The following is a 115343-nucleotide window of genomic DNA, read 5'->3' on the forward strand; positions in this document are numbered from 1 at the left end:
GGTGCCCTTTTTGCAGATGGCGGGTTATTTTACCAACGCCTTTGAGGCTATCGACTTTATGGCCCGCGAACGTATGGATCTGCTTTTCCTGGATATTAAAATGCCCGATATCTCGGGCATCGAATTGATGGAAGGCCTGCAGCAAAAACCAATGGTGATCTTCACCACGGCCTATGCCGAGCATGCCGTGACCAGCTATGAATTGAACGCGACGGACTATCTGCTCAAGCCATTCTCCTATCCCCGCTTTTTAAAAGCCTGCCACAAGGCGCACGAGCAATTGCAATTAAAACAAGGCAACAAACCCGCCGTGGCCGACAGCGTATTTGTAAAAACAGGCTACGAGCAAGTGAAGATCATGTTCGACGAGTTACTTTACCTGGAAGGGGGCGGCAATTACATGAGTTTTGTAATGGCCGATGGCCGCACGATCCTATCGCGACTGACCATGACCGATGCCTTGGCCCTGCTCCCTGCCGAATTATTTGCGCGGGTGCACCGATCCTACATCATCAACAAAAGCAAAGTAGATAAAATAGAACGGCATCAATTGCACCTTGGCGGACAAACCGTGCCCGTTGGTAGTGCATTTGATGCCGTTAATATATTGAAATAGCCGTTGCGGCTATTAGCGCATGCTCAACAGATCGACCGTGAACATCAACACCGAGTTTGGCGGGATACGGCCATTATCTGTATTGCCATAACCTAAACCCGACGGGATGTACAGGATAATGCGACCACCTACGTTTATCTTCTGTAAACCAAGCGTCCAGCCCCTTATCACACGACCCATATCAAAGCTGATGCCATTGTTCTTATCGAATTGCGCACCACTGCTCAGGAATTTACCCTCGTAGTTAACCGTAACGTTAGAGTTTGCGGTAGGGAATGCTCCGGTACCCGGGGTAACGACGGTGTAGTAAAAGCCAGCACTATCTTTAGTTGCCGTAAGGTTATTGCTTTTTAAATAAGCCTTGATCTGCGCGTCATCTGCAGCGGCTTGTACAGCAGCATCGAACGGGGCTTCTTTTTTACTACAAGCAGCCAGTCCGGCTACCATTACAAACAGTACTAATATGTATTTTTTCATCTTTTCTATAAACTCAAAACAGGGCTAAAAATTGCCCGGACCTCTCAACGTGATGTTCCTGATCTCTAATTAACTGATCTCTAACCTCTGACTAAAGAACCGTCCTTATCTTCAACTCCTGCATTTGCGCCTCGGCAATGGTAGATGGCGAGTCTATCATCACATCGCGGCCTGAGTTGTTCTTAGGGAAGGCGATCACATCACGGATCGAGTCCAGCTCGGCAAAGATCGATGCCAAACGGTCGAAACCGAAAGCGATACCACCATGCGGAGGTGCGCCAAACTCGAAAGCATCCAGCAAGAAGCCGAATTGCTTTTGAGCCTCTTCAGGCGAAAAGCCCAGGTGCTTGAACATCAGCGATTGCAGTTTTTTGTCAGATATACGGATAGATCCGCCACCGATCTCGGTACCGTTGATCACCAGGTCATACGCGTTAGCGCGAACTTCGCCCGGGTTGGTATCCAGCATGTCGATATCCTCCGGCTTAGGCGAGGTGAACGGGTGGTGCATAGCATGATAGCGTGCGCTCTCCTCGTCCCACTCCAACAGCGGGAAATCAAGCACCCATAAAGGCGCGAATTTGCTCTTATCGCGTAAGCCTAAACGGCCGCCTATCTCTAAGCGTAACTCGTTCATTTGCTTGCGCACTTTGTCGATCCCACCGGCCAAGATCAAAATTAAGTCGCCTGCTTCGGTGTTCAGTGCTTTGCTCCACTCGGCTAAAGCAGCTTCATCGTAAAATTTATCTACGGACGACTTGATCGTTCCGTCCTCGTTATGGCGGGCATAGATCAGGCCAGTAGCGCCAATTTGCGGGCGTTTTAACCACTCGGTCAGCTCGTCTAATTGCTTGCGTGTGTAGTTAGCGCAACCTTTAGCGTTGATAGCTACAACCAATTCAGCATTGTCAAATACGCCAAAGTTCTTGCCTTTTACGATGTCGTTCATCTCTACAAACTCCATCCCGAAACGGATATCCGGTTTATCAGATCCGTACAGGCGCATCGCGTCCGCATAATACATTCTTGGGAAGTCTGTTAACTCCACACCTTTCACTTTGCTGAACAAGTGGCGGGTCATGCCCTCAAATATGTTCAGGATATCTTCTTGCGTAATGAAAGACATTTCGCAATCTATCTGGGTAAACTCCGGCTGACGATCTGCACGCAGGTCCTCGTCACGGAAACATTTCACGATCTGGAAATAACGGTCGAACCCGCTCACCATCAGCAATTGCTTAAATGTTTGCGGCGATTGTGGCAGGGCATAAAACTCGCCCGGGTTCATGCGGCTTGGTACTACGAAATCGCGCGCACCTTCCGGGGTCGATTTGATCAGTACCGGGGTCTCTACCTCAATAAAGTCAAGGTCGCTCAGGTAACGGCGCACCTCTTGTGCCATTTTATGGCGTAGCACCAGGTTATTACGTACCGGCGTACGGCGCAGATCCAGGTAACGGTATTTAGCACGCAGCTCCTCGCCGCCGTCGGTATCATCCTCTATCATGAATGGCGGGATCTTCGACTCGTTCAGGATCTCCAGTTCTTCTACATTGATCTCGATATCGCCTGTAGCCATTTTAGCGTTCTTGCTGGTACGCTCTAACACGGTACCGGTAACGCGGATAACAAATTCGCGGCCAAGGCTGCGGCTTTTATCGCGCAGGGCAGCGTCGGTATCGCTGTGCAGCACCAGTTGGGTCAGACCATAACGGTCGCGCACGTCAATAAAGGTAGTGCCGCCAAGGTCGCGGGATTTTTGCACCCATCCGCAAAGGGTAACCTTCTGACCAACATGGCTGATCTGTAATTCGCCGCAAGTGTGTGTACGTAGCATAGCTAAATTGTTGTAAAAGCGCAAAAGTAACCTTTTGACGTGAAAGCTGAAAGGTAAAAGGCGAAAGGTTTTAGCCCAACTCATTCATTCTTACCAAATACTCTCCCAACCTTTACGGATACTCGATCTGGATTGCTACACCTCGTTTTGTTGAACACTTTTGTGATGTCAATAAAAAACACGTAAACTTAAAACACAATGAGAAAGACCAAACTCCTTATCCTTTCCCTGCTGATTACCGCAGCAGGTACCGTCGGGCCAGTTAATGCACAGGATGCCCCAAAGCAGCAAACTCAGCCAAAACAAGTAGACCTGCACAACCCTCCGGCTACAGGCCAGTTCGTATTTTATCAAAGCGGGGTAGACACAAGGACAATGATCAGAGCGCGTTCTTATAGCGTGACAGAGGCGGACAAGCTTTATACCGTGCCTTACTCGATCTATAAGGATACGGTGATCCATATCAAAGAAAAGAGCGAGTATATTGCATATGGCAAAGGCATTATTAAAGATGTACAACATAACAGCCCGATCATGCTGGGCGTCAAAGTAAGTAGTTCGAAGCGTAACTACGGCGCCAGTATTAGGCTCATGTCTAAGATCTACCCAAGTTATTTGATTAGTGATAATGCCGATGCCGAGATTGTGGCGATGGGCATAAACAAGGGAAATGTCAACGATTTTCGATACCGGGTGGTTCAGGATGATAGCATTGAAGTAGTGCATTGGTCAAAGGTGCCGCTCGATAAAAGATTTGGTGCGATGGTACCTTACGGTGCGGTGGGTAATTACAAAGCATTGGGTAAGCTGCTGATGGTGGAAGTTGTAAATGTTAAGGACTACAGCATTCGCGATGGTGTTATCTTAGATTGGCGCAAAGATGTTAGGCCTTTAATAGAGCAGATCTATCTGAGCTTTTCACACACCGATAATAAGCAAGAATCTGCCGCAAATATTACCAGTGTTAGCAAGAATAGAGGGTATGCAAAAAAGTTTATTAATGGTACAACTATCCCTGCCGATCTCAAATTCCCTGCCGATAGCGTGTCGTCCTTCCGGGTGAACGTCAAACCACATTCTACGGTGCCTTATCGCATTATAATGCAGTTCGACGATGGCAAGGAGCCTAACGAATATGAGTTAGCATATTACATGTTGGGGGACCATATAGATATCCAAAGCGACGATTTTGAAAAGCCCGGAAAATACAAAGTAATCATCAGTCCGCTAAGTGCCGGGGAACAAAAGGTTGTCATCCCTTTTGAAGTGACTCCGCCTCCCTTAGGCGAAAAAAAAGTATCCATTAAACAGATCCTGCCTTACACAATAGCGACCCTTAGCGGGGTCGCATTTTTATTTTTTATATACCGCCGGCGTGGACGGATACGATTAGCGAGATCTGAACAGGAGAAACAAGTAGCCAACCTCAAACTCAACTCTGTCCGCTCGCAACTGAATCCGCATTTTATGTTCAATGCGCTAACGTCGATACAGAACCTGATGAACCAGCAGGATACCGAGGGTGCTAACCATTACCTGAGCAAGTTTGCCGGGTTGACCCGCCAAGTGCTGAGCACCAGCGCGCAGGAACTGGTAAGTTTAGCCGATGAGCTTAAGTTGATGACCGACTACCTGCAAATGGAGCAATTGCGCTTTGGTTTTGAATATGATATTAATGTTGATGCCGGCATTAACCAGGCCAATACCGATATGCCCAATATGCTGTTGCAGCCTTTTATTGAGAATGCCGCCAAGCACGGCGTGAGCGCTTTGCAAAGCAAAGGCAAGATCAGTGTAAACATTATCAAACAGCAACGCGACCTGGTGCTGACGGTTGCTGATAACGGCCCGGGCTTTGGCAACGGAAACAGCACCGGCAATGGCGTAGGCGTTAAAATAAGTAAAGAACGTATTGATCTGCTGAACCAGATCTACAAGGACCAGCCGATCTTAATGAACATAGACAGCACAACCGGCGGCGCAACCATTACCATCACCTTGACCAACTGGCTTTAATATCGCTAATTTTATCGCATGGATATCAACTGTGTCATTATCGACGACGAGCCTAACAATATTACTAACCTGCAAACCTTGTTGCAAGCGCATTGCAGCGGCTTAACCATAGCCGCTGCCGCGCTTAATGCTGATGATGGTATTGCCGCTATCCGTCAACACCGGCCGGGATTGGTTTTTTTGGATATCCAAATGCCGGGCAAATCGGGCTTTGAGGTATTGAAGGCTTTTGCCCATCCCGATTTTGAGGTGATCTTTATTACCGCTTATGATCAGTACGGCATCCAGGCCATCAAATTCTCAGCCCTCGATTACCTACTTAAACCGATCGACATCCCCGAACTGAAAGCAGCTGTAGAGAAAGCCCGCCAAAAATTATCGGCCAAAGCCCATGATGCCAAGCTGGAGAACCTAATGGCCTACATGCAACGCGGGCAAAAAGAGGTGCCCAAGATCGCGCTGCCCACCCTCACCGAAACACGCTACATCAAAATAGACGAGATAGCCCGTTGCGAAGCATCCGACAATTACACCACCTTCTTCACCCGCGATGAGCAATTACTGGTCTGTAAAACTTTGAAAGACTTTGCCGAATTGCTGCAACCACACGGCTTCGTACGCACCCATCAATCGCACCTGGTGAATATCGATATGGTAAAAAGTCTGCTGAAAGAGGACGGCGGCGTACTGTTGATGAAGGATGGCGCCAAAGTGCCCATATCCCGGCAGAACCGTGATACGGTGAAAGGGGCGTTGAGGGGGTTGGGGGTGTAGTGCTTGATCTCACCGATTTGAGGAGGATTTCACCGATTTTTTGAACTCTCTTGTTTAGCGAGCTCTTGCAGGAATCTTATTACCATTCTGCAAATGAAAATCTGTGGACTCCTTCCAAAATCTGTGGAATCAAGAAAAGCTCAATCCCTCACACAACGAACAGATTTTGCGTGAGCAACAGAACTGTCAAAACGGAACGCTTTTGTTCGAAGCGGCTTTTCTCCGGGGCCGCCATAGCTGAAGTTCCATCCCCAGGCTTTGCCCTCCTCTGCCGAGGGTGTGGATGTCCACCAAAAACCCATAACACTCCGCACCTCATAACCATTATTTCTTCCAATGCCTCCCGGCAACCCGTTAAACCCACTGCTATTAGTACCGTTGCCACCTTCCATCCATCCCTCAACGCTTTTCAAGGCTTCACCAGCCTTGTCAGTCCCGCCGAATTGAGCTACCAATGCGGACCATTCGGCATCCGTGGCTAAATGCCAACCTTTGGGGCAGGCTTTTTTAGCGGCCTCCCAGGTATAAAGCAAGCCCAGCTTTTTTTGATTCTCCTCTTTCTCATCATAAGCATAACTTCCCTGTATCTTAAAGTTCAGGTTTTGGGCCATCCAGGTAACCTTTTCGCCGGTCAAAGGATCTGTATAGCTGACCGTTTTATACTTTTGTCCATCCCGCGCGTCGGTAAAGGTGCCGGTGGTTTGGGCTATTCCTGCCTGAGTGAAAAGAAATATAATAAGTAGCCTAACGATGTGTTGTTTTATCATGACAGATCATTTTCTGTTACAAATTTCACTAAGCTAAGATCATTAACAACCCTTGTTAGGCATCACATAGATCACGTCGCCCGAGGCGGTTAAATTGAAGCCCATATTTTCGACAGCAGGGAGCGACAATTTTTCCCATGTTTTGCCCATATCGGTCGAGCGGAATATGCCATTTGTGCAGCCACACACCAAATATTTGCCTGTTTGTTTAACTGATATGATCGCCGGTGCGTATTTAATGATGCCCATTTTGGTCATCATTAGATCCACCCATGATGCTTGCAGGTCTTTGCCTGTGTTACTCCAAGTCTTGCCATTATCCATAGAAATGTGCAGACTGTTAGTTTCGTTGATTGGATTGTTCAGAATGGCGGCAAATCCTCCGTCTATACGTTCTACAGCTACGCCAAGGCCGCCTTCGGTGACCACACGCTCCCAGTTCTGTCCATCATCGGCCGATCTGAATATGCCATCTTTGCTGGTGGTCAGCAACACGCCGTCCGACTCTACCAATTGCATCCGGCCGTTCCCAACGTGCAATTGTTGCCAGGTCTTGCCGGCGTTAGCTGATCTGAAAAGACTATTGCTGGAACCTATCAGTACGGTGCCTTTGGCCGTTTCGAAAGCCGTACGCACTTCTTTCATTTTATAATTCTTGTACATCCAATCCATGGTGCTGTCTATGCGCACGGCCTGCTTCTGAAAATCAGTGTACATGGGCGACCAGTTGTTCGTCCCGTTCGCTTTTTTCAAAAACTTACCCCAAAGGTCATAGGCAAGTATCCCATTGTTGCCAAGGGTAATATTACGTTGGTTGCCGGGGAAATTTTCTTTTGTCCAATTAGACGTTGCAGCATTTGATCCGTTATGATAGATCCCGTTCCCGGTACGTATGTATAACCCACCTTCATTTGCCAACAAGCCGTTTGCCGGTAAACCTGTTCTCTGCGTTCCTTCAGGCAGTCCCGCGCTAATATCCGTCCATGTTTGTCCGCCATCGTCAGATCTGAAAATGACGTTGGAAACGACCGATGACTTAACTTCTTTTTTTACGGGTTTCTTTTTTGGTTCCCTTTCTGTCAACACAAAAGAATTAAGTAGAAACACGACCAATAAAATAGCCGGGGCAAATACGAATAACTTTTTCATCTTTTTAATTTTAATGATGACCCTATCAGAATTAACAACAACAAAATTAGGCTGATACATTGCCGGGCAACGAATTTGGATCGTAAATAAAAATGTAAATTTTGTAAATATGATGCTTTACATCCCTGACAGCTTCAGATAGCGAGCACTGGCATGCCTTCGCAAAGGAGAAATTGCAATTATTCTAAAACTCCGTCCGCATGTCAAAATACGGCTGCATACTTTCCGCTGTCGATTCTTTGTTGTACACACGATGGAACAATAACTTTTTATCCTTGTCTATTCCGGGTAACACGTTGCCTATCACTTTCATCACGGCAAGGTTTTCGGCTTTAACGGCAAGGGTGTCGTTAATATCGATCGTAGACAGGTAACCGATCATTGGGTAAAAACCGTTGGGCGTTTCTTTAGTGTATACGCCCAATATTTGTGGTTTAGAGCTTACATCGCCCAGCGTGATCGGGAATTCCTGAATCTCTTTGGCCCTGTTCATAAATAGGCGGTATGTATTCACGAAAGCGCTATCGTCCGGGTACTTCACAATGTCGCTCGGCCTAAGGCAGGCCGACGCCATTTGCATGGTCAGCCGGGTGTCGCTGATGTAATTTTGAGCGATCTGGCGTTTGGCCAGTTCCAGCAGCTCGAGCGCGGTATGGCCGTTGTACATGTACGGGCGGATATCCCAGTGATAAAGTTTCCACCCGTAGTCAAATTTGGCATATACCAGCGTGATCATTTTACGGTTGATGCCTGTTCGCGGCAAATAAAAGGTGGTGTACATTTGGCGCGCTACGGTGTAGGTATGCACATCGTAACTATTAAGTCCCCGGTTACGGTTCTGTATCTTCAACATGGTATCGGGCTGGGCCACGGTATAGTACTCATCAAATAATTGGTAATCGCGCGTACGCAGTTCATGGCCCAAGATCTCTACGTTCTGCCGTGTGCGCGAGTGGTTGATCAGCTCTAAAGCCAGGTTATATTCCAGGTGAAGCTCGCGCTTTTGTTTCAGGTCGTCAAAAACCTCTTCGTTCAGCGCGTGCAGTTTTTGGCGGATGCCTGCGTCTATCTCGTCGTTCTTCCAAACGCCATCGGCCGGGCCGCAACTTTGCAAGGCAATGAACAGACCAAATAGCACGATATAAGTGATGCGGAACATAGGCAGGGATTGAATAACTAAAAATACCGTTATTGCGAATACCCTCCAAATTTTTAAAGAAATTCCTGCAAAGCCAATTTCAGTACAACCACCAATTCCGGGTCATTAAATTGATAGTCATCGGGAATGTGCAGTACGGTTAGCTTTTTACCGGTCAGATCAAAGCGTTGCTTCAACTTATCCCGATGTTTCACCTCCATCACAAATATCAGGTCGGCGCGGTCTATCATCTTTTGGTTTACCCGTATGCGGGCCTGCTCGCTTGTTCCTGCTGAACGGGCCTCATGCTCGGGGTGGTTGCGGAACAACTGCTCGGCCGTAGGGCTGCGCCATTGATTTTTACTGCAGATAAAGAGGAGCTGGGCCAAATTCGGTTACGGAATTAATTTTGAGAAGTACCCGGCTTGCTTTTAGCCTCATTGGCCTTTTTCCAGGCGTCCTGCGTTTGTATGGTCAGCTTATTTGCGGTACAGTCCCAGGTAGATACATAGTTTTTTGTGGTGACGATGTGTTGGCGCCAGGTGGTCATCTTCTCGTACAGCATCATGGTGCAAATATCTATCGCGGTCATAAAGGGGCTGTACTCATCCAAATGGTTATGGATGCCCGCATCGCTGATCTGTCCATCGGTAGCTCGCGTCGTTATCGGGATCAACGCTTTGTGTTGTTTTTCTACACTTTTTATCTCGTCATTTTTATTAAAGCGGATCAAACAGTCATTCCCGAACAATACCACGCCACTGATCTTGGGTCCGGTTAGTACGTAAACCCGCTTCTCGCCATTTAATATGATCGGGACAAAATTAACGTTGGCATTATTGTATGGCCGAACAAGGGTGTCCGACATGATCTTTTTGATACTGGCCAAACGGATCTTAAAAAGTTCGGCTTCTGTTTTATTGAATTTGCGCGAGGTGGTATCCACCTGGTACTTGTTAATATCCTGGTCGTAACCAAAGTTGATGAGCGCTAAAACTGTGGGATCTTCGCCTTCGGTAAAGATGACGTTCACCATGCCTTTGCCGGTATCATAGGACAGGAACCCTCTTGACCGACTCATTTTTGCAGGATACTTTGCATGAAATATATCGCTGCCATGCCACGATGCCCACTCCGAGTTGTAAAGCAATTTTCCTTCGGTCTCGATGCTATCAGTGATCTTTTTAAGATCTTTTTGCTGGGCCGATGCGCTGAAAATAATTGTAAATAGTGTGATGAGGGTTAACAAGGTTTTGGTCATGATAAGTTGTCTTTGGTGTTTGAAAGATAAGCAAAATTTTTGATGAGATACCCCAAATTAGCAGAAAGACCAAGGCTCGCCATTTGCATGGCATCTCACCAGCTGCACAGCCAATTATTTCTTCATCGCCATATAATCCAACGTTAAATTGCACAAGGCTTTCACGCCAAGGGTAAACCCGGCTTCGTCAATAAAAAAATCGGGCGTATGGTGGGCCGGCGCTTTGGTTGGCTCCGTTCCCTTTGGTAAGCCACCCAGGTGGAAGAAGATGCCCGGCACTTTTTCCTCGTAAAAGCTAAAGTCTTCGGCACCTGTCTCAGCCTGCCGCACAAATACGTTGGCTTTGCCGGCCGTGGCCTCAAAGGTAGGCACCATTTTGGCCACCAAGGCAGGATCATTATAGGTTACGGGATAGTGTGCGCTGTAGGGGATCTTCACCTCGGCGGTAGCGCCATTGCTTTCTGCCGTCTTGGTCACGATGGTTTTGATGCGGTCGATGATCATCTTTTCATCCTCGGGCGTGAACGTGCGCACCGTGCCCAGCATGGTCACATTTTCGGGTATGATGTTAGATCGGTTGCCGCCATTGATCGCGCCGATGGTTACCACTGCCGGGTTGGCCGTGATGTGCAGGTTGCGGCTCACAATGGTTTGCAGGTTATTCACGATCTGGGCCGATGTCACTACCGCATCCACGCCCGACCATGGATAGGCCCCGTGCGATTGCTTGCCTTTAATCACGATCTGCATATCGTTCACAGCTGCCATATCGCCACCCGGGCGGTAGCTGATCGTGCCCGATGGTTGGTACGATTGGATATGCAGACCAAAGATCACATCAACCTTAGGGTTCTCCATCACCCCCTCAGCCACCATCTGCTCTGCTCCCGATTTTTTGCCGTCGACCAATTCAGATGGCAGTACGCCCTCTTCAGCCGGTTGAAAGATGAATTTCACAGTGCCACGCAACTCGCTTTTCATACCCGATAATATCTCGGCCACACCCATCAATATCGCCATGTGCGAATCGTGCCCGCAGGCATGCATCACGCCGGCTTCGTTACCGTTGTACATGGTCTTTACTTTAGATCTGAATGGCAGATCTCCGCGCTCGGTCACCGGCAAGGCATCCATATCGGCACGCAGGGCAACTACCGGTCCCGGCTTGCCGCCTTTTAGTATGCCGACCACACCCGTTTTAGCCACGCCGGTCTTTACCTCTATCCCAAGTGCGGTCAGGTGCTTGGCAATGATATCTGCCGAACGCACTTCGTGGTTGCCCAGCTCAGGGTTCTGATGAAAATCGCGCCGCCAGGCGATCACTTTACTTTCGATGGCGTTAGCTTTTTTATCAACGATAGCTTTCGACGCTGTGGTTTGGGCGATAGCGGGTATCGTGAATAGTAGGGAGGCGAAGAGGACGATATTTTTCATAGTATGATGCGTGAGTTATGCCTCTAATATAGTTATCGGTAGCGGAAATTTGAGTCCCCTCTCTGGAATATTGCCGTCAATTTAATCTGAACGTGGTGAAGGAACTTCGCCACAAGGTATCCGGTACCGACTTGCCCGCTTTGCATTATCGCCACCCTCCCACGCTCCCCCGGCATCAGACAATTCAGCGGTCCAAACAAATACAATATATCCCACGTTATACCCACAAATTCAAACACATCATTATGAAATGGTTCGGCGGAAGGGAAAGCAATAATGTAGAGCAAGGAAGCGGCGGCGGTGGCCGCGGATTAGCTTTTGGCGGTGGTATTATTGGACTTATTGGCGCAGTGATCTATATGTTCACCGGGATAAACCCGGCCGAATTGTTAAACGGCAGTGGGCAACCCGACCAGTCGCAACAGACCACCAAGGTGGAAGGCAACATCAGCATGGATAAACGTTTTGTGCGTGTAGTTGTGGCCGGTACCGAGGATGTTTGGGACAGCCTTTTTGTAAGTATCGGCAAAACCTACGAGCACCCTACCTTGCAACTGTTTACCGACGAAGTGAATGCTGAAGGCTGCGGCTATGCAACATCAGCAACCGGACCATTTTATTGCCCCGCCAACCGAAGGATGTATCTAGATATGACCTTTTTTGACGACCTTAGCCAACGTTTCGGTGCGCCGGGCGATGCCGCCAAAGCTTATGTAATAGCCCACGAGGTTGGCCACCACGTGCAGAACCTGCTGGGCGTGACCGAGCAAATGGACCGTGCCCGTAGCCAAATGAGTGAGACCCAATACAACAAACTCTCCGTTGCCTTAGAACTTCAGGCCGACTTTTACGCCGGCGTTTGGGCGCACTACGAGCAGGATACCCGTGCTAAAGGTATTGTTATTAGCCGTAGTGATATTGACAGCGCCCTGGTAGCCGCTAACGCCATTGGCGATGACCGCCTGCAGCAACAAGGCAGCGGCCACGTTAATCCAGACAGCTTTACCCACGGGACCAGTGCCCAGCGGGCCTTCTGGTTCAAGAAAGGTTTTGATACCGGCGATATCCGGCAAGGGGATACTTTTGCGGCTTTGAAACGGGAAGAGTATTGATCGTTAAATTTTCTTATTGATGATGATGGCGCTGATGCCGCTGAACTACTTATTAAAGCGCGGTTGCTTGCTTATCATGCAGATGCAGCGTGAGACCAAAAGTGATGAGGTAGATCATTTGCTGGCCGGCCGCGTTCCAATCCTGTTTAGCGGTGGAGCCAAATATCAACACGCTGATCAGTAAGCCGCCGGCGATAAGCCCCAGGCGGCCGATCTTCCCATTAAAAAAGATCAGCAAACCGACCAACGCTTCGGCAAAAGGCAGTACGGTCAGGAAAGCTTTCACCAGCACCATCCGCAAAAAAGAATCAGCGAAACCGCTGCTCATTTTCTCTACAAACCCTTGAACGTTAGATACGCGTGACAGACCGTGCATCAGCATATTGATACCTAAGCCTATCTTTAACAGGTGCAGTGGTTTTATTTTATCCATAGATGACCGCAGAATTTATTATTAATGATGCCGCTCTGATGCCGCTAATACATTTGAACAGATCGGGGGCGTTTTAAACGCCTTCAAAAACGGTATCCAGATCCAACACAAAGCCCGGCAGGACAGGCGTTTCGATGTTATCGCCAATGGTCATTAACCGCGATGGCTGGTATTTCCTATCTACCAAAGTGTATTTTAAAAAGGTTTTATCCTGCGGCGATATGATCCAATATTCCAGCACGCCCGACTCTTCATAAACCTCGTACTTATTCCGCAGTTCTTTCTGATTATTGCCGGGAGACAGGATCTCTACCACGATGTCGGGTGCGCCGGTACAGCCACGTTTATCTAACTTGCTGACATCGCATACCACACAAATATCAGGCTGTACTACAGTGAAGATCTGTTCATCGATATTACTTTTACGCGCTAAACGAACGTCAAAAGGAGCGGTATAAACCTTACAAGTTTTACCTTTTAAATAGTTAAATATCTCATTAGATACCACAGCCGAGATATCTTGATGATACAAATTCGGCGCGGGTGTCATCTTAAAGATCTTCCCCTTGATCAGCTCGATGCGCTCCTCAAAGGTCCACTTTAGATAATCCGCGTAGCTGTACGTTTTATTAAGATCCAGATCAGATAATTGCATAACATCCTGACTTTGTAACAAATATGGCGAATTTGTTTAAAACGCTTCGCACTTAACTAAATTTCTCCAACATCATTTTCTCCAACGCGAACATCTCGTCGCGCAGTTTGGCGGCCGATAAAAAGTCCATATCCTTGGCGGCGGCCATCATATCTTTTTTGGTGTTGTCGATAGACTTTTGCAGGTCCTTTTTGCTCATGTACTGCACGATAGGGTCGGCGGCCAGGGCGTTGGTTACCGATTCTTCTTCTACGTAAGCTTTCTGTACCCCACCAATGAAATCCATTACGGATGTCTGTTCGATGATGGCTTCCCGTGTTTTACCTACCGTGCGTGGCGTGATGCCATGCTCTGCATTGTAAGCCATCTGTTTTTCGCGACGGCGGTTGGTCTCATCCATGGTGATCTGCATCGAATCGGTTATCTTATCTGCATACATGATCACCCGGCCACGGTCATTACGGGCCGCACGACCAATGGTCTGTATCAACGAACGCTCTGACCGCAGGAAACCTTCTTTATCGGCATCCAAAATGGCCACCAGAGATACTTCGGGAAGGTCAAGCCCTTCGCGTAATAAGTTGATCCCGATCAGTACATCAAACTCTCCTAAACGCAGGCCGCGCAAGATCTCTACCCGCTGTAAGGTCTTCACCTCCGAGTGGATATAGCGGCACTTGATACCCAGGCGGTCCATGTATTTAGCTAACTCCTCGGCCATACGTTTGGTGAGGGTGGTCACCAGCACACGGTCGCCCATTTTAATGGTATTGTCTACCTCTTCCAGCAGGTCATCAACCTGGTTGATCACCGGGCGTACATCGATCAGCGGATCTAATAGACCCGTTGGGCGGATAACTTGCTCTACCACCACACCTTGCGATTTTTCCAATTCAAAATCGCCCGGAGTGGCGCTAACATATAGGGTCTGCGGGGCAAGGCGCTCAAATTCTTCGAAGTTTAGCGGGCGGTTATCCAAAGCCGCCGGTAAACGGAAACCGTGGTCGACCAATGATATCTTGCGCGAACGGTCACCACCGTACATGGCACGGATCTGCCCAACGGTCACGTGGCTCTCATCGATCACCATTAGGTAATCGTCCGGGAAATAATCCAGTAAACAGAACGGTCGACCGCCCGGTTGGCGGCCATCAAAAAAGCGCGAATAATTCTCTATGCCCGAGCAATAGCCCAACTCGCGGATCATCTCCAGATCGTAATTGGTCCGCTCTTCTAAACGCTTAGCTTCAAGGAATCGGCCGTCGGCAATAAATTGTTTTTTACGGGTCTCCAATTCTTCCTGTATCGCCCAAATAGATTTTAAGAACCTGTCGCGCGGGGCCACATAAAGGTTAGCGGGATAGACCACCATGTGGGTCATCTTCTCAACCGTTTTTCCGTTGGCCGGATCGAACATACTTAACTCTTCAATATCATCGCCAAAGAAAGATATGCGGTAAGCATAATCCAGGTAAGCCGGGAATATCTCCACATTATCACCCTTCACACGGAAAGTTCCGCGTTTAAAATCGGCAGTGGTGCGGGCGTACAATATCTCAACCAATCGGTGTAAGAAAGCATTACGGGTAATGCGCGTACCCACCGCGAATTTGAAAACCGAGTTAGCAAAATCCTCGGGGTTACCCATACCATAAATGCAGGATATGGACGACACCACGATCACATCCCTCCTACCCGACATGAGTGCCGATGTAGTACGCAGACGCAGTTTCTCGATCTCCTGATTGATCTGCAGGTCCTTTTCGATATAAGTATTGCTGCTCGGGATAAAAGCCTCGGGCTGGTAATAATCGTAGTAAGATACAAAGTAGTTCACCGCGTTCTCGGGGAAGAACTGTTTCATCTCGCCGTATAGCTGCGCGGCTAAGGTCTTGTTATGGCTCAGGATCAGCGTTGGCTTTTGCGTTTGCTGGATCACGTTTGCCACCGTAAAGGTTTTACCCGATCCTGTTACCCCCAAAAGGGTCTGGAACGGATCACCATTATTAACGCCCTCCACCAGTTGACGGATAGCCTCAGGCTGGTCGCCGCTGGGTATATATTGAGATGTTAGCTTAAAATCCATGTGTCGTAAACAAAAATACGGTTTTAGAGATAAGAGGTTAGTTAATTAGATATTAGTTTACATTCTGACCATCAAACGTCTTTCTTGATACAAATTAACCATTCGGTGTTGACAACCCTATGTCAGCATCAAAAAGCGTATAGAAATATTGAACATTCAATTAGCCGTAATGTTATATTTACTGACAAGACAAAAACTGTTTACCGATCACCGTTCACTGATTAACCGACCCCATGCTTTTCATCCTTAACAAGACCAACTCGATAGGCAACCGTTTCCTGGCCGAAATGCGCGACGTAAATATCCAACAGGACAGGATGCGTTTCCGCCGGAATCAGGAACGTTTGGGCGAGATCCTGGCATACGAGATCAGCAAGAAGTCAAAGTACGAATTGTTAGAGGTGCAGACCCCGCTCGGCACCTGCAATGTTAACGTTCCTACAGACCAACCAGTAATAGCCACCATTTTGCGGGCAGGTCTGCCTTTGCAACAGGGCTTCCTAAACTTCTTCGACCAGTCGCAAGCAGCCTTTATTACCGCTTACCGAAAGGTAAAAAAGAGCGGTGATTTTATCATCAAGATAGATCATATCAGTACGCCTAACCTTGACGGCGCTACAATCATTTTGTGCGATACCATGCTGGCCACCGGGCAAAGCATCGTACAGGTATGTAAAGAATTGATAGCCACTTACGACATCAAAGCCATCCACATCGCGTCGGTAATTGCCAGTACCGAAGGCATCGACCATGTGCGTGCTAATTTACCCAAAGCCCACCTGTGGGTTTGCGCTGTTGACGAAGAAATGACCACTAAAGCTTACATTGTTCCCGGCTTAGGCGACGCGGGCGACTTGGCATTTGGCGAGAAGGTTTAGTTATTATTGCGTAGTCGGATCGCTATTACGAACAGCGCTTCGATCAAACAGATCCAAAACGAACAGCCAAAGAACAGGCCAAGAAAAAACATCGCGAAACCATCAAGATCAAATACATCAACAGGGAACGATAATGCCTGAAATATGGCTATAAATATCGGTGCTATCACAGGTAATGCACCTGTCTCTTCATTTGCGCTGGTGATCCAGAACGAAATGATGGCCATTACAAAGACCATAATGGCGATAAATAATATTCGAACAGAACTGATCTTGCTTGACAACTCGTCTTAAATATACCGCCTTGACTATCTTTTAGGCACCTACAAATATACTAATATTTTTAGTTATATCTGCAAATTAATTTGCTTTTTCCGAGTTTATTTGTCGGCATTCAATAAGCCCTCTACCCTTTCAGCCGTCAAACTAACCCCCTCCGCAATAACATGCGCCCGGGTATAAAATGGCTCGCGCTCGGTAAGCTTTTCTTCTATGAAAGCGATCAGTTCCGCACCTTGCTTATGCCGCAGTATCGGTCTGTCATCTTTATTATTCTCTAACCTGCTTGCCAGTACGCCGGCATTCAGTTTAATGTAGATCACCCGGCCATGCTGCTTCATCCAGTCCATATGATCGAAAAAGCAAGGCAGGCCACCTCCGGTAGATACTACGGCTGTTTCGGGATATGCGGTTTCCTTGAGTACCAATGATTCCAGCTGACGAAAATCATCCTCGCCATGATCGGCAAAATATTGGGCAATGGTTTTGCCGGCTTTGGCTTCCAACTCGTGGTCAAGGTCTATAAAAGCATAGCCCAGTCTGGCGGCCAGTTTTTTACCCAGCGTGGTCTTACCACAGCCCATATAGCCGATCAGGAAGATCAGATCTTTGTCGTTCATTGATGCCTACTTCCTGAAATACGTTTTCACCAACTCATCATAGCTTGGCACATTGTGATAATGCCATTTGTTGATCACGAAACCATTTTTGATCAGCATAATTCCCGGATTAGCGCGCACCATGCTTTTCAGCGGAACACCATCGGCATAAAATATTTCAGGCACAAAACGGTTGGTTTTGGCAAAGGCTTCGGCATCGGTCGGCGAGTTACCGGTCAGCATCAGGGTTCGGGTGTTGAAATTCTGCGCCAGGTTAACGGCTAAAGCGTTCAGCTTGCCGATGGCCTGGATGTCGGTATGTTTCAGATTATAAGCTACTATCCAAACCGAATAGAACGGGCTGCTCAACAACTCGCTGGTGTATTCGGTGCCGTTAGCATCTTTAATGATCAGATCAGCGATCTTTGGGCGGAAACCTTCGCGGATCACCTTATTGATCGGCTCGCCAACAACTTCCCAGTTGCTGTCTTTCCAAATACCGGTGTCCATATATTCCTTTTGCGACATGTCTTTTTCTTCGCCGCTTTTCTTATGCTTCAGGTGGAAAGTGATCTGGTATTCGCCGGGATCAGCGCCTTCCGGGGTCTTCATTTGTTCGGGAATGCTGTTGCCGATCTTGTACGGTAGAAAATCTACGAAGGGCGAAAAGTTATAAGTAAATATCCCGAACCCGAACGAGAATACCACCGCAATGATGAACGCCGTGCGACCAGCCTTTGGGCTAAGTATAGGCTTAATGGCTTGCATGTTAAAGAACAACACCAAAACCAGCGCCAGCAAGATCATGTCCTTGCCAAAAGATTGCCAAGGTGTCAACGGTATCGCGTCGCCAAAGCAGCCGCAAGTGCGCACTACTTCAAAGTAAGCCGAGTAGAACGTGAGAAAGCCGAAAAAGACGATCAGCAGCAATAATCCCCATACCATCTGTTTAACTTTCCAACCCGTTAGCAAGGCAAAACCTAAGATCATCTCCAATGCGCATAGGAATATGGATAACGCCAGCGCGTAGTCCATCAAAAACAGCTTGTGGAATACCTCAAAGTATTCCTCCAACTTGTACGAGAAACCCAGCGGGTCATTCGCCTTGATCAGTCCCGAAAAGATGAACAGCAGCCCCACCGCCAAACGGCAGAACCATACAATGCTTACAGGTAATGTGGACGAGGTTTTTCTTTTAGCCATGGTATAATTGCTTTGGGAACTGCCCCTTTAGGGGGTTGGGGGGCTTAACTTGATCAGCGCGAACACCGCGTAATTCAGCATATCCTGATAATTGGCGGTCACACCTTCAGATACCAAAGTCGCGCCCTGGTTATCTTCAATTTGTTTAACACGCAGCAATTTCATCAATATCAGATCCGTTAACGAGCTGATCCGCATATCGCGCCAGGCCTCGCCATAATCGTGGTTCTTGGCAAACATCAGATCCTTGGTCTCTTTTACTTTGGTGTCGAAACTGGTCTCGACGGCATCTACAGGCAGTTCCAGCGGGGTCTCTTCGGTGCTATCCAGTTGCATCATCGCTATCACGCAGTAATTCACAATGCCAATATATTCGCCGGTGGTATCATCGCCCACCATCGATACCTTTTTCTCTTCTAAGGTACGGATGCGCTGGGCTTTGATAAAGATCTGATCGGTGATAGACGCCGGGCGTAAAATGCGCCAGGCGGTACCGTAATCGCGTGTTTTTTTCAGGAACAGGCTTTTACAGGTGTTAATGACCGAATCGTATTCTGCTGATGTGTTGTTTGCCAAGGCCGTTGTAAAGTTTGAATGTTGCAAGGTTGCAATGTTGCCGGTTCGCGACAGAATTGAAGCCCATACTTGCAAAGATATAAAGTAACTTTACATCGGCTAATGTTTACGATATTCTTATACTGAAATGACGGCGGGCAACTTCTTCCAAAAAAAACTAAGCATCAACGCGGGCGGTAAACTGATCGATCTGAGCAGCCCCAAAGTAATGGGGATCATCAACCTTACGCCCGATTCTTTTTTTGCGGCTAGCCGTAAACCAGCGATTGAAGATGCCCTACTGCAAGCAGAGAAAATGCTGAATGAAGGCGCGACTTTCCTTGATCTTGGCGCATACTCCTCCCGTCCGGGAGCAGAAGATATCTCGGCGCAGGAAGAAGCTGACAGGCTGATACCTGTGGTAGAAGCCATCGCGCAAAATTTCAAGGATGCGATATTGTCGATCGATACATTTCGTGCTTCTGTTGCTGAAGCGGCCATTGAGGCCGGTGCGCACCTCATCAATGATATTTCGGGTGGGCAACTGGATGAAGCGATGTTCGCGACGGTAGCCCGTTTGCAAGTACCGTACATCCTGATGCACATGAAAGGCACGCCGCAAAACATGGTGCAGCATGCGCAATACGATGATATTTTTAACGACGTACTTCTGTATTTCGCCAAACGTTACGAAACCCTCCGTGCCATGAATGTTCACGATGTGATCATAGATCCCGGATTCGGCTTTGCTAAGACAGCCGAGCAGGGCTACGAGTTGATGAGCAAAATGCAAGGCTTTGATATGTTGGAACTGCCTGTACTGGTCGGCATATCACGCAAGCGGATGATCTACGGCTTGACGGGTGGCACATCTGCCGATGCGCTGAACGGAACGACGGCACTGAATACCATCGCTCTTACTAAGGGCGCAAATATCTTACGTGTACACGATGTAGAGGAAGCTGTTGAGGCGGTAAAGATCTGGGAAGCGTCTGTGCTCGGCCTTTCTAAAAGGGAGGAGCAGCCCTCTTAAAATCCCTATTTGGGGAGGGCGTGCTGTTGGCCATGTGTTGAAAAGGCAGGGACGGGTTGATCGGCTTTGCTCTTGGCTAACGCTTACCAGAACATAGCCGTCAAATTAACACCAATTGCCATACTTGACACCCATTTTGGAATTTGCCTACATCGCAATCAATACTCTACCCTCAAACTCTATCTCTTTAGCCCTTGCGGCTACACGTTTAATAAAAATATAATTGGTAGCACCACCGATCACCGCGCCTACGATCGGTACAAAACGGCGTGCGGCTTTTGAGCCTAACATCAGTAAAAGTCTTTCTGCAACGGTCTCTAACAGGTTTTTGGTGAGCGCCATGCCGGTCTCGATCTTTAACGATGTTGCTATCATCTGCATAAATTCCTCAAAACCGAAACGGTAATTGCCGCGACTGCTATACATTACCGCCATGGTCACTCTAAATTGCTGCCCGACGAGATTGACCATATCTACAGGCACACCGATCAGCATGGTGAACATACCGCCACTGCCGGATACAGCACCGGTGGTTGCTGCCAATACAGCACACTGCTCAATGTATTTATCCAGACCGTACTTATCAACGCCTTCTTTAATGCCGTGTTGGTCTATCTTATCAAATATCTGCTTAAAACCCTCGCCCGATAGGCCTGCTACTTGCGAGCGCAATGCCGCGCTGATGGTCCTGAATGCTAATTTTTTCATTGGATGGTTGATGTATGGGTCGTGTAGTGCTATTAGCGTGCCAAGATCTTCTGTAGAGACACGATATCTCGAGTCTGCCGTTTGCAATTTCAATATAGGATGATCGAACCTGCTTAGTTCAAGACACGTGGTATCGTGTCTCTACGATGACCGTGCCTCAGACAATCCACCTCACTTTTTCTTAACTTTGCCTAAACGCACAGTACTAAATGAACAACATCCTCATCGTAGACGATATACATACCATTTTTATTGAACAAGCCGAGGCCCTTGGCTACACCTGCGACTATCGCCCGGATATTAAACCCGATGAAGCGTTAGCCATCATTGATCAGTATGAGGGGCTGCTTATCCGTTCAAAATTTCAGGCAGATAAAACAGTATTGGACGCAGCTACAAACCTAAAATTTATTTCGAGGGCTGGTGCCGGGATGGATGGCATAGACGAGGCCTACGCCGTTAGCAAGGGCATCGTACTAATGAACGCCCCTGAAGGTAACCGCGACGCGGTTGGCGAACACGCCATTGGTATGCTGCTCTCCCTAATGAACAACTTTAACCGTGCCGATACCGAAGTGCGCGCCGGCAGCTGGAAACGCGAGGCAAACCGTGGTTTTGAGTTGAAAGGAAAGACCGTTGGCATTATTGGCTACGGCCACATGGGGCAAAGCTTTGCCCGCAAGCTGAGTGGCTTTGATGTGAATGTGATCGCCTACGATAAATATAAAACAGGCTTTAGCGACCAATATGTGCGCGAGGTAGCGATGGAAGAGATCGTTAAGCATAGCGATGTACTCAGTCTGCACATCCCGCTTACCCGCGAGACCAAAGGGCTGGTTGATGATGAATACCTGTTCCATTTCCGCAAACCAATATTTTTTTTGAACACAGCCCGTGGCCCCGTAGTTAAAACGCATGCCGTGCTTAACGCGATAAAGCAAGGCAAAATATTAGGTGCAGGACTTGACGTTTTGGAGGTAGAAAAATTCCCATCGTTGGGTGAGCAAGCCTGGTTCGATGAGTTGAAACAAAGCGGTGAGGTTTTACTGACCCCCCATGTGGCCGGATGGACTTTCGATTCGTACCGCAGATTGAGCGAAGTATTAGCCGATAAGCTGGCTAAATACAAGGAGCAAGCATAAGCCCCTCAAAAAAATTTGGATATTAAAACTTAAATACCCTATCTTCGTTTTTACACCGAACAAGACTATGCGGGCTAAAGGCCAACGTAGTCTTGTTTGTTTTTTAACAACCCGCCATAGCGTCCTTCTTAAAAAGGGAGGGCGGTTTTTTTTGGCGATATTTAAGCATATTAATATTTGTGAGTTATGGCAGACGTGACCTATTACACCAAAGAGGGGTTAGAGAAATTAAAAGAGGAAGTTCAGTTTTTAAAAACCGAAGGTCGTGCGCAAATAGCTAAGGCCATTGCCGAAGCAAGGGATAAAGGAGACCTTTCTGAAAATGCCGAATATGATGCCGCTAAAGAGGCCCAGGGCCACCACGAGACCAAGATCGCTAAACTGAGCGATGTATTGGCCAACGCCCGCTTACTGGACGAAAGCAAACTGGATACATCAAAAGTGTTAGCCTTATCTATAGTAAAGATCAAAAACCTGAAGAACAACGCTACCATGAGCTACCAATTGGTATCCGAGACCGAAGCCGACCTTAAAGCAGGTAAACTATCGGTAAGCTCGCCAATAGCAAAAGGTCTGTTAGGCAAAAAGGTAGGGGATAAGACCGAGATACAAGTACCGGCCGGCAAGATAGAGTTTGAAATAATAGAGATATCGCGGTAAGCGAATTTCAGTGACCGGTTGATCGGTGATCAGTGACTGGTAAAACAAATCGTTATTAAAAGGCGTTGAATTCCAAAACTGATCACTAATTGACCGATCACTAATCACCGACCCATGTCAAGCATCTTTTCAAAAATAGTAGCCGGGGATATCCCCGCGTATAAAGTAGCCGAGAGTAACGATTTTTTGGCATTCCTGGATATTAGCCCACTTACCGAGGGGCATACACTGGTCATCCCTAAAAAAGAGGTTGACCAATTATTTGATCTGGATGACGAGACCTACACCGGTCTGCAATTGTTCGCCAAGATCGTAGCGACCGGCTTAAAAAAAGCAACAGATGTAAAGCGCATTGGCGTGGTAGTAATGGGACTGGAAGTGCCGCATGCGCATATCCACCTCATCCCAATGAATAAGGCTGATGACATCAATTTCAGTAACGACAAACTAAAATACACCCCCGAGGAATTTGAGACCATTGCCAACGCCATTAAGGATGCGTTGCGGGAAGAACGGGAAGAAGAAGTATAAGGGAAACAGGCGGATCAAAATGATTCGCCTGTTTTGTTTGTATCTGCGTTATCGCTTTTCACACGTCGTTCTTTTGTCTTGACACTAAAGAACCAAAAGGTCAAGACAGCGAAAATGCTTCCTTGTCCGCACAGGCCTTTGCCCTGCATGCCCGACAGAACCACAGGGCTGTACCTTGACGCCCCGCTGCGCACCCACAGCCCCCGCTTCTGCGCCAAGCTAATGTCCTCTCCCGCGCACAGGCCATCAGTTCTGCCGCGCCTCACCCGGAAGCAGATCGCTGTCGGAAGAACCCTCTCCCTGCCCTCTCCGGAGGAGAGGGTTCTTAAAAGAACTACTCAGGCGAACCGAACGACACCTTTCTCCCTCCGGCATTGGAAATCGCCGGGAACTGCTGTCCCTGCCTAAGCACAGACCATTCGTAGGAGAGTTACACGGCCGGGAGCTTTTCTTTTTGGTTCTTTTTCTTTTCGCGGGGAAAAGAAAAAGAACATCCACTGACATTCATATCGCACACAACCTATCCTAATGAAATACGAACGTGACATACGCGACGAAGCAATGAAGACCAACAATCCCGTCACCTTTGTTAAATAATTGTTCCCACCACCATCATCCCTTAAACTATTCGTAAATTGCGCCTGATGCAAAGAGAACAGATCTCGGTTTTTGATATGTTTAAGATCGGTATCGGGCCGTCGAGCTCGCATACCCTTGGTCCCTGGCGTGCCGCGCAGGCATTTGTGCAAACCCTGCAACAGCGCGATGTACTGCCCCTAGTGACCGAAGTGAAGATACTCCTTTACGGGTCTTTAGCCAAAACAGGCAAAGGCCACGGTACAGATATCGCTATCCTTTTAGGACTTAGCGGCGATGACCCGGTGACGTTTGATGTTAATCATATTGACTTTAAGGTAGACAACATCAAGTCGACCCAAAAGATGCAATTGGGCGGCTTGCAGGATATCACTTTCTCTTATGACGATGATCTGCTGTTCCTTTTTGCCGAGAGTTTGCCCTTTCACCCTAACGCGGTCACTTTTCAGGCTTTTTTAAGTAACGGCAAGGCCGTAAGCGAGACCTATTACTCTATAGGCGGTGGCTTTGTGGTAAAGGAAGGCGACGATGGCCAAGGTAAAACTGAGGTTGATCTGCCATTCGCGATTGATACCGCCGGCGACCTGCTGCACTGGGTACGCAAGACCGGATTGAAAATATCCGACGTGGTAATGGAGAATGAACTGGCCTGGCGTAGCGAGCAAGAGACCTGCAGTGGGGTGCTTAATATCTTCCGCGTGCTAAAGGAATGCATTTATCGCGGCAGCCATACCAAAGGCTTTTTACCGGGCGGGTTGAATGTGGCGCGTCGTGCTAATAACTTAAATAAGCGCCTGATCGGTGATGCAGCCTATACCAATTTTGATGAGTGGATAGCGGCTATCCGCAACACCGGGAACGGCTTTAAGAATACACTGGATTGGGTAAGCTGTTTCGCATTGGCGGTCAATGAAGAGAACGCGTCGTTCGGGCGCGTGGTGACCGCGCCAACCAATGGAGCCGCAGGTGTGATCCCTGCCGTGCTGATGTATCTTATCGTTTTTTGCGAGGGCTACACCGACGATCAGGTTATCAAATTTATGCTGACCGCATCTGAGATAGGCAGCATCTTTAAAAAGGGTGCAACCATATCTGCCGCCATGGGTGGTTGTCAAGCTGAGATCGGCGTATCATCGGCCATGGCCGCAGCCGCGCTTACCGAAAGTTTAGGCGGATCGCAACGGCAGGTATTAATGGCTGCTGAGATAGCCATGGAACACCACCTGGGCATGACCTGCGACCCGATCGGCGGCTTGGTGCAGGTCCCTTGCATCGAACGTAATACCATGGGTGCCATTAAAGCTATCACCGCATCGCAATTAGCATTGCAAACTAATCCGGAGAACGCCAAAGTAAGTTTGGATGCTGTGGTAAAAACTATGTGGCAAACCGCTCAAGATATGAACTCGAAGTATAAAGAGACGGCAGATGGGGGATTGGCTATCAATATCCCTATTAGTTTGCCGGAATGTTAGGCGACATGTTGGCTTCAATTTATGATTGAAGCTTTAATGATCGGAACAAGTCTGCGACTTCGGAAAGTTCCAGCCATCTTAACCAAAAGAAAATCCGTCGTTGGGCGTGAACTATTTTAAACCTATATATTGATCACTGAAATGAAACCTTTTATCACAATTTTGACCGCAATGGTTATGCTGATGTCCTGCAAAGACAAAGAAGAAAAATTAAAAGACCAAATGATGCCCTTGTTAACAGACATCATTAAACAGGACAGTTTGGTAAGCAAAATAGATAGTCTTAGGATATTTAAAATAGATACGCTTACTGAATTAGATATTCAGGAAAGAATGATGCATCGTGTAAGAGCAAATATAGACCATTTTCAAAAACTATCGGATAATTCATTAGAGATCGCCAAGTTGAAAATGTCGCAAGCGCAGAGCAGTATTTCATCTATGAAGTTGTCCCAAGCGATAGATGCCTATGACCTGGCCGATATCGAGAGAGACAACGCGGAAAAGTATGCAGAAGAGTCCAAGGATGAAGCGCAGCAAGCAAAGGCGTATAGCGACTCCAGTCAAAAATATATTAAGCTTTTGGAGGATCATGCTGCGCTAAGGAGAGCGCACCGTATAGACTCGGTAAAATTTAAAGGCTACATCGCCCGGTTCAAATTGTTAGGAGCCGACAAAGATAATGCTGCTGTTAAATTAGATTCGATGTACGTTTTTTTCAACGAAAATTTGAGAGTTATAAAAGGCTTTTAATTAAACCCTCAATGGAAACAAAAAACGGCCTCAAGTCTCCCTGAAGCCGTTTCCAAAATATCTTATACCGAGAACGATGTTCCGCAACCGCAGCTGCTGGCCGCATTAGGGTTGTTAAAGGTGAACCCGCGAGAGTTTAAGCCGTCTTGCCAATCTATTTGCATGCCGGCTAAATACATGCCGTGCGCTTTGTGCATATACACCTTAACACCTTGTATAAAGTAAATGGTGTCGCCGTCTTTTTGCTGGTCGAAACCTAATACGTAGCTCATGCCCGAGCAGCCGCCACCTTCCACACCAACACGCAGACCGAACTCGTCGCCAAGGTCTTGCATATCTTTCAATTTATGTAACTCCTTAACCGCACCCTCGGTGAAGCTAACTGGCGCTATAGCAGTTTCAACAGCAGTACTCATCTTAATTTTCCGTTTAAAGTGTTCAAATATAATGTTAAATGCTCAACTTTGTTCGGGCCGGCTTGTTAAATGACCTGTGCCTAACATTTGTAAATGAACACTTCTTTAGTTGCCTTTTTATTCGAGATCCTTAAACTAACGATAGCCGGTATTGGCGTGGTATGGGTTGCCATCTATTTAATAAAGCCATATCTGGACAAAAATGAGCGCCTGCAACTCATCGACCTAAAGAAAACCATCAGCGCACAAACGTTACCTTTACGCCTGCAAGCTTACGAGCGCGTGATATTATTGATCGACCGCATCAGTCCATCAACTTTATTAGTTCGTTTGAATGCGTCAGCCTATACCGCTGCTGAGTTGCATAGCATTGTAATCTCTGAAGTACGGAATGAGTTCCAACATAACGTTACCCAGCAATTGTATTTAAGCACTCGTGCATGGCAAATTACCCGAAAGATCAAGGACGACACCATCGCCTTATTTAATAATGTAGCCCGCTCTATTCCCGGCGACGCCAGCGGGTTAGAATATGGCAAAGCTATCCTCGCCCATTTGAGCAACCTGGAGAATGACCCTTACGATGGCGCTATAGCCATCATTAAAACCGATCTGGAAGAACTCTTTTAAACCATGGCCAACGAAAAGCATATCCAAACTACATCGGGCATACCTATTAAAGAGGTATACACCGAACCTTCGGATATGGCTGAACGCCCCGGCGAGTTCCCTTACACGCGCGGTATCCAGAAGGATATGTACCGTGGTAAGCTATGGACCATGCGGCAATATGCTGGTTTTAGCACCGCGGCCGAGTCTAATAAACGCTATCATTATTTATTAAGTCAGGGTACAATGGGCCTCTCCGTCGCCTTTGACCTGCCTACACAGATCGGATATGATTCGGACCATCCTATGTCAGAAGGAGAGGTCGGGAAGGTCGGTGTGGCGATAGATTCCTTAAAAGATATGGAGATACTGTTCGATGGTATTGAATTGCAAAAGATCACCACCAGCATGACCATCAATGCCACAGCGCCTATTCTGCTGGCCATGTACATCGCTTTAGCCAAAAAACAAGGCGCAGACCTCGCTCAACTATCCGGCACCATCCAGAACGATATATTAAAGGAATATGCTGCGCGTGGCACCTATATCTACCCGCCTGCGCCGTCTATGCGGTTGATCACCGATGTTTTTGAGTATTGCGCTAAAGAAGTACCTAAATGGAATACGATATCTATCTCCGGCTATCACATCCGCGAGGCGGGATCTACGGCGGTGCAGGAGCTGGCCTTTACCTTGGCTAACGGGAAAACCTATTTAAAGGCTGCTTTAGAAAAGGGACTGGATATAAACGTATTCGCTCGAAGATTATCCTTCTTCTTCAACTGCCATAATAACTTTTTTGAGGAGATAGCCAAGTTCCGCGCGGCAAGGCGCATGTGGGCCAATATTACTAAAGAGTTGGGCGCAACCCATCCCGATGCGCAAAAGCTGCGTTTCCACTCGCAAACGGGCGGATCTACACTGACCGCGCAGCAACCCTATAATAATATAGTGCGGGTGAGTAACCAAGCCTTGGCGGCTGTTTTAGGTGGCACGCAGTCCTTACATACCAATGGCTTTGATGAAGCGCTCTCCCTACCTACCGAGGAAGCCGCTCGCATAGCCCTGCGTACCCAGCAGATCATCGCTTTTGAAAGCGGGGTGACCGATACGGTAGACCCGCTGGCCGGATCTTATTTTGTAGAGTTGCTGACGGACGAGATGGTAAAGGCCGCCCAGATCTACATTGATAAGATAGATGCCATGGGCGGATCTGTGAAAGCGATAGAGAACGACTACATTCAGCAGCAGATCGGGGCCTCTGCTTATGAATATCAGCGGGCGGTAGAGTCGGGCGACAGGGTGATCATCGGCGTAAATAAGTACGTAGAAAATGAGCCTGAACAAGGCGATATTTTCAGGGTAAATGATACCATCCGAACCCACCAGATCGACCAAATTTTAGCTTTAAAAAACACCCGAAATATGGCCGTTTTAGGCCCAATTTTGGCCGATTTGAAAGAGGCTGCAAAAGGGACAGAAAATGTGATGCCTTTTATCCTTCGCGCTGTCGAAAACTATTCCACACTGGGCGAGATCGCCGACATATTCCGTGAAGTTTTTGGCGAGTATTAAAAGACTGAATACTTGCACTTTACATTATTTTGCTAAAGACGCTGTATTTGCACAAATAGCTGAATATCATTAAATTAACATCACCTTACTGGTTTATCAACAAATAAATTAAAGTAAAATTAACTTCAATTTAATCAAACATTTATGCCACCTTTGGCGTATAATTGATTGTTAATAAAACTATCTGCCAAAATTTGCGCTTCTAAAAATTCCTCACAACACAACGTTGTATTTTTTAGTCAAAGTGGACAAAAAGTGGACAAAAAAGCCCCCTTTCGGGTCGTTCGAGGCAATTATTTTTTATTTCAGTTTTTTAATTTTTTATTGAGGATTTTTTTGAATATTCGATGTTCCATAGGCGGCACATTTGGGTGTTCGAGTATGTGGTGTAAATCAAGATATTAAGAGTTACCGTATGGAAAAAACTTGTACCAACGTTTGGAATAATTGCCTTCAGATCATTAAAGACAATATCCCGGCCCAGAGTTTTAAGACCTGGTTCGAGCCGATAAAGTCACTTAGATTGGAAGGGAGCATTCTTACGATACAGGTGCCGAGCTTGTTTTTTTATGAGTGGTTAGAAGAACACTATGTGGGTCTTTTGCGTAAAACCATCAAGAAACAACTTGGCGAGGACGGACGCTTAGAATACAATATCGTGGTTGAACAATCTTCATCAAGCAAACCATATACTACCAATATGCCATCAAATGGCAACGGGGCCGAAGGCAAGAACCAATCTATGCCTATCCCTATCGCCATTAATAAGGATATCAAAAACCCTTTTGTTATCCCAGGCTTAAAAAAGTTGAACGTTGACCCTCAGCTGAACCAGAATTACACTTTTGATAATTTTGTAGAGGGCGATTGTAACCGTTTGGCACGCTCTGCTGGTTATGCTGTAGCCGCGAAACCGGGTGGTACTTCGTTCAATCCTTTGATGATATACGGAGGTGTTGGTTTAGGCAAGACCCACCTGGTGCAAGCCATCGGTAACGAGATCAAGCGTACCCTGCCTGATAAGGTGGTGCTATATGTATCGTGCGAGAAATTTACCCAGCAATTTGTTGATGCGCTGAAACACAACAACATCAACGATTTTGTGAATTTCTATCAAGCGATAGATGTGCTGATCATGGACGATGTGCACAACTTTGCCGGTAAAGAAAAAACTCAGGATTTCTTCTTCCACATCTTCAACCACTTACACCAGACCGGTCGCCAGCTGATCATCACATCAGATAAAGCGCCTAAGGATCTGTCGGGTTTAGAAGAGCGTTTATTGTCCCGCTTTAAATGGGGCCTTTCAGCCGATCTGCAAGTGCCTGATCTGGAGACCCGTATGGCTATCCTGAAGACCAAGGTATATCAGGATGGTATAGACCTGCCGCATGAGGTATTGGAGTATGTTGCTCACAACATCGACAATAACGTGCGTGAGTTGGAAGGTGCTATGGTATCGTTATTGGCTCAATCTACACTGAACCGTAAAGAGATAGATCTGAACCTCGCCAAACAAATGCTGAAGAACTTCATCAAGAACTCTACTAAAGAGATATCGATGGAGTACATCCAGAGTCTTGTTTGCGAGTACTTTGAGGTGCCTATCGAGATGGTTAAATCGCAGACCCGCAAGCGCGAGATCGTGCAGGCGCGTCAGATATCCATGTATCTGGCCAAGGCGCATACCAAGAGTTCACTGAAATCTATCGGGCATTTCTTTGGCGGTCGCGACCACTCTACCGTGATCTATGCTTGCCAAACTGTAGAGGATCTGATCGATACCGACAAGAAATTTAAAGGCTACGTGGCCGACATTCAGAAGAAATTAAAGATGTCGTAAACTGTGCGAAAAAAGCATAAAAAAGGTGGATATTTTGATGAAATATCCACCTTTTGCATTTTACGGCAACGCCGGCAACCAAATGGTTGCGAATGGTCAACTCATTGCTCACGGTGTTCATGTTCACGGTGAACACAAGGCACCCGATATGCGTAACCTACTGAATATCAGTATATATTTTTGACGTCGTGAACAAGGCGCTGATGAACGCGTTAACTAAATCGTTGATAATTAACACCTTGACTAAATGCAGGCCAAAATTTGCCGTGAACGATCGTGAACAAGGATAGGAGGGTATCCCCCGCCTGTTGAAAGGCGAAGTAAGTGGACGGCATTACCGATCCGCATATTCGTCATTTGCATAGCGGCAACGCCCTCTCACTATGGGTCAACAGACCCTTAAACCCTATCAAACTTATTTAAAGACACATTACACGTGCACCCCTTCAGCGATCTCCTCGATCATCTTTTTATTGAAGGCAGGCAGGTCATCGGGTTTGCGGCTGGTCACCAGGCCTTGGTCGGTCACTACTTCTTCATCGATCCAATGTGCGCCCGCGTTCTTCAGATCCGTTTGTAGCGATGGGTATGATGTTAGGGTGCGCCCGCCGATCAGTCCGGTCTCGATCAGCACTTGCGGACCGTGGCAGATGGCTGCAACAGGTTTGCCCTCATCTAAAAACGCTGATACAAATGCTACTGCCGATGCGCTTTGACGCAACTTGTCCGGGTTCAACACGCCGCCCGGCAACATTAGTGCATCGTAATCATCCGGGCTAACATCACTCAAATTCTTGTCAACATCAACCTCAATACCCCAATCGGTATGGTTCCAGGCTTTGATCTTGCCTGTTTTTGGCGATACGATGTGCACAGTTGCGCCGGCGGCCTCTAATGCCTCTTTAGGGCTGGTCAATTCTATTTGCTCAAATCCTTCTTCCGTAAGGATGGCTACTTTTTTTCCACTTAAACTTGCCATAATTTATTTTTCATTTAGATGTACATTAACTACATCGTAAATAAATTATAGTTTAAGGAAAGTTAAAATGAGCTTGCTTAAGTTTTACCACAAAGGGCACAAAGGCTGTGGTCCATTAAGGCTTTGTGCCCTTTGTGTTTCCTTCCGCAGTGCCCTTTGTGGTTAAATGACACTAAACATATCTTAAAGCATGCCCGATAAAATTATTGGTCAAACCAAAGTCCTCGGTGCCTTTGCGGCGGATAAAGAAGAAATCGCGGGTGATCTTCAGGCCTTCGATCGGCACTTCCACCAGATCGCCCTCGGCTAATTGGCGCACGATGGACGGGCGGGGCATGAAGCCCAGGCACTGGTCGGCCAGCAGGAAATTCTTTAGAGCCTCGGTACCGCCCAGTCGTATCTTCACCGATAGGTCGGCCGGTTTGATATGATGGGTAGACAACTCTTTTAACAACGCATTAAGTGTACCCGAACCACGTTCACGCAAAGCGACAGGCGTTTTCAGGAGCTGTTTTAGCGTAAGCGACCTCCCCGCCAACGGACTATTGGCCGAGCATACCGGGATCACCTCGTCGCTCATAAAAGGCTTGTAGGATACGGTGGTGAGTTTATTATCTACTTCGATGATGCCAAGGTCCACCTCATGGTTAAGCAGCGCGTTCAGGATGTACTCCGAGTTACGGTTAACCAATTGGATATCCACATTGGTGTACTCTTTTTGAAAACCCGACAATATCGACGGCAAAATATACAGCGCGATAGTGGTGCTTGCCCCCAAGCGCAAATGCCCCGCCGCGTTGGACAGGTTGCTCAGGACAGACAGATCGTACTCTATCTTGCGCTCTATCTCGGTAGCTTGCAGCAAGTATTCATTTAACTTTTTGCCGGCTTCGGTAAGCAGAATACTATTGCCCTTACGTTCAAAAAAAGCCACTTTGTATTGATCCTCCAGCGCCTTAATGTGCTTGCTGATCGCCGGCTGGGTAACAAATAGCACCTGGGCAGCCTTAGAGAAACTCATGTTGGCGGCAACCTCCATAAACACACGATGGGCGAAGGATATCATGGCATACAAGGTAAGCATTATAAACTAAAGTTATAATGACACTAATGCCTTTGGACTGACCACAATTAAAACGAATTTCACCAACTGGTGTTCAATAACAACCCGTACTGATCCCAAATTCGTTTTAATTCGAACAAATTAGTGCTACTCTTAAATTAGTGTCGAAATTCAATTATGAAGATATCTAAATACCTCCATTCCTGCCTTGTTTTTGAAAATGACGGCTTTAAACTGCTGATCGATCCGGGCAACATCAGCTTTGCCGAGGGTTTCATAGGGCCTGATGAATTTGGCGACGTGGATGCTATTATTATCACCCATATCCACCCCGACCATTTTGACATGGAGCAACTGCCAAAGATCATGGAACTAAGCGGCGCCCCTGTGTACACCGTACAGCAGGTCATCAATGAAATGGCAAAGGCGGGTTTACAAGCTGAGTTTATCCCAAATAAGGTAGGACCCTTCGTTATCGAGTCGTTCGCGGCGCAACATGAGTTGATCATGGATAATCCGCTACCCGAGATGGCGGCACTGGTGATCGACGGTAAGGTATTGCATCCGGTAGATTCATTAGCTGCTGAATTATTAAAATACCAGGGAATCGAGCTGGTGTTGCTGCCCATAATGGCACCTTTTACTAACGAGCCGACCGTGGCTAAATTTGCCGACGCGCTGGCCGCCAAACAGGTATTGCCCGTGCACGATGGTTTTGCCAAACCCTTCTTTTTAAAACAGCGGTATGCCGCTTATAAAAAGCACTTTGACAGGCTGGGTATCGTCTTTCACGACTCTATGGTGCTTGGGCATACGGTAGAAGTGTAAAAGGCTATGATCGGATGGGGTGTGGACACATCTTTTTAAATGATGCAAATTTCTATGTCCCAGCGGGACTACCTGTTTGTAGCCGTGTAAAACCAGCTTGAAAATCCCTTGTAGAGGCTACCTTATTCCGATTGCATGTCCGATCTGAATAGCGTAGGAGGGTAGCGCCTACGGCCCAATAATTATTTATTCAGGTTCCTCCTACAAACAGGTAGCCCTTAAAGGGCAAAAAAAATGTGTCCACACGATAACCCTCCACGGGATCTTGCCAAGATCGCCATCCCCCCCTGACCGCTTCGTCAGTATGCCCGTAAAATAGTTGATACATCAAACTATTTAAGATGTTGGCGTTGTTATATTTACTGTCCGATCTATCCATGGAAATTATTGAACCTATTTCGCGCAAGCTCATTCATTTGGCTAAAATTTACCTCAACGTATTGTCGGGGCGGTTGGCGCATTTGGGGATCAACCGGTATTACTACGTAATGTCGCTCATCCATGCCGAAAACGGTAAGCTGACCCAAAAAGCCCTTGGCGAAAAATTGGGTATGGATAAATCGGCCATTGTAGGTATTATCGACTATCTGACCGATAAAGGTTATGTGTACCGGGAGGTAAACCCCGCCGACCGACGCCAGCATCTTTTGCGCACTACCCCTAAAGCCGTAAAAGCCGTGCCGGATATCATGGCCAAATTTAACGAGATGAACGATACCGTAGCAACGGATATATCGCCGAAGGAAATGGAGATCTTTTACAAAGTGCTGCACCAAATGGAAGAGAACCTGAAACCCTATGCGACCAAAGAAATGGACCTTGACCTGAACTTTAATAAATAGACCTGATCAAATAAATATATGAAACTAAGATATATCGTATATATCATTATTGCCCTGGTGGTGGGCTACCTGGTGTTCAACAAAATATGGGGTGGCAACTCCAAAGAGGCGGCCGGCGGTAAAGACGGCGGTGGCGCTGGTGGCGGTAAAGAAGCCAAAGGCGGCAAGGGCGGGGCCGGTAAAAAAGGCGGCCCTGTAAGCGTTAAGGTGATGATCGTGAAGGACACCACGGTGATCAACAATATCGATGTGACCGGAACTATCGACGCTAACGAACGCGTTAACCTGACCAGTCAGACAGCGGGTAATATCACCGCTATATACTTTAAAGAGGGCCAGCGTGTAAGCAAAGGCCAGCTATTGGTAAAAGTGTACGATCAGGATCTGCTGGCATCGGCACAGCAACTCACCTATCAGGCCAAGTTGGCTAAACAGGTAGAGACCCGCAACAAGGCCCTGTACGAGAAAGAAGCCATCAGTTTGGAAGAATACGAGACATCTCAAACCGGCGTGAACACCTTAAAAGCACAAGCCGACCTAATAAAAGCCCAGGTGGCCCGTACCGAGATCCGTGCACCATTTTCGGGCGTGATCGGGTTGAGGAATGTTAGTCCGGGTGGTTATTTGTCGCCTCAAACTTCGATAGCTACGCTGGTAAATATGGATCCTGCCAAAGTTACCTTCTCTGTTCCGGAGCGTTATCTGTCGCTGATCAAACCGGGCAGCAAGATCACCTTTACGGTAGCAGCATCGGGCAAGCAATACCCGGCAACGGTTTACGCTATCGAGCCGGCTATTGATGCAGCATCCCGCAGCGCGGTGATCCGTGCCGAAGCACCGAACCCTAAGAACGAACTGACCGCCGGCAGCTTTGCCAAGATCAACCTGACTTTAGATCAGATCCCTAAGACCATTATGGTACCGACCGAAGTAGTGGTGCCAGATCTGAAAAGCAGTATTGTTTATTTGGTTAAGAATGGCTTGGCTACGCCGACACCGGTAAAGACAGACCTGCGTACCGATACCAAGATCCAGATCACCGAGGGGTTAAAACCCGGCGACAGTTTGATCGTATCGGCCATTATCCAAATGCGGGCTAAGGTGCCGGTAGTAGTTAAAGGAAAAAACAAAAAGTAAGTATCAGCAATTATGAGTTTATCCTCAGTCAGTATAAAACGGCCGGTACTTGCAACGGTACTCTCCGTCGTCATTGTGGTCTTCGGGGTTATCGGCTACTCGTTTTTGGGTATCCGCGATTTCCCCTCGGTAGATCCGCCCATAATATCAGTAAGCTGTAGCTACGCCGGTGCCAACTCCGACGTTATCGAGTCGCAGATCACCGAGCCTTTAGAGAAAGCCATTAACGGCGTGCAGGGTATCCGTAATATCTCGTCCACCAGTTCGGTAGGTAGCAGCAACATCACTGTGGAGTTTGACCTTGATGCCGATCTGGAGACCGCTGCTAACGACGTGCGCGACAAGGTATCACAAGCCCAGCGCCAGTTACCGCAGGATATTGACGCCCCGCCGGTAGTGACCAAGGCCGATGCCAGCGCCGAGCAGATCCTGACCGTTACCGTGAGCAGTAACACCCGTAACATTAACCAGGTGAACGATTATGCCGAGAACGTTTTGCAGGAAGGTTTGCAAACCATCCCCGGTGTATCAGCTATCAACATCCAAGGCCAGCGCCAATACGCCATGCGCCTTTGGATAGACCCTAATAAGCTAACCTCGTTGGGTTTAGCCGCTACCGACATCCGCGATGCTTTAGCCAAGGAGAATGTGGAGCTACCGGCCGGTAAGATAGAAGGTAACAATACCGAGCTGGCCGTGCGTGCCTTGGGTAAATTGCATACTGTAAAAGATTTTAATGATCTGATCATCCGTGCCGATAGCAATAAGGTGATACACTTTAGTGATGTGGGTTATGCGGTTTTAGGCTCGGCTAACGAGCAAACATCGCTGAAAGAATCAGGCATACCGATGGTGGGCCTGGCTATCGTTCCGCAGCCGGGTGCCAATTATGTGCAGATCGCTAAGGATTTTTACAAGCGTCTGGAAGAGATCAAGAAAGACCTGCCCGAAGATATTTCCGTTGACGTGGCGCTGGATAATACCCGTTTCATCAACCAATCCATCAAAGAGGTTGAGGAGACATTGCTGATATCGTTTATCCTGGTGGTGATCATCATTTACCTGTTCTTCAGGGACTGGCTCATTGCGTTCCGCCCGTTAATCGATATCCCGGTATCGCTGATCGGTGCGTTCTTTTTGATGTACATCTTTGGGTTCTCTATCAACATCCTTACGCTGTTGGCTATCGTCCTCGCGACGGGTTTGGTGGTGGATGATGGTATCGTTGTGACGGAGAATATCTACAAAAAAGTAGAGCAAGGTATGGACATCCGCAAGGCTGCCTTTGAAGGCTCGGCAGAGATCTTTTTCGCGGTGGTTTCTACCTCGGTTACGTTGGCAGCTGTGTTCTTGCCCATCATTTTCTTACAGGGTTTTACGGGTCGGTTGTTCCGCGAGTTCGCGGTCGTCGTCGCGGGGGCGGTGTTGATATCGGCTTTTGTGTCGTTGTCGCTTACGCCGATGCTAAACGTTAAATTGATCCGCAAGGACCAAAAGAAATCTAAATTTTACGAGCGTACCGAGCCATTCTTCCAACGAATGACGGCGGCTTATACCGAGACGCTGGTAGCTGCCATGAAATGGCGATGGACATCGTGGCCGATCATTGGCGTTTGTTTGATCGGCGCGTATATATTAGTGAAAGTGATCCCGTCGGAATTAGCCCCGCTGGATGACCGCAGCATGTTACGTTACCAGGTTACAGCGCCCGAAGGATCATCTTACGAGTACACGGCCAAATACATGGATAAAGTATCGCAACTGATCGAGGACTCTATCCCCGAAAAGCGTATCAATATCTCCATCACAGCCGCAGGGCGCGGTGGCGCCGGTGCGGTGAATAGCGGTTTTGGCCGTATCGGCCTGACCGAGCCGGGCGAGCGTACCCGCACTCAAGCAGAGATAGCGGCTTATCTGACCAAAAACCTGCAAAAATTTAACGACGGGCGGGCTATTGTGGTGCAAGAGCAAACCATCAGCGGTGGGGGTAGCGGCGCACGTACATCGTTACCGATACAGTTCGTGCTGCAAAATCAAAACTTCGAGAAGATCCGCAAGATCCTACCCGAGTTTATGGCCGAAGTGCAAAAAAGCCCCGTGTTTATGACGCCCGATGTCAACCTGAAATTTACTAAACCCGAGCTTACGGTAATTACCGACCGCGACCGTGCGCGAGACCTTGGCATTTCGGTTGCTGATATTGCATCTACCCTGCAATTGTATTATAGTGCCGGTCGGGTAGATTACTTTATCATCAACGGTAAACAATACCAGGTGGTGGCCCAGGTAGATAGGGCTAACCGCGATCAGCCGCTGGATCTTAAATCGGTTTACGTGCGTGGCTCACGTGGCAATCTGGTACAGCTGGATAACGTGGTGAAGGTTTCCGAAGATGCTATCCCGCCATCGATATTCCACTTTAACCGTTTTAAATCAGCCACGGTACAGGCCGGATTAGCGCCGGGTTACAGCATGGGCGATGGCATTGCCGAAATGCAGCGCATCGCCAAAGAAAAGTTGGACCCGACGTTTAGTTCGGACCTGAGCGGCCCATCGCGGGATTATTCAGAGTCATCATCTAATATATTATTCGCCTTCGCTTTCGCGCTGTTGCTCATCTACTTGGTATTGGCGGCGCAGTTCGAGAGCTTTATCGACCCTTTCATTGTAATGATGACCGTGCCTTTGGCTATCGCAGGGGCGTTCCTATCGTTGTGGTTGTTCAACCAAACGCTGAATATCTTTAGCGAGATCGGTATGATCACATTGGTAGGTTTGGTAACTAAGAATGGTATCCTGATCGTAGAGTTCGCTAATCAACGCATGGAGCATGGTGTTAGTAAAGCCGAGGCTATTATAGAGGCCGCAACAGCCCGCCTGCGACCGATCTTGATGACCAGTTTGGCGGTGGTACTGGGTTCGGTACCGATCGCATTGGCCTTGGGCGCTGGTGCAAAAAGCCGGGTGTCGCTGGGTATCGTGATCATCGGCGGGATGTTGTTCTCGTTGATACTGACCCTGTACATCATCCCGATGATCTACCAAATGATCGCCGCCAAGGAGCGCCACGATCCGGATGAAGAGGACGAGACTGGAACGATCGAAAAACCACGCAGACTGAACCCTAAGCAACCTAAACTGATAGAAAATCTGTGAGAGACATGAAACATATTAAGATAGTTTGCTTGTTAGCCTTGCTTGCTGTATCACAGATGGGCCTGGCACAGAACGCGCCGCGCCTAACGCTGAAAGAGGCGGTAGAGATAGCTTTAAAGAACAACTATAACATACGCCTGGCGCAAAACAATAACACCATTGCCAAAAATAATGTAACGATAGGTAATGCAGGCATGCTGCCCCAAGTGACCGGCGACTTGACCACCAATGCCAGCCGGCAAACCGTACAACAGACCCGGTCGGATGGTACGGTGAACAACCTTAACGGCATCCGTAACAGCAATAACAGCTACGGCCCCAGTTTGAATTGGACCATATTTGACGGCCTGGCCATGTTTGCCAATTATGACCTGCTGAAACAACAGAATCAACTGAGCGATCTTAGGCTGCGGGACACCATCCAAAGCACCATGGCCGATGTGATAGCCACCTATTACAATCTGATCAATCAGAACGCGCAGCTGCGTGCCCAAAAGGGTGTGATAGAAATATCGCGTACGCAGGTACGTATCGCCAATGATAAATTTACCGTTGGTCGTGCAGCAAAGCTGGAATTATTGAACGCCCAGGTTAACCTGAACACGGACACTGCCGCGCTGATCACCTTAGAACAACAATACAGAAGCACCAAGATACGCCTGAACCAGTTGTTGATCCGCGATCTGCAGAGTGATTTTTCTGTCGCTGATACCATTATTGTGGATGATAAACTGAAACTGGCCGATGTGATAAACAATGCCCAAACGCAAAACCCGGCCATCCTATCAGCCGAGATCAATAAGCGTGTAGCGGATATATCGCTGAAACAGATCAGGTCTACCCGCTATCCCGTACTCAGCGTCGGTACGGGCTACACCTGGACCAACAGCGCAACCCCGGCAGGTTTCACCCGTACACAGAACGCCCACGGGTTTAACTACGGGCTAACGGCATCGGTAAACATCTTTGACGGTTTTAACCAATGGCGACGCGAGCGCAATGCCAAGATCCAAATAGATAATGCCGGCATCAGCGCCAAGCAGGTGCGGTTGGATGTGGAAGCCCAGATCAGCGACCTGTTCATGAGTTATCTGGCGGGTTTGCAACTGATCAAGATCGGCGATGCTAATGTGGCCTTAGCCAAACGTAATCTGGAGATCACTTTGGATAAGTATAAGCTTGGGAACATAACCCCTTTAGAAGTAAGAGAGGCGCAACGGAACTATCTGACGGCCACATCTACCTTTTTTTCGGCCGAATATCAGAGCAAACTGGCAGAAATTACCTTAAAGCAGATCACCAACAGCATCAATATCGAATAAATTGTCGAACAAATATTTTTTTTTTCCGTAAAATACTATTTTTGAGGATCATAAAAATTTATGGCAGTTCCCTACAAAATATGTTTGCTGATCGATGACAATTATATAGATAATTTTGTCACGCGCAGGATATTGGAAAGCGGGAACTTTGCCGAAGAAATTATTGTGCGGCAATCCCCTGCCGAAGCTATCGAATCCCTTAGGGATGGTTCGGTTAAGCCCGATGTGATCTTTTTAGACATCAGGATGCCGATGATGAGTGGCTTTGAATTTTTGCAGGAGTACGATAAATTGGACGAGGACGTGAAACGCGCCAAGCTTTTCATGCTGTCGTCGTCGCTTGATCCTACCGATCTTAAACGCTCGTCAGAGAACAAGTACGTTACCCAATTTATCCACAAGCCGCTTACCCACAAAATGTTGGAAGAGCTTAGTGCATGATATTAGTTGCCGATAGTGGTTCATCAAAGACCGACTGGCTGCTGGATAACCCCGGCGGCGAACCTTCGGCCTACAGTACAGATGGCCTTAACCCCTACTTTTTAACCGAAAAAGAAATTATCAAAAAGCTGCAGGATCAGCTTCAAGGCTTGCTTGATGTGGCACACAAGGTGACCGAGATCTATTTCTTCGGCGCCGGTTGCTCCAGTCCGGACAGGCACGAGGTGGTTTCTAATGCCCTCAGCTCGGTCTTTCCAAAAGCATACATTAGTGTAGATAGTGACCTTTTGGGTTGTGCTTACGCCACTTGCGGCCACGAGAAAGGCATTTGCTGTATCCTGGGCACAGGTTCTAACATCTCCTTTTTTGATGGCGAAGAGGTCGCCGAAGGCAAACACGGCCTTGGCTTTGTACTGGGCGACGAAGGTGCAGGCACCTGGCTTGGCAAATCTTTAGTGACCGACTACCTTTACGGCAATATGCCGGCCGATATAGCCAAACAGTTCGGCGATGCTTATCAACTGGATAAAGAGACCGTGATCAGCAAGGTGTATATGCAGGCCGGTGGTAATGCTTACCTGGCATCATTCACCCGCTTTTTAAGCAAGATCCGCGAGACGGAATACGCGCAGCAAGTATTGAGCAACTCGTTCACCGAGTTTATAGAGACCAATATTAAAAGCTACCCCGAATACCGTCGTTACAAATGCCACTTTGTAGGCTCCATCGCCTACCACTTTGCCGACGAGCTAAAAGCCCATTGTGCTACCCACCATATCCAGGTAGGTAAGATCATCCCCAAACCCATTCACGAGTTACTGAAATTTATTTTAGTGAGGAATCTGGCAGTGTAAACAGCTTTTTAAAACTGTCACCGCAAGGTCTCTCGCGAGAGGACCCTGGGAGGTTAGCAGGTCAATCATGCAAATATCAAGACCTTGCAAGCTTGCGCAGGGTCCTCTCGCGAGAGACCCTGCGACGACAAAAAACCCATCCACGAGTTACTGAAATTTATTTTGGTGAGGAATCTGGCGGGGTAGGCTACTTTCGGGGATCCATAAACCATATCCCCGTAAAACCCTACCTTTGCACCCATGATCGAGGTAATTCTAAAAAAAGGTAAAGAGAAAGCTGTACTGCAACGCCACCCCTGGGTATTTTCGGGCGCTATCGAAAAAGTAAAAGGCAAACCCGCCAACGGCGAGGTGATCCGTTTGATAGATGCTAAAGGCGCTTTCCTGGCTTACGGATTTTACAACGATCAGTCGCGCGTAGCGGTGAGGTTGCTGGAATGGAACGAAGAGAACCCTACCGACGATAATTGGTTCCGTGCCCGTATTGCCCAGGCTGTTAAAAGTCGCGCGGAGTTGTTGTCGAGTGGTGATACCGATACTTGCCGCCTGATCTTCAGCGAGGCTGATTACCTGCCGGGATTGATCGTAGATAAATACGCCGACTACCTTTCGGTACAGGTACTTACCTCTGGCATCGAATCCGTAATGCCGGTCATCATCGATGAGTTAAAAAAACAACTGACCCCCAAAGGTATCTTTGATAAAAGTGACACCTCATCCCGCGCACACGAGGGTTTGGGCGAATCGTTCGGTGTATTGGCCGGCTCGCCACCACCGGAGTTGGTGCATGTAAAAGAGAACGGCATCACCTATGGCATTAACATTGCCGAAGGCCAAAAATCAGGCTTCTATTGCGACCAACGCGACAACCGTAGGATATTGGCCGGCTACGTAAAAGGCAAGTCGGTGTTGGATTGTTTTTGCTATACCGGCGGCTTTACGCTGAACAGCTTAAAACATGGTGCCGCATCGGTGACCAGTGTAGATAGTTCAGCCCTGGCGATAGAGACCCTTGCTCAAAACATCACCCTTAATAATTTAGATGCGGCCAAACAAGCATCAGTTAAGTCGGACGTAAATAATCAACTACGGAAATTCCGCGACGAAGGGCAGAAGTTTGATGTGATCGTATTGGATCCCCCAAAATACGCACCGTCACGCTCGGCATTGGACAGGGCATCACGCGCTTATAAAGACCTCAACCGCTTAGGCATGCTCTTGCTGAACGAGGGCGGTTTATTAGCCACCTTCTCCTGCTCGGGCGCCATGGATCTGGAAACGTTTAAACAAGTGTTGGCCTGGGCCGCTTTAGACGCAGGTAAGCAAGTTCAATTCATCAATCAATTTTGCCAGCCTGAGGATCACCCGCTAAGGTCATCATTCCCGGAGGGGGAATATTTGAAGGGTTTGTTGTGCCGGGTGTATTAAATAATTGACATAGATCATCTGATCCACCTCTTCGGAGGAGGACGACCATCAACTTGGCAAAAAGCGTAAAAAAGTTTGTCATCCTAAGTAACGAAGTACCTTCGCTACAGTGCGATGCGGCCGTGCAAGCACGATATGCTTAATGGTGAAGGTCCTTCGTTCCTCAGGATCGAGCTTGCCGAAGGGCGCGCGGCAGGTTTGCCACCAAGTATATCCGAAATGCATTGCAGCCAATGGTTCGACAGGCCCACCACGACATCGTTATCGAACTATCTCGCTGCCGATATCTTATTCGTCAACACTACAAAATCGGCCACACTTAAGCGCTCGGCACGCAAGTCCAGCATAGGCTCGTCAGTCATTTTTTCTTTGTTGATGAGGGATGATACCGCGTTGCGCAATGTTTTACGGCGCTGATTAAACCCAGCCTTTACTACCTGCCAAAATAATTTCTCGTCGCAATCCAAAGCTTTGGTCTCGTTACGGGTGAGGCGGATCACTGCCGACAACACCTTAGGCGGTGGATTAAATACCCCGGCCTTAACGGTGAACAGATATTCTACTTGATAATAGGCCTGTAAGAAAACGCTCAGAATGCCGTACTCTTTACTGCCCGGCTTTACGGCGCAACGTTCGGCCACTTCTTTTTGGAACATGCCGACCACCTCTACCACCCTGTCGCGATTGTCCAGTACTTTAAAAAGTATTTGGGAGGATATATTGTACGGGAAGTTGCCTATGATGCCGAACGGCTCTGTCGATACCTTATCAAAGTCCATCTCCAAAAAATCATCATTGATCAGTCGGTCGCCTAATTGGGGATATTTTTTTTTAAGGAAATGGTACGATTCGGTGTCGATATCGATCAGGTGTGTATTCAGCCCTTCTTTTTGCAGCAGAAAATCGGACAAAACACCCATGCCGGGTCCAACTTCTAACACGGTAGTGTATCTGCCCTGATACTTAAGGCTGTCCACTATCTTCGACGCGATATTTTTATCCGTCAAAAAATGCTGACCTAAGTGTTTTTTTGCGCTGACCAATGACATGGTGCAAAAGTAAGCCTTTTAAGGTGAAAGGTAAGAGGTGAAAGGCGAAAGGTTTTTATCGGCTGATACTTGACGATGAAAAACCATCTAAAGTTTTAGCTTTGCATAATTGTAGCCTTTGCATTGCGGAGGCTTATGCTTAAGAAAACAAAAGTCGGGCAGATCAGCTTTATGCTTTCAGCCTTACGCTTTCAGCTCATAACGCCATGGAAAAAATTAAAGTAGGGATAAGTATCGGTGATATTAACGGCATCGGTCCGGAGATAGTGATCAAAACTTTGTCCGACGCAGCTATACTCAATTACTGTACGCCGATCATTTACGCGCAAGCCAAAGTAATATCGTTCTACAAACGTGGCGTGGGCGCACATGACTTTAATTTTAACGTAACCGACTCGGCTGCTGATGCCGCCCCGCGCAAGGCCAACGTGATCAATTGCTGGGAAGAAGAAGTAAAGATAGAACCCGGCCAAAATAACGAGGTGGGCGGCAAATACGCTTTCCTTTCGTTAGAACGCGCCACAAGCGATCTGCTTGCCGGGCAGATCGATGCTCTGGTTACCGCACCTATTAACAAAGAGAACATCCAGAACGAGGATTTTAAATTCCCCGGCCATACCGAATATTTACAAGAGCGCGATGGCGCGGCTAACTCGCTGATGTTTTTAGTGAGCGAAAAGATGCGTGTTGGCGTGGTAACAGGTCACATCCCGGTTTCGCAAATATCGCAAGCCATTACTACCGAAAAGATATTAGCCAAGATAAAACTGATGGCCGCCAGCCTGAAGAACGACTTTTGGATACGCAAACCTAAGGTAGCCGTATTGGGCTTGAACCCACACGCCGGCGATAACGGCCTGATCGGCGAAGAGGAGCAACACATCATCACCCCGGCAATTGAAGAAGCCCGCGCTTTAGGTATCCTGGCGATGGGTCCGTACCCAGCCGACGGTTTCTTTGCTAACGGTGCTTACACCAAGTTTGATGCGGTGTTGGCCATGTATCACGATCAGGGGCTGATCCCGTTTAAACAAGTAGCATTTGAGTCGGGTGTTAACTTCACCGCCGGGTTAAGTTTTGTACGTACATCGCCGGATCACGGTACTGCCTATGACATTGCAGGGAAAAATGAGGCTTCTGAGGCATCATTCCGTGAGGCTTTGTTCTCGGCCATACACATTGTTAAGAATCGCAGGGAAAATGCGGTATTGAACGAGAACCCGCTGCAATTCTCTAAGTTAAGCAGGGACAGGGACTAACCTCTATCGCCTTAAAATATAAAAGGGGTTGCTATTACAGCTGCCCCTTTTCTTTTAAAGCTTTTTCGCGTTCTTTTTGTAAACGTTTCAACTCGCGTTTTTCCTGGCGGATCTGCTTGGGTGTTTTGCCGGCGGTGTCCACCTTCGGGTCATCGGTCGTGTCTTTTTTGAAAACGCTTAATATCCGTTTAAACAGCCCCGGCTTTTTTTCCGGCTCGGCATCCTGTTGCGGGGGCGCTGCCGGGTTGATCAGGACAGGCCCTTCATCATCGTCCTCATCATCGGTGCCCGGTCTTAACAAACGGCCAACGTTGGCACTATCATCCGGATGGATCTGGCGGCGCAAACTCTCCTTCAACTGCACCGAATACATGCCGTAATAACTGCTATCGCGATGCGCGGTCAATCCGTGACCTTCCATCAGGTTACCGATCAGGTTAAAGTAATAGCCTAAGCGCGGATTTAATGAACCATCGGGCAGGAATGCATACAATCCTGACTTTGGTTTAGGAACTATACTGGCCAAATAGATACTTTCGCCCAAACTCAACTCGGCAGGTGTTTTTCCAAAATAATAGCGCGATGCCTCGCCTATCCCATACACGTTACGCCCCCATTCAATAATGTTGAAATAAACCTCCAACATACGGCTTTTGGTCATGATGCGGTTATTCTCTAACAGCCATACGATCAGCATCTCCTCCATCTTTCGCGATATGGTCTTATTGCGACTCAGGAAAGCGTTCTTTACCAGCTGCATAGATATGGTACTTCCGCCCCGTTTAAATTTCTTTTCGATATAATCGGTCGCCAGTGACTTACGGAAAGCTTCTTCCACAAAGCCGTTATGGCGATAAAATGTCGGGTCTTCTGCGGTCAGCACCGCGTTGCGCAGGTCGGGCGCGATCTGGTCTATCGGGGTGTAATTAGGGTTCTTCGGACTGATATCCCTTGCCGGCATGGGTTTGCCCTTCTCGTAAGGGATGTAAATAAATGGTTTATTCAAGCGGCTAAAGTCGGTCTTTCCGTAACCAACTACCTTAAAGCCATCCTTATCCAAACGTGAATCGAACTGAACATCTTTAGGGTTGGATGCATCAAGATAAAAGTTCAGTTTGTAATTCAGTTTGCCGACTACCTTGATGCCTTGCAAGGTCTCGAAGGTACCACCCGGGAAGCAGTCGAAAAGATCTTGTGCGTTCTGCCAGCCGGTGTTCACCTTCATCTCATAAATTTTGACGGGATTAAGGGTGTACTTGATATACGGGTTGGCCGTCATGTTCTTCAACCGGATAACCGACGAACTATCTACCGATACATAATTAGGGCCGACAAAGATATTGGCCTCGATAGCCCCGCTCGGGATCACAATATCAGTAGTAGACAAAGCCGCATGGTTCACTACTAAATTACGGGCTGATAGCGTGCTATAGATCTTGGTCTCGCCGCCGCCGTTGTCAACCTTGTTCAGTTTGGTGGTGATGGTATCGAAACTTACCCGGGCTTTAAATCTTTTCTCAACGAATGGCAGCGTGATCTTGCCCTTATCAGCAAACAGACTAATGTCTATATTCTTATCCGAGGGGTGCATCGTCCCCGCAAAATGCCAAATGGTATCGCTGTTGTTTACTTTAATGTTAGAGGTCAGTCTACCGTCTTTGATCAGTGCGGTCACGCCAATGGTCACCTTGCTTGAATCATTGGTGTAGATCGTCCTAAAGCTTTTCATATCCAGGTTATCCGGAATCTTATATAGCACTTGTTTGATCAGATTATCGGCCACTTCGCCAAGATCCACCTTGCTTTTAGTGGCAGTAGAGTCTTTCTTTTTGCGGAATAGGAAATCAAAGTTTTTAACGCCTTTAAGGTCGGTCAGGTTCAGCCAACCGTCCTGCATGTCTACCTCGGCCAGTTTTACATTGCCAAATATCAGCGGGAATAATTTAACGCCCACTACAAAGTTATTGATCTTAAGCAGGCTATCACGACCCTGCGGAACGATGGTAATGGCATCAAAAGCAACGGTAGCGAGACCCGTGAAATGCTCGCCTTCTATTTTTACATCTAAATTATGATCCTTCTTAGCTTTAGCCTTAACTTTGGCGATAACTTTTTGCAACATCACCTCGCGCTTAGAATAGGCCACGAAACCGCCTATCAGTAACACCACGATCAGAATGGAAACGGCTATAAGGGCAATACGGATGTATTTGGGGTTAAGGCGTTGCATCAGGTAAATTTTGTCAAAGCTAATTAAATATGTACCGATACAAAACGCAAGTTATCGGGCAATTATTTCAAGTAACAAAAAGCAAAGCGGCTCTGTTTTCGTAAATTTGGCCTATCTTAACTAACGTGATGTTTACAAAAGAACGAGTATTACAAGCCCTGGGCAATGTAGAGGAGCCGGATCTGAAGAAAGACCTGGTGACCCTGAATATGATACAGGACATCCATATAGAAGGCGATAGCCTTAGCTTTTCGGTGATATTGACCACCCCGGCATGCCCATTAAAGGCCATGATAGAAAATGCCTGCCGCAACGCCATAGCGCATTTTATCAGCAAGGATATTAAGGTGGATATCAATATGACATCGCGCGTGACCACGCAAAAAAACACCGGTGTGCCGGGCGTTAAGAATATTATCGCGGTAGCATCGGGTAAAGGTGGCGTAGGTAAATCTACCGTAGCGGCTAACCTTGCACTGGCTTTAGCGAAAAGTGGCGCACAAGTAGGTTTGATCGATGCGGATATTTACGGACCATCGGTACCGATCATGTTCGGTTTAGAGGGGGCACGCCCGCAAGCCGGCAAGGTTGACGGCAAGACCCGTATCGAACCGATCGAGAAATATGGTATCAAATTACTATCGATAGGTTTCTTTACCGACCCTAACCAGCCGGTACCATGGCGCGGACCAATGGTATCGACAGCCGTAAAACAGCTATTTAACGATGCCGATTGGGGCGAGCTGGATTATCTAATAGTCGACCTGCCACCGGGCACCGGCGATATCCATATCACAGTAACACAAAGCTTCCCGGTAACAGGCGCGGTTATCGTGACCACTCCGCAGAACGTGGCTTTGGCCGACGCAAGAAAAGGCGTAGGCATGTTCATGATGGATGCTATTAATGTGCCGATCTTAGGTGTGATCGAGAATATGGCTTACTTTACCCCGGCCGAATTGCCCGAGAATAAGTATTACATTTTCGGTCAGGATGGTGGTAAAAAGTTAGCAGCCCAGATCGGTTCGCCATTTTTAGGCGAGATACCTCTGGTAAAAAGCATCAGCGAAAGCGGTGATGCCGGCGAGCCGGTAGTACTGCAAGGCGGTGTAATGGCTGATGCCTTTAGTAATATCGCTGAGCGGGTTGCGCAACAAGTGGCCATTGCCAATGCAAAAGCGAACGCTAAGGTAGTAGCAGCGATCTAAAAAATTATTAATACCTTTATACATAATTATATAACCATGAGTTTAATAGCACAGGTAGAGTCGGCGTTGGATAGTATCCGCCCTTATTTAGAGGCAGATGGTGGGAACGTGGCTGTTGAAGAGATCACTCCGGATAACGTGGTTAGATTAAAGTTGCTTGGCTCGTGCGGATCTTGCCCGATGAGCATCATGACGCTGAAAGCCGGCATTGAGCAGGCTATTATGAAAGCCGTACCTGGTATTAAAGGCGTTGAAGCCATCAACCTGACCGATATTGACGACCCTAACGCCGTATTGCCCGAGAACCTGAGGTAATACCACACTGTTAAGAATTGTTAAATTGGCATCGGCTTTGTTGCAATAATTTATATTTGCTATCCGTTAAACCTATCCGGCAAATCAAAGGGCTAATTTATGACTATGAGGTATCTGTACACTTTTTTATTGATGATCTTTTCGGCCGCCGCGTTCGCGCAGCAGGCTGATAGGCCGTTGATACAGTTGACAGGGGTGGTGGTCAATGCGGATAGTACCGATGTGATCGTGCCTTATGTGACCGTCACCAACCTTTCTAACAATAACCAAGCTAACGTAGCCAACTACAAAGGCTATTTCTCTTTCGTTGTGCACGAGGGCGATTCGCTCCGCTTTACTTGCGTAGGTTACACGCCCCAGGTGGTGGTGCTACCCAAAGAGATACCTACTAAAAGCCATACACTTAAAGTTTTAATGAAGTCGCAGATCATCAACCTGCCTACTTTTCACGTGTTCCCATGGGCTACTACAGAGGAGTTCAGGAAGGACTTTTTAACGATGAAGGTGGCCGACGATGACCTGGAGATAGCCCGCAAGAACCTGAGCAAAGGCTCACTGGCCGAACTATCAAAAGTATTGGCCCGCGATGCACACGAGATACAATCTGCCTACGCGCAGAACCAGCATCGCAACATCATGAATCAACAATCGCTGATGCCTAATCCGCTGTTGAATCCGATAGCCTGGGGAACACTGATCAATAATATCATCCAGGGAGATAAGAGCAGAGGGAAATAGGTTTAAGTCTGAAGTTCTAAGTTTTGGGTCTTAAGTCATCTTCAATTCGCGGTTTATGCAAATAGCAAAGTCCTAAGGGAGGGTCAAAGTCTTTTTAGACTTTGACCCTCCCTTAGGACTTCTGACTTAGAACTTAAGACTTCCGACTTACCTCCCTTTCTTAACTGCCGGGAATTTCATTTTATAATCCACGCTAACCATTCCGCGCGAGATATCGTTCAGTTTTTTCTCGATCATTCGCTTGCGCAACGGACTTAGTTTATCGGTGAATAATTTACCCTCTATGTGGTCATATTCGTGCTGGATCACGCGGGCGGCTAAACCCTTAAAGGTCTCTTCGTGGTGTTTCCAGTTCTCGTCGTAGTAGGACATGCGGATAACCGGTTTGCGGTAAACATCCTCGCGGATATCGGGGATGCTCAGGCAGCCTTCGTTAAAGCCCCACTCTTCGCCGGTCTCTTCTTCGATGCAGGCGTTAATGAATACCTTTTTAAAATCGGCCAGTTCGGGCTCGTCATCCGCAAAAGGCGAACAATCCACCACGAACAAGCGTGTAGCATGACCGACCTGCGGGGCAGCCAATCCAACACCACGGGCGTTGTACATCGTCTCGAACATGTCCTCCACAAATGCTTTGATGTTCGGGTTCTCTTCGGGCGATATATTGATGGCTTTCTTGCGTAATACCGGGTCTCCGTATGCTACAATAGGTAATTTCATGATGCAAAAATACAGGTTTTTATTTGTTGCGACAAAAGGGGGATGTTGAGCCTATGTAATAAACTATATCATTTTCCCTTGTCACGATGGATGACAAAAAAGACTATTAAAAGTTTGTTGTTGGAGCGTAGCGCAGCGATCTCAGAGGGCGAACAACGCGGACCTGCCTATAAGATCGCTTCGTCGCCCCTACCACACACCTTTCCAGCCGCTCCTCGCAATTGTAAGTGGCTGAGGATCGCGGGTCTTTTACTCCTCAGGCTCGAACATCAGCGTACACATGGCCGCCGGGTCAAACACCTCGTTACTGATCTGTAATAGTTGTTCTGCCGTTACGGCGTTCACTTTGCCAAATACTTCCTCTAAAGAATCCACCCGGTCAAAATCCATCAGGCTTTTGCACATGGACAGGATGAGGCTTAGGCGGTTCTCTTCGGCCAGGGCTATTTGCCCGGTAAATTTTTGTTTGGCTTGATGCAACTGCAAAGTACCGAGTGGTTTATCGCGTAGTTTTTTTAGTTCCTTATGCGTCAGGCGCAGGGCTTTGGCCGCTTTCTCGGCATCGGTTCCAAAATAAATGCTGAACAGACCCGTATCGGTGAAAGAAGTATAGCTGGAATCGATGGTATAAGCGATGCCATGTTTCTCGCGGATCTCCAGATTCAGACGGCTGCTCATGCCCATGCCGCCTAACAGGTTGTTCAGCAAAAGCAGGCCGTATTTTTCGGGGTGGTTAGATGGGTAAGCCCTATTGCCGATCACGCAGTGTGTTTGCGATATCGGTCGTTTTAAAGACAACTCGGCGCCCTGGATGGTTACAGGGGCTATCCTGTTCTTCGGTTGTTCGTTCGCTTTTACTCCCTCAAAATACTTGCTGAACATTTTGATGACGGCGTTAAAGTCGTGATCGCCAAATACGCCGAACACCATTTGGTGCGTGTTGTAATTAGTGGCAATGAAGTCGTCGATATCATCCTTGCTTAAAGCATTAACCGATTCGGGCGCGCCCAAGATATTATTGCCGAATGCATGACCTTTAAATAGCAGCCCCTCAAAGTCATCCTGTATGGCCTCTTCGGGCTGATCAAGGTACGAGGCTATCTCATCCAGTATCACACCGCGTTCTTTCTCCAGTTCATCCTGCGGGAAGGTGGAGTGAAAGATCAGATCCTCAAAAAGGTCTACCGCTTTGCTTAAATGTTGCTTTAACAGCGAGGCATGCAGGCAGGTGTACTCTTTGGTGGTATAAGCGTTCAGATCGGCGCCTACCAGTTCCAGATGGTTCAGGATCTGGGTGGTGCTGCGGCGTTCGGTCTCTTTAAACAGCAGGTGCTCTATAAAATGAGCTAATCCGTCCTTGCCGGGCTTTTCGTCGCGTGCGCCGGCGTTCACCATCATGCAGCAATGGGTAATGGCGGATGGGGAATGTTTAAATAACAGCTTGATGCCGTTGGGCAAGGTATGTACCTGATAGTCTAACATGCGGCGGTAAAGATACTGTTATCTATACGATAAAATTTTACTCCATTAAGGGATAAATTCCTACTTTAGTTGCATGAAAATTAAGGTTGCCGATCTTGAGTTTGAAAAGCTGATCAGTCAGGAAGTTATCCAGAAACGTATTACCGAAATTGCCGAACATCTTAACGAAGATTACGCCGGCAAAAGCCCCATCTTTATTGGCGTACTCAATGGCAGCTTCCTTTTCATAGCCGATCTGGTTAAACAGATCACCGTACCTTGCGAGGTTACTTTTACCAAACTGGCATCCTACTACGGCGGCACCGCCAGCAGCGGTAAGATCCGCGAGGATATTGACCTGGTAGTGGAGATCAAAGACCGCGATGTGATCATCATTGAAGATATTGTTGACAGCGGCAACACCCTTAATTACCTGGTGGAGAAATTGTACCTGCGAAAGCCGGCCTCTATTAAAGTTTGCTCGCTGCTATTAAAGCCCGAGTCGATGGAGATATCGGTCGAGGAGCTGGAATACGTAGGCTTCCATATCGCTAACGAGTTTGTGCTTGGCTACGGGCTTGATTATAAAGAGCAGGGCCGTAACCTGCTGGATATTTATAGGAAAGCTTAAGCTACCCACCTCCACCGACCATTCAGTCTAAACCCGATAGGAACGGAAAACCCGAAGCGTGGGTGGGATAAAGCACTTGGTATGGCGAGGCTTTGGAGTGGATAGCGGGACTGAAGCCCGCCATGTAACCCGGCCTTTCGTTTTCTAAAACTGTTTTTCCTTTCCGCTGTAACTTAACGGCACCCTTTCATTCAAAATTCATATAATATTTGCATTTTGCGGTAATGCCGGCCCTTAAACTCCCTTTCGGAAAACAGATAGCCTATGCCAGCGGCATGATAGGTTGGAGCATCATGACCAATATTATCATTGTGATGTTGCCCTACTTTTACCTGCCGCCATCGAACGCGGGGTTGGTGCCGTTGCTACCGCAGATCATGCTGTTAGGTGTGCTAAATCTACTGCCGGTGATAGCCGCAGCGGGCCGGGTTGTTGATGCCGTGTTCGACCCCTTTATTGCCTCTGTTAGCGATAAAAGCACAAACCCGGGTGGCAGGCGCATCCCATTTATGAAGTGGGCTATCCTGCCATCGGTGTTCTTTTGCTGTTTGGTGTTTTTCCCTGTGGTTAAAGGCGAGAGTATGTATAATGCCTACGCGCTCACCATTGGTTTGATGCTCTTTTTTATGAGCCTGACCACTTACATTATCCCATACAATGCGCTGTTACCTACGCTGACCGATACATCTGCCGAGAAAGTAAAGCTGTCGTCATACCAACAGGTCGGTTTTATTCTCGGGATGATCATTGCCGGCCTGGTGAACAATTATGCCAAGGCCCTGCAAAATAAGTTAGGTTTTATTGGCGCCGAAGAGGCCGTGCAATACACCATTTGGGCGCTATGCGTATTCGCCGGTATTATGATGCTGATCCCGGTGTTGGCTATCGACGAGCGCAAATACTCGAACGATAAGCCTACCCACCTGCCCTTGTTGCCAGCCATCCGTAAAACATTCAGCAATCCTAATTTTAAGTATTACCTGATATCCGATTTCTCGTTCTATATGGCGCTCAGCATCATCTCAAGCGGGTTGATGTACTTTGTGACCGTACTGCTGGATCTGCCCGCCACACAAGGCGGCGTAATGATGGGCGTAATGGTAGGTACTTCATTACTGTTCTACCCTGCAGTGATCTATCTATCTAAAAAGTTCGGGAAGAAACCACTGGTGATATTCTCTTTCGCGTTGCTGAGTTTGATCTTTGTGGCCATATACTTTTTGGGCGAATTACCTTTTGCCCCTAAAGTGCAGCTATATGCCATGGGCGTGGCGGCGGCTTGTCCGCTGGCGGCTTTGGGGATCCTGCCTAACGCCATACTGGCCGAGATAGCCGAACGCGATGCTGAAGAGACCGGAGAGAACAGTGAAGGGATGTTCTTTGCGGTGAAATATTTGTTTGTTAAGCTGGGACAGTCCTTAGGTATTGCCCTCTTCGCGTTCCTCACCATTTACGGTAAAGACCCCGGCAACGACTACGGCCTTCGCATGAACGGCATTTGCGGATTTATGTTATGCGTGGTAGCGCTATTGGTGTTCACCAGGTTCAAAGAACCGAAAGAGCAGGGAAAATAGCAGGTACATACCTTGGAGCCTCGCCAAAAATTCCCCTACATCAACTCCACCAATCGTTCTAACGCCATACCGCGTGAGCCTTTAATGAGGACTGTGGCGTTACGGATGGGTTTGGCTTTTAGGGCGTCGATAGCGTCTTGAGCGGTGCGGTAAAAGTCGGCATTGATCAATTCGCTTTGTTGATAGAAAGCTTCGCCGATGAAGATGCGTTGCGTAACGTTGGCATCCATCGCTTTTTGGATCACGCCCGCATGTTCGGCGGCCGAATCGTCGCCCAGTTCGAACATGTCGCCCAGGATCAATACTTTTTTATCGGCCGCTAACTTGCTGATGTTGTCTATCGCTACGGCCATACTGCTTGGGTTGGCGTTGTAATAATCGCACACCAGGGTGTTGGTGGCGGTGGTCATCAATTGCGAACGGTTGTTTTTAGGCTGATAGTTGGCAATGCCGGCATTTACCTCATCAGGCGTTAGATTAAAATAAGTGCCGATGCTGATGGCGATCAGGATATTGTCCAGATTGTATTCGCCTGTTAGTTGAGAACTTACCTCATGACTTTGCTTTTCGGCATTATTGGTCCAGCTTAGCGAGAGGAACGGCGCGTTAGCGATCAGCTTGCCGCTGATCAGCGCGTCCTCGCGATCGCCAAAGTAAATGATGTTCTTAATGTCGCGCTTGGCCTGCATTTCCATCAGCGTAGCATCGTTGCTGTTGATGAAAGCTACGCCGTTGTGGTTTTGCAGATGATCGTACATCTCACCTTTGCCGATCTTCACCCCCTCGACCCCGCCGAAACCTTCCAGATGGGCGCGGCCAACGTTGGTGATCAGTCCGTGACTGGGTTGGGCAATGCTGCACAGCAATTCGATCTCGCGTTGGTGGTTGGCTCCCATTTCTATTACAGCCATTTCGTGCGTATTGTTAATGCCCAAAATAGTCAGCGGGACACCGATATGATTATTGAGATTACCTTGCGTTGCCAACGTATTAAAACGTTGCGATAGCACAGCGTTAATGAGTTCTTTAGTAGTGGTCTTACCGTTGGTGCCGGTCAGGCCGATCACCGGGATATCGAGATGTTTGCGGTGCAGGCGGGCAACATCTTGCAAGGTCTCTAACACATCATCAACCAAAATAAATTGTTCGCTAACGCGATATTGGGCATTGTCGATTATCGCGAAGGCCGCACCCTGCTCCACAGCTTGCGGGGCAAATGTATTGGCATCGAACTTATCCCCCTTCAGGGCAAAGAAGATACAGCCCGGCGTGATCTTGCGGGTATCGGTGCTGATGACAGGGTTTTGTTGGTAATGCTGGTATATCTGTTCGGTAGTGGTCATGGCGTTGGGCCGTAAATGTCGGCAAGACCGAAAGTCCGAAAGTTTTTTTGAGTGCGCAAGTTTAATGGTAAAAGATGCGTAATAAGCCTCTTGCAAATACTTTGCTCCCTCTTTGCGCTTTAGCGCAGAAAGTGTCGCGCACGAAGTGCCGCGGGGGTGAGTCACAGATAAGCAGAGCAGTGATACACAGCCGCCGAGTTTACTCACCCGCCCATCGCTGCGCTGGGGCACCCTCTCTTCGCCTTCGGCGGAAAGAGGCATACAAACTACCGCTCCTTCACCATCCGCTCCAATGACTCGATAAATAAGGGATGATCGTTCAAGCTCTCTACCAACTGCACGTGTTCGCCGCCTTTTTCTTTAAACTCGTCGTTATACTCTACCGATACTTCGTAAACGGTCTCTAAACAATCGGCCACAAATGCCGGGCAAAATACCAGCAGTCGTTTTTTGCCTTGTTTGGCCAATTCTTCTATCACCACGCTGGTGTATGGCTGAACCCATGGGTCGCTACCCAGGCGCGATTGGAAACAAACGGTGTATTGGTCTTTGCTCAGGCCCATTTTTGCGGCAATGAGTTTGGCCGTATCATGTGATTGTGCCGAGTAGCAAAATTTATTGGTGTCGTTAAGTGTGCTGCAGCAATCGTCTTTTTTAAGGCAGTAGGCGCCCGTATGATCGCATTTGATCAGCTGGCGTTGCGGCAGACCGTGGAAACTGAACAGTACATGGTCGTAATTCTCGTGACCGTGTTTTGCGGCGTTGGCCACAAAGGTGTCGATCATCAGGTCATCATTGTGGAACGAGTTTACGAACGATATATGCGGGATGGTTTGCCATTGGCCAACCAGCGTCATCACCTTTTCCATCACAGAACCGGTACTGGCCGATGCATATTGCGGGAACAGCGGGATCACGCGGATCTCGGTTACCAAAGCGTCCTTTAATCGCTGCAAGGCCGACTCGATAGACGGGCTTTGGTAGCGCATGGCTAACTCTACCATGTATTCGTCGCCAAGTTTTTCTTGAAGTAATTGCTGTTGTTTGATGCTGTAGTAAAGCAGCGGCGAACCATCCTGATCGGACCAGATCTCGCGATACAACTGGGCCGACTTTGGCGCACGGAAAGGGACGATGATACCCCTTACCAACAAAGCGCGCGATATTACATTGATGTCTATCACGCGTCCATCCATCAAAAACTCGTTCAGGTACTTGCGCACGTCAGGTGTCGACGGGCTGTCAGGCGTACCTAAATTGACTAATAAAACTCCTTTTTTGCTCATTCCAGAATAATCGGACAAAGGTAAGATTATTTTGTTTGCGTAAAGTGACCGTCATCATGGCATTGGGTGGGTGGCGGTCATTATCTTGTCATTTCAAGGCGCCCGATCTAACTCATTCCCTCCCGAGGAACTTCAATGAATATCAAGGCAGGCCTTAACCATCTACAAAAACCTAACGATAAGATCACACAAAAACTCCCGCAGATCCAAACAAAATTATATTTTTGCACAAAAAGACATTTACATTAACAATACTGATATATGAAACCATTTATCTCGACCACATTCTTCGGTTATACAACTTACCTGTTGGCCCTTGTGTCTATGACATCGCCATGGTTATTTGGCTTTGTTCATCCGGGTGGCGCGGCATTATTTTTCCCGCTGATCTTTGGTTGGTTCTGCTTAATAATGGCCATTTTCAGCAAGTCTAAAGCCGGCATGGTAGGTGTGTTCCCTATCCAGATGCACTGCGCTTTGTTAAGCATTGTTGGTTTTGTGATCATGATGTCGCCATTCCTTTACGATTTTGAAGGCCGCGTGTTCATCCCACATGTGATCATTGGTGCAACCACGCTGTTCTTTGCTTTGTTCACCAAAACATCACCAATGACCTGCCCTCCAAGTGAAATGTTCACGGCGGGTTCTTTGCAATCAAAAGACTCTTTAGAGACCCGTTTGACACACTAATTTTAGGCAAGAAACTTTTTGCACGATATTGAAAAGCAGGAATGGTTAGCCATTCCTGCTTTTTTATTTGGCCTACTTAACCAGCGTATATTTCCCTGAGCAATTGGTAGGGTAACGCATAAACTGCATATCGGCCATGGGGACCAGCTTGCCGCTGATACCATTTACGCGGGTACCGCCTTCTATATCTTCGATCGTGTTCCCCTCGGCAAAGCTCGACCCATTAAGTTGCAGCGTGTAGGTAAAAGCATTGCCGTGCAGATCCAGGTACTTTAGTGGTATAGCTAATTCATACGTGTAATTAAGTTTCTGATCAAATTCGGCCGCTACCTTGATGCCCTCATCGTTATAAACAGATAGCAACGAATCGCTCAAGCCTTTTCCGCCTGTTATTTTTATCTCTTTAGACCGCAGGCTAAATTGTTGGTTGGCCGCTAATTTAAATGAATCTATACGGGCGGCGTTCTTAGCCGGCTCTTTCAATAGGTCGGCTTTGTCCCTTAAACCAATAACCGGCCAATTTTTGCTGCTGAACAATGGGTAGGTCACCAAAATTGTACCCTTATCGGCGGTTAATATCTTAAAGGTAATCCCCCCGGCAATTATCTTGCGACCGACCATTTGGTCGGTCGCCTGTACTACAAGGTATAGGTTATCTTTATCGTTAGCCAGAGTGTAAAATACCTGTGTGCTATTATTGTACGCCTGGAATTTGTCGCCCCATTCGGTAGCTCTGCCGTCTATCTTGATGTTGGCCGGGGCGCGCAAGCCGGTCTCCTGGATCTTTGGAAGTCTTTGGGCAACTGATAAAAGCGGTAAAAGCACAGTGCCGATCAGTAAGGTTTGGGTGGTGATGATCTTCATTTTTATTTGTGTAAGGGAGACGCGGTTCAAGGTAACATTAATTCGCAACAATTTTTGTTGTTCGCGCTTTGTTAATGAAAGCGCCGTGACACAAACATCGGTGCCCTTTCGCCCAAAACATTTATATTTGCATCAGTTTGAATATCCGCGATATTTTAGAGCATTACAAAGCCGACGATCGGGTTAAGCAATTGGCCACCGCGCTAAATGCAAGCAAGAACACCCGCGTGGCTTTACGAGGTTTAGTTGGATCCAGCGATGCGACCGTGGCCGTGGCATTGTATTTTTTACAGCATAAGCCCATGCTGTTCGTGCTGCCCGACCGTGAAGAGGCTGGCTTTTTCCAAGCCGACCTGGAAAGCCTCACCGGTAAAGAGGTGATGCTCTTCCCTTCATCTTACCGCAAACCTTTCGAGTTTACCCAACCCGACAGCAGCAATGTACTTGCCCGTGCCGAGGTGCTGAACGAGTTAACTCACGCTACAGATTACGGTCAGCTGATCGTGACTTACCCTGAAGCCATGGCCGAGAAGGTGATCGACCGCACCGCGTTGGAAAAGAACACGCTGGAGATATCCGTAAGCAATAAACTCAGTATCGATTTCATCAACGAGTTTTTGGTGGATTATGATTTTGACCGTACTGAGTTTGTTTACGAGCCGGGGCAGTTCTCTGTTCGCGGGGGTATCGTAGATATCTTTTCTTTCTCTCATGATCTGCCTTATCGGGTAGAGTTCTTTGGCGACGAGATAGAATCCATTCGCACCTTCGAGATAGAGAGCCAATTGTCTGTACAACAGGTTAAGAGCATCACCATTGTGCCTAACGTGCAATCGAAGTTTTTAACAGAGAGCAATATCTCGCTCTTGGAGTTTATCGACCCAAGCACCAACATCTGGATAAAAGATGTGCAGTTCACGTTTGATATCATTAAGGATGGCTATAAAAAAGCGACCAACTTATGGCGCGCTTTATCTGCCGACGAAAAGAACAACAACCCCGATTGGATAGACCCTAAATTCAACTTTACGGATGAGAAACTGATCGGTGATCAGTTAGCTGATTTTGGTATCGTGGAGTTCGGGAAGCAATTCTTATATAACGCGCCGACTACGATCCAATTCGACATCCGTCCGCAGCCATCATTCAATAAAGATTTTACGCTGCTGATCCATAATTTTAAGAATAACGTAGCGGATGGGATCACCAATTATATCCTAACGGATTCTGCCCGGCAGATAGAACGTCTGTATGCCATTTTGGATGACCTGGATAAGGATGTAAAATTCACACCACTGACTATCTCCGTTCGTGAAGGCTTTGTGGACCGCGAGCAAAAGATAGCCTGTTATACAGACCATCAGATATTTGATCGTTACTATAAATACAAACTCAAGAAAGGTTACCAAAAATCGCAAGCGATCACGTTAAAAGAACTGCGCGACCTAAAACCCGGCGATTACGTAACCCACATTGATCACGGCATTGGTAAATACGCCGGTTTAGAAAAGGTAGAGGTAAGCGGCAAAATGCAGGAGATGATCCGCTTGGTTTATGCTGATAATGACCTGCTGTATGTAAACATCAATTCGCTTAACCGCATATCTAAATATAGCGGCAAAGAGGGCACCGTACCTAAGATGAATAAGTTGGGTACCGATACCTGGGAGCGGCTAAAGAAAACCACAAAAAAAAAAGTTAAGGACATTGCCCGTGATCTGATCAAGCTTTATGCTGTGCGTAAGGCCCAAAGCGGTAATGCTTTTTCGCCCGATAGTTACTTGCAAACCGAGTTAGAGGCCAGTTTTATTTACGAAGACACTCCCGATCAGGAAAAAGCCACAGCCGATTTCAAGAAAGACATGGAGTCGCCCCACCCGATGGATCGCCTAATATGCGGTGACGTTGGTTTCGGCAAGACCGAAGTGGCCATCCGTGCCGCATTTAAAGCCGTTGCCGATAGCAAACAAGTGGCTGTATTGGTACCGACCACCATCCTGGCCGCTCAACATCATAAGACCTTTACAGACCGCCTGAAGGGCTTCCCAGTCAATATAGATTATGTTAACCGTTTTAAAACGGCCAAGCAGATCAAAGAAACGATGGAGAAACTAAAGTCGGGCAAGGTAGATATCATCATAGGCACACACCGTTTGGTAAGCAAGGACGTGAAGTTTAAGGACCTTGGCCTGATGATCATTGATGAGGAGCAAAAGTTCGGCGTTTCTACTAAGGAGAAACTGAAACAGATGCGCGCCAATGTGGATACACTCACGCTGACGGCGACCCCGATTCCGCGTACGCTGCACTTCTCGCTGATGGGAGCGCGCGATCTTTCCATTATATCTACCCCGCCGCCTAACCGCCAACCGGTGGTGACGGAGTTGCACGTTTTTAACGACAAGCTGATCAAAGAAGCCGTAGAGTTTGAACTTGACCGTAACGGGCAGGTATTCTTTATCCATAACCGCGTGGCCGACCTGCCGCAACTGGGCGCTATGATCCATAAGTTGGTGCCTAAAGCCCGCATCGGTATAGCCCACGGTCAGTTAGAGGGCGACGCCCTGGAAGATGTGATGCTGAAGTTTGTGAGCCACGAGTATGATGTGCTGGTGGCTACTACCATTATCGAGGCAGGTTTGGATATCCCTAACGCCAATACCATCATTATCAATTACGCCCACATGTTTGGTCTGAGTGATCTGCACCAGATGCGCGGGCGTGTAGGCCGTAGCAATAAAAAGGCGTTCTGTTATTTGCTGAGTCCGCCGCTGTCTACCCTCACCAGCGAAGCACGCAAGCGTTTGAGCGCGATAGAAGAGTTCAGCGATCTGGGGAGCGGCTTTAACGTGGCTATGCGCGATCTGGACATCCGCGGCAGCGGTAACCTATTGGGTGCCGAGCAAAGCGGCTTTATTGCCGAGATAGGCTTTGAGATGTACCACAAGATACTGGACGAAGCCATCCAGGAACTGAAAGAGGACGAATTTAAAGGTGTATTCCCTGATGATAAGCCACGCCCGTTCGTAAGCTTCACCCAAATAGATACCGACCTGGAGATCCTGATCCCCGATGAATACGTGACCAACATTGGCGAGCGCTATAACCTCTATACAGAACTATCCAAGTTAGAGAACGAGGCCCAACTGCAAGCCTTTAAGCAACAACTACACGATCGCTTCGGCCCCGTTCCCCGTCAGGTGAACGACCTGCTGAACACCATGCGTATGCAATGGCTGGGCAGGGCCGTAGGCTTCGAAAAGATATCCCTCAAAAAGAACATCCTGCGCGGCTACTTCATCGCCAACCAGCAGTCACCCTACTTTGAGACCGACGCTTTCAAGAATGTATTGACCTATCTGCAATTCAATCACCGCCGGGCTAACCTAAAAGAGATCAAAAACTCTTTGCGTTTAAGCGTGGATCAGGTGAATAGTATTGACGATGCGGTGGCGATATTGGATGAGTTGGTGAACCCGGGGGAGTAGCGCCTATTTTCTCAAATAATTTCTAAGGATTTTAATATCTTGCCTTAAAATCCTTATTGCAATGCATCTCATGTATGTCGACGAGAGTGGTGATCCGGGAATCAGCCAACATTCGTCTCCTCATTTTATTCTGACCGGACTGATCGTTTCTCAAACGGATTGGGATAAGTATTTGCAACGATTAAAGGCCTTCAGAAAACATCTTAAAAGCACATATGGTCTTAATCAACGAACAGAAATACACACATCCGAACTTATAAGGATAAAGAAAATAGAAGAGTACAAATTGATAAAAAAGTATGACCGGATCAACATAATAAAAGACTATTGCACGGAGATTCCCGCAATATTTGATACAGCGCAATGCATTAATATATGTATCAAAAAAGACGAACACCTCGGTCAAGACATATTTGAATTAGCATGGGGAAGATTGCTTCAACGTTTTGACACTTTTTTAAAAAAGACCGCAAACGATAAGGGAATTGTTGTAGCTGATGACACCGATAGTTTAAAACTCATGAATCTTCAACGGAAAATGAGGGTTTATAATTTCGTTCCTTCGCGTTTTACAGGGTCATATAACGTTCCTATTGATAGTATCCTTGAAGATACATTTTCACGAGCATCACATCATTCCTATTTTTTGCAAACTGTAGATGTTATTGCATATTGTCTTTACAGGAGGGAATACCCTAAGGGCAGTCAAAAGAAATATGGATTAGAATTTCAGTTTGACAAGATCGAACCGATCTTATTAAAAAAGGCAAGCAGTACAGACCCTCTTGGAATTGTACGGGCATAAGAAAACCCCGGTTCAAAAACCGAGGTTCAAGTAATTTCTTGATTTTCGCGGCCCGATAAGAACAAACGGTCTAACCGAGTCGACTTATAACGAAGTTACAAATTATATAGCAATTTTCCAAAAAGCATGCAACCGATGCCCCACAGAACATTGCCCGTCCTTGCAAAATAACCTATTTATCACTACGTTTACCTATCAACAAACCTTAAACAGACCGTCATCAAAAAATGAAGACCTTTCTTAGCCTCATATTCCTCGCTGCCGGGGTCACCGCTTACGCGCAAAAAATGCCGGTCAAGTCCGATAAAGGCGCTGTCCCGAAGTTAAAACAAAAAGCGCCGGAGAATGCGAAAGTACTAAAGACCGATACGGTCTACATCACCGGCAAGGTAGCCAACTTTGCCAAGTATAAAGATTCGGCCAATTCGGTACAGGTGATCATTAATGACCTGGCTTTCGGACAGCAACTCACCTACCGGGCCAAGATCAAAAATGATGGTACTTATCGTTTGGCGTTCCTTAAGACCGGGCCGCAGGATGTGATGTTCCAATATCATGAGGATCTGGAGAATATCCTGGTCAACCCCGGCGACCATCTACAGATCGATTTCGACGCGGCAGGGATGGAAAAGTCATTGTCGTTCAGTGGTGCAGGTGCAACTATGAACAAAGACAGATATGACTTTCAAAAGGCTATGGTGAACGATCCGGGTTTGGGTTACAAAGGCAATAATTTTGCACGGTTCATGCAAGCCAGCAAATCTGAAGAAAAGAACGGCCCCGAAGAGCATAAAAAGTTCCTTGCCGACCGTTATGCAAGGGAGACCGTCTTCCTGAACGATTATATCAAAAAGCACAAACTCGATCCCATATTTATTGGCTGGGCAAAGGCCGATCTTAAGTATGACTACTTTGACCAGCTGTTGCGTTACGTTTGGATGCACCCGAGCAAGACAGGCCAAAGCAGTAAAGACTTTAAGATCCCGGCCAGCTATTACAGCGCTATCGACTCGGCTAATATTAATGAATTGAGCGGTTCCATCTCGTCTAACTACGGTTCTTTTTTACACGAGTATCAGCGCTATTTTTATAAAAAATATCTGGGCGAAAAGTGGGGAAATGGCGACGACCGCATGGCATTGCTTTTTAAACAGCAAGCCGGCCTGTCTAAAGATGTGATCTTAAGCCACACCCTGCATGACTGGGTGCAGAACAGACGATTTGACCAGGTGAAGGCCATTATCGATAAATATAAAGAGAATACAGTACAGCCGACCTTTAAGGCGCGGCTGGCCAGAATGTATCAGGACGAGGTTGACAAGCTGAATAACTATAACGCAGCTACCGTCGCACAGTCGGCCACCATCCTTAAAACGGATGCTGATAGTATCTTTAACAACATCATTACCAAATACAAAGGCAAGGCCGTCTACATAGATCTTTGGGCTACCTGGTGCGGCCCATGTATTGGTGAAATGCCGGGTTCTAAAGAGCTGGCCGGTAAGCTTAAGGGTAAGGATATCGTATTCCTATACGTCTGTGTCGAATCTGAAGAGAAGAAATGGAAAACCATGGTCAAAGAACTGGGGATCGATGGCGGAGAGAACCTCCTGTTGACCAATAATGATTACAAAGCCCTTTGCGAGAAATTCCAGATCAGCGGAATCCCGCGCTACTTATTGGTAGACAAGGGCGGCCGGGTATTTAATGAGAACGCCCAACGCCCCAGTGAATCCGGGCTGATGGAGGATATTGAAAAATTATTGGCGGCAAGGTGATAGCGGTCGCATAGAAAACAAGAGCGGTCCACACTGATCCTAACGCAAAAAGGCGCTATCTTTTTCAAGATAGCGCCTTTACTATTTAGAGCCCTTGGGGGCTAAAATTAAACGCGTTTAGCTTTGATACGGGCAGCTTTACCGGTCAATGCACGTAGATAGTACAATTTACTACGACGTACTTTACCAACACTGTTCACGTCGATCTTATCGATGTTTGGCGAGTTGATCGGGAAGATACGCTCTACACCGATACCGTTAGATACTTTACGTACGGTAAACGTTTCGCTAACACCAGCGCTGTTGCGTTGGATGCACACACCTTGGTAGATCTGGATACGCTCCTTGTTACCTTCTCTGATCTTGTAGTGTACGCTTACTGTATCACCTGCCTTAAAGGTTGGTACACTCTTTATTGTTACTGATTGTTCTTCAACAAATTTTACTAAATCCATGATTTTTAGCTCTTAATAGCGATTTTTAGCCCGTAAAAATCGGATTGCAATATTAGACATTATTTTTGGAAATAAAAAACCATTTTTAAAATTTTCCACAATTGGTTCTATTGTCCACATTTTTATACTTGATCCGCTGAACATGTGGGATTTAAGTAAAGCGCCATTGCATCAAATAATTGAAGAATCCGGCTGTTTTGTTGCAACCTTATAACCACTTAACAATACATCAATAACACCTATATTTGCCTGTCGGCCCTGGGAGGGGCTTAGCCTACAAAGGCTGAATTTTTAACATTGGATAAAATACAAGTATTAGCACGCTATATGCCGCCCGAAGCTGCCCCGCTGATCGGCCGGTGGATAGACCATTTTAAATGCGATTTTAAAATATCGCGCACCCGCGGCACCAAGTTTGGCGACTATCGTGCCCCATTCGACGGCAAGGGGCACCGTATCTCTGTCAATTATGATCTTAACGCTTATGCTTTTTTGGTGACCACCGTGCACGAGTTTGCCCACCTGTACACCTGGAACCAGCATCAGCATAAGGTAAAACCCCACGGCACCGAATGGAAAGAAAATTTTAAGAAGATGATGCAGCCTTTTTTTGAGAAGGATGTTTTCCCGGCGGATATCAAGTTGGCCATCACTAAATATCTGAATAACCCGGCAGCATCCAGTTGTTCGGACCTTAATTTGTACCGGTCTCTGCGCAAGTACGACGCGCCAAAAGAGAATATCATCACGGTAGAGAAACTGCCCATGCAATCTCTATTTAAAATGAAGGACGGTAGGGTATTTCGTAAGGATGAGAAATTGCGCAAGCGGTATAAATGTACCGAGGTGGCTACGCGGCGGGTATATCTGTTCAGCCCCGTGGCCGAGGTTGAAGTAGTGGAGCAATAAACGGTCTGGTGATATCTGCCTATCCCCGCAATTGTAAATAACCACGCGATCGCCTACCTTCATAGGCGATTATGGAAACTCCGGCCTTACCCGTTCAAACCTCGCGCATCCACTCTATCGATATCCTTCGGGGCATCATTATGGTGATCATGGCGCTGGATCACGTGCGCGATTTTTACTCCAACGCCACTTTCGATCCGCTCGATCTTAGCAAAACATCGGTCATCTTTTTCATGACGCGCTTCATCACGCACTTTTGCGCGCCGACGTTCATTTTTCTCTCAGGCACCAGCGCATTCCTGTCGTTATCCAAAAAGAAAACCAAGAAAGAGGCATCGCTATTTATGCTGAGCCGCGGCCTGTGGTTACTGTTTTTAGAGATGACCATCATTAGCTTTGGCTGGCAGGTAGACACGGGCTTCCACACCATATTTGCACAAGTGATCTGGGCCATCGGTTGGAGTATGGTCATCATGTCGGTACTGATATTTTTGGAGCCGATCTATGTGGGAATAATTGGTTTGATACTGATCTTTGGTCATAACGCATTCGATGGGATCAAGTCGGCAAGCTTTGGCGAGGGCAAGTTTTTGTGGATGTTCTTACACGAACAGAACTTTTACCAGATCAGCAGCGACAGGGGCATATTTTTCCTTTATCCGCTGATACCATGGGTTGGGGTAATGGCTGCAGGCTATGCATTTGGCACGCTGTTTAAATTTGGGCCGGATAAACGGCAGGCGCTCTTCATCAAGATCGGCCTGGCATCAATATTACTTTTCCTGATCTTACGCGGGCTGAATATTTACGGCGATCCGTTCCCATGGCAGCACCAATCCGTTTGGTGGAAGAATATCTTAGCGGTGCTACGGGTGCAAAAATATCCCCCATCGTTGGCTTACCTTCTTATAACGCTGGGGGTATCCATTACTGCATTAGGTTTATTAGAGCGTACCGACAATAAAGTAAGCCGCATTTTTACGGTATTTGGCCGTGTGCCCATGTTCTATTACATCCTGCATATCTATCTGATCCATGGTTCGCAAATTATTGGTGCTTTGTTAAGCGGTGTTACTAAACAGCAATTAGAGCAAGGAGGGCCGGGCAAACCAAATCCTTTTGGTTTTGACCTTTGGGCGGTTTACCTGATATGGTTCACAGTTGTGTTTATCCTTTATTGGCCTTGCCGCTGGTTTATGAAGGTGAAACAACGCCGTAAGGAATGGTGGCTAAGTTATTTGTAATACCTTTGCCCCCATGGACGAATTGATAGTAAAAGACTGCAACGGCAATATCTTAAAAGATGGCGACTCGGTATCGGTGATCAAAAGCCTGAAGGTGAAGGGCGGCGGCACTACCATTAAGCAAGGCACCACCGTAAAAAAGATCCGCCTGACGGATGATCCCGCCGAGGTAGACTGCAAAATAGACGGCATGAGCATTGTACTCCGCACCGAGTTTTTGCGCAAAAAGTAAAACGGGCGTAAACCTTTAGCGTCAGTTAACCGTCATAGCTATGGATATATTGTAAAAGTTACACAACTTAAGCTTGTTAATCTCGTTAATATCCATAACTTACATCAAATTAAATAGTTCGTCTTATGACCAGCAGATCCTTAACCCCATTCGTAGCCGGTATCGTTTGTTTGATAATCGGCGTTTTCGAGATCTTGCACGGCTTTTTTAAAGAGAGCATCATGACCATCGCTACCGGCATTGCCTTCTTAGTAGCCGGTGTACTTTTCCTGAACAACGACAATGACCACGGCAAAAAACAACTGATCCCTGCCCGGGTACGTGCAAGGAATTAATTGTTAGCATTAAAAGAGTTAAAAAAGATATCAGGAGCCTGTCGAGATGATCGACAGGCTTTTTTTGTGGGCTTTTACCCCGCCCAACCCTCTCTATCTAAACTCCTAAAATGTATCGCCTCGGCCAGGTGTTCTAACAGGATCTCTTCAGACCCGGCCAGGTCGGCTATGGTGCGGGATACTTTCAGGATACGGTCGTAAGCGCGGGCGCTGAGGCCGAGTTTCTCCATGGCTTTTTTAAGCAGGGTTTGCCCGGCGGTGTTGATCTTGCAGACCTCGCGTACCATTTGGGGACTCATCTGCGCATTAGCGTGAAGCTCGGGTTTGCTACTGAAACGCTCTGTCTGGACCTCGCGGGCCTTAATCACACGTTCGCGGATCTGGTCGCTTTTTTCGGACAGGCGGTCTGATGCAAGCTCGTTAAAGTTTACCGGGGTAACTTCTACGTGCAGGTCTATGCGATCCAGCAATGGACCAGAAATTTTACTCAGATATTTTTGGACGGTCCCCGGTGGGCAGATGCATTCCTTCTCGGGGTGATTATAATATCCGCAAGGGCAGGGGTTCATACTGGCGATCAACATAAAACTGCTTGGATAATCTACCGTGAACTTGGCGCGGGATATGGTTACCCGGCGTTCCTCTAAAGGTTGGCGCATTACCTCTAAGGCAGTCCGTTTAAACTCGGGCAACTCATCCAGGAACAGTACTCCGTTGTGAGCCAGCGATATCTCGCCCGGCTGAGGGTTGCTCCCGCCACCGACGAGGGCTACGTCCGACACCGTATGGTGTGGGCTACGGAATGGCCTGGTGGTCACCAGCGCATCAGCGGCGGCCAGCTTGCCTGCTACCGAATGTATCTTGGTGGTCTCCAACGATTCATGCAGACTCAAGGGTGGCAATATCGACGGTAAGCGCTTGGCCAGCATGGTCTTACCCGCTCCCGGCGGACCGATCAGTATCACGTTATGACCACCGGCCGCGGCTATTTCTAAAGCGCGTTTGATGTTCTCCTGACCGCGGACATCGCTAAAGTCGCTGTCGTAATTGCTTAGGCTATCATAAAACTCCTCGCGGGTGTTGACGATGGTGGGCTGCAATTTTTTATCGCCGTTGAAAAACTCGGCAACCTGGGTGATGTTCTCGACGCCGTAAACAGCAAGGTCATTCACAATTGCAGCTTCGCGGGCGTTCTGTATGGGTAGGATGAATCCTTTAAAACCCTCTTTACGAGCTTGGATAGCAATGGATAAAGCACCTTTGATGGGTTGCAGGCTGCCGTCTAAAGAAAGCTCGCCCATGATCAGGTATTTATCCAGCTCATCAGCTTCGATCTGTCCGGATGCGGCTAAGATGGCGGTGGCAATAGTAAGGTCATACGCCGAACCTTCTTTTTTGATATCGGCAGGGGCCATGTTCACCAGTATGCGCTGGCGGGGCATGCGTAAGTCGTTGGTTTGCAGGGCGGCCTCTACGCGCGACATTGATTCGCGAACGGCACTATCAGGCAGGCCCACTATAAAGTAATTTGGATTGCCGCCCGTAATATTTACCTCGATGGTGATGGTTATAGCCTCTATCCCGTAAACGGCGCTCCCGAAAGTTTTAACTAACAATGTAATAAAGATTGATCAACGAAAGATAGACCCATTTTTGCAATTGCACAAACAAATAGCAAATTGGTTGCGAATTACACCACCGGCACCACCCCCGACCGGCCCCCTTAAACTCCCAAATTTACTGTGCGGAATTAATGCGCTAAATGCACGGTTTTGATCAAAAAAGTATGCATTTTTTGCGTTTTGTAAATTTTTTACAAAACGCGCAACCGATGGGTTGCGGGTGGGGTTTTTGGACGACCGAACGACCTCTGACCGGGCTGTCATGGTGAGCGTGTCGAACCATGGTGCGAAGGGGCTTGCCACCCTGCCAGGTCGCGACTGTGCATAGCGGTGAGCCCCCCACGTCACCCTTCGACAGGCTCAGGATGACCTGCCGCATGTTTACTTTTATTTGCTAAAATAATTAGAGATAAATTTGCGGATGCCAAATTCTTTTGTTATATTTGTACGTGCCTCGAGGCCTTCGATGGCACGTGCCTGTTGCCCGGTTCCGGGGAGTGGGTGGTAAACTGGAAAATTTTCTTTATGTGATTTAACCAGTCATCTATGATAGGATGTTTGAATCTGTAAATAACCTCCAGAAGGTCTCGTAATTTAATAAGTTGTTTACTTTTACATAGATTTATAAGTGTATGAGTGAACTCCGCGATCTTCAAAAAATATTAATTGACTTCCGAGATGAACGCGATTGGGCGCAATTTCATAACGCTAAAGATTTAGCTCTTGCTTTATCTATCGAGGCGTCTGAGTTGAACGAGTTATTTCTTTGGAAAAAAGCTGAAGAAGCAAATATAGAAAAGGTTAAAGACGAGCTGGCCGATGTGATTGGCTATGCACTATTACTGGCTGAAAAGTACGACATAGATATCAGACAAATAGTTGTAGATAAAGTAAAAAAGAACGGTGAAAAGTACCCTGTGAATAAAGCCAAAGGAAACGCTAAAAAATATAACGAGTTATGACAAATGATAATTCGTTTCAAGTTAGAAAGTATGATTTTGGACCTGGCTTATTTAACGATTTCCAAAACGTTCATTATGCCAAAGACCTTTGGCCGATCGTATACATACTGAGTGATGGTAAAGTAAAAGAAGCTTACGTTGGTGAAACAACTGATACTTACGCTCGTATGAGTACTCACCTAAATAGTCCAACGAAAAAGCTTCTATCTACTGTCCATTTGATCAGCAGTGATAAATTTAATAAGTCCGCAACACTCGATATCGAATCAAATCTAATTAAGTACATATCCGGGGATGGGCAATATCAATTATTAAACGGCAATGTTGGTTTAGCGAATCACAATTATTATCAAAAGAAAGAGGTTTACTGGGATATCTTTAAATCCATCTGGAATAAACTTAGGGCCGAAGGAATTACTAAACATTCCATCGAACACATTGATAATTCAGACCTATTTAAGTATTCGCCGTATAAAAGTCTGACCGTAGAGCAAAGAGAAGGTCTGTTGATCATCCTTAAAGGTCTGTTAAGTACGAGCATCAAAAATATCGTTGTGAACGGCGGCGCCGGTACCGGAAAAACGATCTTAGCGGTATTTCTTTTTAAACTGCTAAATACTAACAACGAAGATTTCAATTTTAAAGAGTTTGGGGATGATGAAACGGAATTTATTCAAACTGTCCTTGAGTTAAAGAAAAGATACCCCGCTCCTCGGATGGCTTTGGTAGTCCCAATGGCTTCATTTAGAAAAACTTTGCAGAAAGTCTTTAAAAACATAAAAGGGCTTAAGTCAAGCATGGTTATAGGGCCCGCCGATCTGGCAAAGAATAATTTTGATATCGTTTTGGTGGACGAGTCGCATCGTTTAAGAAGAAGGACTAACCTGGGTGCGTATTTTGGGGCCTTCGATATAGTTAATCAAAGATTAAGTTTAGACAAATATGATTCTACGGAATTAGATTGGGTCATAAAACAGTCCGACAAAGCGATACTGTTTTACGATGAACGTCAGTCCGTATCGCCCTCCGACGTTAGGAAAAACGAATTTGACAAGTTAAGGCTGCTGCCTTCAACTAAAGTCGAGTACCTAAAATCACAGTTCAGGGTAAAAGGTGGTAATGGTTATGTGGATTATATCGACAAGTTACTAAAGAGCCAGCTAAAGAGATCCGACAAAATTTATAACTCTAAAGATTATGAATTTGTCCTGTTTGATTCTATCGAAGATATGTTAAAAGAGATCAAACTTAGGGACGCTGAAAATGGGTTATCGCGAATGGTGGCCGGTTATTCTTGGGAATGGAAATCGAAAAACGACAAGACAGTAAAAGATATACATATTGGCAATGTAAGTCTGCAGTGGAATAGCGTTTCTGAAGACTATATAAATTCTCCGAATGCGTTAAATGAAGTTGGATGTATACATACTACTCAAGGTTATGATCTTAACTACACAGGTGTGATATTAGGGAATGAGATCACGTACAATAAGGCAACCGGAGAGATAGAGGTTTTAAGGGAAAATTATTTCGACAAAAGAGGTACCCCGTCGAAAAACGACCCTTCCAATTTAAAAGATTTCATTATAAATATCTACAAGACCATCATGCTACGGGGCATTAAAGGGACATATGTTTATGTGTGTGATAAAAATTTAAGAGAATATTTTGCCGAGCATATCGAGAAATACGCTACAGTAAAGGCAGTTACTTATATTGATTATCAGAGCGTCATCCCATTTGTGAACGCTATACCTGTTTATGATCTTAAAGCAGCAGCGGGTGGTTTTAGTGAACTACAAATGATCGACGAGGAAGATCTGGATTGGATCGAAATACCTGCACGGTATAAACCGTCTAATGATCTTTTTGCATGTATCGTTGTTGGCGAGTCAATGAATAAAATCATTCCAAATGGGTCTGTTTGCCTATTCAGAAAAGATAATGGCGGTTCTCGCAATGGCAAGATAGTGTTAGTTGAGTCGAGCAGCATTCGAGATAAAGAATTTGGATCAGGGTTTACCGTTAAAGAATATTTCAGTACTAAAAAGGTGGAAGATGATCAATGGGAGCATCAATCGATAATCTTAAAACCCAGATCTCACGACAGCAAATACCGTGATATTGTATTATCGGATGAAGAACTAACGGACTTTAAGGTTAGAGGCATTTTTGAATGTGTGCTATAGTTTTTCTCTAAACAATGTTCCCATTTTGGCATGAATAAATAGCATTGAGCAAAGAGATAGCGTTCACCTGACTAAATAACCTACTCAACTCACTGAGATGAAATATCGTTTCCTGATCATCCACTTTTTTCCGTTTCGTTCTAAAAGGACGATATGCTCTGATAAGCCACCCTTAGAACTAAATTTAAGAGTCCCGCATACAGCTTTATCCCCAGAGCGAGAAAAGATCACCGGCGAAAAAATTAGACTTCTGACATTTCCCCCTTTTTGACCGGAATGCTTTTTCACAAAAACGGGATCAAGTTCGCCGACAACGATATTGGCCGTATCTATGGAAGTTAAGAACTCCATCCATTCCAAGTCCAGAGAATCGCGAACTCTCAATTCCATCCCGTGAGGGTGCTGAAAATCAAATTTGTTCATCGAGGCTTTAGATAACTTGCTAACTACATTTATTTTCTGATCAAGATCCTTAAGAATAGCGTCGTAAACTTTAACGTCCTCTGTTTGGCAAAAAGCATTAGTGCTTAGTATTATGAATGTAAGGAATATTATAGCCCGGCCCATTTGTGTTTGCAAACTTTTATTTGAAGATAGTTCATTCCTTTCGAGCATTCAACACAGTACTACATACATTCTCCCAAAACAAATTTTGCTAAATCATTTCAGCAAGCTAAATTTATTTTATAAGTTAGCGGCACCGATACATTAAACCTACAGCATGAAGAAAATTTTTATAGCCTTACTGACCCTTTGCGCGGTGTCCCGAACGCAGGCGCAAGACTTGGTGAAATATGTGAACACCCTGCAGGGAACGGATTCTAACTTCGGCCTGTCTTACGGCAGTACTTACCCTACCGTTGGTCTGCCGTTCGGCGAGCACTTTTATTCGCCGCAGACCGGCAAGAACGGCGACGGCTGGAAATATCAGTACACGGCCAAAACTATCCGTGGTTTTCAGCAGGTGCATCAGTGCAGCCCGTGGATGGGCGATTACAACGTTTTCTCGCTGATGCCGATCGAGGGTGAGTTGCGCGTGAACGAGGATAAACGCGCGTCGGCCTTTAAGCACGAGAACGAGATAGCCAAACCATCGTACTATAAAGTGAAGTTCGATAACGGCATTACTACCGAGATATCGCCGGTGGAGCGTGGTTCGCACATGCGTTTCACGTTCAGCGGAGCGGGCGATGCTTATTTGGTGTTCGATGGTTTTTTAAAAGAGTGCGATCTGCAGATCATCCCCGAGCAGCGTAAGATAGTCGGCTATGTTAAGAACGGTACTTTTATCCCCGGCACTTTCAAGGGGCATTTTGTGATCCAGTTCGATAAACCGTTTGTTAGATACGGCACGTATGCGGGTAAAGATCAGGCGATCACTAAAGACAGCAAGACCAGCAAAGGCACGGGCGTTGGTGCGTATCTGCAATTTAAGAAAGGGTCGGTAGTGCAGGCCAAAATGGCATCGTCGTATATCTCGCCCGAGCAAGCGCAACTTAACCTGGATACCGAGCTGGGCAAATACACCAAGCTGGACGATACCAAAAAAGCTGCCGATGCCGTGTGGAATAAACTGTTAGGCCGCATTGCGGTAGAAGGCGGCACCGAAGAAGAAAAGGCTACGTTCTATTCCTGCTTCTTCCGCTCTAACCTGTTCTCGCGCAAGTTTTACGATATCAACAAAGAGGGCAAGCCATATTATTATAGTCCGTATGACGAGAAGATCCACGAGGGCTATATGTACACCGACAATGGCTTTTGGGATACCTTCCGCACGCAATTCCCGCTGGATAATATCATCCACCCCGAGCAGCAGGGTCGCTACATGCAAAGTCTGTTAGATGCGCAAAAGCAAGCCGGCTTTTTCCCTACCTGGTCTAACCCGGGTATGTCGGGCGTGATGTTGGGTAACCATGCTATCTCTTTATTAACTGACGCCTGGGCAAAGGGCGTCCGCAACTTCGACCCGAAACAAGCTTTAGAAGCCTACTATCACGAAACCACCAACAAAGGCTGGTGGGGCGGTTCTAACGGCCGCGAAGGTTGGAAAGAATATTTTGCCTTAGGCTTTGTGCCCGTTGGCGAGGTTTACGAGAGTGCCGCCAAAACCCTGGAGTATGCTTACGACGATTTTTGCGCCTACAACCTGGCCAAAATGACGGGTAACGACTTTTACATGAATATCTACGCCCGCCAAATGTATAACTACCGCAATATGTTCGACCCCCAAGTAGGCTTTATGCGCGGCCGCCTGCCGGATGGCACTTGGCGCCCCGATTTTGACCCGATCGAGTGGGGTGGTCCGTTCACCGAGGGCAACTCGTGGCAGTACTCGTGGTCGGTGTTTCAGGATGTGGCCGGTTTGGCTAACCTAATGGGCGGCGAAAAGAAATTTGCCGAAAAGCTGGATACCTTCTTCAGCATGCCAAGCAGCTTTAAAGTAGGCAGCTACAAGCAAGAGATACACGAGATGAAGGAGATGGTGATCGCCAACATGGGCCAATACGCGCATGGCAACCAGCCTTGTATGCACGTGGCTTACCTGTATAACTATGCCCGCCAACCGTGGAAAAGCCAGGCTAAAGCCCGCGAGGTGATGGAAAAACTATACAACGCCACTCCAAAAGGTTTCCCGGGTGATGAGGACCAAGGCGCCATGTCATCATGGTATGTGATCAGTGCCATGGGTCTGTACAGCGTTTGCCCGGGTACGGATCAGTACGTGCTGGGCAGCCCTATATTTAATAAAACCACCATCACTTTAGAGAACGGTAAAAAGTTCACCATTGTGGCTAATAACAACAGCAAAAAGAATGTCTACATCAAGTCGGCCACGCTGAATGGCAAGCCGTTGAACCATAACTTTATCACCCACGCCGATCTGATCAACGGTGGCGAAATGGTGTTCGAGATGAGCAATACGCCAAACACATCACGCGGTATCGCGGATGAGGATAAGCCGTTCTCGTTATCGAAAGCTAATTAGTCCTACGTGCAGATTTAACATTCTCTTGATCTGAATGATGTATTTTTACGTCAGCGCAAAGCCCAATACTTTGCGCTGATGTTTTCATGTTCAAACGGACCATCCTTACTGCCTTGGCGACCATCTTCGTCGCCATCAGTGCGAACGCACAATCCCTTCGTATTAACCAAGGGCATAGCCATAACGATTACCACCAAAACATTCCCCTGCTGCAAAGCTATTACGCGGGTATGGGTTCTATCGAGGCTGATGTTTTTTTACAGGATGGCAAGCTATATGTAGCGCACGATAAAAAAGAGATCGAGGTCGACAAAACTTTAGACCGCTGTTATCTGAAACCGCTGGCCGAGCTTTTTAAAAAGAATGGCAACCGCGCCTATGCAGATCCAAAATACAGCTTACAGCTGATCGTAGATATTAAGGAGAACCACATAGGCGTGATCGCCGAGCTGATCAAAGAGTTGGCTCCGTATCCGGGCGTTTTTGATGGTACCGCTCGGGGGGGCATTAAGCTGGTTTTGAGCGGCGATATGCCTGTGCCGGCCAACTTCAACAATTTTCCGGCGTATATTTATTACGATGGTAGGCCATACACTACCTATACTGCCGATCAGTTAAAGCGTGTGGCCATGATCAGCGATGCCCTACCTAATTACACCAAGTGGAATGGCAAGGGAACACCAACACCTACCGACCTGGTTAAGTTAAAGGACATTGTCATGGCGGCACATAAAAAAGGTAAACCGTTCCGCTTTTGGGCCACGCAGGATAGCCCCAATACCTGGATCGAGCTGGAAAAGATCGGGGTGGACTGGATCAACACCGACCATCCGCAAGACCTTACAAACTTTTTAAAGAACCGTGCCAAACTTGAATACGTTAACCCTACACCTTACGCGCTTTACACGCCAACATATAAAAGCGATGGCGCTAATAAAAAAGTCAAGAACGTTATTTTATTGATAGGTGATGGGATGGGTTTGGCGCAGATCCAGGCCGGGCTGACCGCTAACCATGGGCAGTTGAATATTTATCAATGCCGCAATATCGGCTTTTCGCAAACACGCGCCGCCAATTCAGACAATACCGATTCGGCTGCCGGGGCTACAGCTATGGCAACGGGTCAAAAAACCAATAACCGCTATATCGGGATGGATCCGCAGGGTAGGCCTTTAACTAACCTGCCCGATATTTTGGCTAAGGATGGCATTAAAAGCGGTATCATCAGTGCAGGCAATATTACAGACGCTACCCCTGCTTGCTTTTACGCCCACGTTACCGAGCGCGATTCGATGCAAATGATCGCCCGGGATCTGTTAAACAGCAAGATCGATCTACTGATCGGCTCCGGCGCGAAATACTTCCAAAACAATAAGGATAAAGCGCTGGTGCAAAAGCTGGCAGATAAACAATTCCGCTCGTTTACTTCTTTGGCCGATGCAGAAAGCGTGAAGACGGGCAAACAACTGATCTTGCTGCCGGATGCTGATACCCGCCGCATGTTGGATGGCCGTGGCGATATGCTTGGCCGCTCGCTAAAACACGGTATCGAAGTACTATCTAAAAACAAAAAGGGTTTCTTTGTGATGGCTGAGGGCGCGCAGATAGATCACGGCGGCCACGCTAACGATCTGCCATTTGTAATAACCGAACTGCACGATTTTGACAAGACCGTTGCCGAGGCCTTAAAATTTGCCGATCAGGATGGCGAGACTTTGGTGATCATCACTGCCGATCATGAGACCGGCGGATTGACCCTGTTAGATGCTTCAACAGAAAAGGGCAGCGTACTGACATCGTTCAGCACCAACGATCACACCAGTATCAACGTACCGGTTTTTGCTTACGGCCCGCACTCGCAGGACTTTACGGGAACTTATCAAAACACCGAAATCTTTAAAAAAATATTGGCTCTGATAACCGGAAAATAACGACAGTAGATTTTTCTGCAAATTTTGCGTTTAACTTACATTAATTGTAGGTTTGGGTATGGCTGCTATCCAAAATATCAAGGTCTCTGTTGATGCTGTAGTGTTTGGTTACACTTCTAAAGAGGGCCTGTCGGTATTGTTGATCAAACGCAAAATAGAACCGTTCAAAGATAGCTGGGCTTTGCCCGGCGGCCTGGTGCTGGATGACGAATCGCTGGAGGATGCCGTGCAGCGCGAACTGGAAGAGGAGACCAGCGTCAACATCAACTACCTGGAACAACTTTACAGCTTCGGAAAACCAGGCCGGGATCCGCGTAACCGAGTGGTCTCCGTCACCTACTACGGTCTGGTCAAGCCTGACGGCCTTACCCTCGAGGCCCAGACCGATGCTGCCGAAGCGGCTTGGTTCAATATGCGCAACTGCCCTAAATTAGCTTTCGACCATCAGGACATCATCGTTAAAGCTTTACAGCGCTTAAAAGGTAAGATCCGTTACGAACCGATAGGCTTTGAGCTGCTGGACGAAAAATTTCCTTTCTCCGAACTCGAAAAGCTATACGCAACCGTATTAGAACGCCCTATCGATCGCCGCAATTTTAAAAAGAAGATCATGAAATTCGGCTTCATCATCGAGACCAACGAAAAGCAGCAATTGGAAAGCGCCGGTCGCCCGGGCAACTTGTTCTGCTTTGATCAGGCTAAGTATTTCGAATTAAAGAAGCAAGGAATAGCTTTCGAGATCTAATTTTCATATCATCTCAAAACACTGTCATATAACGATCCCCTAAAGGATAGTAGACGACACCAAAACATAAAAATATTCATGATAATATTTGCGTTGTAAAACACATTTTATAAAAGCGTATCATCTACACAAATATTAAATTCCGGTAGATCAGGTTAAAAAGGTAACATTGCGTAGCGATATGATTGCCGATATACAAAAGGCAAAAGCCCTCATCAACAACAAATAAACGAACATGAAAAAGCTGCTATTCCACATCTCTGATTATAAATACCTGGCCGATAAAGTATTGGCAAGCGGCTTGTTTGAAGAAGGGCAAGTAGAGACCGACATATTTACCGATGGAGAGCGTTACCAAAGGATATTATCAGACGTGGAGAACCGCAACGTGATCGTGATCGGGGGCACGGTGAATGACGCAACTACGCTGGAACTGTACGATCTGGCATCGTCGCTGGTGAGTTATGGCGCTAATTCGTTGAGTTTGGTGGTGCCATATTTTGGCTATTCTACCATGGAACGGGCCGTGAAACCGGGCGAGATCGTGACGGCTAAGAACCGGGCAAGGTTATTCTCGGCTATCCCGCGCAGTAATCGTGGTAACAAGATCTATTTGTTCGATCTGCATACCGAGGGCTTGCCGCATTATTTTGAGCATGAACTTTACCCGGTGCACGTGTATTGCAAGGAGCTGGTGATAGCCGCTGCCCGCCAATACGGTGGCGATGATCTGGTGATGGCAAGTACCGATGCCGGTCGGGCTAAATGGGTTGAGTCTTTAGCGAATGATATGGGTGTGAGCGCGGCCTTTATTTTAAAGCGCCGTTTAAAAGGCGACCATACCGAGGTAAGCGCCATCAACGCCGATGTGAAGGACAAGACGGTGATCATTTATGACGATATGATCCGCTCAGGCGGTAGCATTATTAACGCTGCGCGCACTTATAAAGAAGCAGGCGCGGCCAAGATCTATGTGATCACCACCCACGGCTTGTTCGTAAACAATGGTCTGCAAAAACTAAGGGATTGCGACCTGATAGAGAAAGTGATCTGCACCGACAGCCACAAGAACGTGAACGAGATCAATGATCCGTTCTTAGAAGTAAAAAGCATAGCCGACCTGATCGGTCATGAGCTGTGCAAGTAATGAAACATTACAATGATAACCGAAAAACAAAACAAGGGCATCAGCAAATTTATGAGCTATGTCCTTCGCCATAGGCCTGAAGTGATCGGGCTGCAACTGGATGAAAATGGCTGGGCCGACGTGGCCGAGCTGATCACCAAAGCCAATGCCAACGCGACCGAATGGAGCACGCCGATAACCATCGATATTGTAAAACATATTGTGGATACCAATGATAAAAAGCGTTTCGCTTTTAACGAGGATGGAACTAAGATCCGTGCGAGTCAGGGTCATTCCGTAGAGGTAGACCTGGCTTACGAGTCACAGACCCCGCCCGAAGTACTTTATCACGGAACGGCAACAAAGTTCTTAGATGCCATATTGATCGGGCGCCTCACCAAACAAAGCCGCCAACATGTACACATGAGCGAAAACATTGAGACCATGCTGGAAGTAGCCAAACGCCATGGCAAACCGGTGCTGTTGAAGATACACGCTGCCGAAATGGCGGCGGCGGGCTATCAGTTCTACCTGTCGGCCAATAATGTTTGGCTGACAGATAGTGTGCCTGCTGGGTTCCTCACAGTTGCCAGATAACATATCCGAACTTAAACCTTATCAAAACAACAAAAGCCGCCCATCGCAGGCGGCTTTTTGGTCACTAAAGAAAAAACGAGAAATTTTTAGAATGTCTTCGGGGTATAAACCTTTACCAGGCCGTCGTTCTCGCTGCTTACAATTAACAAGCTCTTTTTAGTTGGGCTGTCTTTAGCAGGGATCAGCAATACACCTTCAGGCGCGTCGCCGCATTTAAACATTTGCAGGAAAGTTGGGCGGGCAGGGTTGGTCACATCGTAAACGGCAACCGCATCGGCGCGCTCCATGCCAATTACGGCAATATCTTTATTACCTACTTTGCCTATGGTAATGCCTTCCGGCTCTACCGACTTGTCGTCGCTGCGGGTATCATCATACACACCGGGGCCGGTAGCCAATGCTTTAATGTCCAAGTCGTTTTGGCTATCGAAGATCCGTTTACCTGTCAAGCCATTCCAAATACTGAAAGAGCGTGCGCCTAAAGAATACAAGGCATCGTAATCGCCGTCGCCATCGGTGTCACCTAAAGTAGTGGTCACGTTCAAACGACCGATCTGTGCATCCGCTTTTAAAGCAGTACCGGTAGGGAAAGCGGTTGCGTCTAACCTCAGGTCCTTGACACGGGCAACCTCGGCAAAAGCGCTGTATTCGCGGGCGTCGCCCTCATTCGCGGTAAACATGTATGGTACGCCACCTTTTTCTAACAAGGCAATAGCATCCGGCATGTAAATGCCTTTTACCGGCCATTTAGCTAACAAGCCAACCGCGTTATCACGGTCGCTTGGATCTATCTCATTACCGGCAACGTTGTAATCTTTAAAGCCCAGCGGGAAGATATTGGTGATGGTTTTGCTGGCGATATCGATCTTAGCGATACCGTTGTTCTCTTGCAAAGTCACCCAGGCAGTTTTAGAATCGGCAGAGATCGTCACATATTCCGGTTCAATATCTTTTACAAAGTCGTTACCGATACCAAAGATGCGGAAACCGCCTGCTATTAAGGCCGCCCTTTGACCAACCATCGACGAAAAATCTATCGTAGTAACGGCATAATTTTGATCAACAGTGATGATAGATACAGTACCGGCAGGGTCATTGGCATAAGTATCATTTGGCTCGCCTTCGTTAGCGGTCATAATGTATTTACCGTCCGGTGAGTAAGTGATCATATCGGGCAGTGCGCCAACTGTGATCACTTTAACTTCTTTCAGGTCGTTAGTGTTAAATACGGCAACTTTACCATCAGCCTGTTTGTTGGTCGATTCGATAGCTGCTGCCAGCTTACCGTTACTTACCGCAACGCTATTTACCGCGCCACCGTAAGGGGCCATGCTGATCGAGTTGATCACGGTCATTTTGGTCGGGTCGGCAAAATCGATCACGTCAATCTTGTTCACCGTGCTGTTGTTCACCACAAAAAGGCGTTTTGTAGCCGGGTCAAAAGCGGTGATCTCGGCAGCGCCAACGTCACCGATATCGATAGAGCCTATTTCGGCAAAAGTTGATGGGTCTTCGTTAACGAAAGTGGGGTCGATAAAAGGAACTTCGGTCGTGTTCTTTTTACAGCCGAAAAAGGCCGCGCTTAATGCAATAGCGAGTAGAGTTTTTTTCATAGTACGTTAGATCAGTTTTGATCAGGCAAAACTATCGGCGCACTATTAAGTAATGAGGCTTGTTGCTTTAAGATTAGTTTAAGGCGCTGTTAATAATATTATATTATTGTTAACAGCGCAGGTAAATTGGCGTTAATGCCTTGCACGGGCCTTCAACACGCCACCAGCAGCCTCTTTGATCACACTGGTGAACATGAAAGCTTTAGGGTCTATCTTACGTACGATGTTGTTTATCCGGCGTAACTCCAAACGGGTGGCAACAGTGAATACAATATCTACCGGCTGGCTGATATCAAAACTTTCTTTCAGGAAACCGCGTTCGCCTTTATATACGGTGATACCACGTCCGAGATCCATCACCAAAGCCTCTTTGATCTGCTCGCTTTGGCCGGAGATGATGGTAACGCCAGTGTATTCTTCCAAACCTTCTATCACAAAGGTGATGGTGCGGGATGCCGCGTAATATGTTAAGATAGAATATAGCGCGGTAGGCAAACCTAGCTCGATAGCTGCGATCAGGAAGATGATGATATTGATACCCAGGATGATCTCGCTCACGGTAAAGCTAATGCGTTTACCAGTGTATAACGCCAATACCTCGATACCGTCCAACGCGCAACCGCCGCGAATGGCCAGACCGACACCGATACCCATAAACACACCGCCAAAAATGGAGACCAATAATTTGTCGTCAGTCACTTGCGGATACTCTATAAAAAGCAAACACAAGCCAAGTCCGATAACCGCCGCACTGGTTTTAATAGCAAAGGTGCGCCCTACTTGAAAAGCCCCCATAATAATGAAAGGCACATTGCACAGGATGATCACATAAGCGATGTTGAAATGATAAAGCTCGTGCAGTAACAGGGATATCCCGGTAACACCGCCGTCAAAAAATTTATTGGGGACCAGAAAACCTTTGAGCGCGAAACCGCAAAAAAGGATGCCTAAAACGGTATATAAAGTATCGGTGAGCCAGCGTGGTAGAGCGATGCCATTCATGCCGCTAATTTATTTATTTAATTTATCCTTTACCTGCTGTAAGTGCGCTTCTTTTTTTTGATGGCGCGAATTTATGGCCGATGCGGTAAAATAATGATGATTTTCGAGGAAGCGGACCTGTAAGGCATTCCACTCATCATCGGTATTGATGAAGCCGAAGACCGACAATTCGTTGAACAATTTATCGCCGATGGTAAAAAAATCATCGCGACCCAAGTAGTCCAGATCGGCATCGGCCAATATCTCCTCCAAATGGTTTTTGGGCGATTGCGGGATCTTGGTGGCCATGATCATGCCGCTTATCTTTTCGATGTCCGCCTCGGTGTAACCGTAAGCCGGTAAAGTTTCCTGAGCTATGCGGCAAGATTCTTCTTCGTGATCTTTAGCACCTTTTAAAAAGCCAGCATCGTGATACCAGGCGGCGGTTAACAGCAATTTCATATCGTGTTGGCCAACACCTTCCTGCGCACCTATCTGTTCGGCCGCGTTGTACACGTCCTGAATATGTTCTACACTGTGATAGGACAGGTGGCGCGGCAATTCCTTGCTTAGTTTGGTCATGATGTATTTGCCGGCCTTTTTAAACTGCATATCGGGTATCTTTCAGGATATAACGCACTAAGGTAGGGCAAAAGTTTTTATTTTAACAAATGCGTAAGGCATCATTTAACCAGCCGAACTTCCTCTCCTCGTCGATCCATTTCCCCTATTCATCGCATTTTTTAACGACTTCTGCCATAGACGGTCCACCTTACATAACATTTTAATTTTTCTCCCGTTATGACATCGGTCTGACTTTTTTACCAGATTTGTCAGGATATTCTCATTTAGTAAATTAAATTGACCATTTTCGTCAACTCGGTTTACCTTTGTATCGAAATATATCACAAGGGTTATGGCAAGTGCAGCATTCAACATCACAAACAGAACACAACAGAACGCTACTGTAAGGACAATTAGTGGCTTATCAAAAGGCATTAGCACCAACGTACTGCCAATGATCAGCCAGATGTTCAAGGATACGCTATTGTTCTCGGGACCGGAGATGGAAATGATGGCTCTATTCCTGACCGATCACGTCAGGACCGCCACTACTGCCGTAAAAGCAGCAGCGCTATTGGCCGCCGATCAATTTAAACCCAAGCCTGCACCATGCAGCGATGGTAATACGTTCGGCCATATGCAACCCTGTATTTAAACATCAACCACACTCACACTCCGAAAGATCATCATGAAAAAGATATACACACATTATAAAACACTGCTAATAGTACTGCTATCGGCATTCTCTTTAGCCGCCTCGGCCCAAAACCCAACGGTTATCAAGGGCGTGATCACCGATGCCCGGACAAAAGAGACCATGCCATCGGTAACCGTTGTGTTTAACGGCACCACCAAAGGAACCAGCGCCGATATCCACGGCAATTACACCCTGAGCGCCACCGGCGACTATAAACAGATCAAAGTATCATTCATTGGCTACAAAGCTGTAGTTCGCGATATTAAACCGGGCGAAACGCAGACCATTAATATTGCCCTGCAAGAAGACCGCCGCGAGTTGAGCGAGGTGATCGTTAAGTCGGGCAAAAAAGAAAAATACCGTAATAAAGGAAACCCCGCCGTAGAACTGATCCGCCAGGTAATTGCCCATAAGGAGCAGAACCGGATGGAGAACTACGACCATGCTGAATATAAACAATACGAGCGCATGTTCTTTTCGCTGAGTAACCTGTCGGATAATTTCAAGAACAAAAAGATGTTCAAGAATTATCAGTTCCTGTTTCGCGAGCAGGATTCGACAGCGATCGGCGGTAAGAACCTGCTGCCAATATATATGGAAGAAAAGCTTTCGGATAATTATTTCCGCAAGTCGCCCTACAGTAAAAAGCAGGTGATCCAGGCCACCAAAAAGGTGAAGTACGACGAGAATTTTGTGGACAATGATGGCTTGGCTACCTACTTTAACCGCATGTATCAGGATATCAACATTTATGATAACAACATCACTTTGTTGAATAACCAGATCTTGAGTCCTATTGCTGACGGCGCTCCAACATTTTACAAATTCTTTATTGTCGATACCGTAAAAGACGTTACCCCTAATCTGGTGCAGCTGGCCTTTACGCCGCGTAACACTACCGACATGCTTTTTGAGGGCAGCATTTACATCACCCTTGATGGCAACTACGCGGTACAGAACGCCGTTTTAGGCACTAACAAGAACATCAATTTGAACTTTGTGCGCCAAATGCACGCCACGCTATCGTTCGAGAAAAATCCGGATGGCCGCTATCATATGAGCCGTAGCGACCTGAAGATGGACTTTGGCCTGAACAAGAAAAAAGGTGGCGGTATCTTCGGCGAACGTGTAGTAACGCTGACCGATTACGAGATCAACAAAGAACGCCCGACCGAGATCTTTAAAGGTCCGGAGCAGGTAATAGCCGCTAATGCCGATGGCCAGGATGAATTATTTTGGACAGAGAACCGTACCGATAGTTTGGCCGCTTTGCAAGCCAACGTATATAGAGATGTTGATAGCCTGCAACGCATCCCATCATTCAGGCGTACGATGGACCTGGTGACTCTTGGGGTCGCAGGTTACAAGAACTTTCGCTGGTTTGAGGTTGGCCCGGTGAACACCTTTTATAACTTTAACCCGGTAGAAGGTTTCCGCATGCGTTTAGGTGGCCGTACCACGCCTGAGTTGAGCAAGCGTTATTACTTTGAGACATACGGCGCTTATGGTACCCGCGATCAGCGCTGGAAATACTTTGTAAGTTCTACCTACTCGTTGAACAACAAATCCATCTACTCGTTCCCGCAGAACTATATCCGCGCCAGCTATCAGCACGATACCAAGATCCCGGGTCAGGAGCTACAATTTGTTCAGGAGGATAACTTTCTGCTATCTTTCAAACGCGGCGATAACGACATGTGGCTGTATAACAACATCTTCAGGTTTGACCACGTGCGCGAATTTTCTAACCATTTCTCTTACAGCGTCGGCTTTAAAAAATGGGACCAAAGCGCTGCCGGTGGTCTGTACTTCCGCTCCGGCGTTGGCACAGGCGGTACTAATGTGAACACCATCCACACTACCGAGATCACTACCGAATTGCGCTACGCACCTAAAGAGAAATTTTATCAGGGTAAGATCTACCGTATCCCTATCCCCGATAAATATCCGGTGTATACCCTGCGTTACAACCAGGGCCTGAAAGGCTTTTTAGGTGGCGACTATAACTACAGCAACCTTACAGGTAACATCAGCAAACGCTTTTACCTATCGCAATTAGGTTTTGCCGATGTAAGTACCGAGGGCGGTTATCTGTTCGGCAAGGTCCCATTCGCGCTGATGGATATCCACCGCGCTAACCAAACTTATGCCCTGCAACTACGCTCGTATAACCTGATGAACTTTTTAGAGTTTGTGAGCGATCACTATGCCGCCGTGAACATCGACCAAAATTTTAACGGGTTCTTTTTTAACAAAGTGCCGTTGCTGCGCGATCTGAAACTGCGTGAGGTAGTATCATTTAAATCACTTTGGGGTGGCGTACGTGCCGAAAACAACCCGCTGAACGACCGCTCGCTGTTACGTTTCCCGGTTAAAGGCGATGGTACGCCTGTTACTTATACGTTGAATAATGGCCCTTATATGGAAGGCAGCGTAGGTGTGGGTAACATCTTTAAGCTGTTACGTGTAGATCTGGTGCGCCGCTTTAGCTACCTTGACCATGCCAATGCGCCGCAGTATGGTGTGAGGGCTTTGGTGGTATTGCAATTTTAAGTGTTGCTAAACCGATCTGCTAATTGTTATATTTGAAACACGGCCTTTGTTAGCTTGTTGATACAAGGGCCTACCAATTATATTTTGACCATGGGAGCTGCAGAAAAAAATATAGATGCATCAAAAGTTTGTTTTAAGCTGATCTATCTGCTAAAACGCTTGAACGATACCTGGCTAAGCAATAAGCTTTGCCACGCGCATCATTGCGATTTTAATACATCGCACATGCCCCTGTTCATGAGCATTGGTACCGATGGCATGTCCAACAACCAACTGGCCGCTCAAATAAACGTGACCAAGCAAGCCGCCAGCAAAACCATCAAAGAGTTAGAGAAGATCGGTCTGGTACGCTCTGAACGCTCCAGCAGCGATGCCCGTGCCGTGATGCTGTACTACACCCCCGCCGGCGAAGAATTCTATTTCCACATTAAAAACCAGGTGATAGAGCAGGAAGAGCGCTACAAGAAACTGGTCGGCCAAAAAAATTACGATACCGCCATGGAAGTATTGCAAAAGATGATCGCTTACCACGAGGAGCAAAACGGTAAACTGACGGTGGTATAACTCCTTATCGTTTATCCACACGGACTATCCTCACTGTCGAAGCTTTTTATGCAGGATGACCTGCCCGTCTTTTACACCAGCTTCTACAAAGCCGAATTTCTGTGCAAAGGCCAATGCTTTAACGTTACCCGTTTCCGTTTTGGCTACAAGACTCGCTACACGCAATTCCTTAACCGCTATTTCGGACAACATGCCAAAGGCGGATGCCATGATACCGCGTCCCCAATATTCCGGCTTTAATGATCCTCCTATTTCTACCGACTTAGTTTCGGTATCCCAATGATGAAGCGCGCAATCACCAATAATATCATCTGGCCGTTCGATGGTTCGGATAGTAAATATCCGCTCGCATAGCGACATTATTCTTCGGGTAAATACTTCGGGGCTTTCGTTAGTATCGGGTTCACCATCAGTCGGGAAATAAAGTCCGAAGAAAGCGTCGGCATCCGATAAAGTAAGTGGCTGTAAAATGATATTAGTACCGGCCACTTTATTTTATCTCTACAACAAACGCCCTTAAGCCAGCTAATTTGCCTTCGCGAAAATGCCAAACATCGCAATACTCGTAGTTGGTCATCTTTCCGCTTTTATCCTTCAGGCTTATCTTGCCTATAGCGGTAACAAATTCGCCTTCGGCTATCAGATCTTTTACATCAAACTGTGGGGGTTCAACGTAGGTCTCTTTCATGTATTCCCGCACGGCTTGTTTACCGCTTAGTATCTGATCGCCGATAAAATTCCATTCCGTATCATCGGTGCAGTAAGCCAGGAAACTTTCGTGATCGCCTTGTAATACAAATTCGTTGGCGGTAGTGAGTATCGTTTTATTGTCCATATTGCAATAAAGCTAATTGATCGCGAAATAGTTTAGCTCCCTGATCATGTACTACAGATCTTACTTAGGGATGATCAATCAGGCCGCGGGCAACCTGAAATAAAAACGGCTACCCTCACCAAGCGCGCTTTCCAAACCGATACTACCTTGCTGGGCCTCGATAAAGTCCTTAGAAATAGCTAAGCCCAAGCCCGACCCCGACTTGTTCTGCCCATCGGTCGGCACCTGAAAATAGCGGTCAAATAATCGCTTTTGATACTGTTCTTCTATCCCTTTGCCATGATCACGGACCGAAAACTCTACCATTTCTCCTGCCTTTTTAAGGTTGATGATCACCTTCGACTTTTCGGAACTATAACGCAAAGCGTTTGATAAAAAATTGACCAGCACCCAGGCGGTCTTTTCCACATCTACGGTCACGTTAGGCAGGTTAGCATCCTGTACCAGCTCCAATGTCACCTGTTTCTGCTCTGCCTGAAATTTGACGGCTTGCAAAGCATAGTTAACGATCAGTTGCGGGTCCGACGGTACAAAGTTCAGTTGGATATTACCCGTTTCTACCTGGGCCAGATCCAGCAATTCGCCGGTGATCTTTAGCAAGCGGTCGCTGTCGTCTTTAATATGTTCCAGCAGTTGTTGCTGTTCGGCGTTCATGCTGCCCACGCGTGTGTCCTGCATCAATTTCAGGCTCATTTTAATGGATGAGATGGGCGTTTTCAATTCGTGCGATATCGTGGCTATAAAGTTGGTCTTGGCCTCGTCCAGCTCCTTAAATTCGGTGATGTTGCGCAGCATATAAACTTTACCCGCAGAGTTTTTGGCCAACCGTAGCGGACCTTTATTGGCCGTCAAGTTAGGTACGGTTATCTCCCGTGTCTCTAACTGGAAATGGGAGTCCTTGCCATCCACCACGATCTTGAATGGCCGGCCGGGTTTGCCTTCTTCTATAATAGATCTTAGCAGATCGTTCCCCTTAGCCAGATCGGCTATCGAGCGGCCGTCCATATTATCGCCGGTCAGGTTCAGTATATTTTTGGCCGCGCTGTTAATAAAGAGCACCTCCTGGTTTTCGCTCACACCAATAATAGCGTCGCGCATTTGTTCTATGATGGTCTCGATGCGTTGTTTATCGCTCATGATCTGCGATACATTGCTGTTCTCCCAATCGTCCAACCGCTCGGCCATGTCATTAAAGGCATTGGCCACTTCGGCAAACTCATCGTTCTTTTTAAAGTGGATGCGCTGCTTATAATTTTTATCGCCGATGGCGCGGATACCCATCAGCAAAGTATGCAACGGGTTGATGATAAAGCCCGGAAAATTAACCGCGAAGGTGAACAACAACATAAATGTACATGCCGCCGCCGTCCCCAAAAATATCGCCGAATCATCTACCGACTTGCGGGTCTGCTCGTTCTTACGAACGATCGCCTGCATATTCACGGTTTCGATATTTGCCAGTTGACGACGTATCATACGCTCGGTTCTCTCCAATTCAGCAGCCGATGTTTTGCTTTTCAGATCATTAAACGCAGCACGTAAGCCGGCTACGGCTTGCCTTTCGCCGCGCTCGGTAATATTGTGTTCCTCTTTCTGTAATTCGCGGTCGAAATTCTGGGTTAGTTCTGTACTCAAAGGCAGGCTATGCTCGTCCAGGATCCGGCGCATCTCGCGGCAATAGTTCAGCGTTTCATAATTGTCCTTTAGGATAAATTTGGCGTTGTTGGATATGCGGTTAATGTAGTAAAGGGATACCACACCGAACACCATCACCACCAAAAACAAGAACCCGAAGCCGAGCCGTAGTTTATTTTTTACTTTCATGATAGGATCACTAAGTCTGTTTCTTTTGCCGCGATATTTTTGAGCAGCTGATTAAATATGGCCGTCCGCAAGATCACCTGGAATAGGCTCAGGTGCGGCTTGCCAATGCAAATGGTGGTTATCTCGCGTTCGTCGGCTATTTGCATGATCGTTAGGGCGATCTGGTCGCTTTTGATCTTGATCACCTCGGCACCCAATTCGGTAGCCAATTTAAAGTTATTAATTAAATGCCGCTGCTTATCCAGTTTTATACGCTCCATACTCTCGCCGCTACTTTGCACGTACAAAACTACCCATGGCGAGCGATAGTACGATGCCAATCGCGCCGTTTTACGTATCACCACCTTAGCTGTTTCGGCATTGGATGATATGCAGGCCAAAAACCTTTCAGGCCGCAGCTTAATTTGCTTCGGAACTTCTACATCTATCTTTCGCTCCAGGTGATGGGCAACCTCTTTCAGCGCGATCTCCCGCAGCTGCAATATCTTATCGTTACGGAAAAAATTTTGCAGCGCCCTTTCGATCTCGCTTTTATCATAGATCTTGCCATGTTTCAGGCGATCGATCAGTTCATCGGCCGTAAGATCTATGTTCACTACCTCATCAGCCATCTCTAAGATCTTATCGGGAATCCGTTCGGTGATGGCAATGCCGGTTATCTCTTCTATTTCCTCGTTCAGGCTCTCCAAATGCTGGATATTGACCGCCGTGATCACGCTGATCCCCGCCTCTAAAATATCGGCCACATCCTGCCAGCGTTTGCTGTTCTTACTGCCTTCGATATTGGTGTGAGCCAGTTCATCCACTACAACAACTTCGGGGTGGCGGTTAAGGACGGATTGCAGATCCATCTCATCCAATTCCTTACCCTTATAAAATATCTTACGGCGGGGGATAACAGGCAAACCTCCCAACAAAGCATGCGTCTCTGCCCGCATGTGCGTCTCAATATAGCCGATCTGGATATTGATGCCGCTCTTGAGTAAGGCATGCGCCTCCTGCAGCATACGGTAGGTCTTACCCACACCGGCGCTCATGCCGATGTAAACCTTCAGCTTGCCACGCCTGGACTTTTTAACCAGTTCGATAAAGTCTTTTACCGTGTTATCCATAACTAAGATATAACCACAAAGGGCACAAAGTTTTTCACAAAGAACACAAAGGCATTACGCAGAACTTTGTGTCCTTCGTGGTTTTTTCTCTTTGTGACCTTTGTGGTTAATTAACTCCAATAATTTAAAAAGACACCGCGAAACTCGCCGTCACCAGCGGGCTTGTGTTCGTCATCCCCTGTTGTTTAACAAAAATCTTGTCTTTACTATCGTAAAACTTACCCTCTAAGCGGATCACCGCATTGCTTACAGGCGCGTAGTCCACATTTAACGAGTAACCCTTGGTGCGGAAACCATTAGATGTCCCGGAGGCTATAATCATTCCGTTCCTGTCTTCGTAATATTCAAATCGTCCGGCTAAAGCCCACTGATCTGCTACCTGATAGCGAGCTATCGCTACCGGAGATATCACATGGTTAACATCATTACTACCTTTCGCTTTTTGCTGCGTACCGTAATCGAGACCTGCGGTAAAACCTAATTTGCTGCTTAGCTGAAAAATGCTGTAAAAGTTATGATAAAACCGGCGCACCCTCACCGAGTCGGCACCCTCGGTGCCCAAGTAGTTGCTGTAGTTAAGGGTGATCTTATCGGTAGCTTTGTAATAGACCTGTACGCCACCTGCCGGTGCACTGTTACCGTCCTGCCGGTTGATGCGCTGCCAGCCGTTCAGGTACAGACCGCTCAAGGTCAGTTTGCCATCATTGGTGATGTAGGTCAGCTTGGCACCCGACTCATAGTACGGCGTATTGTCGGATGCGATGTTTCGGGTAAGCACCCAGCAATCTTTAGAGATGGCGCTCTCGAAACCAATATGCGATGCAAAGATACCCGCGTCCAGCCATAGGTTGGCCGTTTTGGATAGCTTGATACCGGCGTTGGCTTCAAATACATTTTTAAGTACACCTTGCTCGGCAGCCAGGTTAGCGTTCGCGTAAGTACCCGCCATAACGGCCAGGTTACCACGGATCTTACCGTCATCGTAATTAGCTTTCAAGAAACCCAAATTAAGGTTAACCTCGTTATGGCGGTTGTGCGAATAAACAAAACCCGGACGGTTATTATTGGCTGGTCGGTTAAGGTCGAACCCGTAATAGATCTCGGCATAGCCGGTGATCTTTAAAGGCGACCCTTTCTTTTCTTGTGCAGTTACGGTGCAGGCTGCTAAAGCCAGTATGGTTGTTATGGTCAGTGTTTTTTTCATGGTGGTATATTAAATATCAGGTCAGTAAAATGTCCCATCGGGACAATATGTTGGTAGCAGTGTCTCGTCGAAGCCACTCGTGCCGTCAGGTACGGTACCTAAGTTGTGTACCTGACGGCACGCTATCATAATGGGCTATCCGTATGCTACCAACATATTGCTCCTACGGAGCAAGGGAAGTTTATCATTTCAATTCATCCAGCGCAACATTCAGTTTCAGCACGTTCACTTTTGCCGGGCCGAATAAGCCCAACAATGGTTTTTCTGTATGTGATGTCACCAACTCCACTACCTTCTGCTCGTCTAACTTGCGAATATCAGCTACGCGTTTGATCTGGATCTTGGCAGCCTCGGGCGAGATGTCCGGATCCAGGCCACTGCCCGATGCGGTCACCATTTCGGCTGGGATATCGGCACGTTTTAGGTATGGGTGATATTTCAGCAGGGTATCTATCCTGTCGCTTACCTGTTGCAGATAGTCGGGGTTTGAGGGGCCTTTGTTTGAACCGGCCGAACCGGCCGCGTTATAACCCACAGCCGATGGCCTGCCCCAAAAGTATTGGGGCTTGGTAAAACTCTGGCCGATGTTGGCGTAACCAACTACTTTGCCGTTCGCTATAATGGTTTCGCCGTCGCCTTTTCCTTTAGATAGTTTGCCTATCCCCGCAACAAGCAGCGGATAAACGACGCATAACAACACTGTAAGTGTTAAGGTAATGCGGATGGCTTTTAAAATATTAGAATTCATGATGATGATAATTAAAAGAATAATGAGATGAACAGATCGATCAGCTTGATGCCTATAAATGGCGCGATCACACCGCCTAAACCGTATATAAGCAGGTTGCGGCGCAATAAGGCACTTGCACCGATCGGCTTGTATTCAACCCCCTTCAAGGCCAACGGGATCAGCACAGGGATAATGATGGCATTGAAGATCACCGCTGAAACAATAGCGCTTTCGGGACTGTGCAAGCCCATGATATTGATGGCCTGCAAGGCCGGTATCGATGCAATGAACAAAGCCGGGACGATGGCGAAATATTTAGCCACATCGTTAGCTATAGAGAAAGTGGTAAGCGTACCTCGGGTGATCAACAACTGTTTACCTATCTCAACGATCTCGATCAGTTTGGTCGGGTCGTTGTCAAGATCCACCATGTTACCGGCTTCTTTGGCGGCTTGCGTACCACTGTTCATGGCCACGCCAACGTCGGCCTGGGCCAAGGCGGGGGCATCATTTGTACCGTCACCCATCATGGCAACCAGGCGGCCGCTTTGCTGCTCGTGCTTAATGTAGTTCATTTTATCCTCGGGCTTAGCCTCGGCAATAAAGTCGTCCACACCAGCCTTGGCGGCAATAAATTTGGCCGTAAGCGGATTGTCTCCGGTAACCATTACAGTTTTGATACCCATTTTACGTAAGCGCTCAAAACGCTCGGCAATGCCGGGCTTAATGATGTCCTGCAACTCGATCGTCCCCAGTACTTTTTCGTTTTGAGCGACCACCAGGGGTGTACCACCGTTTGATGATATCTCTTTAACCCGACCGGCAACATCATCAGGGAAGCTATTGCCCGCGTTTACCGATAGCGACCGGATAGCATCGAACGCGCCTTTACGGATGCGCAGACCATCGGGTGTATCAATACCGCTTGACCGGGTCTCGGCAGTGAACCTAATAAATTCAGCCCCTTCGGGGGCGGTCTGCGCGATCTTTATTTTGCTATGCCCGGCCAATTCGATGATAGACTTACCTTCGGGTGTCTCATCTGCAAGCGACGATAATACAGCGGCCTTCACCAGGTCATCCGGCGCAACATCCAGTGCCGGCCAAAAATGCGTGGCTTTGCGGTTACCAATGGTGATCGTTCCTGTTTTATCCAACAGCAATACGTCGATATCGCCGGCGGTCTCCACCGCTTTACCCGATTTGGTGATCACGTTGGCCCTCAAAGCGCGGTCCATACCGGCAATGCCGATGGCTGATAACAGTCCGCCAATAGTGGTCGGGATCAGACATACGAACAGCGATATCAGCGCAGCGATAGTGATCGGCGTGTTGGCATAGTCAGCAAAAGGCTTCAGGGTAACACAAACAATAATAAAGATGAGCGTAAAACTGGCTAACAAAATGGTCAGGGCTATTTCGTTAGGTGTTTTTTGGCGCGACGCACCTTCTACCAAAGCGATCATCTTATCCAAAAAGCTTTCGCCCGGCTCTGTGGTGACACGTACTTTGATCTGGTCGGACAGTACTTTAGTACCACCCGTTACCGATGACTTATCGCCACCAGCCTCCCTGATCACCGGGGCCGACTCGCCGGTAATGGCCGATTCATCTATCGTAGCCAAACCTTCAATGATCTCGCCATCGGTAGGGATTGTATCACCGGCTTCGCAAAAAAACACATCGCCTTTGCGTAATTCGTTGGATGACCTGCTTTGTATGGTACCGTTAGCTGCGATCACCTTTGCCGGTGTTTCCTCGCGGGTCTTGCGCAAACTGTCGGCCTGGGCTTTGCCACGTGCTTCGGCAATAGCCTCGGCAAAATTGGCGAACAGCAAAGTGAGGAACAGCACTATAAATATCAACACGTTGTAAGCGAAAGAGCCTTGCCCGCTATGCGTAAAACTGTAGACAGACATGTACAGCATAATGGCGGTACCCACCTCTACGGTGAACATCACCGGGTTACGCAGCATTACCCGTGGGTTCAGTTTGATGAACGACTCTTTCAAAGCTGTTTGAACAAGAGCCGGTTCGAATAATTTATTTGATGAAGTTTTCATTTGTTTTCTTTTATACCCGGGTTACTTTATCATCGAAAAATGTTCGGCCAACGGACCGAGGGCCAGCGCCGGGAAGTAGGATAATGCATTCAGTACCAGTATCACCGCAAAGGTCATCAGGCCAAAAGTCACGGTATCGGTCTTTAACGTACCGGCCGACTCTGGGATATATCTTTTTTGCGCCAGCAAGCCGGCAATAGCCACCGGACCAATAATGGGTAGGAACCGACCTAACAGCATTATAATGCCGGTAGACACATTCCAAAAGATGTTATTATCGCCCAATCCTTCAAAGCCAGATCCATTGTTGGCATTGGCCGATGTCATCTCGTACAGCATTTCGCTAAAGCCGTGGAAACTTGGGTTATTCAACCAGGCTGACGGCTTAACTGCCCAGTCGGCGTTACCATGGGTGGTAAACACGTAAGCTGCGATGGCGGTTCCGGCCATTATTAAAAATGGACTGAGTAAGGTGATCAACGCGGCTATCTTTACCTCGCGCGCCTCTACCTTATGGCCTAAAAACTCTGGCGTGCGGCCCACCATCAACCCGGATATGAACACCGCGATGATGAGGTAGATAAAGTAATTGAGCACACCTACGCCACAGCCACCAAAAAATCCGTTGATCATCATACCCAGCAGCTGCCATAACCCGCTCAGCGCCATGGTACTGTCGTGCATACCGTTCACCGAGCCTGTGGAAACGATGGTGGTCAGTGTACTCCAAAATGCGGTAGCGGTCGGGCCAATTCGTACCTCTTTCCCTTCCATTGCACCTGTAGGCTGTGCAATGCCCATTTTGGCGATCAGTGGGTTACCCGCCGTCTCGGTGCTAATGCTTGGGATTAGGAGAAGCAAAGCGCCGATCATCATCACCCCAAAGATCACCCAGCCTAACTTTTTGCGGCGGATAAAGTAGCCGAAACATAACACCATGGCTATTGGGATGATCATTTGTGAAACGATCTCGGTTATATTGGTCAGATAATTCGGATTCTCCAGCGGATGTGCCGAGTTAGCGCCGAACCAGCCCCCACCATTAGTACCCAAATGTTTTATAGCGATGAACTGCGCTGCCGGTCCGCGCGATACGTTCACGGTATCGCCTTGCAGCGATATGAACTGGTCCTTAGCGGCGTAACTTGCCGGGGTGCCGTTAAAGGTCAATATCAATGAAACCACTATAGACAGTGGCAATAGTAAGCGGGTGATGGCTTTGGTAAAATAGTTCCAAAAGTTACCCAGATCGGTAGTTGTTTTATCGCGGAAAGCTTTAAAGAAAGCTACCGCGCAGGCGATCCCGGTAGCGGCACTCACAAACTGCAAAAACATAAATATGTAGTGCTGCACCAGGTAACTCGCACCACTTTCGCCGCTGTAGTGCTGCAGGTTACAGTTCACTACAAAGCTGATGATGGTGTTGAAGGCCAGATCGGCGGTCATGCCGGGGTTTCCGTCGGGGTTCCAGGGGAGCTTGTCCTGGTTCATCAATACAAAAAAGCCGTACACCAGCCACAACAGGTTGATGCACATCATGGCCTTTAAAAACTGTTTCCAGTTCATGGGTTGGTTTGGGTCGATGCCGGATAGTTTGTAAATGCCGGTCTCGAGCGGGCGCATAAAGTCGGTCCATACCTTTTCGCCGGCAAACATTTTTGCCAGGTATTTACCAAGCGGGATGCCGATCACCAGCATCATGACGAACGAGACGATGATCCCCAATATTTCTGTGTTCATGGTGTGTTCTCTTTAAAAATTTTCGGGTTTGAGCAGCACATATACCATGTATATGAAAACTGCGATAGAAATGATAAATAATGCGGTCATGGGAGTTAGATCGTTTCGAACCAATTGATGGATCTGTAAATGAAATACCAGCCGATAACAAGGGCGGGGAAAAGCAAAATGGTCAACATATGGATATAGCGTTTTTGATACGGCTATACCAAAGGGGATACCACAGAAAGGCCAAAACAAACAAATATTTGTTTATCAGCACCTTACAAGTCAAGATGACATTTGCGCAAGATGAAGAGAGATCTAAACCCTTCCATTTTGAAAAAAGAAATGCCCCGAAACAGCATGGTTCGGAGCATTAAAGGAGATATTTTGTGAAAGGCTGCCCTATTGGCTGATCCCGTATTCTTCCATTTTGCGGTAAAGCGTAGTTAAACCGATCTTCATCAAACGGGCGGCCTCGGTCTTATTCCCTTTGGTATGGTTCAGCATCCACAGGATATGGCGCTTTTCTACCTCGGCCATTTCATGCGGTATGCCCGATTGGGTGGTATGATCGTTGAACGGCAGATCTTCGGCCGATAGCACCTCGCCATCGGTCAGTATCACCGACCGTTCGATCACATTCTTCAACTCGCGGATGTTGCCTTTCCAACGATGGCTTTTTAAGCGGTCCATCATCTGATCGGATATGCCGATCACTTTTTTATTGGTCTTTTGGGCAAAGTGTGTTACAAACTGCAAGGCCAACAGGGGGATATCTTCGGGCCGATCGTTAAGCGATGGCAGTTGCAAATTAAATACCGACAGCCGATAAAAAAGATCGCGCCTAAAATTGCCTTTTTCTATTTCTTCTTCCAGATCGCGGTTGGTGGCTGCAATAATGCGTACGTTCAGTTTTTGCGTTTTGGTATCGCCTACCTTCATCAGTTCGCCGGTCTCCAGCACCCGCAACAATTTAGCCTGAAGGTCGATATTCATTTCGCCGATCTCGTCTAAAAACAGGGTGCCACCATCCGCTTCTTCCAATAAGCCGCGCTTGTCTTTAGTAGCTCCGGTAAAGGCTCCGGCCTTATAACCGAACAATTCGCTCTCTAACAGATCCTTTGCAAAAGCACTGCAATTGACCGCCACAAATGACCGCTGTTTCCTTGGCGAATTATAATGTATAGCCTGCGCAAACACTTCTTTACCTGTACCTGTTTCGCCAAGTAATAGCACCGTAGTATCAGTAGCTGCTACCTTACGGGCCAGGTTGACCGCCTGCTGCAAGGCCGGCGAATTACCGACGATCCTATCAAAACCATGATCACCGATCAGCCGGCTCTCTAACTGAAATAACTTGTACTGTACCGCTGCTTTCTCGGATGCTTTTGCCAGCAGTGGCAAAATGCGATCGTTGTCGTCGCCTTTGGTGATGTAATCGAACGCGCCGTTCTTAATAGCCGTTACACCATCCTGGATAGTGCCATAAGCTGTTAAACAAATGACCTCGATGTAAGGGTATTTATCTTTGATCTTTTTGACCAGCTCCACGCCACTGGCGTCCGGCAGTTTAACGTCGCTCAGCACCAGATGCACCAAATGCTTCGACAGCATTTCCAGCCCATCCCTGGCAGTATGCGCCCGCAGGGTATGGTATCCCTCCAGTTCGATGATCCGGCTGATGAGGCCGGCCAGTTTTACTTCATCATCAATGATGAGCACGGTGAGTTGCATAACGAGTTTTTAAACTTGTTGCAAAGTAACGAACAATTAGGGATATCGATCTTGACAGATGCACCGAAGTGCAGCAGAAGATGTTTTCTGCCTGTAAAAAGATGGACCGGGGTCGTTGATAATTAAGTGGACAATAGCTATCGGACCATCAAATATGTTCGGTTATAAAAGATACCGACAGCCTCAAAGTAAGTCTTTTGACCGAGATCTATTCTCCACCACCAACGCTTTGATCATTTGCCGCCCGCTTTCCCAACGCTTGGCGCGGTTAATCAATTTGATCATCGCCCGGTCTTTTATCTCCCCATTCTGATAATAATCCGGCATAGCACCTTTCATAGCGTTGTGGATCTCGGAGACATTGCCATTCAGAATTAACTCCGGTCGACTTTTTACCAGCTCGGCTAAAGCGTCGGCCATGCTGGCGGCGTAATAAGGGCAGTCCCAATCATGGCGATAGGGTTCATCGCCATGTATATTCACTTTTTGTAAGGGGTGCGAAAGGTCCTCGATCAGCTCGGCTACGGCATCGCCAAAAACATTTGAGTATTCGCTAATAAAAAAGCTCCACCAGCGTGGGTGATGCGGCAGGTCTTTCAATAGCGTATCGCAGATCATGACCCGTTGCGGAAAATCGGCATTGGCGGGATCCATAATTACCAGCGACACCCCAAAATGCCCTTCCTGGGCCGAGTGGCGACTGTATATCACAAAATACTGCGGTTGTTTAACGCCATCGCGGTGCATATTGGCGGTGAGTTCTTTAACCTCGTGCAGGCGATCCTCAAGATAGCCACGTTTAAAGATCACATGTAAATTACCTTCGCCCTTTCTCAAGCAGCGTTGGCTGTTCTCATCAAACACATTGATATTAGCCGGGCGACTAACAAAATGGTTACCGCTATTGTATCGCAACACATCACAGCCGGGCGGATAGGTGATTATATCCGAGGTATCACCGGCTTCTGTTTGTTTATTAGGCTGTACCGACCGGAAAGGGATGTGCATATCCTCGCTATCTATGCGGCGGGCGAGATTATAAATGCGCTGCTCGGACGGGGCTAATAGCGGGTCGCCTGTTACCTCATCAAAATAAACTTGAGTTACGTCACGTTCGAGGTGGCTTTCGATCGACGGGTTTTTTAATAGTTTCCGAAGCGGATGAGGTGATGTCAGAAAGAGATCGCGCAGGGCATCGTTGGCCAAATACTCGTCTGCTGAATGGTCGAAACGGAATAGTGTCCGGTCTTCATGACGGTCCATCCAGTCGCGCAATACGCCGAACATCTCCTCCTCAAAATATTGGTTGGCTGCTTCTGCGGCCTCCTGTGTGCAGGAAGAATGTTCCATTAAAAATATATCCGAGTTATTAACGTGAGCCCTAATATATGATAGTTGCAGCATCCTTTTTCCGGGATTTTAATTATCCTGAAAATATTACCGGGATACTCCAAAATGGAGAAAATTAATGGCTATCGCATGAGCTATCATTATACAAAAAGGTAGTTAAGCTTAATACGGATCGCCTATTGCGGTCACCTGCCGTAAGTACCTTTGCCCAATGGCGATCATCTCCGGAAACGACTTTAGGCAGGCAACAGGAACTACCAAACTGCCCCGACTTGCCAACCTCTTAATGCGCCTGATAAAGATCGATGCTTTTAACGATATGATGGTGCAGGCGGGCGATATTAAAGGCCTGGAGTTCGCCCGTTTTGTATTGTCCTACCTGGATATCAAAATAGAGGTAGACGCTGCCACACTTAAGCACATACCAATGAGTGGTGCGTTCATTGCTGTGGCCAACCATCCTTACGGCGCTATCGAATCACTCGCGCTATTAAATATATTAGCCACACAAAGGCCAGACACGCTTTTTATGGGCAACTTTCTGTTGAAACGTGTGCCCAACCTGTCCGATTATATCATTGCCGTCAACCCGTTCGAAACCATCCGGGACAGCTCCAGCATTAGCGGATTAAAGACCACCTTGTGTAAGCTTAAGTCGGGCACGCCGGTAGCCATCTTCCCCGCCGGCGAAGTAGCCGCCTTCAACCTCAAAAAATTTAAAGTCACCGACCGCGAATGGCACCCCGTAGTAGGTAAACTGATAGCCAAAGCCAAGGTCCCGGTACTGCCGATCCATTTTGAGGGTAATAATAGTTTTTGCTTTAGCCTGCTTAGATATATCCACCCGTCCCTGCAAACCGCCATGCTGCCTACCGAACTTTTTAGTAAAAAAGACAAGGTGTTGAGGGTAAGTATCGGCAAATTGGTCGGCACAGCAGAGGTTCCTTTATCGAATGAGCCTTCGGCTTTGTTGGGGGAGCTTCGAAAAAAAACTTATGAACTTTGCCCGCAAGCCACTTTTCCTCTAACAGACAGCTAAGGATAGTTGGGCGGGGCTTTGTATCTATTTTGGCGATAACCAATCGCCGACCCCTATGTACCGCCTGCTTTTACTGTTAGCCTTGCTAACTCTTGCTTTCGCCAACCGCGCCGTAGCGCAGGATGCGCTGACGAATGGGTTTAAAAACCCGCCCCCGGCAGCTAAGCCCCGTACCTGGTGGCATTGGATAGACGGCAACATATCAAAGCCTGGCCTCACTGCCGATCTGGAAGCCATGAAAAGGGTAGGCATTCAAGAGGCGCAGATATTTAACGTGGGCCAAGGCTATCCCGAAGGACCGGCGATCTATCTTAGTCCGCAATGGTTAGATCTTTTTAGTTTTGCTGTTACAGAGGCAAAGCGGTTGGGGATGGAGATATCTTTTCATAACGGGCCGGGCTGGTCGTCAAGCGGGGGGCCCTGGGTGACGCCCGAAAATGCGATGCAAACGGTGGTTTACACCAAAACCCAATTGAGGGGTAGCGGAGCCTCAACCATAAAATTACCCAAGCCGAAAACTAAGTTCAATTACTACAAAGATATTGCTGTCATCGCTTTTCCCACACCTAAGAGTGCCCTGTTGATAGATAAACTGGACATTAAATCCCTTTCAGGCGAGGCCTTTCGCACACACCTTGATCCGGATGATAAGATCATAGATAAGGCAGCGATCGTAGATCGATCAAAAGTGATCGACCTTTCGTTAAAAATGGCGGCCGACGGAACTTTGGATTGGACCGCGCCTGACGGCGATTGGACGATCATTCGGTTTGGCCATACAGCCAACGGCATGGAGAACCATCCGGCTGGCAAAGGCGGTCGTGGGCTGGAAGTAAATAAAATGAGCCGCGCCGCAGTTGACGCATACTGGGCAAGTGGGCTTAAGCCGATACTGGATAAGGTGCGCCCCATGATCGGGAATACGCTCACCAGTTGCATCATTGATAGTTACGAGGTAGGCTGCGATAACTGGACACCGGGATTTGATAAAGAATTTGCCAAAAGGCATGGTTATCAGCTAACATCATATCTCCCCACACTTGCCGGCTACTATGTAGAAAGCGGTGAAGTTTCCGAGCGCTTTTTGTGGGACTTCCGTAAGACGATCGGCGACCTGATGGCCGAAAATTACTTTGGGCATTTTAGCGACCTGTGCCATCAGAACGGGTTAAAATTTTCTGTCGAGCCCTATGGCGGGCCCTTCCCCTCACTAAAAGTTGGTGCAACAGGCGATATCAACATGGGCGAATTTTGGCTTGGCCTTAATTCCTTTTCAGAATCCTCCAGGCTGGCGGCTTCGATCGCCCATTTAAAAGGGAACCCGATCGTAGGCGCTGAAGCTTTTACAAGTTTCGGCGGATATAATAACCACCCGGCCACCCTAAAACCGTCCGGCGACCGTATGTGGACCGAGGGCGTGACCCGTTTTATATTCCATACTTATGTGCACCAGCCTTGGAACGTAGCCCCGGGGCTTAGCTTCCATATGTACGGCGTGGAGATGGGCAGGATGAATACCTGGTGGGAACAAAGCCGCGTTTACATGGACTATTTGGCTCGCTCTCAGTATCTGTTGCAAAGAGGCCGCAGTTTTGCCGATGTGTTATTATTTACCGGAGAGTCCTCGCCAAACGATGGCGTGCAAAGACCAGACATTAAAGCTATGGGTTATGATACCGACCAGATAGGGCCGGATGAATTAGCTTATCTAACCGTGAAGAACGGCAGGCTGATCACCAAAAGCGGCCTCTCTTACCGCCTGCTGATATTACCGGAGACCAAATGGGCAAGCCCCGCCCTGATGCAAAAGCTTAAAGGACTTGCAGCCGCAGGGGCAACGATAATTGGGCCGAAACCTTTCAAGTCACCAAGCTTGGACGGATATCCTATGGCCGATCGAAAGATCACTCAATTCACTGCGCAGCTTTGGGATAAGAAGATCCGGCCGGATGTCACTGTAGCTGATGTTTTTAAGAACCTGAATTTGGCGCCCGACTTTTCCGGCGGAGCGACCGGAGCGGACCTTAATTTTATTCACCGCGTTGCTGGTGCTGATGATATCTATTTTGTATCGAATCCCAAAGAAGAGGCCCGGACCGAGTTATGCCGTTTTAGGGTGACCGGCAAACAACCACAATTGTGGAACGCCTCCACCGGTGATATACAGGATGCGGTCGTTTGGAAGCAAAGCGGGCAAAACACCATCGAGGTGCCAATATCGTTCGATAAAAATGGGGCCATATTTGTGATCTTCCGTAAAGCCAAGGCCATGCCTACGGGCCATATCGTAAAGTCCAGTACCACCCTGCAAACCCAGCCGGCCAAACCGTTGGCGGGGCTGAAACTGGTCAAAGCCGAATACGGAACATTCCTGCCGGACGGTGTGGTTGATGTTACCGATGCTGTTGCCAAAAGCATCACCAATACCGGCATCCGCATATCGGCAAATAATGGCTTATCGCCTACTGATCCATTTCCCGGCTCTATAAAGGAATTGCGTTTGGAATATGACTTAGGGGGACAACGATTATCTTTAACCCTTGTTGAAAATGAGCAGAACGATGTTAAATTCGATAACAAAGAATTTAAGCTGATCCGCGCTTTGTATGGTAAATTTCCGTTGGGGAATAAAGGTGTGCTGCCCAAATACCCGATATATGATGTGATCGGAAAAGTTAAAGAGCTGGTCAGCAAAAACACTTTAACTTTCATGGCATCTGATGCGGTATTGGAGACGCCACCTGCACGCTCAGGCGTAAAAAGGGAGTTACGGATGACCTATATTACCGAAGGCGATACGCACCAAGTGTCGGTTCAGCAAGGAGCAATGGCACATTTAGAACAAGACGCGCCGCAGCCCCAGGTGATCTACAAAAACGGGAATCCGAACTGGGTAACGCCCTATGCCGGTAAAATAACTTATACCAATGTTTCCGGTCTTACAAAGACGGCAGAGGTAAGCGCCATACCGAATCCACTTGAGTTGACCGGCCCTTGGGACGTCAGCTTTCAAAAAGACCGCGGAGCTCCCGCTAATACTTCTTTAAAGCAATTAACCTCGTGGCCGCTATCTGATGATGAAGGGATCCGCTATTTCTCGGGTACAGCGGTCTATAAAAAGCAATTCAGCCTTACGGCTGATATGTTAAATAAAGATAATTCTCTGGAACTTGATCTGGGCAGTGTACGTATCACGGCCGAGGTTATCGTCAACGGGAAAAATTTAGGCACCCTGTGGAATGCGCCATTCAGGATATCACTCGGCAGCGCCGTCCATATCGGGATAAATGATCTGGAGATCCGTGTCACTAACTTATGGGTAAATCGCCTGATCGGCGACGAAAGCTTGCCCGACGATGTGCAAAGAAGGAACGGTGTCCCTGCGGCATGGCCTACCTGGCTAACAGACAGCGGCGCAACCCGCGTATCAAAACGCCTATCCTTTACCACCTGGAAACACTGGGACGCAAAGTCGACCTTGCAACCATCGGGATTATTGGGGCCGGTGGTGATCAGGAGTTATAAGCATAAGGAATTGTGATGAGCATAACACAAAAAAGCCTCACATCTCTGTAAGGCTTTTTCTTTGCGGAATGGACGGGACTCGAACCCGCGACCCCATGCGTGACAGGCATGTATTCTAACCAGCTGAACTACCACTCCTCCCGTTTGGGAGTGCGAATATACGCATCATTTTGTTTCTTTAAAATATATGCGGCAAATATTCGCTACGGGCCGGGATATTCAAAAAGGCTTAAACGCAAAAAAGGTCTCACTTTCGTAAGACCTTTAGCGGAATGGACGGGACTCGAACCCGCGACCCCATGCGTGACAGGCATGTATTCTAACCAGCTGAACTACCACTCCTCCCGTTTGGGATTGCAAATATACGCATCATTTCTTTCTCTCCAAATCCGTAGGTCAAAAAACCTTAAATTTTTCAAACGACGGCGGTATCTTCCTGAAAATGTGGCGGATATTTTTCTTTTATCCAATGAAAAAGCCCTCCCGAGAGGGCTCCTTCAGTTATCGTGTATGTGTAGAGGGGCAAATTATAGGCCGAAAGCGGCTTTAACTTGATCCACGTAGTCCAATTTTTCCCAGGTGAACAGCTCAACTTCTTTCTGGATAGATGATCCATCAGGGCTGTAAAAGGTTTTGGTTACCGTTTGGCTTGGTTTACCAAAGTGACCGTAGGCCGCGGTTTCGCTGTAGATCGGGTTGCGCAATTTAAAGCGGGTCTCGATCGCGTATGGGGTCATGTCGAAGATGCCTTCTACTTTTTTAGCGATCTCGCCATCGTTCAGGCCAACTTTACCGGTACCGTAAGTGTTTACGTAGATACCCATTGGCTGGGCCACGCCGATAGCGTATGATACCTGTACCAGCACCTCGCTGCAAACACCGGCCGCAACCAGGTTCTTGGCAATGTGGCGGGTAGCATAAGCAGCCGAGCGGTCAACTTTTGAAGGGTCTTTACCACTGAAAGCACCACCACCGTGCGCGCCTTTACCACCATAGGTATCTACAATGATCTTACGGCCTGTCAGACCGGTATCACCATGCGGACCACCGATCACAAATTTACCGGTAGGGTTAATGTGGTATTTGATCTGATCGTTAAAGAAGTGGGCGTATTTAGGATATTTAGCCTTCACACGCGGGATCAGGATGTTGATGATATCTTCTTTGATCTTGGCCAGCATTGGTGCTTCCTCGTCAAAATCATCGTGCTGGGTAGAGATAACGATCGCGTCTATACGTACCGGCTGATTGTTATCGTCATACTCTAAAGTCACTTGTGACTTTGCATCCGGGCGCAGATATTTAATGTCGGTCAATTCGCGACGAACAACTGCCAGCTCTAATAATAAAGCGTGGGCGATATCTAGAGCCAATGGCATATAATTGTCGGTCTCGATAGTAGCGTAACCGAACATCATACCCTGGTCACCCGCGCCTTGCTCTTCAGGGCTTTTACGGTCAACGCCTTGGTTAATGTCAGGTGATTGCTCGTGGATAGCCGAAAGCACACCGCAAGAGCTACCATCGAACATGTATTCGCCTTTGGTATAGCCTATCTTGTTGATCACATCACGGGCGATCTTTTGCACATCTAAATAAGCTTTAGATTTAACCTCGCCTGCCAGGATCACCTGTCCGGTGGTCACTAAAGTTTCGCAAGCCACTTTCGACTGTGCGTCGAATGCTAAAAAGTTGTCAATTAACGCGTCCGAGATCTGGTCGGCAACCTTATCCGGGTGTCCTTCTGATACTGATTCTGATGTGAATAAATATGGCATAAAAAAATTTAATTAAATATACGGAAAGGGGAAAGAAGCGGATCGCGAACCGGGAATTGGGTACGGTTTGTTAGCACTTTTTTACGTGGTTGCAATCCAGCCTGTTATGCAGGCGTCAAAATCAGTCCACTTTCGGGTGCAAATGTAAAACAATTTCACAAAAGCCGAAAATAGGTTACTTTTGACCGCTGAAAAAATAAACGCTTGAAAAGTAAAGTATTATTCATCATAAACCCCATATCGGGCGGTAAAAATAAGGACGGTGTACCGGCGCTCATCAAAAAGCACCTGGATCCTGCCAAATTTGAGTACCGTATAGATATCAGTACCGGCGTGCTGCATGCTCAACAGTTGGCACAAAAGAATTTAAAACAGTTCGATATCATTGTGGCTGTTGGTGGCGATGGTACTATTAACGAGATCGCCTCGGTAATAGCAGGTACCGATACTACCCTTGGGGTGATACCTTACGGATCGGGCAACGGGCTGTCAAGATTTTTAAGCATCCCCATGGATCCTGAAGAAGCGATCAAAACCCTCAGCCAAACTCGCACCGAAAAGATCGACGCCGCCAAGCTGAACGGTAAATGGTTCTTCAATATGGCGGGCATGGGTTTTGATGCGCATATCAGCGAGGTTTTCTCACACGATAAGAACCGTGGTTTCTGGGCTTATATCAAATCGTCGTTTAAAGAGGTGATGGCTTATAAACCTGCTACCTACAGTATCGATATTGACGGTCAGCAGATCCATCGCGAAGCATTCATGCTTAGCTTTGCCAACTCATCGCAATATGGTAACAACGCGCACGTGTCGCCTTATGCATCTGTTCAGGATGGTCTGTTCGATGTTTGTGTGATCAAGCCGTTCCCGCTGTGGAAGTTTGTTTACATGGGGTTGATCATGTTTACTAAAACGGCAGATAAGTCCAAATATGTCGAGATCATCCGTGGCAAACATATTACTGTTAAACGTGATGCCGAAGGCCCTATACACCTGGATGGTGAGCCGATGGTAATGGGCACTAAAATTGATATCGAAGTAATGCCTGCCGCGTTGAACATAATCGTAGGCGATAGTTATAAAGCATAAGTTTATGTCAAAAAAACTCAACAGCTTTGAGGGTCTGGTCTATTCTACCGACCCAAACTTCAAGCCCGAAGCAGATAAACCAAAGTCGTCATCAACCCTACCGCCACAGCAGCAGAACCTGCGTATCTTTTTAGATCGTAAGGGCGGTGGTAAATTGGTGACTGCCATAGCCGGCTTTGTAGGCAGCGATGCCGACATGGAAGCCCTCGGCAAAAAGCTAAAAAGCAAATGCGGTGTAGGTGGATCAGTAAAGGACTTTGAGATACTGATCCAGGGCGACCACCGCGAAAAGATACTGGCTATGCTTACTGCCGATGGTTATAAAGCTAAAAAGGCGGGCGGGTAAAAACGGATTGCTCATACAGAGCGTTCATGTTCACCGTGAACACGAGGCACCCGAGACTTGTAACTAACTGACCATCAGTGCTGTTTTTCAATGCCGTGAACAAGACCACCTTGAACTCCAGAATCAACTAACTGATATACAACGAAATAGACTCAAAATCGAGAATTTTTGCCGTGAACGATCGGTAGTTTGTCTGAACCGCTGATCTTGATGATCTTTTTGATTTCGCTGAGTGTGCTTTATAGCATGCTAAATGCATCACCATAGTCAGCGAAAAAGAGATCACTCACATAAAAACCGGCCAACGGTTTACTTCGCCAACTTATACTCCCCCCAAAAATCGGTAGCATCTTGCCCCATGGTGGCGCCCGAAGTGAACGTAACGCTTCGGATAGCTTCTACCGTTCCCGGTACACCGTTACCGCCATTTACAATAGTAACACCCCTTTGTTGCACTTCATTTATTTTCAACTGGTATAAAAACTTGGTCGCGTCAGCGGCGGATAACCCCAGGCTTTTCAAGGGCACCTGTAACTCGTAGGTGTAAACCATCAGGTTATCAAATTTGCCGGCTGCTTTAAACCCTTCGTCGTTGTAAACCGATATTGTGCTGTCCATGCCGGCAATACCTTTAATACCGATGTTTTTGGCGCGGTCGGCAAAACGGGTATTGTTAACGCCCATCAGCGAGTCGGTTATAGGTTCGGTAAGCGGGCGTTCGCCGCCACCGCCGAAACCGGCGGTTGAGAAAGAGGATCCGGATGCGCCACCGGCTACCCGCACTACCGACGTCACCATCACCGCGCCATTGGCACCGGCAACCACATTCATTGGTTTAAACATTGGGCTAAATCTCATACCCGCATCAAACACCGGGTAGTTAACACCGATAGCCGCCGGATCATTCTTTTTACCCGACTTGTGGATATTCAGGCTGATACCACCATTCATTATCCTGCGGATAACTGATGGTAGCGCGCAACGAACGGTCAGGTAAAGGTCGGTATCATTATTGGCCAAGGTGTAAGAAAACTCGGTGGCGTTATTGTAGGCCTGCAGTTTATTATCCCACTCAGTGGCTTTGCCGTCTATCTTAACAGCGGCTGGTGTACGCAGGCTAACCTCTTGTTTAGATGGTAATTTTTGGGCGTTAACAACTGTGGTAAATAAAGTAGCGGCAAAGGCCACTTTTGCTGATGTGATAAATGTGCGCATTAAGCTTGGTCAAGTAAAAATAGTTTCGGTTAAAAGTAGTTTCTATTTTTTGTCCCGGCAACATACGGGTCAAAATTATTAACTCTTGGTCATCAATGAACGGCAACCACGGACGCTATATTGTGTATTGCCCAAAATATCAGATATTTGGCTGACATGAAAAAAACAAGCCTCGCCCTATTATTTAACCTGCTGACGCTAACTGTGTCGGCACAAAAACTCGATACTAAACTGATCTCCCAATTAATGGCAATAGATCAGGCAGACCAACAATTCCGCAGTAAAGAAGCACAACATGGAGCACAAACAAAGGAACAGGATGCGGACAATATGCGCAAACAATCCGCTTTAGATGAGGCTAATTTAACCAAGATAGAAGCCATTATCGCTAAACACGGCTATCCGGGTAAATCGTTAGTTGGCAACGAATACCAGTCGGTGGCATTTATGGTCATCCAGCATGCCGATGCCCCGGCGCGAGAAAAATATCTACCAATGATCATTAAGGCTGCCGAGCAGGGCGAGTTAAGGGCTTCATCAGTTGCCATTATGGTTGATCGCACACTTACTGACAAAGGCCAACCTCAACTTTACGGCTCGCAAATGCACGAAACATCAAAGGGAGTAAAGCTTTACCCTATCGCAGACGAGCAGCATGTAGATATCCGCCGTAAAAAAGTTGGGCTGTCCCCACTGGAAGATTATTTAAAGCCGTGGAATATCAGCTATAAAGTACCAATGGCAAATCATCAAAACCCCGCCGAGATCTACTACGTGCCCGAACATAACCCCGCCGCCGATGCCGAGCTTATTGGCACCATGCGATCGCTCCATCAAAAACTGACCTATCCGGCCGCCGCTAAAGAAAAGAATATCAGTGGCTACGTGACCGTTGAATTGACCATAGATAAGAATGGCGAAGTACAGAACCCGCAAGTAGTAAAGTCTTTAGGTTATGGCTGCGACGAAGAAGCCTTACGCGTGATCAAAGAAGCCAAATTTACCAACCCGGCCAGGCAGGATGTTGAGAAACGTTTCAGGTTGCCTTTCCCGGCGGATATAGCTAAATAGTTTACCGGCATTAATGCGGTAGAGACCTTATTAGAAACAAGCCCTTCCGTTGCTTGCACCGATATTTTTGTTGATGTTTGTATATACACCAATATGGACATTAAACCTTTTAACCGCCCCATCAGGGTATTAGTAGCTAAGGTAGGGCTGGACGGGCACGACCGTGGCGCACGCATTATTGCTACATCACTGCGCGACGCGGGCATGGAGGTGATCTATACCGGCCTGCGCCAAACGCCCGAAATGGTGGTGAACACCGCCCTGCAAGAGGATGTGGATGCCATTGGTATATCCATATTATCGGGTGCGCATATGACGGTGTTCCCCAAGGTGCTTGCCCTGATGAAGGAGAGGGAAATGGATGATGTATTGGTGACCGGCGGCGGTATTATCCCCGCTAAAGATATGGCCGAGTTGAAAGGCATGGGCGTTGGCGAACTCTTCCCTCCAGGCACTACCACAGCCGATATTGTAAAGTACATTACCGATTGGGTGCATCAGCACCGTAATTTTTAGGGTTGACATCTTTATTTGCTATCTATGAGCTATCAAAACATCCTGGTCGATACCAAAGACCGCATCCAATACATCACCATTAACCGCGAGACCAAACTTAACGCGCTGAATAAAGAAACGCTGGACGAATTACACACCGCCTTGACGCAAGCGTTTGCCGATGACAGCGTAGGCGGCCTGATCATCACCGGGGCAGGGACCAAAGCGTTTGTAGCCGGGGCCGATATCTCAGGCTTCCCCGCTCTGGACGCGGCGGGTGGTACTGCCCTCGCGCAAGAAGGCCAGACCAAAGTTTTTGATCTGATAGCCAACGGTCCAAAGCCGATCATTGCCGCCGTTAACGGTTTTGCTTTAGGCGGTGGTTTGGAATTGGCCATGGCCTGCCACATCCGCATAGCGAGTGATAACGCCAAAATGGGTCTACCCGAACTAACCTTAGGGTTGATCCCCGGCTACGGCGGCACCCAGCGCCTGCCGCAATTGGTTGGCAAAGGCAAAGCGATGGAAATGATCCTGACATCAGACATGCTCACCGCCGACCAAGCCCTGCAACACGGCCTGGTCAACCACGTGACCGAACAATCCGCGCTTATTGCCAAAGCCGAAGAGATACTGAACAAGATCTTGTCACGCTCCCCCTTTGCCGTTACCGCGGCCATTACGGCCATTAACGCGGCCGGCTCTGCCGATGGTTATCAGCAAGAGATCGCCCTATTTGGCAATTGCTTCGGCACAGCCGATATGAAAGAGGGCGTTGATGCCTTTTTGAATAAGCGGAAGCCGGTGTTTACGGGAAAGTAGAAGGTTGCGCTTTAAATAATTCTTTCATCCTGACGAAGGGAGGACCCCAACATTAAGCAGGTCCCAATAAGTTTTGTGGCGAAGTCCCCGTTCTTGCCCATGATAAGTCTTAAAATGCTTTAAAGTCGCGCTTCCCCTTTTGAGAGGGGTCAGGGGTGTGTTCAGCCTGCAAGGTCTGCGATAACACACCCCTATGTAAGTTTGTGCTTTCTGTTAATTGAATGCGTCCCCTCTCCAGAGAGGAGACTTAGGCTTGTCATCTCACCTTAAAAAATTAATTTCATAACAAGTTTGTAGTGGGTGCAAGGGCGAGCAATGTCGACAAAAACCCCGCCTGTCATCTTCTTTTCTAAGGTGTTCATCTCAATTTCATTTTACGTATAGGTTAAGCTGCTACTTTTATTTTGCACTTACAGGCGTGGTTTAATTTCAACCCCGGCGATAACCGTTGCCGATAATAACCTAAGCGAAATGAAAAAACTGATCTTGATACTTCTTGCGTTATCGATAGCGCCTCAACTGATGGCCCGGCAGGGTGGGAAAACGGGTACCGATAAGATCACGAACATCGATACACCGCATCTTACCCGTCCGCCAAAAGCCGCGAGGATCGAGGACCTGATCAGTAAACTGCCATCGTTGCCCCAAGATACAAGCAACAACGCGATCCGCATCCGGATGGACTGCAGGGACGTTTTCCAAGCCGGAACACCCGGCAGCAAATTGCCGCCGCCCGGACTAACATCAACAAATAGTTCGACACCTAAAAAAACCAGCGGCCGACAGAAACCCCGAACGGGCAACGGTCCATAGCATTCCGCGCTTCACCAGATCTTCTTATTAACCAATATTTCACCCGGCGATATGCATCGCCACAGAACCCCTTTGTCTTATGAAAAAGCTCATCTTCCTACTTTTTGCAACGCTGGCCTGGGGCCAAGTGTCGGCACAACAAACTAAGATCAACACTAAAACGCAACAGGCGGTCGGTACCATAACGGTCAGCGGATCTGTTGTAGATACAACCGGCGCTGCCTTGCCGGGCGCGATCGTTAAGTTAATGTCGGCGCAGGATACGCTGACCAAAAATACTGACGTAAATGGCAAGTTCACTTTTAGCGCGGTCAGCCAACCAAGTTTCTCCATTTTTGTAAGCACCCTGGGTTATCGGTCGCAACTAAAAAAGTTCAGTTTCAAAGCCGATAGAAAAACCATTACCTTAGATCCGTTGGTGATGCGATCGGAATCTCTTGTTTTGCATGAGGTTGTCATCAACCAACCAAATACCCCATACAAACTTGATGTGGTAGAATACCGCTCATCAGAATATAAGGTGCGCAACAACCAACCTATTGACGATCTGCTTAAAAAGATGGCCGGCGTGGCAGTTGCGCCCAACGGGGCGATCACTCATAACGGGCAGGCTATAACCAACATCAGGGTCAATGGTAAACGATTTATCGGCGGCGATCCGGCGCAGGCTTTAAAAAACCTCCCTGCCGAGGTCATAGAAAGGATACAGGTGATCGACGACTATGGCCAACAGGCTAACCTAACGGGCGTAAAGGTGGGCGACCCGGCCAAAGTGTTGAACATTTCGGTACAAACGCCCGAGGGTAACACAGAATCGTACGCCAAACTGATCGAGAACCGTTATCAAAACCCTTACGATGCTCCGCTGTCTACTTTTTCTGTCGATGTGGATAATGCATCGTACAGTAATATCCGCCGTTTCATCAACAATGGACAGCTACCGCTGAAAGACGCGGTGCGCATAGAGGAGATGATCAATTATTTTAAATATCAATTACCTGAACCTAAGGGCAGCCGGCCGGTGGCTATTGCCACCGAGCTTTCTGCCGCTCCATGGGCGCCGGAGCACAGATTGTTGCGCGTGGGTCTGAAAGCCCGCACCGTCCCTACCGATAAATTGCCGGCCAGCAACCTGGTGTTTTTGATCGATGTTTCGGGATCGATGAACGCGGAGAATAAGCTACCGCTGGTAAAGGAGTCGATGAAGATGCTGGTGCAGCAATTACGCAGCAAGGATAAGGTATCGATAGTGGTGTATGCCGGGGCCGCAGGGCAGGTATTGCCCGCCACCCATGCCGATCAAAAACAGGTGATCTTTGATGCCATTGATCGGTTAGAGGGAGGCGGATCTACTGCCGGTGGTGCGGGCATTAAGCTGGCTTATAAAATAGCCCGACAAAATTTGATCAAAGGCGGCAATAACCGCGTGATCCTGGCAACCGACGGCGACTTTAACGTTGGCGAAAGCAGCGACGAAAGTATGGAAGCCCTGATCACCAAAGAGCGGGAAAGCGGCGTCGACCTATCTGTCTTAGGTTTTGGGATGGGTAACTACAAGGACAGTAAAATGGAGACCTTGGCCGACAAAGGCAATGGAAATTATGCCTACATCGATAACATGACCGAGGCGCACAAAGCCCTGGTAAGCGAATTTGGCGGAACGATATTCACCGTTGCTAAGGATGTGAAACTACAGATAGAATTTAATCCCGCTAAAGTACAGGCCTACCGACTGATCGGGTACGAGAACCGGATGCTGGCCAAAGAGGATTTTAACAACGATAAAAAAGATGCCGGCGATATGGGGTCGGGCCATACGGTGACGGCGTTGTACGAGATAGTACCTGTCGGCGCGAAGGACCCGATGAGCGTTGACCCTTTGAAATATCAGAAACCTGCACGCATGCAAAACACCAACTCAAACGAAATGCTGACCATTAAATTTCGCTACAAAGAGCCGCAAGGCAATGCAAGTAAACTAAGCGAGACCATTGTGTACGATAAAACGGTCAGCCCTGATCAGTTATCGGCAGATCATCGCTTTGCCGCGGCGGTTGCCGAGATAGGGATGTTGCTTCGTGGGTCTGAATTTAAAGGTGATGCTACTTTTGAGCATGCTATCAGTCTGGCTAAAAGTGCAAAGGGAAATGACGAGGACGGTTACCGTGCAGAGTTCATCCGCCTGGCTGAAACCGCTGCTGCGATGAGCCGGACGGAGTTAGCGGGCAAATGACCGCCATCCCAAGTCACGCAGTATTATTAAATGCAAAAACCCGGCTATTGACCGGGTTTTTGCTAAAATATGCTTTAGAGTTATATGGCGGCGGACCTTCTGATCAATCCCAGCACAAGTGCTATTACGGCTATTACTAATAATACGTGTATTAAACCTCCGGCTGAATACGCGAATACGCCCAATGCCCATCCTATGATGAGTATAACGGCTACGATGTACAATAATGATCTCATGGTAGATTGTGTTTTAGTTAATAATTTATCTACTGAGATATTACAATAGCCGTGCCGAACAAAAAATTTTAGTGTTAATTATTTTGAGGGAACCAAAAGGTGTGTATTAAGCCGATCGATATAGACGGAAGTTGTGTGCAAAAAAGGTCGGAAAAAACAAAAGTCCCCTAAGCGCTCGCCGCCGGGGACTTTCAACCTAAACCTTATCACAATAAGCCGGCGAAGGATCGCCGACCGTTGATAGGTCCAAGCTAATAACTTTTTAATTAACTCGTATAGATTATAAAAAATTTAACGGGTGCTTATCGACCGATTTTGTAGTCATTAAGTTTTTTAACCAAGGGTGTTAAATTTTTACTATTGCTTTAACCACTTGGTTTTAACCGCCACTTGTTCGGCAGTTGGATTCGGTACACTAACTATATCATACCTCACTTGGTTATTCCTTAAAAGGGTAACAGGGATGCTGTAAGGAAGACCGTCGCGCAATACACTAAGGGTTACCTTGTCACCTACTTTGCGGTTAGTAGTAATTGCCCTCAGCGTAGTGAACGGCTGACCGTCCACAGCGGTGATCTCGTCGTTCACATTCAAGCCATCATTCCAGGCGGCGCTGCCGCGTAATACGGTCGCGATCATGGGTTTTGTACCCGGCGGCGACATGGTGATACCTAAGGTTGGCACGTTGGTTTCGGCTAAACTATCAACCGCTTTCAGGCCGGCGTAAGCCAGGTATTTGTTGTAGTCCATGGCATCCAGCCCGGTGATATATTTGTTATAGATATCGTCCACTTTCGTCCCGGCGAATTTTTCTACACCTGCTTTAAACTCGGCATCGGTGTAGCCTCGTTTCTTCACTTTGTAGTATTCGTTATACAGGTGTTTCATAGCATCGTCCAGGCTGTACTTGCCTTTACTGCCCTTAATGATCTCCAGATCGAACATCATGGCCACTATAGACCCTTTGCTGTAGTAAGAGATACCCGCGTTAACGCTGTTCTCTGTCGGGCGGTAGTATTTTATCCAGGCATCAAAGCTGGCCTCGGCCAGTGGCTGCACGCGGCTGCCCGGTGTATTGTCGATCAGGTTCATGTCGCTGGTGATCATCTTCAGATAGTTATCGTCCGAATATAAGCCCATACGGTGTACCACTAAATTATCGTAGTAAGCGGTAAAACCTTCGGCTATCCAAAGGTTGGTGGTATAATTCTCTACATCGTAATTGAACGGACCTAAAGCGATCGGGCGTAAGCGTTTCACATTCCACAGGTGGAAGTGTTCGTGAGCGGCAAGCGCTAAAAAGCGTTGGTAACCACCTTCGCTGCCGTACTGGTTACGTACTACCTGCAACACGGTCGACGACAGGTGCTCGATACCGCCGCCGCTTTTGCTGTAGTTATGCACCAGGAAAACGTAACGTTTGTTAGGGTTCTCTCCAAAGATCGCGGTCTCTTTCTCTACCAATATCTTCAGGTCCTTTTTCATGCGCTCTCTATCGTAGTTACCGCCAAGGCACATGGCTATCTCGTATTCGGTATTGCCCGACTTGAAGCCGAACACATCCTGGTTACCCACCTCGATCGGCGAATCGTACAGGATATCGTAATTAGGTGCCACGACGGTGAATTGGTCGTCGCCAACTTTATCTAAACTGGTTGATACTTTGTCCCAACCTTTGTATGGTTTTATATGAACG

The 115343-nt window shown here is 47.4% G+C and carries 101 protein-coding genes and 2 tRNA genes (2 of these 103 running past the window's edge); 55 read left to right on the forward strand and 48 right to left on the reverse strand.

Features of this window, described 5'->3' with window-relative positions:
* A protein-coding gene (locus tag IRJ16_RS04595) for a LytR/AlgR family response regulator transcription factor (RefSeq protein WP_194110356.1) crosses the window boundary here: on the forward strand, positions 1-616 show its 3' portion. Its footprint begins 68 nt before the window's first position; the window shows 616 of its 684 coding nt (coding positions 69-684); its start codon lies off the left edge, out of view; it ends in the stop codon at positions 614-616.
* A 12-nt stretch (positions 617-628) separates the two neighbouring features.
* Here IRJ16_RS04595 and IRJ16_RS04600 read toward each other — a convergent pair whose 3' ends face one another.
* Both IRJ16_RS04600 and aspS read right to left on the reverse strand, forming a co-directional pair.
* Entirely contained in the window at positions 629-1093 is a 465-nt protein-coding gene (locus IRJ16_RS04600) for an FKBP-type peptidyl-prolyl cis-trans isomerase (RefSeq protein WP_194110357.1), read from the reverse strand.
* A gap of 91 nt (positions 1094-1184) precedes the next feature.
* Positions 1185-2930, reverse strand: a complete 1746-nt coding sequence (aspS, locus tag IRJ16_RS04605) for an aspartate--tRNA ligase (protein ID WP_194110358.1) — start codon at positions 2928-2930, stop codon at positions 1185-1187.
* 198 nt (positions 2931-3128) lie between these two features.
* Here aspS and IRJ16_RS04610 point away from each other — a divergent pair, with 198 nt between their 5' ends.
* On the forward strand, positions 3129-4946 hold the full coding sequence (locus IRJ16_RS04610) for a sensor histidine kinase (RefSeq protein ID WP_194110359.1): 1818 nt from the start codon (positions 3129-3131) through the stop codon (positions 4944-4946).
* 18 nt (positions 4947-4964) lie between these two features.
* Positions 4965-5720, forward strand: a complete 756-nt coding sequence (locus IRJ16_RS04615) for a LytR/AlgR family response regulator transcription factor (protein WP_194110360.1) — start codon at positions 4965-4967, stop codon at positions 5718-5720.
* Between the two features lie 140 nt (positions 5721-5860).
* Here IRJ16_RS04615 and IRJ16_RS04620 read toward each other — a convergent pair whose 3' ends face one another.
* The 6 genes from IRJ16_RS04620 to IRJ16_RS04645 form a co-directional block, all read right to left on the reverse strand.
* A complete protein-coding gene (locus IRJ16_RS04620; protein ID WP_194110361.1) occupies positions 5861-6487 on the reverse strand; it encodes an FISUMP domain-containing protein in 627 nt (208 codons plus the stop codon).
* Positions 6488-6529: 42 nt separating this feature from the next.
* On the reverse strand, positions 6530-7636 hold the full coding sequence (locus IRJ16_RS04625; RefSeq protein WP_228079860.1) for a WD40/YVTN/BNR-like repeat-containing protein: 1107 nt from the start codon (positions 7634-7636) through the stop codon (positions 6530-6532).
* Positions 7637-7820: 184 nt separating this feature from the next.
* Positions 7821-8795 (reverse strand): hypothetical protein, encoded by a 975-nt coding sequence (locus IRJ16_RS04630; protein WP_194110362.1) that lies wholly within the window; start codon positions 8793-8795, stop codon positions 7821-7823.
* A gap of 53 nt (positions 8796-8848) precedes the next feature.
* Complete coding sequence (locus IRJ16_RS04635) at positions 8849-9163, reverse strand: low molecular weight protein tyrosine phosphatase family protein (RefSeq protein ID WP_194110363.1); 315 nt, start codon at positions 9161-9163, stop codon at positions 8849-8851.
* A 14-nt stretch (positions 9164-9177) separates the two neighbouring features.
* A complete protein-coding gene (locus IRJ16_RS04640; RefSeq protein WP_194110364.1) occupies positions 9178-10035 on the reverse strand; it encodes a hypothetical protein in 858 nt (285 codons plus the stop codon).
* Positions 10036-10149: 114 nt separating this feature from the next.
* Complete coding sequence (locus IRJ16_RS04645) at positions 10150-11469, reverse strand: amidohydrolase (protein ID WP_194110365.1); 1320 nt, start codon at positions 11467-11469, stop codon at positions 10150-10152.
* 245 nt (positions 11470-11714) lie between these two features.
* Between IRJ16_RS04645 and ypfJ the strand changes: the two genes are divergently transcribed.
* Positions 11715-12581: a KPN_02809 family neutral zinc metallopeptidase gene (gene ypfJ / locus IRJ16_RS04650; protein ID WP_194110366.1), complete on the forward strand. Its 867-nt coding sequence runs from the start codon at positions 11715-11717 to the stop codon at positions 12579-12581.
* Between the two features lie 52 nt (positions 12582-12633).
* Here ypfJ and IRJ16_RS04655 read toward each other — a convergent pair whose 3' ends face one another.
* The 3 genes from IRJ16_RS04655 to uvrB all read right to left on the reverse strand — a co-directional run bounded on the left by IRJ16_RS04655 (position 12634) and on the right by uvrB (position 15755).
* Entirely contained in the window at positions 12634-13014 is a 381-nt protein-coding gene (locus tag IRJ16_RS04655) for a DoxX family protein (RefSeq protein WP_194110367.1), read from the reverse strand.
* A 73-nt stretch (positions 13015-13087) separates the two neighbouring features.
* A complete protein-coding gene (locus IRJ16_RS04660; RefSeq protein ID WP_194110368.1) occupies positions 13088-13669 on the reverse strand; it encodes a Uma2 family endonuclease in 582 nt (193 codons plus the stop codon).
* A 52-nt stretch (positions 13670-13721) separates the two neighbouring features.
* Entirely contained in the window at positions 13722-15755 is a 2034-nt protein-coding gene (uvrB, locus tag IRJ16_RS04665) for an excinuclease ABC subunit UvrB (protein WP_194110369.1), read from the reverse strand.
* Between the two features lie 233 nt (positions 15756-15988).
* On the opposite strand from uvrB, the gene upp reads away from it, so the two are divergent.
* The gene (upp, locus tag IRJ16_RS04670) at positions 15989-16633 is read left to right on the forward strand and encodes a uracil phosphoribosyltransferase (protein WP_194110370.1); all 645 of its coding nucleotides are present in this window, start codon (positions 15989-15991) and stop codon (positions 16631-16633) included.
* On the opposite strand, the gene IRJ16_RS04675 is transcribed toward upp, so the two are convergent.
* The 4 genes from IRJ16_RS04675 to IRJ16_RS04690 form a co-directional block, all read right to left on the reverse strand.
* The gene (locus tag IRJ16_RS04675; RefSeq protein WP_194110371.1) at positions 16630-16872 is read right to left on the reverse strand and encodes a hypothetical protein; all 243 of its coding nucleotides are present in this window, start codon (positions 16870-16872) and stop codon (positions 16630-16632) included. The genes upp and IRJ16_RS04675 overlap by 4 nt on opposite strands.
* Before the next feature lie 141 nt (positions 16873-17013).
* Entirely contained in the window at positions 17014-17532 is a 519-nt protein-coding gene (locus IRJ16_RS04680; RefSeq protein ID WP_194110372.1) for a shikimate kinase, read from the reverse strand.
* A gap of 6 nt (positions 17533-17538) precedes the next feature.
* Positions 17539-18714, reverse strand: a complete 1176-nt coding sequence (locus tag IRJ16_RS04685; RefSeq protein WP_194110373.1) for a BT_3928 family protein — start codon at positions 18712-18714, stop codon at positions 17539-17541.
* A gap of 27 nt (positions 18715-18741) precedes the next feature.
* On the reverse strand, positions 18742-19290 hold the full coding sequence (locus IRJ16_RS04690) for a DUF1599 domain-containing protein (RefSeq protein WP_194110374.1): 549 nt from the start codon (positions 19288-19290) through the stop codon (positions 18742-18744).
* Between the two features lie 127 nt (positions 19291-19417).
* Between IRJ16_RS04690 and folP the strand changes: the two genes are divergently transcribed.
* The gene (gene folP / locus IRJ16_RS04695) at positions 19418-20302 is read left to right on the forward strand and encodes a dihydropteroate synthase (protein ID WP_194110375.1); all 885 of its coding nucleotides are present in this window, start codon (positions 19418-19420) and stop codon (positions 20300-20302) included.
* Positions 20303-20449: 147 nt separating this feature from the next.
* Here the strand turns inward: folP and IRJ16_RS04700 are convergent, their stop codons facing one another.
* Positions 20450-21010: an EcsC family protein gene (locus IRJ16_RS04700; RefSeq protein WP_228079862.1), complete on the reverse strand. Its 561-nt coding sequence runs from the start codon at positions 21008-21010 to the stop codon at positions 20450-20452.
* A 209-nt stretch (positions 21011-21219) separates the two neighbouring features.
* On the opposite strand from IRJ16_RS04700, the gene IRJ16_RS04705 reads away from it, so the two are divergent.
* The 5 genes from IRJ16_RS04705 to IRJ16_RS04725 all read left to right on the forward strand — a co-directional run bounded on the left by IRJ16_RS04705 (position 21220) and on the right by IRJ16_RS04725 (position 26168).
* Positions 21220-22152 (forward strand): 2-hydroxyacid dehydrogenase, encoded by a 933-nt coding sequence (locus IRJ16_RS04705; protein WP_194110376.1) that lies wholly within the window; start codon positions 21220-21222, stop codon positions 22150-22152.
* 186 nt (positions 22153-22338) lie between these two features.
* Positions 22339-22812 (forward strand): transcription elongation factor GreA, encoded by a 474-nt coding sequence (gene greA, locus IRJ16_RS04710; protein WP_194110377.1) that lies wholly within the window; start codon positions 22339-22341, stop codon positions 22810-22812.
* A 114-nt stretch (positions 22813-22926) separates the two neighbouring features.
* Positions 22927-23343, forward strand: coding sequence for an HIT family protein (locus IRJ16_RS04715; RefSeq protein ID WP_194110378.1), 417 nt, complete (start codon positions 22927-22929; stop codon positions 23341-23343).
* Between the two features lie 644 nt (positions 23344-23987).
* On the forward strand, positions 23988-25415 hold the full coding sequence (locus IRJ16_RS04720; RefSeq protein WP_194110379.1) for an L-serine ammonia-lyase: 1428 nt from the start codon (positions 23988-23990) through the stop codon (positions 25413-25415).
* 141 nt (positions 25416-25556) lie between these two features.
* Positions 25557-26168, forward strand: a complete 612-nt coding sequence (locus IRJ16_RS04725) for a hypothetical protein (RefSeq protein ID WP_194110380.1) — start codon at positions 25557-25559, stop codon at positions 26166-26168.
* A gap of 62 nt (positions 26169-26230) precedes the next feature.
* Here the strand turns inward: IRJ16_RS04725 and IRJ16_RS04730 are convergent, their stop codons facing one another.
* On the reverse strand, positions 26231-26584 hold the full coding sequence (locus IRJ16_RS04730; protein WP_194110381.1) for a HesB/IscA family protein: 354 nt from the start codon (positions 26582-26584) through the stop codon (positions 26231-26233).
* Positions 26585-26677: 93 nt separating this feature from the next.
* On the opposite strand from IRJ16_RS04730, the gene IRJ16_RS04735 reads away from it, so the two are divergent.
* The 3 genes from IRJ16_RS04735 (at position 26678) to dnaA (ending at position 30611) form a co-directional block, all read left to right on the forward strand.
* A complete protein-coding gene (locus IRJ16_RS04735; RefSeq protein WP_194110382.1) occupies positions 26678-27214 on the forward strand; it encodes a DUF7935 family protein in 537 nt (178 codons plus the stop codon).
* A gap of 3 nt (positions 27215-27217) precedes the next feature.
* Entirely contained in the window at positions 27218-28768 is a 1551-nt protein-coding gene (locus IRJ16_RS04740; RefSeq protein WP_194110383.1) for an acyl-CoA mutase large subunit family protein, read from the forward strand.
* A 415-nt stretch (positions 28769-29183) separates the two neighbouring features.
* Entirely contained in the window at positions 29184-30611 is a 1428-nt protein-coding gene (dnaA, locus tag IRJ16_RS04745; RefSeq protein WP_194110384.1) for a chromosomal replication initiator protein DnaA, read from the forward strand.
* A gap of 430 nt (positions 30612-31041) precedes the next feature.
* Here dnaA and IRJ16_RS04750 read toward each other — a convergent pair whose 3' ends face one another.
* Together IRJ16_RS04750 and IRJ16_RS04755 are read right to left on the reverse strand one after the other, a co-directional pair.
* The gene (locus IRJ16_RS04750; RefSeq protein ID WP_194110385.1) at positions 31042-31590 is read right to left on the reverse strand and encodes a type 1 glutamine amidotransferase domain-containing protein; all 549 of its coding nucleotides are present in this window, start codon (positions 31588-31590) and stop codon (positions 31042-31044) included.
* Between the two features lie 172 nt (positions 31591-31762).
* A complete protein-coding gene (locus IRJ16_RS04755) occupies positions 31763-32674 on the reverse strand; it encodes a LysR family transcriptional regulator (protein WP_228079864.1) in 912 nt (303 codons plus the stop codon).
* A gap of 156 nt (positions 32675-32830) precedes the next feature.
* Here IRJ16_RS04755 and IRJ16_RS04760 point away from each other — a divergent pair, with 156 nt between their 5' ends.
* The 8 genes from IRJ16_RS04760 to IRJ16_RS04795 all read left to right on the forward strand — a co-directional run bounded on the left by IRJ16_RS04760 (position 32831) and on the right by IRJ16_RS04795 (position 42661).
* The gene (locus IRJ16_RS04760; protein WP_194110386.1) at positions 32831-33481 is read left to right on the forward strand and encodes an MBL fold metallo-hydrolase; all 651 of its coding nucleotides are present in this window, start codon (positions 32831-32833) and stop codon (positions 33479-33481) included.
* Positions 33482-33858: 377 nt separating this feature from the next.
* Positions 33859-34323 carry a MarR family winged helix-turn-helix transcriptional regulator gene (locus IRJ16_RS04765; protein ID WP_194110387.1) on the forward strand — a complete coding sequence of 155 codons (465 nt, stop codon included), beginning with the start codon at positions 33859-33861 and terminating at the stop codon, positions 34321-34323.
* Positions 34324-34341: 18 nt separating this feature from the next.
* Positions 34342-35460 (forward strand): efflux RND transporter periplasmic adaptor subunit, encoded by a 1119-nt coding sequence (locus IRJ16_RS04770; RefSeq protein ID WP_194110388.1) that lies wholly within the window; start codon positions 34342-34344, stop codon positions 35458-35460.
* Positions 35461-35472: 12 nt separating this feature from the next.
* Positions 35473-38616 carry an efflux RND transporter permease subunit gene (locus tag IRJ16_RS04775; RefSeq protein ID WP_194110389.1) on the forward strand — a complete coding sequence of 1048 codons (3144 nt, stop codon included), beginning with the start codon at positions 35473-35475 and terminating at the stop codon, positions 38614-38616.
* A gap of 5 nt (positions 38617-38621) precedes the next feature.
* Positions 38622-39938 carry a TolC family protein gene (locus IRJ16_RS04780; RefSeq protein WP_194110390.1) on the forward strand — a complete coding sequence of 439 codons (1317 nt, stop codon included), beginning with the start codon at positions 38622-38624 and terminating at the stop codon, positions 39936-39938.
* 60 nt (positions 39939-39998) lie between these two features.
* The gene (locus IRJ16_RS04785) at positions 39999-40379 is read left to right on the forward strand and encodes a response regulator (RefSeq protein WP_194110391.1); all 381 of its coding nucleotides are present in this window, start codon (positions 39999-40001) and stop codon (positions 40377-40379) included.
* Positions 40376-41233: an N-acetylglucosamine kinase gene (locus IRJ16_RS04790; protein ID WP_194110393.1), complete on the forward strand. Its 858-nt coding sequence runs from the start codon at positions 40376-40378 to the stop codon at positions 41231-41233. Before IRJ16_RS04785 ends, IRJ16_RS04790 begins: the two co-directional genes overlap by 4 nt.
* A gap of 240 nt (positions 41234-41473) precedes the next feature.
* A complete protein-coding gene (locus tag IRJ16_RS04795; RefSeq protein WP_194110394.1) occupies positions 41474-42661 on the forward strand; it encodes a class I SAM-dependent rRNA methyltransferase in 1188 nt (395 codons plus the stop codon).
* 269 nt (positions 42662-42930) lie between these two features.
* Here the strand turns inward: IRJ16_RS04795 and rsmA are convergent, their stop codons facing one another.
* On the reverse strand, positions 42931-43710 hold the full coding sequence (gene rsmA, locus IRJ16_RS04800) for a 16S rRNA (adenine(1518)-N(6)/adenine(1519)-N(6))-dimethyltransferase RsmA (protein WP_194110395.1): 780 nt from the start codon (positions 43708-43710) through the stop codon (positions 42931-42933).
* Between the two features lie 206 nt (positions 43711-43916).
* Here rsmA and pdxA point away from each other — a divergent pair, with 206 nt between their 5' ends.
* Positions 43917-44969: a 4-hydroxythreonine-4-phosphate dehydrogenase PdxA gene (pdxA, locus tag IRJ16_RS04805; RefSeq protein ID WP_194110396.1), complete on the forward strand. Its 1053-nt coding sequence runs from the start codon at positions 43917-43919 to the stop codon at positions 44967-44969.
* A gap of 34 nt (positions 44970-45003) precedes the next feature.
* Here the strand turns inward: pdxA and IRJ16_RS04810 are convergent, their stop codons facing one another.
* On the reverse strand, positions 45004-47199 hold the full coding sequence (locus IRJ16_RS04810; RefSeq protein ID WP_194110398.1) for a transglycosylase domain-containing protein: 2196 nt from the start codon (positions 47197-47199) through the stop codon (positions 45004-45006).
* A 128-nt stretch (positions 47200-47327) separates the two neighbouring features.
* On the opposite strand from IRJ16_RS04810, the gene IRJ16_RS04815 reads away from it, so the two are divergent.
* The 3 genes from IRJ16_RS04815 to IRJ16_RS04825 all read left to right on the forward strand — a co-directional run bounded on the left by IRJ16_RS04815 (position 47328) and on the right by IRJ16_RS04825 (position 49460).
* On the forward strand, positions 47328-48407 hold the full coding sequence (locus tag IRJ16_RS04815; protein ID WP_194110399.1) for an Mrp/NBP35 family ATP-binding protein: 1080 nt from the start codon (positions 47328-47330) through the stop codon (positions 48405-48407).
* A 36-nt stretch (positions 48408-48443) separates the two neighbouring features.
* Positions 48444-48722, forward strand: coding sequence for a NifU family protein (locus IRJ16_RS04820; protein ID WP_194110400.1), 279 nt, complete (start codon positions 48444-48446; stop codon positions 48720-48722).
* A gap of 105 nt (positions 48723-48827) precedes the next feature.
* On the forward strand, positions 48828-49460 hold the full coding sequence (locus IRJ16_RS04825; protein WP_194110401.1) for a peptidase associated/transthyretin-like domain-containing protein: 633 nt from the start codon (positions 48828-48830) through the stop codon (positions 49458-49460).
* 147 nt (positions 49461-49607) lie between these two features.
* On the opposite strand, the gene def is transcribed toward IRJ16_RS04825, so the two are convergent.
* Both def and IRJ16_RS04835 read right to left on the reverse strand, forming a co-directional pair.
* Positions 49608-50180 carry a peptide deformylase gene (def, locus tag IRJ16_RS04830; RefSeq protein ID WP_194110402.1) on the reverse strand — a complete coding sequence of 191 codons (573 nt, stop codon included), beginning with the start codon at positions 50178-50180 and terminating at the stop codon, positions 49608-49610.
* Between the two features lie 249 nt (positions 50181-50429).
* Positions 50430-51662, reverse strand: coding sequence for a M16 family metallopeptidase (locus IRJ16_RS04835; RefSeq protein ID WP_194110403.1), 1233 nt, complete (start codon positions 51660-51662; stop codon positions 50430-50432).
* 73 nt (positions 51663-51735) lie between these two features.
* Here IRJ16_RS04835 and hpt point away from each other — a divergent pair, with 73 nt between their 5' ends.
* Both hpt and IRJ16_RS04845 read left to right on the forward strand, forming a co-directional pair.
* Positions 51736-52272 carry a hypoxanthine phosphoribosyltransferase gene (hpt, locus tag IRJ16_RS04840; protein WP_194110404.1) on the forward strand — a complete coding sequence of 179 codons (537 nt, stop codon included), beginning with the start codon at positions 51736-51738 and terminating at the stop codon, positions 52270-52272.
* A gap of 224 nt (positions 52273-52496) precedes the next feature.
* Positions 52497-53846: an MFS transporter gene (locus IRJ16_RS04845; RefSeq protein WP_194110405.1), complete on the forward strand. Its 1350-nt coding sequence runs from the start codon at positions 52497-52499 to the stop codon at positions 53844-53846.
* Between the two features lie 35 nt (positions 53847-53881).
* On the opposite strand, the gene IRJ16_RS04850 is transcribed toward IRJ16_RS04845, so the two are convergent.
* A complete protein-coding gene (locus IRJ16_RS04850; protein ID WP_194110406.1) occupies positions 53882-55189 on the reverse strand; it encodes a UDP-N-acetylmuramoyl-tripeptide--D-alanyl-D-alanine ligase in 1308 nt (435 codons plus the stop codon).
* 266 nt (positions 55190-55455) lie between these two features.
* Positions 55456-56475 (reverse strand): ferrochelatase, encoded by a 1020-nt coding sequence (gene hemH / locus IRJ16_RS04855; RefSeq protein WP_194110407.1) that lies wholly within the window; start codon positions 56473-56475, stop codon positions 55456-55458.
* 261 nt (positions 56476-56736) lie between these two features.
* Between hemH and IRJ16_RS04860 the strand changes: the two genes are divergently transcribed.
* Positions 56737-57165 carry an SPW repeat domain-containing protein gene (locus IRJ16_RS04860; protein WP_194110408.1) on the forward strand — a complete coding sequence of 143 codons (429 nt, stop codon included), beginning with the start codon at positions 56737-56739 and terminating at the stop codon, positions 57163-57165.
* A gap of 72 nt (positions 57166-57237) precedes the next feature.
* Here IRJ16_RS04860 and IRJ16_RS04865 read toward each other — a convergent pair whose 3' ends face one another.
* On the reverse strand, positions 57238-58029 hold the full coding sequence (locus IRJ16_RS04865) for a hypothetical protein (RefSeq protein ID WP_194110409.1): 792 nt from the start codon (positions 58027-58029) through the stop codon (positions 57238-57240).
* Between the two features lie 137 nt (positions 58030-58166).
* On the opposite strand from IRJ16_RS04865, the gene mfd reads away from it, so the two are divergent.
* From mfd to IRJ16_RS04880, 3 genes are all read left to right on the forward strand, one after another.
* Positions 58167-61517, forward strand: coding sequence for a transcription-repair coupling factor (gene mfd, locus IRJ16_RS04870; protein WP_194110410.1), 3351 nt, complete (start codon positions 58167-58169; stop codon positions 61515-61517).
* Positions 61518-61578: 61 nt separating this feature from the next.
* Entirely contained in the window at positions 61579-62322 is a 744-nt protein-coding gene (locus IRJ16_RS04875; protein WP_194110411.1) for a DUF3800 domain-containing protein, read from the forward strand.
* Positions 62323-62549: 227 nt separating this feature from the next.
* On the forward strand, positions 62550-64100 hold the full coding sequence (locus IRJ16_RS04880; RefSeq protein ID WP_194110412.1) for a TlpA family protein disulfide reductase: 1551 nt from the start codon (positions 62550-62552) through the stop codon (positions 64098-64100).
* 107 nt (positions 64101-64207) lie between these two features.
* On the opposite strand, the gene rplS is transcribed toward IRJ16_RS04880, so the two are convergent.
* On the reverse strand, positions 64208-64555 hold the full coding sequence (gene rplS, locus IRJ16_RS04885; protein WP_194110413.1) for a 50S ribosomal protein L19: 348 nt from the start codon (positions 64553-64555) through the stop codon (positions 64208-64210).
* A gap of 297 nt (positions 64556-64852) precedes the next feature.
* Here rplS and IRJ16_RS04890 point away from each other — a divergent pair, with 297 nt between their 5' ends.
* From IRJ16_RS04890 to IRJ16_RS04905, 4 genes are all read left to right on the forward strand, one after another.
* On the forward strand, positions 64853-65464 hold the full coding sequence (locus tag IRJ16_RS04890; protein ID WP_228079866.1) for a SprT-like domain-containing protein: 612 nt from the start codon (positions 64853-64855) through the stop codon (positions 65462-65464).
* Between the two features lie 71 nt (positions 65465-65535).
* Positions 65536-66708 carry a DUF1624 domain-containing protein gene (locus IRJ16_RS04895; RefSeq protein ID WP_194110414.1) on the forward strand — a complete coding sequence of 391 codons (1173 nt, stop codon included), beginning with the start codon at positions 65536-65538 and terminating at the stop codon, positions 66706-66708.
* A gap of 13 nt (positions 66709-66721) precedes the next feature.
* Positions 66722-66940 (forward strand): zinc ribbon domain-containing protein YjdM, encoded by a 219-nt coding sequence (locus IRJ16_RS04900; RefSeq protein WP_194110415.1) that lies wholly within the window; start codon positions 66722-66724, stop codon positions 66938-66940.
* A gap of 125 nt (positions 66941-67065) precedes the next feature.
* On the forward strand, positions 67066-67275 hold the full coding sequence (locus tag IRJ16_RS04905; protein ID WP_194110416.1) for a hypothetical protein: 210 nt from the start codon (positions 67066-67068) through the stop codon (positions 67273-67275).
* A 74-nt stretch (positions 67276-67349) separates the two neighbouring features.
* Here IRJ16_RS04905 and IRJ16_RS04910 read toward each other — a convergent pair whose 3' ends face one another.
* A complete protein-coding gene (locus tag IRJ16_RS04910) occupies positions 67350-68891 on the reverse strand; it encodes a YifB family Mg chelatase-like AAA ATPase (protein ID WP_194110417.1) in 1542 nt (513 codons plus the stop codon).
* Positions 68892-69529: 638 nt separating this feature from the next.
* Between IRJ16_RS04910 and IRJ16_RS04915 the strand changes: the two genes are divergently transcribed.
* Together IRJ16_RS04915 and IRJ16_RS04920 are read left to right on the forward strand one after the other, a co-directional pair.
* The gene (locus IRJ16_RS04915) at positions 69530-69859 is read left to right on the forward strand and encodes a nucleotide pyrophosphohydrolase (protein ID WP_194110418.1); all 330 of its coding nucleotides are present in this window, start codon (positions 69530-69532) and stop codon (positions 69857-69859) included.
* Positions 69856-72048, forward strand: a complete 2193-nt coding sequence (locus tag IRJ16_RS04920; protein ID WP_194110419.1) for a DNA/RNA helicase domain-containing protein — start codon at positions 69856-69858, stop codon at positions 72046-72048. The genes IRJ16_RS04915 and IRJ16_RS04920 overlap by 4 nt, the downstream gene beginning before the upstream one ends.
* Before the next feature lie 84 nt (positions 72049-72132).
* Here IRJ16_RS04920 and IRJ16_RS04925 read toward each other — a convergent pair whose 3' ends face one another.
* Complete coding sequence (locus IRJ16_RS04925) at positions 72133-72471, reverse strand: hypothetical protein (RefSeq protein WP_194110420.1); 339 nt, start codon at positions 72469-72471, stop codon at positions 72133-72135.
* Positions 72472-72769: 298 nt separating this feature from the next.
* Here IRJ16_RS04925 and IRJ16_RS04930 point away from each other — a divergent pair, with 298 nt between their 5' ends.
* From IRJ16_RS04930 to IRJ16_RS04950, 5 genes are all read left to right on the forward strand, one after another.
* Positions 72770-75034 (forward strand): GH92 family glycosyl hydrolase, encoded by a 2265-nt coding sequence (locus tag IRJ16_RS04930; protein ID WP_194110421.1) that lies wholly within the window; start codon positions 72770-72772, stop codon positions 75032-75034.
* Positions 75035-75120: 86 nt separating this feature from the next.
* The gene (locus IRJ16_RS04935) at positions 75121-76965 is read left to right on the forward strand and encodes an alkaline phosphatase (protein ID WP_194110422.1); all 1845 of its coding nucleotides are present in this window, start codon (positions 75121-75123) and stop codon (positions 76963-76965) included.
* A gap of 58 nt (positions 76966-77023) precedes the next feature.
* Positions 77024-77710, forward strand: a complete 687-nt coding sequence (locus IRJ16_RS04940; RefSeq protein WP_194110423.1) for an NUDIX hydrolase — start codon at positions 77024-77026, stop codon at positions 77708-77710.
* Positions 77711-77945: 235 nt separating this feature from the next.
* Positions 77946-78857, forward strand: coding sequence for a ribose-phosphate diphosphokinase (locus IRJ16_RS04945; protein WP_194110424.1), 912 nt, complete (start codon positions 77946-77948; stop codon positions 78855-78857).
* Between the two features lie 12 nt (positions 78858-78869).
* Positions 78870-79433 carry an RNA 2'-phosphotransferase gene (locus IRJ16_RS04950; RefSeq protein WP_194110425.1) on the forward strand — a complete coding sequence of 188 codons (564 nt, stop codon included), beginning with the start codon at positions 78870-78872 and terminating at the stop codon, positions 79431-79433.
* A gap of 86 nt (positions 79434-79519) precedes the next feature.
* On the opposite strand, the gene IRJ16_RS04955 is transcribed toward IRJ16_RS04950, so the two are convergent.
* From IRJ16_RS04955 to IRJ16_RS04965, 3 genes are all read right to left on the reverse strand, one after another.
* Complete coding sequence (locus IRJ16_RS04955; RefSeq protein WP_194110426.1) at positions 79520-81046, reverse strand: choice-of-anchor I family protein; 1527 nt, start codon at positions 81044-81046, stop codon at positions 79520-79522.
* Between the two features lie 132 nt (positions 81047-81178).
* Entirely contained in the window at positions 81179-82048 is an 870-nt protein-coding gene (locus tag IRJ16_RS04960; protein WP_194110427.1) for a YitT family protein, read from the reverse strand.
* 9 nt (positions 82049-82057) lie between these two features.
* On the reverse strand, positions 82058-82639 hold the full coding sequence (locus IRJ16_RS04965) for an HD domain-containing protein (protein WP_194110428.1): 582 nt from the start codon (positions 82637-82639) through the stop codon (positions 82058-82060).
* A 304-nt stretch (positions 82640-82943) separates the two neighbouring features.
* Here IRJ16_RS04965 and IRJ16_RS04970 point away from each other — a divergent pair, with 304 nt between their 5' ends.
* From IRJ16_RS04970 to IRJ16_RS04980, 3 genes are all read left to right on the forward strand, one after another.
* Positions 82944-83246 carry a hypothetical protein gene (locus tag IRJ16_RS04970; protein WP_194110429.1) on the forward strand — a complete coding sequence of 101 codons (303 nt, stop codon included), beginning with the start codon at positions 82944-82946 and terminating at the stop codon, positions 83244-83246.
* A 33-nt stretch (positions 83247-83279) separates the two neighbouring features.
* Complete coding sequence (locus IRJ16_RS04975; protein ID WP_194110430.1) at positions 83280-85841, forward strand: DUF5686 and carboxypeptidase-like regulatory domain-containing protein; 2562 nt, start codon at positions 83280-83282, stop codon at positions 85839-85841.
* Positions 85842-85931: 90 nt separating this feature from the next.
* Positions 85932-86405 (forward strand): MarR family winged helix-turn-helix transcriptional regulator, encoded by a 474-nt coding sequence (locus tag IRJ16_RS04980; RefSeq protein WP_194110431.1) that lies wholly within the window; start codon positions 85932-85934, stop codon positions 86403-86405.
* Positions 86406-86435: 30 nt separating this feature from the next.
* Here the strand turns inward: IRJ16_RS04980 and IRJ16_RS04985 are convergent, their stop codons facing one another.
* The 10 genes from IRJ16_RS04985 to IRJ16_RS05035 form a co-directional block, all read right to left on the reverse strand.
* Positions 86436-86894, reverse strand: a complete 459-nt coding sequence (locus IRJ16_RS04985) for a GNAT family N-acetyltransferase (RefSeq protein WP_194110432.1) — start codon at positions 86892-86894, stop codon at positions 86436-86438.
* A gap of 1 nt (position 86895) precedes the next feature.
* Positions 86896-87240 (reverse strand): nuclear transport factor 2 family protein, encoded by a 345-nt coding sequence (locus IRJ16_RS04990; RefSeq protein ID WP_194110433.1) that lies wholly within the window; start codon positions 87238-87240, stop codon positions 86896-86898.
* Positions 87241-87318: 78 nt separating this feature from the next.
* Entirely contained in the window at positions 87319-89064 is a 1746-nt protein-coding gene (locus IRJ16_RS04995; protein ID WP_194110434.1) for a HAMP domain-containing sensor histidine kinase, read from the reverse strand.
* Positions 89061-90176 (reverse strand): sensor protein KdpD, encoded by a 1116-nt coding sequence (locus IRJ16_RS05000; protein WP_194110435.1) that lies wholly within the window; start codon positions 90174-90176, stop codon positions 89061-89063. Before IRJ16_RS05000 ends, IRJ16_RS04995 begins: the two co-directional genes overlap by 4 nt.
* Positions 90177-90300: 124 nt before the next feature.
* On the reverse strand, positions 90301-91380 hold the full coding sequence (locus tag IRJ16_RS05005; protein ID WP_194110436.1) for a porin: 1080 nt from the start codon (positions 91378-91380) through the stop codon (positions 90301-90303).
* A gap of 184 nt (positions 91381-91564) precedes the next feature.
* The gene (locus tag IRJ16_RS05010) at positions 91565-92128 is read right to left on the reverse strand and encodes a K(+)-transporting ATPase subunit C (RefSeq protein WP_194110437.1); all 564 of its coding nucleotides are present in this window, start codon (positions 92126-92128) and stop codon (positions 91565-91567) included.
* Positions 92129-92139: 11 nt separating this feature from the next.
* Positions 92140-94173, reverse strand: coding sequence for a potassium-transporting ATPase subunit KdpB (gene kdpB / locus IRJ16_RS05015; protein WP_194110438.1), 2034 nt, complete (start codon positions 94171-94173; stop codon positions 92140-92142).
* Positions 94174-94194: 21 nt separating this feature from the next.
* Positions 94195-95913: a potassium-transporting ATPase subunit KdpA gene (gene kdpA, locus IRJ16_RS05020; RefSeq protein ID WP_194110439.1), complete on the reverse strand. Its 1719-nt coding sequence runs from the start codon at positions 95911-95913 to the stop codon at positions 94195-94197.
* A 387-nt stretch (positions 95914-96300) separates the two neighbouring features.
* Positions 96301-97632 (reverse strand): sigma-54-dependent transcriptional regulator, encoded by a 1332-nt coding sequence (locus IRJ16_RS05030; protein ID WP_194110441.1) that lies wholly within the window; start codon positions 97630-97632, stop codon positions 96301-96303.
* 183 nt (positions 97633-97815) lie between these two features.
* Positions 97816-98982 carry a hypothetical protein gene (locus IRJ16_RS05035; RefSeq protein WP_194110442.1) on the reverse strand — a complete coding sequence of 389 codons (1167 nt, stop codon included), beginning with the start codon at positions 98980-98982 and terminating at the stop codon, positions 97816-97818.
* 211 nt (positions 98983-99193) lie between these two features.
* On the opposite strand from IRJ16_RS05035, the gene IRJ16_RS05040 reads away from it, so the two are divergent.
* Positions 99194-100021 (forward strand): 1-acyl-sn-glycerol-3-phosphate acyltransferase, encoded by an 828-nt coding sequence (locus IRJ16_RS05040; protein ID WP_194110443.1) that lies wholly within the window; start codon positions 99194-99196, stop codon positions 100019-100021.
* A 55-nt stretch (positions 100022-100076) separates the two neighbouring features.
* Positions 100077-103562: a glycosyl hydrolase gene (locus tag IRJ16_RS05045; RefSeq protein ID WP_194110444.1), complete on the forward strand. Its 3486-nt coding sequence runs from the start codon at positions 100077-100079 to the stop codon at positions 103560-103562.
* A 48-nt stretch (positions 103563-103610) separates the two neighbouring features.
* Here the strand turns inward: IRJ16_RS05045 and IRJ16_RS05050 are convergent.
* From IRJ16_RS05050 to metK, 3 genes are all read right to left on the reverse strand, one after another.
* Positions 103611-103684, reverse strand: a tRNA-Asp gene (locus IRJ16_RS05050).
* A gap of 130 nt (positions 103685-103814) precedes the next feature.
* Positions 103815-103888 (reverse strand) — tRNA-Asp (locus IRJ16_RS05055).
* Positions 103889-104073: 185 nt separating this feature from the next.
* Positions 104074-105324, reverse strand: coding sequence for a methionine adenosyltransferase (metK, locus tag IRJ16_RS05060; RefSeq protein ID WP_194110445.1), 1251 nt, complete (start codon positions 105322-105324; stop codon positions 104074-104076).
* Between the two features lie 204 nt (positions 105325-105528).
* Between metK and IRJ16_RS05065 the strand changes: the two genes are divergently transcribed.
* Both IRJ16_RS05065 and IRJ16_RS05070 read left to right on the forward strand, forming a co-directional pair.
* Positions 105529-106416 (forward strand): diacylglycerol/lipid kinase family protein, encoded by an 888-nt coding sequence (locus IRJ16_RS05065; RefSeq protein ID WP_194110446.1) that lies wholly within the window; start codon positions 105529-105531, stop codon positions 106414-106416.
* A 4-nt stretch (positions 106417-106420) separates the two neighbouring features.
* Positions 106421-106762, forward strand: coding sequence for a translation initiation factor (locus IRJ16_RS05070; RefSeq protein ID WP_194110447.1), 342 nt, complete (start codon positions 106421-106423; stop codon positions 106760-106762).
* Between the two features lie 309 nt (positions 106763-107071).
* Here IRJ16_RS05070 and IRJ16_RS05075 read toward each other — a convergent pair whose 3' ends face one another.
* Complete coding sequence (locus IRJ16_RS05075) at positions 107072-107977, reverse strand: hypothetical protein (RefSeq protein ID WP_194110448.1); 906 nt, start codon at positions 107975-107977, stop codon at positions 107072-107074.
* Positions 107978-108133: 156 nt separating this feature from the next.
* Between IRJ16_RS05075 and IRJ16_RS05080 the strand changes: the two genes are divergently transcribed.
* From IRJ16_RS05080 to IRJ16_RS05100, 5 genes are all read left to right on the forward strand, one after another.
* A complete protein-coding gene (locus tag IRJ16_RS05080) occupies positions 108134-109048 on the forward strand; it encodes an energy transducer TonB (protein WP_194110449.1) in 915 nt (304 codons plus the stop codon).
* Positions 109049-109141: 93 nt separating this feature from the next.
* Positions 109142-109564 (forward strand): cobalamin B12-binding domain-containing protein, encoded by a 423-nt coding sequence (locus tag IRJ16_RS05085; protein ID WP_194110450.1) that lies wholly within the window; start codon positions 109142-109144, stop codon positions 109562-109564.
* 24 nt (positions 109565-109588) lie between these two features.
* On the forward strand, positions 109589-110365 hold the full coding sequence (locus IRJ16_RS05090; RefSeq protein WP_194110451.1) for an enoyl-CoA hydratase/isomerase family protein: 777 nt from the start codon (positions 109589-109591) through the stop codon (positions 110363-110365).
* Between the two features lie 471 nt (positions 110366-110836).
* Positions 110837-111178 carry a hypothetical protein gene (locus IRJ16_RS05095; protein ID WP_194110452.1) on the forward strand — a complete coding sequence of 114 codons (342 nt, stop codon included), beginning with the start codon at positions 110837-110839 and terminating at the stop codon, positions 111176-111178.
* A 79-nt stretch (positions 111179-111257) separates the two neighbouring features.
* Positions 111258-113411 carry a YfbK domain-containing protein gene (locus tag IRJ16_RS05100; RefSeq protein ID WP_194110453.1) on the forward strand — a complete coding sequence of 718 codons (2154 nt, stop codon included), beginning with the start codon at positions 111258-111260 and terminating at the stop codon, positions 113409-113411.
* An 80-nt stretch (positions 113412-113491) separates the two neighbouring features.
* On the opposite strand, the gene IRJ16_RS05105 is transcribed toward IRJ16_RS05100, so the two are convergent.
* Both IRJ16_RS05105 and IRJ16_RS05110 read right to left on the reverse strand, forming a co-directional pair.
* Positions 113492-113647: a lmo0937 family membrane protein gene (locus IRJ16_RS05105; RefSeq protein WP_194110454.1), complete on the reverse strand. Its 156-nt coding sequence runs from the start codon at positions 113645-113647 to the stop codon at positions 113492-113494.
* 357 nt (positions 113648-114004) lie between these two features.
* On the reverse strand, positions 114005-115343 hold the 3' portion of the coding sequence (locus IRJ16_RS05110; protein ID WP_228079868.1) for a M61 family metallopeptidase. 458 nt of this gene lie beyond the right edge of the window; 1339 of the gene's 1797 nt are visible here — the last part of the coding sequence; the start codon falls outside the window, past its right edge; it ends in the stop codon at positions 114005-114007.

It is taken from the genome of Mucilaginibacter myungsuensis (assembly GCF_015222005.1).
GTDB lineage: Bacteria > Bacteroidota > Bacteroidia > Sphingobacteriales > Sphingobacteriaceae > Mucilaginibacter > Mucilaginibacter myungsuensis.

What these genes read in the sequence shown, in the direction of transcription:
- IRJ16_RS05105 (WP_194110454.1), bottom strand. Translation starts at nt 113,647, where the DNA reads ATGAGATCATTATTGTACATCGTAGCCGTTATACTCATCATAGGATGG.
- hpt (WP_194110404.1), top strand. Translation starts at nt 51,736, where the DNA reads ATGAAAATTAAGGTTGCCGATCTTGAGTTTGAAAAGCTGATCAGTCAG.
- IRJ16_RS04735 (WP_194110382.1), top strand. Translation starts at nt 26,678, where the DNA reads ATGAACACTTCTTTAGTTGCCTTTTTATTCGAGATCCTTAAACTAACG.
- IRJ16_RS04945 (WP_194110424.1), top strand. Translation starts at nt 77,946, where the DNA reads ATGAAAAAGCTGCTATTCCACATCTCTGATTATAAATACCTGGCCGAT.
- IRJ16_RS04755 (WP_228079864.1), bottom strand. Translation starts at nt 32,674, where the DNA reads ATGCTTACCTTGTATGCCATGATATCCTTCGCCCATCGTGTGTTTATG.
- IRJ16_RS04675 (WP_194110371.1), bottom strand. Translation starts at nt 16,872, where the DNA reads ATGGTCTTTGTAATGGCCATCATTTCGTTCTGGATCACCAGCGCAAAT.
- rsmA (WP_194110395.1), bottom strand. Translation starts at nt 43,710, where the DNA reads ATGTCATTGGTCAGCGCAAAAAAACACTTAGGTCAGCATTTTTTGACG.
- IRJ16_RS04895 (WP_194110414.1), top strand. Translation starts at nt 65,536, where the DNA reads ATGGAAACTCCGGCCTTACCCGTTCAAACCTCGCGCATCCACTCTATC.
- IRJ16_RS04965 (WP_194110428.1), bottom strand. Translation starts at nt 82,639, where the DNA reads ATGCAGTTTAAAAAGGCCGGCAAATACATCATGACCAAACTAAGCAAG.
- IRJ16_RS05010 (WP_194110437.1), bottom strand. Translation starts at nt 92,128, where the DNA reads ATGAATTCTAATATTTTAAAAGCCATCCGCATTACCTTAACACTTACA.
- IRJ16_RS04795 (WP_194110394.1), top strand. Translation starts at nt 41,474, where the DNA reads ATGATCGAGGTAATTCTAAAAAAAGGTAAAGAGAAAGCTGTACTGCAA.
- greA (WP_194110377.1), top strand. Translation starts at nt 22,339, where the DNA reads ATGGCAGACGTGACCTATTACACCAAAGAGGGGTTAGAGAAATTAAAA.
- IRJ16_RS04685 (WP_194110373.1), bottom strand. Translation starts at nt 18,714, where the DNA reads ATGGCTAAAAGAAAAACCTCGTCCACATTACCTGTAAGCATTGTATGG.
- IRJ16_RS04845 (WP_194110405.1), top strand. Translation starts at nt 52,497, where the DNA reads ATGCCGGCCCTTAAACTCCCTTTCGGAAAACAGATAGCCTATGCCAGC.
- upp (WP_194110370.1), top strand. Translation starts at nt 15,989, where the DNA reads ATGCTTTTCATCCTTAACAAGACCAACTCGATAGGCAACCGTTTCCTG.
- uvrB (WP_194110369.1), bottom strand. Translation starts at nt 15,755, where the DNA reads ATGGATTTTAAGCTAACATCTCAATATATACCCAGCGGCGACCAGCCT.
- IRJ16_RS04980 (WP_194110431.1), top strand. Translation starts at nt 85,932, where the DNA reads ATGGGAGCTGCAGAAAAAAATATAGATGCATCAAAAGTTTGTTTTAAG.
- IRJ16_RS04825 (WP_194110401.1), top strand. Translation starts at nt 48,828, where the DNA reads ATGAGGTATCTGTACACTTTTTTATTGATGATCTTTTCGGCCGCCGCG.
- IRJ16_RS04850 (WP_194110406.1), bottom strand. Translation starts at nt 55,189, where the DNA reads ATGACCACTACCGAACAGATATACCAGCATTACCAACAAAACCCTGTC.
- folP (WP_194110375.1), top strand. Translation starts at nt 19,418, where the DNA reads ATGACGGCGGGCAACTTCTTCCAAAAAAAACTAAGCATCAACGCGGGC.
- IRJ16_RS05030 (WP_194110441.1), bottom strand. Translation starts at nt 97,632, where the DNA reads ATGCAACTCACCGTGCTCATCATTGATGATGAAGTAAAACTGGCCGGC.
- IRJ16_RS04625 (WP_228079860.1), bottom strand. Translation starts at nt 7,636, where the DNA reads ATGAAAAAGTTATTCGTATTTGCCCCGGCTATTTTATTGGTCGTGTTT.
- IRJ16_RS04630 (WP_194110362.1), bottom strand. Translation starts at nt 8,795, where the DNA reads ATGTTCCGCATCACTTATATCGTGCTATTTGGTCTGTTCATTGCCTTG.
- IRJ16_RS04875 (WP_194110411.1), top strand. Translation starts at nt 61,579, where the DNA reads ATGCATCTCATGTATGTCGACGAGAGTGGTGATCCGGGAATCAGCCAA.
- IRJ16_RS04970 (WP_194110429.1), top strand. Translation starts at nt 82,944, where the DNA reads ATGGCAAGTGCAGCATTCAACATCACAAACAGAACACAACAGAACGCT.
- kdpB (WP_194110438.1), bottom strand. Translation starts at nt 94,173, where the DNA reads ATGAAAACTTCATCAAATAAATTATTCGAACCGGCTCTTGTTCAAACA.
- IRJ16_RS04705 (WP_194110376.1), top strand. Translation starts at nt 21,220, where the DNA reads ATGAACAACATCCTCATCGTAGACGATATACATACCATTTTTATTGAA.
- IRJ16_RS04775 (WP_194110389.1), top strand. Translation starts at nt 35,473, where the DNA reads ATGAGTTTATCCTCAGTCAGTATAAAACGGCCGGTACTTGCAACGGTA.
- IRJ16_RS04915 (WP_194110418.1), top strand. Translation starts at nt 69,530, where the DNA reads ATGAGTGAACTCCGCGATCTTCAAAAAATATTAATTGACTTCCGAGAT.
- IRJ16_RS04935 (WP_194110422.1), top strand. Translation starts at nt 75,121, where the DNA reads ATGTTCAAACGGACCATCCTTACTGCCTTGGCGACCATCTTCGTCGCC.
- IRJ16_RS05090 (WP_194110451.1), top strand. Translation starts at nt 109,589, where the DNA reads ATGAGCTATCAAAACATCCTGGTCGATACCAAAGACCGCATCCAATAC.
- IRJ16_RS04930 (WP_194110421.1), top strand. Translation starts at nt 72,770, where the DNA reads ATGAAGAAAATTTTTATAGCCTTACTGACCCTTTGCGCGGTGTCCCGA.
- IRJ16_RS04765 (WP_194110387.1), top strand. Translation starts at nt 33,859, where the DNA reads ATGGAAATTATTGAACCTATTTCGCGCAAGCTCATTCATTTGGCTAAA.
- pdxA (WP_194110396.1), top strand. Translation starts at nt 43,917, where the DNA reads ATGGAAAAAATTAAAGTAGGGATAAGTATCGGTGATATTAACGGCATC.
- IRJ16_RS04615 (WP_194110360.1), top strand. Translation starts at nt 4,965, where the DNA reads ATGGATATCAACTGTGTCATTATCGACGACGAGCCTAACAATATTACT.
- IRJ16_RS04680 (WP_194110372.1), bottom strand. Translation starts at nt 17,532, where the DNA reads ATGAACGACAAAGATCTGATCTTCCTGATCGGCTATATGGGCTGTGGT.
- IRJ16_RS04725 (WP_194110380.1), top strand. Translation starts at nt 25,557, where the DNA reads ATGAAACCTTTTATCACAATTTTGACCGCAATGGTTATGCTGATGTCC.
- IRJ16_RS04810 (WP_194110398.1), bottom strand. Translation starts at nt 47,199, where the DNA reads ATGCAACGCCTTAACCCCAAATACATCCGTATTGCCCTTATAGCCGTT.
- def (WP_194110402.1), bottom strand. Translation starts at nt 50,180, where the DNA reads ATGAAATTACCTATTGTAGCATACGGAGACCCGGTATTACGCAAGAAA.
- IRJ16_RS04865 (WP_194110409.1), bottom strand. Translation starts at nt 58,029, where the DNA reads ATGAAGATCATCACCACCCAAACCTTACTGATCGGCACTGTGCTTTTA.
- IRJ16_RS04740 (WP_194110383.1), top strand. Translation starts at nt 27,218, where the DNA reads ATGGCCAACGAAAAGCATATCCAAACTACATCGGGCATACCTATTAAA.
- IRJ16_RS05035 (WP_194110442.1), bottom strand. Translation starts at nt 98,982, where the DNA reads ATGGAACATTCTTCCTGCACACAGGAGGCCGCAGAAGCAGCCAACCAA.
- IRJ16_RS04620 (WP_194110361.1), bottom strand. Translation starts at nt 6,487, where the DNA reads ATGATAAAACAACACATCGTTAGGCTACTTATTATATTTCTTTTCACT.
- IRJ16_RS04645 (WP_194110365.1), bottom strand. Translation starts at nt 11,469, where the DNA reads ATGAAAAATATCGTCCTCTTCGCCTCCCTACTATTCACGATACCCGCT.
- IRJ16_RS05100 (WP_194110453.1), top strand. Translation starts at nt 111,258, where the DNA reads ATGAAAAAGCTCATCTTCCTACTTTTTGCAACGCTGGCCTGGGGCCAA.
- IRJ16_RS04940 (WP_194110423.1), top strand. Translation starts at nt 77,024, where the DNA reads ATGGCTGCTATCCAAAATATCAAGGTCTCTGTTGATGCTGTAGTGTTT.
- IRJ16_RS04655 (WP_194110367.1), bottom strand. Translation starts at nt 13,014, where the DNA reads ATGGATAAAATAAAACCACTGCACCTGTTAAAGATAGGCTTAGGTATC.
- IRJ16_RS04880 (WP_194110412.1), top strand. Translation starts at nt 62,550, where the DNA reads ATGAAGACCTTTCTTAGCCTCATATTCCTCGCTGCCGGGGTCACCGCT.
- IRJ16_RS04820 (WP_194110400.1), top strand. Translation starts at nt 48,444, where the DNA reads ATGAGTTTAATAGCACAGGTAGAGTCGGCGTTGGATAGTATCCGCCCT.
- IRJ16_RS04720 (WP_194110379.1), top strand. Translation starts at nt 23,988, where the DNA reads ATGCAAAGAGAACAGATCTCGGTTTTTGATATGTTTAAGATCGGTATC.
- IRJ16_RS04770 (WP_194110388.1), top strand. Translation starts at nt 34,342, where the DNA reads ATGAAACTAAGATATATCGTATATATCATTATTGCCCTGGTGGTGGGC.
- IRJ16_RS04780 (WP_194110390.1), top strand. Translation starts at nt 38,622, where the DNA reads ATGAAACATATTAAGATAGTTTGCTTGTTAGCCTTGCTTGCTGTATCA.
- IRJ16_RS04860 (WP_194110408.1), top strand. Translation starts at nt 56,737, where the DNA reads ATGAAACCATTTATCTCGACCACATTCTTCGGTTATACAACTTACCTG.
- IRJ16_RS04730 (WP_194110381.1), bottom strand. Translation starts at nt 26,584, where the DNA reads ATGAGTACTGCTGTTGAAACTGCTATAGCGCCAGTTAGCTTCACCGAG.
- IRJ16_RS04995 (WP_194110434.1), bottom strand. Translation starts at nt 89,064, where the DNA reads ATGAAAGTAAAAAATAAACTACGGCTCGGCTTCGGGTTCTTGTTTTTG.
- IRJ16_RS04700 (WP_228079862.1), bottom strand. Translation starts at nt 21,010, where the DNA reads ATGAAAAAATTAGCATTCAGGACCATCAGCGCGGCATTGCGCTCGCAA.
- IRJ16_RS05000 (WP_194110435.1), bottom strand. Translation starts at nt 90,176, where the DNA reads ATGGATAACACGGTAAAAGACTTTATCGAACTGGTTAAAAAGTCCAGG.
- IRJ16_RS04835 (WP_194110403.1), bottom strand. Translation starts at nt 51,662, where the DNA reads ATGTTAGACTATCAGGTACATACCTTGCCCAACGGCATCAAGCTGTTA.
- IRJ16_RS04660 (WP_194110368.1), bottom strand. Translation starts at nt 13,669, where the DNA reads ATGCAATTATCTGATCTGGATCTTAATAAAACGTACAGCTACGCGGAT.
- IRJ16_RS05080 (WP_194110449.1), top strand. Translation starts at nt 108,134, where the DNA reads ATGAAAAAAACAAGCCTCGCCCTATTATTTAACCTGCTGACGCTAACT.
- IRJ16_RS04900 (WP_194110415.1), top strand. Translation starts at nt 66,722, where the DNA reads ATGGACGAATTGATAGTAAAAGACTGCAACGGCAATATCTTAAAAGAT.
- IRJ16_RS04955 (WP_194110426.1), bottom strand. Translation starts at nt 81,046, where the DNA reads ATGAAAAAAACTCTACTCGCTATTGCATTAAGCGCGGCCTTTTTCGGC.
- ypfJ (WP_194110366.1), top strand. Translation starts at nt 11,715, where the DNA reads ATGAAATGGTTCGGCGGAAGGGAAAGCAATAATGTAGAGCAAGGAAGC.
- IRJ16_RS05075 (WP_194110448.1), bottom strand. Translation starts at nt 107,977, where the DNA reads ATGCGCACATTTATCACATCAGCAAAAGTGGCCTTTGCCGCTACTTTA.
- IRJ16_RS04990 (WP_194110433.1), bottom strand. Translation starts at nt 87,240, where the DNA reads ATGGACAATAAAACGATACTCACTACCGCCAACGAATTTGTATTACAA.
- IRJ16_RS04975 (WP_194110430.1), top strand. Translation starts at nt 83,280, where the DNA reads ATGAAAAAGATATACACACATTATAAAACACTGCTAATAGTACTGCTA.
- IRJ16_RS04960 (WP_194110427.1), bottom strand. Translation starts at nt 82,048, where the DNA reads ATGAATGGCATCGCTCTACCACGCTGGCTCACCGATACTTTATATACC.
- IRJ16_RS04950 (WP_194110425.1), top strand. Translation starts at nt 78,870, where the DNA reads ATGATAACCGAAAAACAAAACAAGGGCATCAGCAAATTTATGAGCTAT.
- IRJ16_RS05085 (WP_194110450.1), top strand. Translation starts at nt 109,142, where the DNA reads ATGGACATTAAACCTTTTAACCGCCCCATCAGGGTATTAGTAGCTAAG.
- IRJ16_RS04610 (WP_194110359.1), top strand. Translation starts at nt 3,129, where the DNA reads ATGAGAAAGACCAAACTCCTTATCCTTTCCCTGCTGATTACCGCAGCA.
- aspS (WP_194110358.1), bottom strand. Translation starts at nt 2,930, where the DNA reads ATGCTACGTACACACACTTGCGGCGAATTACAGATCAGCCATGTTGGT.
- IRJ16_RS04790 (WP_194110393.1), top strand. Translation starts at nt 40,376, where the DNA reads ATGATATTAGTTGCCGATAGTGGTTCATCAAAGACCGACTGGCTGCTG.
- metK (WP_194110445.1), bottom strand. Translation starts at nt 105,324, where the DNA reads ATGCCATATTTATTCACATCAGAATCAGTATCAGAAGGACACCCGGAT.
- IRJ16_RS04715 (WP_194110378.1), top strand. Translation starts at nt 22,927, where the DNA reads ATGTCAAGCATCTTTTCAAAAATAGTAGCCGGGGATATCCCCGCGTAT.
- IRJ16_RS04600 (WP_194110357.1), bottom strand. Translation starts at nt 1,093, where the DNA reads ATGAAAAAATACATATTAGTACTGTTTGTAATGGTAGCCGGACTGGCT.
- kdpA (WP_194110439.1), bottom strand. Translation starts at nt 95,913, where the DNA reads ATGAACACAGAAATATTGGGGATCATCGTCTCGTTCGTCATGATGCTG.
- dnaA (WP_194110384.1), top strand. Translation starts at nt 29,184, where the DNA reads ATGGAAAAAACTTGTACCAACGTTTGGAATAATTGCCTTCAGATCATT.
- hemH (WP_194110407.1), bottom strand. Translation starts at nt 56,475, where the DNA reads ATGAGCAAAAAAGGAGTTTTATTAGTCAATTTAGGTACGCCTGACAGC.
- IRJ16_RS05070 (WP_194110447.1), top strand. Translation starts at nt 106,421, where the DNA reads ATGTCAAAAAAACTCAACAGCTTTGAGGGTCTGGTCTATTCTACCGAC.
- IRJ16_RS04905 (WP_194110416.1), top strand. Translation starts at nt 67,066, where the DNA reads ATGACCAGCAGATCCTTAACCCCATTCGTAGCCGGTATCGTTTGTTTG.
- IRJ16_RS04760 (WP_194110386.1), top strand. Translation starts at nt 32,831, where the DNA reads ATGAAGATATCTAAATACCTCCATTCCTGCCTTGTTTTTGAAAATGAC.
- IRJ16_RS04920 (WP_194110419.1), top strand. Translation starts at nt 69,856, where the DNA reads ATGACAAATGATAATTCGTTTCAAGTTAGAAAGTATGATTTTGGACCT.
- IRJ16_RS04925 (WP_194110420.1), bottom strand. Translation starts at nt 72,471, where the DNA reads ATGAACAAATTTGATTTTCAGCACCCTCACGGGATGGAATTGAGAGTT.
- rplS (WP_194110413.1), bottom strand. Translation starts at nt 64,555, where the DNA reads ATGGATTTAGTAAAATTTGTTGAAGAACAATCAGTAACAATAAAGAGT.
- IRJ16_RS05005 (WP_194110436.1), bottom strand. Translation starts at nt 91,380, where the DNA reads ATGAAAAAAACACTGACCATAACAACCATACTGGCTTTAGCAGCCTGC.
- IRJ16_RS04750 (WP_194110385.1), bottom strand. Translation starts at nt 31,590, where the DNA reads ATGGCAAGTTTAAGTGGAAAAAAAGTAGCCATCCTTACGGAAGAAGGA.
- IRJ16_RS04640 (WP_194110364.1), bottom strand. Translation starts at nt 10,035, where the DNA reads ATGACCAAAACCTTGTTAACCCTCATCACACTATTTACAATTATTTTC.
- IRJ16_RS04785 (WP_194110391.1), top strand. Translation starts at nt 39,999, where the DNA reads ATGGCAGTTCCCTACAAAATATGTTTGCTGATCGATGACAATTATATA.
- IRJ16_RS05040 (WP_194110443.1), top strand. Translation starts at nt 99,194, where the DNA reads ATGGCGATCATCTCCGGAAACGACTTTAGGCAGGCAACAGGAACTACC.
- IRJ16_RS05045 (WP_194110444.1), top strand. Translation starts at nt 100,077, where the DNA reads ATGTACCGCCTGCTTTTACTGTTAGCCTTGCTAACTCTTGCTTTCGCC.
- IRJ16_RS05095 (WP_194110452.1), top strand. Translation starts at nt 110,837, where the DNA reads ATGAAAAAACTGATCTTGATACTTCTTGCGTTATCGATAGCGCCTCAA.
- IRJ16_RS04815 (WP_194110399.1), top strand. Translation starts at nt 47,328, where the DNA reads ATGTTTACAAAAGAACGAGTATTACAAGCCCTGGGCAATGTAGAGGAG.